This is a genomic window from Acetobacter sp. AC2005 (assembly GCF_037901235.1).
Lineage (GTDB): Bacteria > Pseudomonadota > Alphaproteobacteria > Acetobacterales > Acetobacteraceae > Acetobacter > Acetobacter oryzoeni.
Window position 1 is genome coordinate 2622672 of record NZ_CP149625.1, and the last position, 104896, is coordinate 2727567.

Below are 104896 nucleotides of genomic sequence, written 5' to 3' on the forward strand. Positions count from 1 at the left end.
CAAGCGCGCGGGCGCAATGCTCAAAAAGTGTTGCGCTTTCGGCCGAGTGTGCTGGAACCATGAAGTTGTCATGCTCGGTTATGGGTAGCGGAGGGGCTTCCAGAAAACCGATATTTTCATCCAGAACAGCCAGATCACCTGTTGTGGTTACGTAATGCGCAACCGTGTAACCAAGCCATGTGCAATCATCCGAAATATGGGTGCGCACGCCTGCTCCAGTTTGCGGCAGCCACCAATGCTGCACATCGCCTTCCACAAACTGGCGGGAGGCTGCGCGAACAAGATGCTCCCGCACCAAAGCGGGGCAGGAGGCCGCAAGGGCCATGCCATCCTGCAACTGATCTCTGAACCCATAAGCCCCACTGGCCTGATAAAAACCTGCGCGGGCACGCACGCGGCTGGAAAGTGTTTGATACAACAGCCAGCCATTGAGCATGATATCCATGCTGCGATCAGGCGTTTTAACCTGAACAGACCCACAAATACTGTTCCACTGCTGTTTGACCTCATCCAGAACGGTGTCCAGATCAACCGTCCGGTAATGGGCAATTATTCGTCTGGCTTCACCCTCGTTTTCTGCTTCTCCTAGCAGGAAAACAATTTCCACCCGTCCATCTGCTGGCAAAGTAACTATGGTTTGCAAAACACCGCACGGATCAAGCCCAGCACCGGTGCTTCCCTGCACGGTATCTGCCAGTGTTAGGGCATAAGGGCTATTCAGTGTACCATTTCTACCTACAAAGGAGGTTCGGTCTCCTGAACTGGCAGTGACGTAACCGCCAATATCGGCAAAGGCTACGCGGCCACCATAAACCGCACTCCATTGGTTGCGTGCAAACAGCGCCCCTGTGGCTTCATCTATTTGCGTTGTAATGAACGGCGCTGTTTTGGAGCGCGCCGTACCAAGCACCCATTCAACATATCCGGTCAGAGAAAGCGTGCGGGCATGGCCTGAAAGGTTATGCAACTGAAGGCGCGAAATCTTTATAGGGTCTTTTACTGGCGCATATTGCAACAGCGTGCTGCCTATGCCGTGCGCGATACGATCATACCGCGTATAGCCTCGCCCATGCCGGCAAACATAGGTTGCTTCTATATCGCGGCGAATAGTGGCTGTGGGGCTCCATAATACCTTTGTATCTTCATCCCGCAGGTAAAAAATCTCGCCCGGTTGGTTGCTGACAGGGTCATTGGACCACGGGGTTATCTGGTGTTCACGGCTGTTCAGCGCCCATGTATAACCGCTTCCTTCGGCAGATGCCTGAAAACCCGCAGTATCATTGGCAATCACGTTAATCCATGGGGCAGGCGTTGTACGGCCAGATGCCAATACCACCACATATTCCTGGCCATTCTTAGCAAACCCACCATGGCCATTAAAAAATTCAAGTTCGGGAATATCTGGCACTTTGAAAGCACTGGGCGCGAATACATGCGGTGTTTGAAACAAAACAGATTTTGGAGCCACGGCCACATCCGCCTGATCAAGCTGTTCTGCCAAACCCTTATCTGCTGAAAGAACAACCCGGGCTGCCGCCAGCAAAAGGTTCTTAACTGGAGTGGATATCAGATCAGCCCGTAAAATGCTGATAGAGCCAGCCACGGTTGCCGTTTTGGGCATGGAGCGAACAAGGTTTTCAAGAGTGTTCTGTAAATCCTGCAGGTAAGAAGATGGGTGTTCATTCATCAGCACCAGATCGACAGCAACCTGCTTAAGCCGCAAGTATTCATGGGCCAGCAGAACCTGCCGGATAATATCCGTATCTGGCGTATCCTTTACGCGCAAAACCACCAGAGGCAGATCACCAGAAATACCTTGTTCCCACAGTATTGGCTGGGCGGCCATACCCTGCATGATAACTGCGGATGGTGCCCGTAAGGCGGCATTTGCAAACAGAATGTGGCCTGCCAAACGCTGGAACAGATCTGCTTCTGCTGGTGTAATATCAAAATGCCGAAACTGGATTTGCGCCTGTGTCCAGGCCAGTGTGCGCGCACGGTCCAGCGCTGTATCATCCTGATGCACCTCAATCAGGCGTTCGAGTTCCTGACGGGATGAAGCCACCATTGTCCAGAACGTTATCCGCGCTGTAGCACCAGGTTTAATGCTGACACGGCTGCGCATTGCAAAGCAGGGGTCCAGCACTGTTCCTGTTTGGCCAGATAATTCTGTTTCTCCCGCCAATGCCGCAGGGGATTGTAGTGTGCGGCCACGGCCAACAAACTGTGCGCGGTTTGTTTCTACCGTTATGGATGTGGCGCACACAGCCACATGCGCAGCCCAGATTTCCGGTTCATCAGGCGTGCGGCGCCTCCGGGTTGCCATAAGGGCTTTGGCTTCTGGTAGATAATCTGTTTCTACAAACAGTTTTGTAAACGCCGGATGCGCAAGATCAGCATCTGGCGCAAGCAAAGCGAGTTCTGCATAAGATGTAATGTCTATTTCAACATTCTCATAGCCACCATTAAAAACGGTCAGGTAGCGCACATCAGCATCATCTTCCGCAGAAACCATAACCTCAACCGTTGTGGTGAGGGCACCATCACGCCGGGTGAATTCTGCACGATCTTCATGAAAAACACTTACGTAATCATCTGGCTCCTCCCCACAGGGCTGAATGCCAGCAGACCAGACTTTCCCGGTTTTTACGTTTTTGAGGTAGAGATATGACCCAAAATTATCCAGCGTTGGGTCTTCCCGCCACCGCGTAACAGCCAAGCCTTGCCACATGGTGTAGCCAGATCCCGCAGCCGTGAGCATAACTGTATAACGGCCATTGGAAAGAAGATGCGTAAAAGGTACTGGCGTATAATCCGTACCGTAATAGCGGCCAGATGTAGCTTGCGGCAATTCCGAACGGGGAAGCGGGTATTCTTCTATTGGCAGAGGGTGAGCCACCGCACCGGTGCGTGGGGCGCGTTCCTGCAACAGCAATTCGGCCGAGGCTATCACCGGGTCATCATGAAAGCGTTTTCTCATGATGCCGTCCAGCACTGCATCTGCAACGGAAAGAATGGACATGCCCTGGTGATGCGCCATGTAAGCCTGCACAATGGCCATTTTCTGCCCATCCGGCACGCGTTCTGGAGTGTAATCCAGGGCTTCGTAAAAACCGTATCGACCGTGCGCGCCTGTTTTTTCCAGAACAGAGAGATTGGCCACAGCTTTTTGCGGATCAACCATAGAGGCCAGCAGGGTGGCATAGGGCGCCACAACTCTATCCTGCCCAAGGCCACGTTTTAACCCCAGTCCCGGAATGCCAAAGTTTGAATATTGATACGTATAATCGACATCCCGCACATTATAGGCTGATTCCGAAATACCCCATGGAATGTTGTGCGATTGCCCATAAGCAATCTGGCGCTGCACAATAAGCGCATTGGTTTGCTGGAGCAGGCTGCCTATAGGCGCGCGCATAACCAGAGAAGGCATAAGATATTCAAACATTGAGCCAGACCACGATACCAGTGCGGCTCCACTGCCTGCCGAGGTAAGGGCCCGCCCCAGACGGAACCAGTCTCGCGCGGGAATGTCTCCTTTTGCGATAGCAAAAAAGACCGCCAACCGAGATTCAGAAGCCAGCAGATCATAGCAGTTACTATCGGGGGTATCTTCGGTTACCACAAACCCGATAGATAGAAGCTTGCGTGCAGGATCACGCAAAAAGGCAAAATCCATACCATATGCAAGCATGGTTGCTTTGGTTTGCAGCTCTTTCAGTCGGGCTTCAAATGTTGTGCCTTGCGCGTGGTCCAAATCACGCAAATGGCTTTCAATCGCCTTTAATGGCGCCAAGCACCAAAACAGTGGGTCTGCGGCAGTTTGTTCTTCTGCTGCAGTGGGTTCGGCATACAGGTGGGATGCGTGTTCTGCTATGGTTTGCGCCTGCTTCAGCAATGAAAGCAAACTGGCCTCGGTTTTTATTTCAGAGGCGCTCAGAACAGATGTTTTTAACCGTGCAAGTGACCGAACAAGAACTTTTTGCTGCTTTGTATTCTGCAACCGTTCACCATTACGGAAAGTAAGGTCTGTAATGGCTAAAGTAATGGCATCTGCTATTCCCTCACGCCACATGGACGGTTGGGCTGAATTGAGAGTCCATTCTCGGCAAACACGGGCCAAAGCAACAAGATGGCCAGCAAAATTACCGCTATCTACGGTAGAAACATATAAAGGCGCCAGAGGCTCCAAATCAGCCGTGCTGTACCAGTTATACAAATGCCCTTTATGTTTTTCTAATGCATCTAGTGTTTTAAATGTATTTTCAAGACGTTCTATTGTATCCGCCAAGCCATTCCAGCCAAAATCATAGGCGCTGACAGTGCATAAAAGATAAAGCCCTATATTGGTGGGAGATGTGCGCCTGGCTACAACGGGAGAGGGGACTTCCTGAAAATTGTCTGGCGGAAGCATGTGATCATCCGCTGTGACAAACTCCTCAAAAAAGCGCCATGTATTGCGGGCTGTCAGTCGCAAAGTGCGAATATCAGTGCGAGATGGGCGGGATTGAGCCGTTAAAACAGCTACCCGGCTTGTCCATAACCCAATAGCGGGAGAAAACGCCCACAGAACAGTCAGTGGGCCAATAAAAATCAGGTTTTCCACATCCTGCATGGTTACTTGTATGACAAGAATAACCGCAATAAGTGGGGCAGAAAGCATCTTCAGGTAATATTGAAGCAGCCCGGATTGCAAAAGATCTGCCGTTTGCGCTGCAGGCACCCATTGCAACAAATATCGCCGTGTTACAAAAACGCGCCCAAGGGTGCGTATAATTGCATCACCTAACAAACAGGCCTGATGCACCAGAAACGTGATGTTCAGTGCCGTCATCACAACGGCATTGGAAATGGATGCTCCCAACACATTAAAATAGCTGCGAAAACTGATCCATTCTCGGCGTGGGGCAATATCGGGAATAACTGGCAGAAAAGCAGGCACAGCCATAATCAGAAGGATAAACAACGTCCAGATACCGGCGTTTTCTGGCAACAAAATCCAACTGATAATCAGAGCCAACAGAGTAAAGGGCGCGCATAAGGTGCGGCGCAAATTATCCACCATTTTCCAGCGCGCAATTCCAGATAAACTGTCGCGCGGGGAAGGAGTGCGAAATATGCCTGAAACAATCCAGGGAAGCAGTTGCCAGTCTCCCCGCGTCCAACGATGGAGCCTTTGCGCCGCAACCAAGTAATCTGTCGGAAACTCCTCTATCACCTCAATATCAGACGCCAACCCGGCACGCGCAAAAATACCCTCAAACAGATCATGGCTTAAAAGGGTTGCTTCTGGCACACGCCCGGCCAAGGCTGCTTCAAACGCATCAATTTCGTAAATGCCTTTGCCCGCGTAAGATCCCTCTCCAAACATATCCTGATAAAGATCTGATATGGCAGATGAATAGGCATCTATTCCGCTAGATGCAGAAAAAATGCGTTGAAACAAAGTGCTCTGATGCCCAATGGGCAAAGAGGGGGTAACGCGCGGTTGTAGAACGGCATAACCCTGCTGCACACGCCCGGTTGTGGCATTGAACTGTGGCGCATTAAGGGGGTGCGCCAGTTTACCCACCAGTTTTTTAACTGTTTCAAGGGGCAGGCGTGTATCTGCATCCAGCGTGACGATATATTTTACAGCTTGAGGAATATTCTGGCAGCATTCTGCCAAAAAAGTGGTATCCGTTGCACCACGCAACAGTCGATTCAGTTCATGCAACTTGCCCCGCTTGCGTTCCCACCCCATCCATACGCCTTCACTCTCGCTCCAAACCCTGTGGCGATGAAGAAGGAGAAACCTGTTACCATCCGGGACAGATCCGTATTTTTGGTTAAGATGATGAATACCGGCAGCAGCGGACTGAAAAAGTGCCGCATCCTCTGGGGCAGAAGCCTCTGAATGATCAGACCAGTCTGTTAAAAGCGCAAAGTACACACCGCTATCATGTGTGGCCAGGTAGTGGACTTCCAACCGGGATAAAAGCTCCTCCACCGTTTTTACGTTGGTAAGCAGGGCAGGAATAACCACCATTGTGCGCAATTTTACCGGAATGCCGCCTAAAAGCTCCAATCCCGGTAATGCCGTTACCTTGGTAAGGCGCAAAGCCATCCAGTTAATGCACGCAACTGCTGCTTCCAATGCGGGGGCAAATGCCAGAACCGCCACCAAGAGTACCCACGGGAACCATGCTCTTTCCTGAAAGGAAAGCCATACAGGACCAACCAGGAAGATGAGCGCCAGCATAAAAACAATTACAGCGTAACCTGTAATGCCGCTTTGGCAGAATGTTTGTGCCAGTTTTCTGGTAAGGCTTGGGCGAAAACCGATGGAGGCCTCCAGAATGGAGCGCCCCTCCATTACCAGATAATAACCGGGGTCATTCTTGCGTTGGTCAAACGTATTGGAAGAAGCAGCTTCCTGCGCTAAGGAAACCGCCTTTTTGGCAATATCAATTTCATCAACAGTGCTGCCATAGGCCAAATCTTCAATGGCTTTGCGGTAAAGGTCTCGGCTGGCAAAATCAGCGCATGTAAAACTTGCGTATTCTGCAAATACCGTATCTACCAAACACACTTGTTCAAATGTTTCTGTCCAGTCGGATTCTGCAATATGCCGCAAACTGGTAATAATATTTCTAATGGTGGCGTTAAAGGCGCCCTGTGTTTGTAAATATTCCTGAATACCTTGCTCGATATTTGTTTTTTTGTCTGCCAGACGCTGCTCCAGCCATATAAGCACAGGATCTTTTTCTGGATCTATGCCTCTTGAGCGATGAGCAAGCTGCGCCGTAAATGCAGGCGTAATAATGCGTGGATCTATTTGAGATAATATGGCGGACAATGCGGGCGCATCGCTCTTTCGGGCAGATGCAAGCTGATCAGCCAAAATATCCGCTGCTTGTTGGCTGGCATGGCTATCTATAATGGCGCTTACAATCCGGCGCAGATTTTCTATTAAAACAATGCGCAAGGTAATGGGAACAGCCCAAAGCTCACCTATCGTAAGTGGTGTAACCGTTTGGTAGGCAAGCAGAAACCGGCGCAGAAAATCGGGCTGAAGATAGCTGTCTGTATGGGCCACAAAAGCCCATGTAATGCCAAACACGCGCGGCAAACCTATAAAAGGGCCATTCGCAAGCTTGGGCAGGCGCGTATAGTAACCACTCGGCAAATCCAGACTGGTTTCTCTAATTTGCATATCAATAAGGGCATAGTTATCTGCCAACCATTGGGCGGCTGGTGGCAGCAGTCGCCCTCTTTGGCTAGCCTTGGTTACTGTTTCATTCGCCGCAGCCAGCAGGGCCGCATTTTCTGCCAATCTGCGCTTAAGAGGCTGCCCGCGCCGATTATGCTTGGCGGGCACAACAGCCTGTGCAACTGCCAAGCTTTTGGCGTGCGCTTCCAAACGTTCAATGCCAAAAATTTCGCTTTTTATCGGGAAAAGGTCATCCTGTATGTTGATGTGAATATGCCCCCCGAACAAACGGCGTAAAAACGAACGGCTGGCACTTTTGGGGCCGGTATCAGATAGTTGTTCTGTATGCATGTACCAACTCCCTTATAAGGGCCGTACTCACGTTAAACGCGGCCTTTATGTGCTATTTCCGAAACAGGCTTTTTCTTGTTTTTGAGGTAGAAGACGGTGCTTTTTCTTTTAAAAGAGTCTGCTTTTTCACCGCTTCATTTTGCGCTTTGTTGTTTTCTGGAGCCGGCTTTTTACCGCCTGCTTTGGCATCAGCCGTCTTCTGCTCCACCTTTTTCTGTGTTTTGGAGGAACTGGAAGGGGCCTGAGTATTGACAAAAGGAGTGCGCATATTCGTTCTCCATCCAAGAGAAGCAGTCGCAGGTGTTTCGCGTGTACTTTGGGTAGATTGCAAAAAAGAAAATGAAGTTACCCGGCAGATAAAATATTATTCTAACCGCCAAGTATTCAGCCGTTATTCAACGCTGGAATGCATTAAACGTTCCAGAACGGGATGTATCTTAAAAAGTAGAAGCAGAAATAATTTTTAACGGAAAATAGCCGCTCATGCAGCTTGGGCTTATTGGGCGGTATCAATCATCAAACCGCACTGTTCGCCCTTGTTTAATACGTGCGCGATGAGCCTTTCCTTGTAGGCGCCGCTGCCGTGCTGCACGGCTAGGGCGGGTGGCAACACGAAAAGCCGGGCGGTGCGCAGCCTCACGTATCAGAGCCGCCAGACGTTCTATTGCATCCTCCCGATTGCGTTGCTGCGTGCGAAAGCGCCGTGCCGTAATAACAATAACGCCATCACGCGTGGCTCGACTGCCCGCCAATTCCAGCAAACGCGCCCGCACCCGATCTGGCAAGGATGCAGAATGCGCTGCATCGAACCGTAACTGAGCAGCCGTGGCAACCTTGTTGACATTCTGCCCACCCGGACCAGACGCCAAGATATAAGTGACCTCCAATTCGGAATCGGCCAGAGAAATATTGGGAAGGATAGAAATTGCCATAAACCCAACATAACACGTTTTGTGCTGTTGTGCTTGCGTGCTGGCATCCACCACAGGAACTATTCTGCCCCCCATACGTAAGACTTAAAATACGGGGAGCGACGAAACCTTAAAGGCGTACGATTTTAAGACATGTAAAGGGACGACGCTCCCGCCAAAACAACGGCGAGGAGAAGATCATGGCTGTCAAAAAAAATACGTCAGGCAAGGCTGCTAAAACCAAATTTGAACCGAGTTATACAGAACAGCAGGGAAATGGAGGAGAAACACACCAACAAGCTGGGGGGGATGTTGCAACGCTTACCTCTGCTCAGGGTATTCCCGTAGCGGATGATCAGAACACGTTGCGTTACGGTGCCCGCGGCCCGGCATTGATGGAGGATTTCCATTTTCGGGAAAAGATTTTCCACTTTGACCACGAACGTATTCCCGAACGCGTTGTGCATGCCCGTGGCTATGGTGCCCACGGTTATTTTGAGCTGACAGATAGCCTTGCAGACGTTACTCGCGCAGCTATTTTCCAGAATGTGGGGGAACGCACACCTGCTTTTGTGCGGTTTTCCACGGTTGCAGGCTCCAAAGGCTCGTTTGATGTTGCACGAGATGTGCGCGGGTTTGCCGTTAAACTCTACACCAAGGAAGGCAACTGGGATCTGGTTGGCAACAATATCCCGGTATTCTTCATTCAGGATGCCATCAAGTTTCCCGATATGGTGCACTCCGTAAAACCTGCGCCAGACCGTGATTTTCCGCAGGCTCAATCGGCCCATGACAACTTCTGGGATTTCATTTCGCTTACCCCAGAAAGCTTCCATATGATCATGTGGGTTATGTCAGACCGGGGTATCCCGCGATCCTTTCGTTTTATGGAAGGATTTGGCGTGCATACATTCCGTTTTCTGGACAGCAATGACCATTCAACCTTTGTGAAGTTTCATTGGAAGCCAAAGCAGGGCTTACAGTCTGTTGTCTGGAACGAAGCGGTCAAGATCAATGGGGCGGACCCTGATTTCCATCGGCGAGATCTTTGGAACGCAATTTCCAGCGGAGACTTTCCCGAATGGGAACTTGGCGTGCAGCTTTTTGATGAAGAATTTGCTGAAAAATTCGATTTCGATGTGCTGGACCCCACCAAACTCATTCCCGAAGAATTAGTGCCTGTAAGAACGGTAGGCCGCCTGGTGCTGGACCGCGTAGTTGATAACTTTTTTGCCGAAACAGAGCAGGTTGCGTTTTGCACCCAGAATGTGCCGCCTGGGATTGATTTCTCGAACGACCCATTGCTTCAGGGCCGCAATTTCTCATATCTGGATACGCAGGTAAAACGGCTTGGCAGCCCCAATTTTACGCATATTCCCATTAACGCCCCCAAATGCCCCATGGCGCATTTTCAGCAGGATGGGCATATGGCCATGCGCAACCCCGTGGGCCGTGCCAATTACGAGCCAAATAGTTGGGGCGCAGCAGGTGGCCCGCGTGAAAATCCTCAACAGGGCTTCCGCAGTTTTGCAAGTGAGGAAACCGGCCCCAAACGGCGGTTGCGGCCCGAAAGTTTTTCAGACCACTACAGTCAGGCCCGGCAGTTTTACATCAGCCAGACGCCTATTGAACAGAAACATATTGCAGATGGCATTACGTTTGAACTGAGCAAGGTGGAGCGGCCTGATATCCGTTCGCGCGTTGTCTCTCATCTCCTGCATATTGATGAGGAGCTGGCAACAACGGTGGCCGATAATCTGGGCTTACCTGTAGTGCCCGAACCCGCTGAGGCAACGCAACCTACACGCACTGATCTTCCCCCATCTGATGCCCTCAGTATCGTTAAAAATGGGCCAAAAGCGTTTGCTGGCCGTAAAATGGGTATTCTGGCGACAGATGGCGTAGATGCAGACCTTTTTGCTGCGCTCATTGCCGCTCTTCAGGCAGAAAAAGCCAATTACGAAATCATTGCCCCCAAAATTGGCGGCATTACACTTTCAGATGGTACCAAGGTAGCTGCGCAGCAGCAAATAGATGGCGGGCCATCGGTATTATACGATGCTGTAGCCATTCTGGCTTCCAAGGAAGGCACAAAAGTGCTGGCCAGCACTCCTGCTGCCAAAGACTTCCTGACGGACGCTTTCACACACTGCAAATATATTGGGTATTCTTCAGAAGCCTGCACATTATTCAAAAAGGCAGGTTTGGCAGATGATGTTGATAAAGGCTGCATTAAACTGGGCAGTCAAAACGATGCCAACACATTTGTAAAAACCTGCGGCAATCTCCGCTTCTGGCAGCGTGAAAAACTGGATTGAAGTAAAGAAACTCCCCCTCATGTGCGTTTATGAACGTGGGTGAGGGGGCTTTTACCCGCCACTTGATTCTTTTTTCTGCCTCACGCTGTGGGCATATTTATCACCCCATTCCTTTAATGCATGGATGACCGGCTTGAGTGTTTTACCCAAGTCGGTCAGTTCATATTCCACGCGTGGTGGCACTTCTGGAAAAACCGTGCGGGAAATCAGGCCATCGGCTTCCAGTTCTCGCAACTGGTTTGTCAGCATACGCTGCGTTACGTTTGGCATACGCCTACGGAATTCGCTAAAGCGCAGCACGCCATCTTCAAACAGATGATACAGAATAAGCGCCTTCCATTTGCCCCCAAACAACTCCAGCGTGGCTTCTACGGTGCAGCCGGGGCTGCATGTTAGCGTGGTGTGGCGAATACGAGGCATGGTATCATTCCTGACACTATAGGCGGTTTATGTGCGTTCTTGCGCCTTAAACCTAATAGGCCAATGTTTACGAACAGACCAGAGACTATTTCTGCTTCTGAACAAGGCTGATCATGACTTCAATTTCTCTTTTTGATCCCATAATACTGGGTGATCTGCCCCTGAAAAACCGGATCTTTCTGCCGCCTCTCACGCGCTGCCGCAGCACCCAACCGGGCGATATCCCCAATGCGCTTATGGCCGAATACTATGCCCAGCGCACACAGGCAGGTTTTCTGATTACCGAGGGCACGCAAATTGAACCGCGTGGGCAGGGCTATGCCTGGACACCCGGCATTTACTCTCCTGAACAGATTGCAGGCTGGAAACTGGTAACAGATGCAGTGCATGCCAAAAAGCGCCCCATTTTTGCACAGCTTTGGCATGTAGGCCGTGTTTCTCATCATCTTTTGCAGCCCAATCACCAACCGCCTATTGCACCATCTGCTGTGGCTGCAACGGGTGTGAATGTTTTTATCCCAACCGGCCCAGGCACCGGAAAATTGGTGCCGCCCGATACTCCGCGCGCTTTAACCATTCCCGAAATTCATGAACTGGTAGAACTTTATGCGCAGGCCGCCAGAAACGCACTGCAAGCCGGATTTGATGGCGTGGAAATTCACGCTGCCAATGGGTATCTCATCAACCAGTTTATTTCTGAACGCGCCAATTTTCGCACAGATGCCTATGGTGGTTCACTCTCCAACCGTCTGAGGTTTCTGCGTGAAGTGGTTGAGGCCGTTTCTGCCGTGGTTTCCCCCGAAAGGCTAGGCGTCAGGTTTTCTCCACTGTTCAGCACAACCGCGGAGGAACGCGTTTATCTTGGCTTGTTGGAAAGTAATCCGGCAGAAACCTATACCCAAGCGGTACGTGTTTTGGCGGATGCAGGCATTGCGTATCTCTCTCTGGCAGAAGCAGACTGGGATAACGCGCCAGATATGCCGGATTCATTCCGTGCGACCGTAAGAGATATCTTTCCGGGCCGTATTTTGTGCGCAGGCCGTTACGATAAAGCCAAAGCAGACCACGTTTTGCAAAACGGCTGGGCAGACATGATCGGGTTTGGCCGCAAATTCATCGCCAACCCGGATTTGCCTGCGCGTTTGCAGCACGGATGGCCCCTTAACGCCATAGACCCCACAACCATGTATGGCGGCGGCGCACACGGATACACCGATTACCCTTTCTATAATCAGGATGCCAAAAAATGATTACATATCAGACAATTAACCCCACAACTGAAGCTGTTGAACGCACGTTTGAGCTGCATACCCCAGAACAGATGCGCCAGATTATAGACAAGGCAGACCATATCTGGCGCACAGATTGGAAAAAGCGCAGCATTGTCGAGCGTAAAGTCATCATGTCAAAGGCGGCTGATCTGCTGCGTAAGGATCGGCAGGCCCATGCGCGCCTGATTGCCACGGAAATGGGCAAAGCGCTGCCAGATGCGTTGGAAGAAATTGATATCACGGCAGATATTCTTTCCTTCTACGCCAATGGGGCAGAGGAGTTTCTGGCTCCCACACCGCTTAAGGTGAAAGATGGCAGCGCAAAAATAATCAATCAGCCCCTCGGTGTTATTTATTGCATCGAGCCTTGGAACTTTCCCTATTACCAACTGGCACGGGTAGCCGGCCCCAACCTGATGGCGGGCAATGTGGTAATAGCCAAGCATGCCCCTAACGTGCCGCAATGTGCCTTGGCGTTTGAAAAACTGTTTCATGATGCCGGAGCGCCAGCAGGCGTTTATACCAATATTTTCCTAAGCAATGATCAATCTGCCGAGTTGATCAAGGATGTGCGTATTCGTGGTGTGGCACTTACTGGTAGTGAGCGGGCAGGGCAGACCGTAGCGGCAGAAGCAGGTGCAGCACTCAAGAAGGACACAATGGAACTGGGTGGCAGTGATGCCTTTATTGTGCTGGATGATGCCGATCTGGAACTTGCCGTCAAATGGGCTACATGGGGCCGCTTTGCCAATAATGGGCAAGTATGCACCGCTGCCAAACGCATGATTGTGCATGAAAAAATTTATGATGCGTTTTTGGATGGGCTGAAAAAGGCCATCACCCAATTCCATATTGGGGACCCACTGGCAGAAGGCACAACACATGGCCCCATGAGCAGCCAACGCGCTTTGGATCTGGTGCTGGAACAGATTGATGAAGCCGTAAAAGCCGGCGCAACATTGGTTGCTGGGGGCAAGCGGATAAACCGTAAAGGGTTTTTTATGGAACCCACAATTCTGACCAATGTGAAAAAAGATAACCCTGTTTTTTATCAGGAAATCTTTGGCCCGGTTGCGGTTGTTCATAAGGTGGCATCTGAGCAGGAAGCCGTTGATCTGGCGAATGACTCACCCTACGGCCTTGGTGGTTCCGTATTTTCACGCGATATCGGACGGGCAGAAAAGGTGGCCGAGCAGGTTGAAACCGGCATGATGTTTATTAACACAGCCACTGCTGCCGCACCCGAACTACCATTTGGTGGCATTAAAAATTCTGGCTTTGGGCGGGAGCTTTCTTTCCTCGGGATTGAGGAATTCATTAACCGCAAGCTTATTCGTATAGGTTAAAAAACGTATCGTTCTGCTTTGTGTCTGCCCTTAACAAACGCGGCAGACACAAAGCAAACGAACATGCCAAGCTATTTGCCACTTACAGCCGCAAGGTTTGCAGAATGCTGGCTTGGTTGTTTAACGGGCAAACAGCGCAGCCAACTCCAGCCAGCCAATGCTGCAATAACAGATCCTGCAAATATCCCCAGTTTTGCTGATACGATTGTATCTGCATCCTTAAAGGCCAAACCAGCAATAAACAGACTGATGGTAAAGCCAATGCCGCACAGCAAGGAAAGCCCGAAAAGCATTTTTATGGATGTTGCAGCTGGGGCAGGCGCTATGCGCAGTTGGAGTGACAATATGGTTGCGCCAAACACACCCACGGGCTTTCCTATAATCAGCCCCAGCATAATACCCAAGGGAACAGGAGCAAGAAGTGCCTCCATATGCACACCAGCAAGAGAAACCCCAACATTCATAAAGCCAAACAGGGGCAGCACCAGCCATGTCACGAATGGTGTTAATGCAGATGATACTTTTTCAAGCGGTGTAATCTGTTCTGCATCTGTTGTACGCGGTTGAGCCGGCAGACAAAGGCCAGTAATCACCCCGGCAAGTGTTGGATGCAGGCCAGAAGATAAAAGCATACCCCACAGCAGCACACATCCGGCAGAATACACCCACAAAGATCTGCATCCCAACCGGTTTGCAGCAATCATGGCTACGGTTACACACAGCACACCAGCCAGTGCAGGCCAGTAAAGTGCAGAACCGTAAAACAGGGCAATAACAACAATACCCAACACATCATCAAAAATGGCAAGCGCCATAAGCCATGCCCGCGCCCCGGCAGAAACACGCGCACCCAGCGCCATAATAACAGGCAGTGTAAATGCCGCATCGGTAGCCACAGGAATGGCCCACCCATGAACTGCATCTGCATGCTTGTACGTTACCAAAAGATAGGTAAGCGCGGGCACAGCCATACCGCCCAATGCGCCAATCAACGGCAAGGCAATCTGACGCATGGATGAAAGATGGCCAGAAACCATCTCTTTCTTGATTTCCAGAATAATCAGCAGGAAAAAAAGCGTCATCAACCCATCAGATACCCATGCCTCAAGCGTATCTGGCGTGTGCGGTCCTAAAATAGAAAGCCGCATGGGTGTTGTAATCAGGGCTTCGTAACCACCACACCAAGCCGAGTTTTCCAGCACAAACCCCGTGAGCGAGGCCAGAAGCAGGGCAGTTGCTCCTCCTGCCGGAGACTGCAAAAAATGATGGATGCGATGAACGTACGCAGCAGGGGTGTCTGTCATGCGTGAATATTGAAGGCGTTATATGCCCCGCACAAGGGAGGAAAAACGTAAAGTCGCCGCTTTCCCTCCCGCAATCAAACCTAAATATGTGTAGGTGATTTTATTCTGGCATGGGGGTGCACTGAGGCGTAACAGCTTGCCCGTTCATGACAGCCTGCGTGAAAGAAGCTGAATCTGGTAATGAGGCATTTACCGTCTGATCATGGTTCAGGCCTTTATAAACATGCGCCTGCACAACTGTGCCAGCAGCGCAGGCTGCCTTTACCAATCCGTACTGAAGCGGCGGAGGCACATCCTTATCAAGCTCTCCGGTGCCAATAAACAGGGGTTGAGCCAGATGCATGGTGGGGTATTGCATTGCCTGTAAAGCCGGAGCCAGATTTTTTGCAAAATCGGGCTTAAGGGAGTTGCTGAAATTCAGGCCATCTTCCTTCACCTTATCTGTCAGCTCATACACACACAAATTAGCTGCAGCACGGTAGGCTGGCATGGCTTTGGCCGTAAAAACGCTTTCCGGCTTAAAGCCTGTATCATAGCCAGAAAGGCCCTGTGCCAGATAAAGCGCATAAACAATAACGGGGTTATATGGCGCATTGTCCGGCGCTGTTGCCATCTGCTTGAGCAGTTCTGGTGTAATATAAGGCGCCCCCGTGGCCACCGTGCCCCGAATATTCAGTTCTGGCGCATAGGTTGGAGCAAAAGCAGCCGAAGCAAAAGCGGCCCCACCACCTTGAGACTGCCCGACAATCATGATCTTGTTCTGCAAATCCGGCACCGAGGCCAAAGCTGCCTTCACGCCGTCCAGCAGGCTATAGGCTTCCACACGCGTATTTAGGTATGGGTGCGTGCCGGGAGTGGCTAAGCCCTGATAGTCCGTGCCCACTACGGCAAAGCCACGCTTCATCCATTCAGAAAGATAACGCTTGTTACGTGCGCTCCACGGGTTGTTAGAAGGCGCGCAACGGTCTGCAACGCCTACCGTGCCATGTGCCCAGGCAACAATGGGCCACCCACCAGCAGGTGGCTTACCTGCGGGCAAAATCACCTCTGCCGTAACCGGCACAAGCCCTTTGCCTGTAATGCCATTGGTGGAAAGGTACGTAATGCGCAGGGAACGCCCAGCATCTGGCAGCGTAAAAGCCTCTGGTAAAGATTGCGTCGATGTAAGCGTACCAGCCGTGCCAGAAGGGGATACTGTTGCTGCAATGGCGCCAGAACTCACCCCCATAAGGCAAAGACCAGCAACCAGACGAGAAACATGATAAACAGAGGGGAGAAAACGCAAGAGGGATCCTTCCTCAGGCTATTGGTCTTGTGTTTGACCGCCCGACAAGTTGAAACTTAACAATGTTAAGAATGGAACATGGGGATAGAATGTCAAGTGTTCTGATGGTCATCGTGAATATTCTGGAAAATATGTAATGGGCCAGCCTGTTCAGCCTAAAAAAGCCTATCATCATGGAGACTTGCGTGCCGCTCTGTTGCGTTCCGCGCGCACTATTCTGGAGGAGCAGGGCATTGCTGCGCTGGGGTTGCGGGCCATTACGCGCCATACGGGTGTTTCACAAACCGCAGCAATTCCGCACTTTGGAAACTTAACAGGTCTGCTCAGCGCACTGGCAACCATAGGGTATGAGGAACTGGCCGCAACGCTTACGCCGCTGCTTGATAAAGGGCCATATGCTGTGGGTGTAGCCTATGTGCAATTTGCCATGCAGCACCCCGGCCTGTTTACACTTATGTTCCGCAGCGATGTAATTGATAGGAAAAACCCGCATCTGGATGCCGCTGCAGCCAAAACATCTGCCATGCTCACACAATTGGTGGGAGAACTGAAAGGTCAGCATTCTGCCCATACGCGTGCTGGTGCGCGCGCAGCCTTGTGGGCCAAAGTGCATGGCTTGGCTGTATTGGCCATAGACGGGCTTCTGGAAGCCTTGCTGATGCGAGAAGGTGAGAAGATGACACTCAATGCCCTTATTGAAGATGCACTAAGGTCGTAAAAATCGGAATTTATTTTTTATTATTATGGGCTTATGGGTATTTTCTTACTTGTGTCGGGCTGCTTTCTGCCATTCTAAAAATGCATCCGTGTATTCCAATAATATGGTTGCACAATCATCGCTCTCATTTTAATTCCATCCGGACGGATTGAAATAATAGAGGACGGTGCATGGGCCGCCGCAGAACCATTGATCGGGAGAGCGTTCTGGACAGCGCGGAACTGCTTGTTCAGAAAGGCGGCGCCACCGCTTTAACGCTTGATGCCGTAGCCAAAGCCGCAGGAATTACCAAAGGTGGCCTGCAATATTGCTTTGGCAACAAGGATGACCTGATTACCGCCATGATTGATCGCTGGATAGCGGCTTTTGATCTGGAAATAGAAAAACATGCGGGGCCCAAGGCATCTTTGGCAGAGCGGGCGCGTGCCTATGTTCTGGCATGCCGCCAGATAGATGCCGCCACACAAGCCAGAATGGTGGGTATGCTGATTACCCTGCTGCAATCCCCCAAATACCTTAACCGGATACGGGAATGGTACGCCGGATGGTTTGGGGATTGTAACGTCACCGCAGAAGATGCGCGGCAGGCACGTACGGCAATTTTTGCAGCCGAAGGGGCTTTCCTTCTCAGAAGCTTCGGCTTTATCGCTATGGATCAGTCTGGATGGGATTCAGTGTTTACAGATTGCCTGCGGCTTATTACGCCCCAAGCAGAAACACCGTGATCTTTAAAACAGGAACCAATGAGTCTTTCATGATATTTCGCGCAGGTATGACACAATGAATATGGCAAGCCGTTTTTCATTAAAGAAGATTTTGCGTTCCGGTTCAGACACACAGGGAACAAACGTTAACACCCTTATTCAGTCTGGAACCTCGGATATTGTGCGTCAAAAACCTGCTCCACAGGTTCCGGCAGATCTGTCAGCCCTGAAAGCAATGGGGAACAGCCTGACACACACGCTGTCTTCCGCCTGTGAATGGTTGATGAAGCAGCAAAAGCCCGATGGCCATTGGGTGGGTTCTGTTGGGTCCAATGCCTCCATGGAAGCTGAATGGTGCTTGGCCTTGTGGTTTCTGGGGCTGGAAGATCACCCTCTGCGCCCACGTCTGGGCAAGGCTTTGCTTGAAATGCAGCGGCCCGATGGCTCTTGGGGCACATATTATGGTGCTGGCTGTGGTGATATCAACGCGACTGTGGAATCTTATGCAGCTCTCAGATCTTTGGGTTATGCAGAAGATGACCCGGCCGTTAGCAAAGCTGCTGCATGGATTATCAGCAAAGGTGGCCTGAAGAATGTGCGTGTTTTCACCCGCTACTGGTTGGCCCTGATTGGGGAATGGCCGTGGGAGAAAACACCGAACCTTCCGCCAGAAATTATCTGGTTCCCCGATAATTTTGTTTTTTCCATTTACAACTTTGCGCAGTGGGCCCGCGCCACCATGATGCCGCTGGCAATTTTGTCTGCGCGTCGTCCATCACGCCCGCTGCGCCCGCAAGATCGGCTGGATGCTCTTTTCCCTGAAGGGCGGGCAAATTTTGATTACGAACTGCCCACCAAAGAGGGCAGGGATGTTATTGCGGACTTCTTCCGTCTGGCAGATAAAGGCCTGCATTGGCTGCAGTCTTCTTTTCTTAAACGCGCTCCTTCGCGGGAAGCGGCCATTAAATACGTGCTGGAATGGATTATCTGGCATCAGGACGCAGATGGTGGCTGGGGTGGTATTCAGCCGCCATGGGTGTACGGGCTGATGGCCCTGCATGGTGAGGGCTATCAATTCCACCATCCCGTTATGGCAAAGGCGCTGGATGCACTGAATGATCCGGGTTGGCGGCATGATAAAGGGGATGCCAGCTGGATTCAGGCCACAAACAGCCCGGTATGGGATACCATGCTGTCTCTCATGGCGCTGCATGATGCCAATGCCGAAGAACGCTTTACACCAGAAATGGATAAGGCTCTGGATTGGCTGCTTTCTCGCCAAGTGCGTGTGAAGGGGGATTGGTCTGTTAAACTCCCCAATACAGAACCCGGTGGCTGGGCGTTTGAATACGCCAATGACAGATACCCCGATACAGATGATACCGCCGTTGCGCTGATTGCTCTGGCATCCTGCCGCAACCGGCCTGAATGGCAAGCCAAAGGCGTAGAAGAAGCCATTGGCCGTGGCGTGCGGTGGCTGGTTGCCATGCAAAGTTCCTGCGGTGGCTGGGGCGCTTTTGATAAGGACAACAACAAGAGCATTCTTGCCAAAATCCCGTTCTGCGATTTTGGGGAAGCGCTGGATCCGCCATCGGTAGACGTTACGGCGCACGTTCTGGAAGCTTTTGGCCTGTTGGGCTTGCCGCGTGATCTGCCCTGTATCCAGCGTGGGCTGGCTTACATTCGTAAGGAGCAAGACCCAACAGGGCCCTGGTTTGGCCGCTGGGGTGTAAATTACCTGTATGGCACCGGGGCTGTTCTGCCTGCTCTGGCGGCATTGGGTGAGGATATGACACAGCCTTACATTTCCAAGGCGTGTGATTGGCTCATTAACTGTCAGCAGGAAAATGGCGGTTGGGGTGAAAGCTGTGCATCCTATATGGAGGTATCTTCCATCGGCCACGGCACCACCACGCCATCCCAAACGGCTTGGGCTCTTATGGGGCTGATAGCAGCCAACCGTCCGCAGGATTATAAGGCCATAGCCAAAGGCTGCCGCTACCTGATTAATTTGCAGGAAGAAGACGGAAGCTGGAATGAAGAGGAGTTTACCGGTACGGGCTTCCCCGGTTACGGTGTAGGCCAGACCATCAAGCTGGATGACCCTGCCATTTCAAAGCGTCTGATGCAGGGGGCCGAGCTCTCACGCGCCTTTATGCTGCGTTATGATCTTTACCGCCAACTCTTCCCGATTATCGCACTCAGCCGTGCGTCCCGTTTAATCAAAATCGGAAACTAACTTACAACAAGGATGCAGAGGGAAACTTCTGCATCCTTTATAATTTAGACATTACGTCATCCGGCTTGGCAGTATTTAATGCCCCGAAGGGGTGATTGAGTCCTGATTATCTGCGGTGTGGCTGCCGGTTATGGCCATATCGCCACCGCCCTGCATACCGCCACCATTACCACCCCCGCCGCCACCGGCTTTTTCTGCTCCACCATCTTTCCCTTTGCCGCCAGAAGCCTGCACGCGGGTTGGGCCTTGTGTGGGAATACTCAGATCAGATGGAATAGGGGCAAGATCCAGCGCCTGCCTTACAAAATTACGCAAGGATACAACCAGATCATGCGTATGCACCCGCTGGCCTGCTACCAGTTCACGCGCAGCATGTTCTGCTAAACGCACATGCTCTTCCGTACCCAGAAGAATGATGTCGGATAAAGCTGCCTCTACAGCATCACGAATACGCCGTGCCCGGTCTGATGCATTGGCATCTTCCAATATGGAAGTGGTTGTTGTGGCATCCGTGTCCGCCATAACACGGAAATCTCGCTTATGCCGCGGGTCTACCGCCAGATCTCCGGTAAAAGAGCCACCCAATGTGCGGTAGGCTGCAATCAATGTGCGCAAACGTTCATTGATCTGGCGGTTCATACGCTCTCGCCGCTGCTGGATGAGCACCATCATCAACAGTCTGATGCCCACACCAATCAAGGTAATGAGCGAGAGCCCAATCATGGTGAACAGGAAGCTGTGCCATGAACTGAAGTCTAGATTATGCAATATGGGCTCCCGATGCTGATGGCTGTTCTAGAACATGACTTTAAGCAGTAACATACTGGCACAAATCAGCCCGAGTAGAGAAAACCCTTCCGTCAGAAGCAGTGGACGGCCCGCCCGAAAAACCGAACGTATGTCTATGCACAAGCCCAACGCAGCCATGGCCAGAATGGTTAAAAAATTGGCTGTAAAGCTTAACGACGCAATGAGTTCATGCGGAATAACGTTCACGGAACGCACAATCATCATGACAATAAAGCCAACAATGTACCACGGCACCATCTGCGGAGCACGATGCGTATGCTGCACTTTTCCACGGTTGAAACGTGCATGAAGTATGGAAAGGACAATACACACTGGCCCCAACATCAACACACGCATCAGCTTCACCAGCATACCAATATGGCCTGCATTACCGCCAAAAGCCGAGGCCGCAGCTGCAACCTGGGGCACGGCATAAACCGTTAGCCCGGCAAGGGCGCCACCGGTGCGGCTATCTAGGGGCAGAAAGGGCGCTACAAGTGGCAACCCCACAACCAGTATGAGGCCACCTGCTGCCGTAAAGGCAATAGTTGCGCCAATATCTTCATCTTTGGCATGAATGGTGGGGGCTGCCGCCATAATGGCCGAATTGCCGCAGATGGAGTTTCCGCAAGCTACCAGTAGAGTTTGGGGTAAAGGTAACCCCACCAGGCGGCCAATGCAGCTGGTAAATATCAGGCTAAATGCCACCAGCCCCATAACGCCAACCAAAAGCCATGGCCCGGCAGCAAATGCGGCATCAATACTAAAAGAAGCCCCAAGCAGCACAATCCCGATGTTCAAAAGCGTTTTGGAGCATGTTCTGATACCCGGCTGCCACAGATGATCTGGCTTATGCATAGCCCGCACCACAACGCCGGCAATAAGCGCCAGATTGAGCATTTCCAGCCAGATTTTCCCAAATAAAAATCCTTCAACCTGCTGGCAAAGGTAAGCAATGCCCGTAATACCCAAACACAATAAAACACCAGGGAGATTATGGCTGATAACGTCCAATATACGCTGTTTGAATAATGGCTGCGCCTGAGATGTGGTGAACATGGCAATTTCCCTTTCTGCGCAAAAAATAAGGGAAAGCCATTTCATCACTCCAACTCATTATTCTATTCATTCCAATCGAAAATTGTGATTGATTGAAGTATGAAATCAGGCATGACACTAGAACAGCTTCGCTTTTTTATTGCGGTTGCAGAGCGCGAGCACGTTACTGCGGCCAGCAAGGCCCTGCATGTTACGCAATCCGCCGTATCTGCCGCCATTGCCACGCTGGAAGAACAGCATGGGGTCAAGCTGTTTCACCGTGTTGGGCGTGGTATTTGCCTCACAGAAGCAGGCCGTCTGTTTTTACCAGAAGCACGTGCAGTTCTGGCGCAGGCAGAAACGGCCGAAAATATGCTGGAAGCTTTTAGCGGGCTAAAGCAAGGCACATTACGCGTTGTTGCCAGCCAGACTATAGCTGCCTATTGGCTGCCAGCGCTTTTGGTAAAATTCCACCGGCAATATCCGCAAATTGTTATGGATATTGCCATCAGCAACACAGAAGCAACACAGAAGAAGCAGCACATCGTGTTAAAAACGGTGAAGTTGATTTGGGTATTGTGGAAGGGCTGGTGGGTGATCCCGCCTTGGCGCAATGGCCCGTTGCAACAGATAGCCTGAGCATTGTGCAAGTCGATGCGCATGTGCCTGACACTATAGATGCCACGTGGCTTCGATCTGCCAAATGGGTCATGCGTGAACCGGGTTCTGGCACCCGCACCACACTGGAATACGCTTTGCGCCAACACGGCATAGACCCGGCAGAACTGGATGTAACGCTTGTGTTGCCTTCTAACGAGAGTGTGCGCACTGCCATTGAGGCAGGGGCTGGTATTGGTGCTCTTTCTGCGCTCGTCATTGCACCCGCCGTACAGGCGGGCACGTTGCATGCCGTGCCCCAAGCGTTGGGCACACGCTTCTTTTATGGCTTGCGGCATAAGGAGCGTTATCGCAGCCCTGCAGCAGAAGCTCTGTTGGATTTAATTGCCCAATCCAGCAAAGTTCAGACCTAAAAGCACAGCAAGAGGCACTAGACTTTTTACCGCTTGGTTGTTTGCGTATCCCAGCCACCGCCCAAAGCCCGCGCAAGGCGCACTGTCGCCAAAGCCTGCCGGGTTTGGGCACTTGCCAGTTCATCCTGTGCGGAAATCTTTTTTATCCGGGTAGTCAGAATATCCTGCATGGTAAACTGCCCGCCCTCGTAAAGGCCCTGCGCCTGAGTTGTGGCGAGAGAGAGGGATGAAACTTCTCCACTCAGGCTGGCAATGTTCTGGTCTGCGCTGGAACGGCTTTCATAGGCGTCTTCCACTTCTGCCAAAGCTGTCAGAACCGTTTGATCATACGATGCCACAGCCTGCTTTAGCTGAGAGTCCGCCGCGCGTATCTTGGCCTGTATGCGCCCAGCCGTAAAAATAGGCAGATAGGCGTTAACAGCCATAAGCCCGCCAGAGCCGGATACACCCGGAATACCATCAAACCGCAAGCGCCCATCACCACCAAAAAACTCTAACCCAAACCGTGGCAGCAAATCTGTTTTTGTGCTGATCAACCGCTCCAGATTGGCTTGCACAATATTCTTTTGCAACAACACATCTGGCCTGCGGTCCAGCACTGTAGAAGGCAATTCGGTAGCCGGTGGCGCTGGCACTCGGTATTGCGCCGGTGCTGACAGATCAGGCGCCTGTTCGGGCGGGAGGCCGGATAGAATAGCCAGCCGATGCCGGCATACATCAAACGCCGCAACCAGTAATGGCCGTTGTGCTTGTACCTGATTGATCTGGGCCGTTATGGTTTCCAGATCAGCCCGTGTTGTCTGGCCGGCATCAAATCGGGCTGTAGCATAATGCAAAAGCTCCTGCAGCGTGCGGGCTGATTGATCCAGCAACGCAATACGCTGTTGCAGCCCGCGCGCTGTAAGGTAATTGGCGGCCACATCTGCCGCAATGGCCATGTGTGTGCCATGCAGCACATCTGCCGCAGCCAAGGCCATATGTTGCGCGGCCCGTTTACGGGCGCGGTTGCGGCCCCAGATATCTGGCTCCCACGCCATGGTTATGCCGGCCAGATGCCCATCCGTTGCCGGGTCCTGAATGTCTGGGTCTGCCATTTTCATAAGCGGTGGCACCGGGTGCCGCCAATCCACACCACCACCCATCATGCCGCCTGTTGCGCCAATAGTCGGATACAGGGCGGACTTGGCCATTTGGGTATAGGCGCGAGATTCCTGCACGCGCTCTTGCGCCATGCGTATTTCCGGGTTGGCGGCTAACGCATTTTGCACAAGCTGATCAAGCAACGGATCCTGCCATGCTGTCCACCAGTTTGTCAGGTCCGTAGGTTGTGCATCCTGCGGTGTAGCACTGAACTGCGCCGGAACCACCACGTGGGAAGGCGGTAGTTTGGTATGGAAAGGAGAGCACGCCACCAAGCCAGTGCAAAGAAGAGTGCTGAACAATAAGCGCGTAGAAGAGGAAGAAAGGGACATCAGCATTCAATCCTGGCGGGCAAGCATGGAACGGAAGCGAAGCAGCGCCATGGCAAGAAAGAGAGTAGAAGAGAACACAATAGCCAGCAGCGAAGGCCAGATGCTTTCCAGCCCCGCACCGCGATACAGAATGGATTGTGAAATTTTGACAAATTGCGTGGTAGGGAAAAACCGCACCAAGGATTGCACAGCCTCTGGCATACTTTCTACTGGTGTTGCCGCGCCAGAAAGCAGGTAGGCCACGGCATAAACCGGCACGACCAAAAGCCCGAACTGCGGCATGGTGGGCGCAATGGTTGCCAGCATCATCCCCAGAGATGTTACCGAAAACAGATATAAAACAAGGCAGGCGGCAAACAGTAAAGGCGAGCCAGAAATAGGCACAGCCAGCCCGATATGCACAATAACCCAAAGGGAAAGCATGCTGGCTACAAAGATAACAGCACCATTTGCCAGAATTTTCCCAATAGCAATCTGGCTGGCGGAAACGGGCAGAACAAGCAGGTGCTCAATGGTGCCGTGCTCACGCTCACGAATAACCGCAGCCCCAACCAGCACGATGGAAAGAATTGTTGCGTTGGTGACAACCTGCATCACAGACGTAAACCATGCAGATTCACTATTCGGGTTAAAACGGATGCGGCTTTCAGGATGAAACGGCATCAGCTTGTTGATATCGGGGGAATGGAGCTGCGCCTCTACTTCACCCAGAAAAATCTGTTGCAGATAAACACTGCCAAGCCCGGCCTGCGTCATAGCCGTGGCGTCAATTAGTTCCTGTATCTGTGGCGTGCGGCCTGCCAGCACATCGGCTTCAAAACGCGGTGGAATATCAATAACGAAATTGTAGGTTCCGTTATCCATGCCTGTTTTACCGTCAATACGGTTGGTTAGGGTAGGGGGCTTGAAGTAAGGCGGCAGCACAACAGAACGTAACTGGCGCGAAAGGGCTGAGTGATCTTCATCAATAAACGCAACTGTTGCGTTTGCAACATCCACACGCACCCCATGCGCCACCAGAACAATGGCCGCAGAAAATGCAAAAACAATCAGGCCCATCAGCACAAAATCACGCATCAGGCTGTGGAATTCCTTGCGGCACAGCAGGCCGACATTTATGAGCCAGCGCAGCATCAAGTATCCTGCTTTTTCAAGAAAAGGCGTGCCCCCACCATGTAAAGCGCGGCAAAACCACCCAGTGCCAGATACATGGAAAGAAAGGATTTAATACCCAACCCCTTGGTAAAACTGCCAAGGCTAATAAGCTGAAACCACGAAGCCGGGAAAGATTTGCCCAGATAATAGGTAAACCCGGTAAGTGTTGAAACCGGATACAGCAAGCCCGAAAAATTGGCAGACATAATCAGGCAGATAATGGCCGTACCAAAAATAGCCGCCACCTGAGAACTGACAAAAGTTGAAATCAGCAGCCCCAGCCCGGTGCTTGCCAGAATATACAGCGTGGCCCCAATGCTCAGCCCTACAAAAGAGCCTTTAAGCGGCACCCCCAGAACGGTAACAGAAAGCGCCACCAGCACCAGATAAGCCATGACAGCCAGTGCCACGTAAGGCAGTTGCTTGCCCACCAGATACTGCCCGGAACTGGCGGGGGAGGCATATAGGTTCATAATGGAACCAATTTCCTTTTCCCGCACAACACCAAGAGCTGTCAGCATGGTGGGAACAAGAATAAGCGCCAGCATGATGGTGCCGGGGGTCATGGCAAAAATGCTGCGGAATTCCTGATTGTACACAAAGCGCGGCACTATGCTTACGGGTATCAGACTGGATGTTACGGATGCCGGCAGCGTTTTTTGCATATTCGCCATATAGGTTAACAGCACGGCATCTGTGTAAGAACGCACATTGGCGCTTAAAAAGGGCATGGAGCCATCAATAACCACACCAATGGCCGGGTTACGCCCTGCGGCAACATCTCGGCCAAAACCGGGCGGGATATCCAGCCCCATTGCAACCTGCCCATGGCGTATGCGTGTTTCCAGCGTTTCGCGATCTGGTGAAAACGCGGTTTCCTGAAAATAACGAGAGCCCCGAAACTGCTCCACCAGTTCACGGCTGGCATGGGTATGATCGTAATCTACCACAGTGTAGCGAATGGTGTTGATATCGAACGAGATACTATAAGCTGAAATCAGCAGCAGAATGGTCGGGCCAAGAATGGCGAACATCAACCGCAGGCGGTCACGCATCAGTTCCACAGCCTCACGCCGCGCAAAAGCCCAACAGCGCGAAAACCAGCGTATGTAAGGCGGTATTGTGCGCATTGCACCCGTTGCTGCTGCGGCAGCCTGCTGGGGCTTGGCAACAGCTATGGAATTACCTGCTTTTTCCAGGCACGAAATAAACGCATCTTCCAGAGTGGAGGCACCTTCCTCCTTCGTAATCTCGGCAGGGGTGCCCATAGCCAGCACCTTGCCCTTATCCATAAGGGAAATGCGGTCACACCGGGCAGCTTCGTTCATGAAGTGTGTGGAAACAAAAATGGTCACATGTTTCTGGCGTGAAAGTGCTACAAGGTGCTTCCAGAACATATCCCGCGCAGCCGGGTCCACGCCAGAAGTTGGTTCATCCAGAATAAGAATATCCGGGTTGTTAATGCAGGCGGCGGCAAGTTGCAGCCGTTGCCTAAACCCCAAGGGCAGGCCCGTTGGGCGGCTATCGGCCTCATCGGCCAACTGAAAGCTTTGCAGCATGTTTTCAACACGCTGTTTGGCCTCGGTTGAGGAAAGCTGAAAAAGCTCTGCCTGCAACATCAGGTTCTGGCGTACCGTCAGTTCTTCATACAAAGAAAAACCCTGAGACATATAGCCAATACGCATACGCGTTTTCATGTCTCCCGGTGTTATCGGGCGGCCAAACAGGGTTGCAGTGCCGCTGGTAATATCCAACAGCCCTGTCAGCATTTTCATGGTGGTGGATTTACCGCAGCCGTTAGAGCCCAGAAACCCGAAAATCTCACCCCGACGGATACGGAAACTCACATGGTCAACCGCCGTGAAAGACCCAAATTTACGTGTCAGGTTTTCAGCATCAATAACCGGGGGGCTGCCATCATCCTGATAAGGCGGAATTGCAAAATCAGAAATCTCCTTCTGATCCGCCGCAGGCAAAAGTGAGATATAAGCCGCTTCCACCGTTGTGGTGTGGGTCTGTTTCTTCACCTCATCTGTGGGGCCAGAGGCCAGAATACGCCCGTCATTCATGGCCACCAGCCAAGAAAACCGCTCGGCTTCATCCATATAAGCGGTAGAAACAATAACGGTCATGGAGGGGCGCTCAGCCCGCATTTGCTCCACCAACGCCCAAAACTGACGCCGGGAAAGTGGATCCACCCCCGTTGTGGGTTCATCCAGAATAAGCAAGTCTGGCTCATGCACCAAGGAGCAGCAAAGGCTGACCTTTTGCTTCATACCGCCAGAAAGGTGGCCTGCGGGTCTGTCTGGAAAAGGCGCAAGACCGGTAGCATCCAGCAGATGCGTAATACGGTTGGCGCGGGTTGTGGCATCCAACGCAAACAGCCGGCCAAAAAAGTCGATATTCTCACGCACAGAAAGGGTAGGGTAGAGGTTTTTGCCCAACCCTTGCGGCATAAAAGCCAGGCGAGAAAGAAAAGCCTCTCGCCCGGCTCTGTTGCTGATATCCACACCAAGTGTGTGAATGGCCCCACGCTGAAGATGCCGAACCCCCGCAATCAGCCCCAGAAGTGTTGATTTACCAACACCATCCGGCCCAATAAACGCAATGGTTTGCCCTGCGGGAAGGGTAAGGGAAATATCGTGCAGAACATCGCGCCCACCATAAGCATGGCTTACACCTTCAACACGAATTTCAGAAGCAGATGCCCCCATTATCTGGCATCGCCAGACAGTGCTGCTTTAGGCCAGGCGGCATCTGGCCGTTGCTTGATATAGCCTTCACCCGTCATTCCGGCTTTTAACAATGTGCCAAGTTTCTTCTGCTCATCTGCGGTTACGCGCAGTTTTACGCGGTATACAAGCTGTTCACGCTCGGTGGCTGTTTCCACATATTTGGGGGTGAACTGGGCCTGACTATCAATAAAGGAAACAGTGGCTGCAACAGGCGTATCCATTCCATCAAACCGGATGCGCGCTTCATCACCTATTTTCAGATTGCTAATAGATGCGGTGGAGAAAAACAGCGTCATGTAAGGATCCACCGGATCCAGCATGGAGTACACACGCCCACCCGGTGGCAGAACACTTCCCGTTTCAATAACACGGTATTCAATCCGGCCAGAAACAGGGGCGCGAATAGTCATATCATCCAGAACGGTCTGAACCTGATTAACCTGCGCTGCGGCACCCTCTTTGGCATGCACGGCTTCCTGCACGGCCTGAGAGGCCGCATTTACCGCAGCCTGTGCAGTTTCAACCTGCGTGCGCCGTTGCGTAACTTCCATATCGGAAACAAGGTTTTGCTGCCGCATTTTCTGGGCATGCCGCAATTCATCACGTGCAAGTTGCAAGGCTGCCTGACGCGCCACAAGCTCAGCCGAGGCTCGGCCTGCCGCACTTGCTGCGCGATTTTGCTGTGCACTTACCTGATCGTATTGCGCCTGAATGGTTGCCTTATCTTCCTGCGCAAGAATCTGACCGGAGGTTACGGTGTCCCCTTCCTGCGCCAATAATTGCGTAATGCGCCCCGGATATTTCACGGCCACATCCACACGGGTAAATTCCAACCGCCCGTTTCCGTAAATAATGCCATCTGGCACACTTTGAGCGACTTGATGTTCATGCCATGCGAAGGCCCCGCCCGCGACTGCAAAGAGAGAAACAGCGATGATTGCAATTTTGGCAGGAGTTTTCACAATAAACCTTGCTGGAAAAAAGCTGATAACAATATGTTCAAAGCGCAGAATGCAGACGGGGCATATGATTAAATTATGACACAATGGTCAAGTTATTATTTTATATACCAACACATTGCTCTACACAGGCTGCATAACCTACAATTTTCTGAGTTTTGCAGATTAAAAGAACAACACAAACCCCTCAATGATCTTGATCAAAAAAGCTGCATAAACACCTTACAATTGCACCAAAACAAATTGACATTTTGTTCATGTTTGAAGTGTATCATAATGAAGTTGTTACATATCTAAAGCATCTATATCGCTTTAAAAACAGACGTTAGCATAGCAACCTTACCCATTGCCCATTCGTCTTTGACATTAGAGATTCAAACCGGAAAACACACTTATGCCTTTGCCCCGCGTTTCCATTTACTATTGCACACAATGCAACTGGCTTTTGCGCGCTGCATGGATGGCGCAAGAACTCCTTTCCACTTTTGGAAATCAATTGGGCGAGGTTGCACTTTGCCCTGATACAGGGGGAAAATTTGAAATCCGTTTAGATGATAAAGTAATATGGGAACGCAAGCGGGACGGGGGCTTTCCCAACCCCAAAGAACTCAAGCAAAGGGTAAGAAACATTATTGCTCCCGAAAAAGATCTGGGACACATAGATCGATAAAAAAAGCATATACAAAACTTAAAATAATTACTTTTACCTTTATTTCTACATTTTATTACTCATAAAATATTCATTTACGAGCATTCGTATATAACAAATACATAATTTACAAAAATATATTTAATATTCGCGCACCCATTTGTATTCCTGAACATTTTATTTTGCAGCATTGTCTCACGCATCACGCTTTTTAAGATAGGGCAGAGCTTCAATTTTAAATCACGATTAAAGTTTTGCTTTTTATAATTGACTCAATTTTTTGTGTGTAATTTAATAATATAACTTTTAACTTCGTTGTTTTGCGTGAGGAACTGATATGCGCTGCCATGATTCTGACGGACATTTCCCACCCGATCACTATTTGGCAACGAGGAAGTGCATTTTTTGTTTTTGGTAAGAAACGAAAATTTATCTTAACTTTTAAAAGTAACTATTTATCAGGAATAATATTTTTCTAGAGTTGCTTTTCCAGAGGTTTTTCAAGAAAGCAACGGAGGGAAACTGGCGCAATGCAGGATAACTCTCAACGAACAGAGGGGAAGGAGCGTTATGTTCTTCGCGCGGGTGGTGCGGTTGGGGCTGGTGCGCTTATAGCGGTTCTTCTTTTGCATGGAGCTGGTGTGTGGGGGCTGATGTATGGGATGGGTACGAAGGCGAGCGTGCCCGTTGAACACCCGCCCATCCAGACGGAAGTGCTGCCACCACCTCAGCCGCCACCGCCGCCACCTCCACCGCCGCCGCCACCGCCGGTGATGGCAGAGCCGCCGCCGCCGTTCATTCCACCGCCCAAGATCAAGGTGCCGCCGCCGCCCAAGCCGCCTATCAAGCATGTGGCCAAGGCGCCACCCAAACATCCGGCACCCCCACAGACCAAAACGGCCAAGGCACCACCTGCCGCTACCGAACCCGCAGCCAGCGCACCGTCATCCGATGCGCCAGACACCACGGCCGGAACGGCACCGCTTAACCATGTGCAGCCGGTCTATCCCCCAGAAATGGAGGAAGACAACATTGAAGGCCGCGTGACGGTCGCATGTGATGTGGAACCCACGGGCATGACCAGCAACTGCCAGGTGCAGTCGGTCTCTGGTGGTCAGGCCTTTGCCCAGGCGGCGTTGGATTACGTGCACAAGGCCCGTTATCGCCCAGCCATGCGCAATGGTGTGCCGGTGAAGGAACTGCACAAGGTCTATGTCATCCACTTCAAGCTGGATGACTGAGATCAGCTTACGAACACAATAACGGATTGCCCGGCCCATAATGGCCATACCCTGCCGGATCGGGCCCTGATGATGAGGATTATGAGGAAGATGACCAGACTGCCCCGTTCTTTTGTGTCAGGTCTTGCGGCTCCGGCTCTGGCGCTGCTGATGAGCACTGCAACCCCAGTTGCGGCTTTTGCGCAGGATGCAGCACCCGCAGCCACGGCCCCGGCTCCTGATGCGGCGCCATCTTCCGCACCGGCACCTGCCGCCACACCAGATGCAGCCCCAGCCCCTGCGGCACCAGAAGCGCCTGCACCTGCTGCCAGCGCCCCGGCTGAACAGGCTCCACCTGCAGCAGACACCAAGGAAGAAGCCAACCCCTACGGTCTGGGTGCTCTGTGGTCCAACGGCGATATCATTGCCCGCGGCGTGCTGCTGATCATGCTCACCATGTCCCTGGGCACTTGGTATATCATGATCACCAAGTTCATCGAGCAGGCCCGCCTGTTCGCCGCCGCCAAGGAAGCCACCAAAAGCTTCTGGACCAAGCACAGCATCCAAGAAGGTGCTTCCGCACTCACTTCCACATCCCCGTTTCGCTACATCGCCGATACCGGTATTGTGGCTGCCGAACACCATGAAGGCACGATGCAGGAAAGCATTGACCTGCATAGCTGGACGGGCATGTCCATCCAGCGCGCGGTCAACAACATCCAGAACAGCCTGCAAAAGGGTCTGGCCTTTCTGGGCACCGTGGGCTCCACCTCTCCGTTCATCGGTCTGTTCGGCACGGTGTGGGGGATCTACCACGCGCTGACAGCCATCGGCATTGCCGGTCAGGCTTCCATCGACAAGGTGGCAGGGCCCGTGGGTGAATCCCTGATCATGACGGCCATTGGCCTGGCCACCGCTGTGCCGGCCGTTCTGGGCTACAACCTGCTGGTGCGCCGTAACAAGACGGCCATGGACTTGGTGCGTGACTTTGCCGCTGACCTGCAGTCCATCCTTATCGGTGGCGTGCGTCATGGGGCTGCGGTGGATCAGATTGTGGTGCGCCCGGATAACTCCCCCACCACGGCCACGGTTTCCAACCGCGTCGGCTAATCAACGGGTCAGGTCAAGGCAAGGAGAACGCTTATGGGCATGCAGGTTGGCGATAGCGGCGGGGAAGACGACGTCGTCTCCGCCATCAACACCACACCGCTTGTGGATGTGATGCTGGTGCTGCTGATCATCTTTCTGATCACCATTCCGGTGGCGACACATACCGTGAAGGTGCAGCTGCCCAAGGACATGAACCAGCCAACCCAGACCAAGCTGAGCAATGTGGTTTTGGCAGTCACGGCGGATGGTCAGACCTTCTGGGATGAAACGCCGATCAGGGACCGGGCCGATCTTCTGGCCCGGCTGGAGAAGGCGGCGGTGCAAAAGCCCCAGCCGCAGATCCAGATCCGCGGAGATGTGACCACACGCTATGAGAGTGTGGGCCGTCTGGTGGCGACGTGTCAGGAAGCGGGCATCAGCCATATCGATTTCATTACGGAAAAGCCGAAATAGGCAGGGGCGGGTGGCGCAGCACGCCACCCCATCCTGTGGGGGAGAGCACAGGCCATGGGCATGAATGTTGGCTCTGAGAGCACAACGGAAGATGAAGGCATTGTTGATATCAACACCACGCCGCTGATTGACGTGATGCTGGTGTTGCTGATCATGCTGATCATCACCATCCCGTTGCAGACGCAGGCGGTCTCGATTGATCTGCCGCAGGGCAACCCGCCGCCCAGCACGGAAGAAACACCTGTGGTGACACTGGTTGTGGACTTTGACAACTCGCTGACCTGGAATGGCCAGCCCATCAATGGCGAGGCCGATCTGCAGGCGCATCTGCGTGAGATCGCCAGCGGGCCAGAGGCTTCCCGCCCGGAGTTCCGCCTCCAGCCCAACCGTCTGGCTGACTACAAGACCGTCATCCACGTCATGGCCGACGCACAGCGTCTCGGCGTCACAAAACTCGGAATCGTCGGGCAGGAACAGTTCGCTGACGGTAAGTAATAGGGAGGGGTTTGACCTGCTGGCGTGGTCAAGTATCTGATACGTCGTATTATCTTATTCCCATTTATGAAAAGCGGTTGATTGTCATGCAACATACATTCCAGTCGGGACGCGGGATGGTGACATCACCGCATCATCTGGCCAGCCAGAGCGGCCTTTCCATACTAAAACAGGGCGGCACAGCCCTGGAGGCCGTTGTAGCAATGGCCTCTACCTTATGTGCCGTTTACCCACATATGACCGGCATTGGGGGCGATGCCTTCTGGCTGGTTTCTTACCCAGATGGCCGGGTAGAAGTTATAGAAGCCTGTGGTGCCGGAGCTTTGCAGGGTTCAATAGACGCATATCGTAACGCGGGCCATACAACTGTGCCATGGCGTGGGGGCTGGGCGGCCAATACAATGGCAGGCACTGTTTCTGGCTGGCAGCTTGCCTTGCAACAGAGTGCATCTATCAAAAATCCCCTTCCAATAAACGCACTTTTGGAAGATGCCATTTGGTATGCAGAAAATGGCTATGTTGTTTCAGAAAGTGAAGCAGAACTTCTGGCCTCCAAGCAAAATGAGCTTTTGCAAAATGAGGATTTTGCGCAGTCCTATGCGCCGGATGGCAAATTGTTTCAGCATGGCATGGTGCGCAAGAACCCAGCATTAGGGCATACGCTACGTCAACTCGCTCAAGATGGGCTACAAAGTTTCTATGCTGGAACGACCGCACAAAACCTTTTGCAGGATCTACAACGAATAAGCAGCCCCTTAAGCTCTGAAGATTTTTCATCACATGAGGCCGTCTTCAGGAAACCGCTTGCCGCAAAGCTGAAACATGCCCAGCTTTACAATGCGCCACCTCCAACGCAGGGTGTAGCATCTTTGGCTATTCTACGGCTATTTGAAAAACTGGGTGTACAGGAAGGCGTGGGATTTGCCCATATACATGGGTTGGTAGAAGCAACAAAACAGGCTTTTCTGTTCCGCAATGCCCATGTGGGTGATCCACGATGGATGACAGAAGACGCTCAGGCTTTTCTGGACAATGAAGAGCTTTGCACTGAACTGGCGCATAAAATTGACATGCAGCGTGCTTCCCCGTGGCCTCAGCCTTCACAGGCTGGAGATACGACATGGATGGGTGCCATTGATTCCTCTGGCGTTGCCGTAAGCATGATACAAAGCCTGTATTTTGAGTTTGGATCTGGCGTTTTTCTGCCGCAAACGGGTGTTCTCTGGCAAAATCGCGGAGCCTCCTTCCAACTGGAGGAAGGCGCATGGAATGCCTTTGTGCCGGGGCGCAAGCCTTTCCATACTCTCAACCCGGCACTCGCACATTTTGATGATGGCCGCGTGATGGTTTACGGCACAATGGGGGGCGAGGGCCAACCTCAAACACAGGCCGCGGTTTTTACCAGATATGCACACTTTGGCATGCCTTTGCAGCAGGCTGTTACGGCGCCTCGGTGGTTGTTGGGCCGCACATGGGGCAGTGAAAGCCAATCCCTGAAAGTGGAAAGCAACATGGATGCGGGCGTTGTGGCCAAGCTGGAAAAAGCAGGCCACCCCGTAGAGCGTGTTGCACCTTTTTCTAATATGATGGGGCATGCCGGCGCTATTGTAAGGCATGCCGATGGTATGCTGGAAGGTGCAGCTGACCCGCGTAGCGATGGATGTGTGGCGGCTTTTTAAGGCCGCTCATACACAGCTTTCCCATTCACCCATGTTGCTTTTACGCTGCGGTCATCCCCCAAGATCATCAACGGGAAAAGCATATCCTGCACCGCCTGGCAGTGGGCGGTTCTTTGCGCAAGCATGGGTGTAGCGGCTGGATCCAATATACAAAGGTCAGCCTCCATTCCGGGTGCAATACGGCCGATTTTTGTATCCAGTTTAAGTGCTTCTGCGGCTCCAGCCGTTGCAAGCCAAAAAGCCTGAATGGCTTGCAACCGTTCTCCGCCAGCCATGAGTGAAACTTTATAGGCTTCGCCCATTGTGCCGAGCATGGATAACGTTGTGCCTGCACCAACATCTGTGCCCAGCCCAACATGAACGAGTCGGTCTGACCTAATGGCGTCAAACAGCTTGAATAAGCCACTCCCTAAAAACAGATTGGAGGTTGGACAATGTGCAAGTGTACACTTGGCATGATGGCAGTGCTGAAAATCTGTTTCCTGCAAATAAATACCATGCCCAAAAATAGAACGTGCTCCAACCAAACCTGCTTGCGCATAAACATCCAGATATGAAGCGGATTCTGGAAACAAGCTGGAAACAGCTTTAATTTCATCCATATTTTCCGCCAGATGTGTTTGCATAAAGACATCAGAATGGCGCGTGAGCAGATCTCCAGCCATTTCGAGTTGTTCTGGCGTGCTGGTAATGGCAAAGCGAGGTGTTACGGCATAAAGCTGGCGGCCTTTATTGTGCCAACGTTGGATTAAAGCGGTTGAATCATCATATCCACTTTTGGCGGTATCACGCAGGTTGTCTGGAGCATTGCGGTCCATCAGCACCTTGCCCGCAATCATGCGGGTTCCACGTTTTTCTGATTGTCTGAAAAACGCATCCACCGATTGCGCATGCACAGTGCAATATACAGCCGCCGTGGTTGTGCCATTCCGCAAAAGCTCGTCCAGAAATGCACTGGCAACTGCTTCTGCGTAAGTGGAATCATCAAACCTGGCTTCAGTTGGAAAAATATATTGTTCCAACCACGGCAAAAGCTGCTGCCCCCACGAGGCAATAGCGGGCATTTGTGGATAATGGACGTGCGTATCAATAAACCCGGCAGAAATAATGCTATCCGGATAATGCGTAATCGGAACTGCCTTATCCAGCTTGGGTGCAAGGGCCGCATAAGGCCCGCAGTCCGTTATGCGGCCAGCTTCCATTACAATCAGGCCGTCTTCTTCAACGCTCAAACTTTCTTCCGGGGGCACCATAAAAGGATTGCCCTTGAAAGTGATGTAGCAACCCCGAATAGCCGTTTTTGCAGAAGAGACTGACATGATTTTATAGCTGTTCCAGAAAGAAATTTTCAATTTCACTAATAATAAACCGCGCTGCCGTAGAAAGCTGGCGAGAACGATCTACACACAAAGCCAAGGGAAGTGGCGTAAGTTTTTTATGCACGATAGGGGTGAAAGCCAGCTGATTTTTTTGCACCTCATCATAGGCATCCAGATAACTTAATATCCCAATTCCCGTGCCTTCCAGCACCAGAGATTTGATCATCTGAATATTATCTGCGCGTGCAACAGCGGCTATTTCTATCCCTGTTTCCGCTTCCAAAAGTCCAATGGGCCGCCAAAGCGCAAGAGGAGGAGAGGGCACAATAACAGGATATTCCGCCGCCACACTAAAGCGTGCCTCACTCAACGCTGCAACGGGGTGAGACGGCAGAGAAATAAACCCTAGCGGGATTTCCTTATGTGCCCGCACGGTCAATTCCCGCATGTGGCTTGGGTTGAACATCAGGGCAAAATCTGCGTGTCCCTTTACCAAAAGCTCTCCCATATTCTGGCTTTTGCGCACATGCACACTTACCAGAATACCTGGGTGACTTTCACGCAACCTCCCCAGAAGAACCGGCAGAAAACCTTTGGTGAGCGCATCCGGGATAAGAATATCCGCCGTGCCCTGCCGCAGGCCTTTAAGGTTATCTAGCTGGATTTTAAGCGTATTTAAGTCTCGCGACCAATGGCGGCAGGATGTTAAGAGTAACTCTCCGGCGGTTGTCAGGCGCAGGCCCGTTGGCAGGCGCTCAAACAACAGCGTGCCCAGCAATTTTTCACCCTGAAGAATCTGCCTATCAATAGCGGAAGCGGCAATATGCAGTTCGTCCGAAGCCTTACGGATTGAGCCATGCTGAGCAACAGCCATGAAGTAACGAAGAAAACGGGAAAAAACTGGCATTTGCTTTTGCTCTCATTTTGCGAACGCACCATGCTGAATTATGTCATATACAAGAACGATGCGGATGTGAAACATTATGCTTGATTTTATCGTCGTTGTCAGGGGCATGAATCAGATTGTTTTCGGGCAACGCATATTTCGGACTGATATGCAGGCATGGAACAGCTTAATAAACGTGTGCGTGATGATCTCGCAAAAATTCAGTATGCAACAGGCAATTGGTGCATTCCCCACAAGCATGATGGCGAAGATGTTCTGGATGTTGCTATTATTGGCGGCGGGCAGGGTGGTCTGGCCACCTGCTTTGGGCTGAAGCGGCGCGGCATTACAAACACCTGTATTTTTGATACCGCCCCTAAAGGGGGAGAAGGCCCGTGGATTACGTTTGCACGTATGCTAACACTGCGTACGCCCAAATATGTTACTGGCCCGGACCTCGGTATCCCCAGCCTGACACCTCAATCCTGGTATGAAGCCCGCTACGGTGCTGCCGCATGGCATACGCTGGATAAAATCTCCCGTCAGGATTGGCAGGCTTATCTGGATTGGGTGCGTGATGTTCTGGAACTGCCCGTAAAAAATGAGCACGAACTGGTAGATATTGAGTGGCAGGACAACCTGCTGAAACTGACATTTTCATGCGCTGGCGGTGTGCAAAAACAGGTTTGGGCACGTAAAATTGTGCTGGCAACTGGTATTGAAGGCGGTGGCGCATGGCATGTGCCAGACTTCATTACCAAATCACTGCCCAAAACACGTTATGCCCATACGCATGAACAGATTGATTTTGAAAAACTGCGCGGCAAACGCATTGGCGTTCTTGGGGCTGGGGCCTCGGCTTTTGATAACGCTGCAACAGCTTTGGAACATGGCGCCAAGCAGGTTGATCTGTGCCTGCGCCGCAAAAAAATTCCATCTGTAAATCCCTATCGCTGGATGGAAAATGCCGGGTTCCTCAGCTATTTTTCAGAACTGGATGATCTGGTGCGCTGGCGCTTCATGCGGCGGATTTATGATCTCAACCAGCCGCCCCCGCAGGATACGTTCTGGCGCTGCCGGAGCCATAAAAACTTTGCCTTTCACACGGGCACTCCATGGCTTTCCGTAAAGGAGGAAGGCAAGGAAGTGGTTGTGACCACACCACATGGTGAAATGCGATTTGACTTCCTGATTATTGGCACCGGTTTTGTAATTGATCTGGCCCAGCGGCCGGAACTGGCCAAACTGGCACCACATATTGCCCTCTGGCGGGATTGTTTTGCCCCACCGGAAGACGAACAGAGCACACTTTTGGGCAGTCACCCCTATCTGGGCGAACGCTTCCAGTTTCTGCCGCGCAATGCGTCTGATCCGCTGGCTCCCATGCTTGCGGCTATCCATAACTTTACATTTTCTGCCACACCCAGCATGGGGCTTTCTGGTTCCTCCATCAGTGCCATGCGCTTTGGGGTGGAAAAACTAACCTTTGGCATCGGACGTGATCTGTTTGTGCAGGACGGTGAAAAACACCTGCAAAGCTTGCTGGATTACAACGTAGATGAATTGGTTAGTCTGGAACCTCCTCAGTGTGTTTGATGATGTGTTCTGGAAGGTAGGGAAATAATGCAGAATTACCCGCGCGATATGGTTGGATACGGCGCTTGCCCGCCGGATCCTCACTGGCCGAATGCGGCCCGCATAGCCGTACAGTTTGTGGTGAATTACGAAGAAGGTGCCGAAAACTCTGTTCTTCACGGAGATAAAGGGTCCGAGGCCTTTCTTTCGGAAATGATCGGCACAACATCTATCATAGGCGAACGCTGCATGCAGATGGAAAGTCTGTATGAATATGGCAGCCGCGCGGGGTTCTGGCGCTTACACCGGTTGTTTGAAAAGGCAGGCATAAAGCCCACCGTATTTGGTGTGGCAACAGCCATGGCGCGTAACCCCGCAGCCGTTGCCGCCATGCAGAAAAGCGGGTGGGAAATTGCCTCCCACGGCTTGCGCTGGATTGATTATCAGCATGTGCCCGAAGATGTTGAGCGCGAGCATATTCGGCAAGCCATAGCGCTCCATACGCAGGTTACGGGGCAGCGCCCACTAGGCTGGTATCAGGGGCGCACAAGCCCCAACACAGCACGCCTTGTGGCTGAAGAAGGCGGCTTTGTTTACGATGCAGATTCCTACGCAGATGACCTTCCGTATTATGATAGAACACACGGCAAGCCACAGCTGATTGTACCTTACACACTGGACGTAAACGATATGAAGTTTGCGGCCCTGAACGGCTTTACGGAAGGTGAACAGTTTTTCCGTTACCTGCGAGACTGTTTTGACATGCTGTATCAGGAAGGCGGGCGCATGATGTCCGTTGGCCTGCATTGCCGTCTGGCAGGCAAACCCGCGCGGGCATTGGCTGTCGCCAAGTTCATACAGCATATCCAGCAATATGAAGATGTGTGGACACCAACCCGCTTGGAAATTGCCCGGCATTGGCAAAAGGTGCACCCGGCATGATACGCCTGCAGGATGTCAACACGCTCTCTCCTCAACAGTTTGTTGAAGCATTTGGCGGCATTTACGAGCATTCTCCGTGGGTGGCCAAAGCAGCTGCAAAGCAGCGCCCCTTTGCCTCCATGCAGCAGATGAAGCACGCTTTTTCTCAAGCCGTGCAACAGGCTCCAGAAAGCCAGAAGCTGGCTTTGGTACGTGCTCACCCTGAACTCGGCCACCGTATGGGCATAGACCCGGACCTAAGCGCTGAATCAACGCAGGAGCAGGGGAGTGCCGGGTTAGATAAGCTCTCTCCCGCAGAATACAGGCAACTGCGTGATCTGAATGATGCGTACCAGAAAAAGTTTGGCATGCCGTTTGTTATTTGTGTTCGACAAGCCACCAAAGCCGTTATTCTGGAAGCCATGGAACAACGTCTGACAAGTTCTTTTACGGAAGAGCTTGCAGAGGCGCTAAAGCAGATTGATGCAATAGCAGCCCTGAGATTGCAGGATAAGGTGCAGGCATGAGCTCTCTTTCCACACATGTGCTCAACACAGTTTCTGGCCGTCCGGCCAGTGCTGTGCAGATCCGCCTTTTTGCGGGCGATACCCTTGTGTTTACGGGGCTAACAAATGCCGATGGCCGGTGTGCGGAGCTCAGAAGTCTTGAGCTCAAATCCGGCACGTATCGGCTGGAATTTGAAATAGGTGCCTATTTCCAGCAACAGGGCATGAACCTGCCGGAACCTCTTTTTCTGGATGTCGTGCCAATTGTTTTTGGGTTGGGTGAGGCCATGCACGCCCATGTGCCGCTACTTGCTGCGCCTTATGGTTATTCCACTTACAGGGGAAGCTGAAAGATGAAAGCTGCCAGAAACGTTCCGCAAGCGGTTCATCCTGTAGATGAATTCCTGCCTTTCTGGCAGTTGGGTGTTTATGGGTTGCAGCATGTGCTCACATTCTATGCTGCATCCGTTATTGTGCCCATTCTGCTTGCCAGTGCTCTTGGGCTTTCGCACGATGCCTTGGAACACCTTATTGAAGCCGATCTATTTACCTGCGGCATTGCCTCTCTCATTCAGGCTGTAGGTATTGGCCCGCTTGGGGTAAAATTGCCGCTTTTGCAAGGGGTCACCTTTGTTTCCGTCACTCCCATGATCGCCATTGGCACGGCTGCCGGGGGCGGGATTGAAGGGCTGCATCAGATTTTTGGCGCAGTTATTGTTGCAGGCATTTTTTCCTACTTTGTGGCGCCATTTTTCTCACGCCTGATCCGTTTTTTCCCGCCTGTTGTCACCGGGTCTGTCATTCTGGTTATCGGGCTGGCTCTGCTGCCGGTGGCTGCCAATGATATTGTGAATGGCCAAGGCACAGGCACCATGCAAAACCCTGTCAGCCTGCGTAATGTTGCGTATGGCTTGGGCACGCTGCTGTGCATTCTGGCTGTTCAGCGTTTCTTCAAAGGTTTTATTGGCACCATTGCTGTGCTGGTCGGGCTGATTATGGGCACGCTGGTGGCATGGGTTTTAGGAGACGCGCATTTTGGAGATGTGTCTTCCGCTCCATTACTAACCATTGTGCGCCCGCTGTATTTTGGCATGCCCAGCTTTCATATCGTGCCCATTCTCTCACTGATTATCGTGATGATGATTTCCATGCTGGAAACAACGGGCGATGTGTTTGCCACCGGCGCGATTGTGGACAAAAAGATCACTCCGCGTGATATCACCCGCGCTATTCGGGCAGATGGGGCAGCCACAATGCTGGGGGGTATTTTTAACTCCTTCCCCTATACCTGCTTTGCTGAAAACGTCGGCCTTGTGCGGCTTACGGGCGTAAAAAGCCGGTGGGTTGTAGCTGCTGCAGCTCTTATCATGATGGTTATGGGCTGCCTGCCCAAACTGGCTGTGCTGATGGCCTGCGTGCCTCTGCCTGTGCTGGGCGGCGCTGCCTTGGCCATGTTTGCTGCTGTGGCTGTTGTGGGCATTCAAACCTTGGCGCAGGTCGATTTTGATAACCAGAATAACGGCATTATTGTTGGCACCAGTGTTGGCTTGGGCATGCTTGCTACGGCACAGCCCCACATTGCAGACCACTTTCCGGCATGGGCTCAGATCATCTTTGGCAGCGGCATCACACTAGGGGCCATGTCTGCCATTATCCTGCACCTCATCTTCAATCACGGCACGCATGATGCTGTTGAGGAGGACGTAGAGGCCGCCCCGCAACCAGCTACCACTCACCCGGAAATGTGGAAGAATGTTGTTGTGATCTCGGAAGATAAACTGGGCTCTCGGCCTCCCAAATCCTGCTCCAGATAAATCCTGACCCTATACTTCTTCTACAGAGACCAAAAAATGCGACACCATATAAGGTTTTATCTGGGTCAGACTTTGCACGAAGTGTCTGATCTTTCTCCCACTCACACAGTATTGGACTGGCTACGTGACCAAAAAGGGCTAACCGGCACCAAGGAAGGCTGTAATGAAGGAGACTGCGGTGCCTGCACAGTTATGGTTGTACGCCTTGAAAATGGCCAACTGACATGGCGCAGCGTAAACGCCTGTATCCAGTTTTTATGGATGCTGGACGGTGCGCAGCTTTTTACAGTTGAGCATTTGCAAAACCCGGATGGCTCACTGCATCCAGTGCAGCAGGCTATGGTCGATCTGCACGGGTCTCAATGCGGGTTTTGTACGCCGGGCTTTGTAATGTCCATGGTAGCTTATGTACAAAACGGCGGGGGAGATGACCCTAAAGCCATAAATACAGCGCTTGCTGGCAATTTGTGCCGCTGTACAGGGTATGCCCCCATTATCCGCGCCATGCAGCAGGCGCGCCGTATTATGGTGCAGCAGGGCAACCGTTTTGATGTGGAGAAACAGGACATAATCCTGCGCCTTTCTGCCTTACAGGATGGCAGCAGTGTAGATATTCAAAACACCCATGGCCGCATCACTTTACCTGCCAATTCCGATGTGCTTGCTGCCGTTTATCAGGAAAGCCCCAAGGCCACTCTTGTTGCTGGCGCTACAGATGTTGGCTTGTGGGTTACCAAGCACTTGCGCGATCTGCCGCATGTTGTTTCTGTAAGATCCGCCAAGGATCTGCTCAAACTCGAACAGCGTGATGGCGGTTTGTGGATAGGCGCAGCCGTAACATACACGCAGGCTCTTCCTGCCTTGGCAACGCACCTGCCAGATGCGTTGGAAACCGTAAAACGCATTGGCTCTACGCAGGTCAGAAATGCCGCTACTGTTTGCGGCAATATAGGCAATGCCTCACCCATTGGGGACGGGCCACCCTTGTTTATAGCCGCCGATGCTGTGCTGCATTTACGGCAAGGCGATACACGGCGGCAGCTTCCGTTGGAAAACTACTTTGTAGAATACGGAAAGCAGGACCGGCAGCCCGCTGAATTTATTGAAGGTATTTTCATACCGGATCAATCTGCCCAAACAATTATGCGTGCCTACAAGGTTTCCAAACGGTTTGATCAGGATATTTCTGCCATTATGGCTGCCTTTGCGGTTTCCATAAATGCAGAAGGCAAGATAACAGAAGCGCGTCTGGTTTTTGGCGGAATGGCGGGCATTCCCTGCCGCGCCAAAATGGCGGAAAAAGCTTTGGTTGGCCAAAAGTGGGATACAGAGACGTTAGAAGCCGCACGCACAGCCATACAGGATGACTTTACGCCCTTAACAGATATGCGGGGCAGTGCGTGGTATCGCTCCACTGTATCCGCCAACCTGTTAACGCGCTTTTTTGAAGAAACAGCCCATCAAGGCAGCGCTCAACCTATCTGCCTGGAAGGTTGGAGGGAGATTTCCCATGCTTAAAAAGCATATAAACGAGCCTCAAACTGTTCCCGGTGGCGCAACACAAAGCCTGAAGCATGAAAGTGGGCGCCTGCACGTTTCCGGCAAGGCAACGTATATTGATGATATTCCCACCCCCGCAAATGTTGTGCATGTGGTGCCCGGGTTAAGCACCAAGGCCCATGCTCGCATTGTTTCCATGGACCTGGAGCCCGTTAAGAATTTTCCCGGCGTTTTGTGCGTGCTTACTGCCCAAGATGTGCTGGGGGAAAACCAGGTTAGCCCCGTAGGCGCGGGGGATGAACCTCTTTTGGCCACTGATGAGGTTTTTTATTACGGCCAGCCCATTTTTGCCGTTGTGGCCGAAACACGTCTGGCAGCCCGCAAAGCCGCGCGCAAAGCCAAGATTGTGTATGAAGACCTGCCTGCAGTTCTTTCCGTTGAAGAAGCCCGCCAAAAAGGCGGAGGCATGGTGTGCCGTCCGCTTGAAATGGTGCGTGGCAATGCTGAAAGTGCTCTAGAAAATGCTCCCCAACGGCTTTCCGGGCGCATTACAGTTGGGGGGCAGGAACAGTTTTATCTGGAAGGGCAAGCTGCACTCGCTACGCCGGGCGAAGAAGGGGAGATGCGCATATGCTCCTCCACACAGCATCCCACAGAAACCCAGCACATGGTGGCGCATATTCTTAACCGCCCCAGCAATTTGGTAACTGTAGAGGTGCGCCGTATGGGCGGCGGCTTTGGTGGTAAGGAAACACAGGCCAATGCTCCGGCCTGTCTGGCTGCCTTGGCTGCAGAAATAACCCAACGCCCCGCAAAATGCCGCCTTGATCGTGATGATGATATGATCATGACAGGCAAGCGGCATGACTTTGTGATTGATTATGATGTTGGCTTTGATGCGCAAGGGCATATTCAGGGTGTAGATATGCTGCTGGCCGCACGGTGCGGATGGTCTGCTGATTTATCTGGCCCGGTAACGGATAGAGCGCTGTTTCATGCAGATAACGCCTATTACTACCCGGATGTGCGGCTGCGCTCAGAACCCTTTCGCACCAACACGCAGTCCAACACAGCATTCCGGGGCTTTGGTGGCCCCCAAGGCATTGCTGCCGCCGAACGGGTTGTAGAAGAAATTGCCTTTGCCACGGGGCTGGACCCGCTGGATGTGCGTTTGCGCAACACTTACGGCACGCAAGACAAAAACATCACGCCGTATTTCATGACCGTGGAAGATTCCATTTCCCGGGAAATCATGGAACAGCTTGCTGAAGAATGTGATTACCGTAAACGCCGTGAGAAACTCCGTGCCTTTAACCGCACCAGTCAATACATTCGCCGCGGCATAGCCCTTACGCCCGTTAAATTTGGCATTTCCTTTACCGCCACGCATTTCAATCAGGCTGGCGCTCTGGTGCATGTCTATACGGATGGTTCCGTGCAGGTAAATCACGGCGGCACAGAAATGGGGCAGGGGCTGCATACCAAAATGGTGCAAATTGCCATGCGGGAATTTGGCCTGCCCGAAAACCGCGTGCGCATTACGGCCACAACCACAGGCAAGGTGCCCAACACATCAGCCACAGCAGCATCCAGCGGGGCAGACCTAAACGGCATGGCCGTGCTAGATGCCATCAGCAAAATTAAGGAACGGCTTATCAGCTTTGCCGCCACGCATTGGCAGGTGCCAGAAAGCGCCGTGCATTTTGGAGCCAATGGCGTGCAGGTGGGAGAAAACTGTATTCCGTTTGTGGATGTGGTGAAGGCCGCCTATATGGCCCGTGTTTCGCTCTCTTCATCCGGTTTTTACAAAACACCCAAAATTTCGTGGGACCCGAAAACCGGCCGCGGCCGCCCATTTTACTATTTTGCCTACGGAGCCGCCTGCGCAGAAGTTGCGGTTGACCTGCTAACCGGTGAAAACCGCATGGAGCGCGTGGATATCCTGCATGATGCCGGGCAATCCCTAAACCCAATTTTGGATATTGGCCAAATTGAAGGGGGCTTCATACAAGGGGCAGGGTGGCTGACAATGGAAGAGCTGGTGTGGGATCAAACAGGCCGGCTGCGTACACATGCCCCCAGCACCTATAAGATTCCGGCCTGCTCAGACAGACCGCCGATTTTTAATGTGAAGCTGCTTGAGAACTCCCCCAACCGGGAAGAAACCATCTTCCGTTCCAAAGCTGTGGGGGAACCACCTTTTGTGCATGGGCTGGCAGTATTGCATGCCATCTCGGACGCCATAGCAAGCATTGCGGACTATCGCATCTGTCCGCAACTGGATGCACCCGCCACACCAGAGCAGATTTTACGCACAGTGGAGCGGCTTAAAAAACAAAAGGACATGCCTCACTAATACGGAGCTGATCATGCGAGAGGTTGCAAGGGTTCTTCAACACTGGCACCGCCATCCAGAACAGCTCATTCTTGTGCGTGTTACGGAAGCCAAAGGCTCCACCCCGCGTGAAACAGGTGCCTTCATGCTGGTGGGCACCTCTTTTCTAGCCGGAACTGTGGGTGGTGGCGCATTGGAGCATGAATGCGTTGCACAGGCACGCCAGATGCTGTGCCAGCACGAAAAGCTGCGTGAACATGAATTTATTCTGGGTGGGCAAAATACCAACCAGTGCTGCGGAGGCTGGGCACGCGTGCGGCTGGAGCGTGTAACACCAGATATTGTGAACGAACTGGAAAACAATATTCGGCAAGAACTTGAAGCGCGCCCGGTGCTGCTGATGTTTGGCGCTGGCCATGTTGGGCGTGCCTTGGCCTATAGCTTGGCACCGCTACCCCTGAGATTGATTTGGATAGACCCCAGAGAACACGAATTCGGCCCTGTGCCCGCAGGCGTAGAAACACGCATAACAGACCAATGGGAACCAATATTGCACACTGCACCTGCCAAAGCAGGCGTGCTGGTACTTACACCCAGCCACACCTTGGATGCGTTAATTATAGAATCTGCTCTTTTGCGGGATGATCTCTCTTACGTGGGGCTTATTGGCTCTGCCACCAAACGCAGGCGGTTTGAACACAGCTTCCGCCAGCTTGGCATGGAAGAAGAGCGCTTACAGTCCCTCATTTGCCCCATAGGAGAGCGCGGGATCCGGGATAAACGGCCAGAAGTTATTGCCGCCCTTGTTGCGGCGGAAGTGGTGGAGCATGTGCTCCACCCATCCCCATAACTGTTTAGGCCATTTCTTTTTCTGGCAGGGGCACGCACCCTGCCAAACCGCTTTTCTTCAGCGCCCGCGCAACACTGAACAGCGCGGCTTCCTGCCCCGGAGCAGCAACAAGCTGCAAGCCAAGCGGCAAAGAGCCTGTATTTTTCAAGGGCAAGCACAATACAGGCAAGCCTGGCAGGCTAAGCGGTTGCGTAAACAGGCCCAGATTAGCCCTGGCAGATACAGGTTTACCGTCCACCATAACAGTGGGTTGGTCTAGCAAAGGCGCTTCCCCCATAACAGCAGGTGCTATGAGAACATCTGTTTTCTGAAAGAGTTCGTGGATTTTTGCACGAAACCAGTTTCTAAAACGCTGAGCCTGCAGATAGGTGGATGATGGCAATAAAGCTCCGGCAATCAGGCGGTCTCGCGTGGCAGGATCATATTCTTCTGCCTGTTTGCGCAGGCGCGGCAGGTGCAGGTTTCCGCCTTCTGCCGCAGTTATCAGAAAAGATGCCGCACGTGCGCTTGCCACTTCTGGCAATTCAACCGTGCTGGTGGTTTGCAAGCTGGCGCAAACACGGTCCAGTGCTGCCACAAGGGCAGGCGCCAGATTGGATGCAAACCATCCCCCCAATCTGGAAATCCGCAGCGTATCGGCTGCTGGTTCTGGCGCTTGTGTGCTGCCATCCATCACGTAAAACGTTGTAATCAGATCATCCAGAGAGGATGCAAAACTGCCCACTACATCCAAACTGGCAGAAAACGGATAGGCACCAGCGCGGGGCAGGCGGCCAAAAGTAGGTTTTATCCCCCACACACCGCACAATGATGCCGGAATACGAATAGATCCGTTGGTATCAGACCCAAGGGTAAATGGTAGAAAACCCGCAGCAACAGCCGCAGCAGACCCACCGGAGGACCCCCCTGCCATACGGGCCAGATCATGCGGATTATGGGTTGTGCCGTAATGAGCATTTACGGTTGCAAAACCGTAAGCAAACTCATCCATGTTCAATGTTGCAACGGGAATGGCCCCAGCAGCTTTAAGCCGCTGCACAATGGCAGCATCTTTTTGTGCAGGTGGCGTATTGCGCAGCACAACAGAGCCTGCCGTGGTTACGTGGCCTGCAATATCAAACAGGTCCTTCACACCAAATGGCACACCTGCCAATGGGGGCAAAGTTTGGCCCGCCTGCCGCATGGCATCTATTTTCTGGGCCTGTAGCAAGGCCTCATCTGCAAAAAGATGCGTGACACTCTGGATACCATGATCCTGTGTACGCAACGTATTTAATGTTTCCTGAATGATGGAAACTGCACTTTTTTTACCAGAGCGAATAGCCTCCGCAATGGCATGCGCGCTGGAAAAACGGGTCATGGAATGTACTCGTATGCTGGTTCACACGTATCGGGCAGGGTATGCTGTTCAACCAGTTTGGCATAGTGCGCCAAAAGGGCGGAATTGCTGATAACCCCCGGCAGGCATGTGGGAGAAAGATCTAGCCCTATGGCTGTTGCGCGTGCGTGCACAAGATTTTCCTGATCAGAGGAAGGGGCGGTCATGGGCCTATTTCCTTATAAAGCAGGTCTTTCGGTTTCTGGCCGCGCCGCCATGAGTGACACATGGGCTGCCAGAATTTTCCATCCATTGTCAGCCCGTATCCATGTCTGCATCTGACGGCCGATACGATCCGACCCTTCACGCTGGAATTCCAGACTGACAACGGCACTTTCAGTGCCAATGGCGGTAATAGTGCGCCGCAAGTTACGGCGTGGCGGGCTTCCTCCTTTTCTGGAGCGGCGAAACGCTGCTATTTCTTCCGCTCCATACAGGTTCTCACCCACGCCGTAGCGCACCACTTCCGGGCCATTCCAGAACAGATCATCCAGAACTTGCACATCATTTTCGGCCAGAGCGCGTTCATAAAGGTCTGAACAGGCTTCAACCTGCCGGAGTGTTTCTGGATTATTCAGTTCCATTGCACTTTACTCCGTTAGTTTACGGCCAAGCTGCCATGGCAGCATCCACCGCAGCGCCGCGCGGGGGCTTAAACCCTTCAGCAGCCAAAGCCGCTTCCAATGCACCCAATGTCAGCAACACTTTGTGTTTAACGGCATTGTAACCCATGGTGCCAATCCGCCAGATTTTGCCAGTAAGCGGGCCAAAAGCCGTGCCGATTTCAATGCCAAAATCGTCCCGCATACGCATGCGAACTTTGTCTCCATCCACACTGGCTGGAATCCACACGCCTGTAACGTTAGCCATACGGTGTGCATCATCACCAAAAATGGTCAGCCCCATTGCGCGCAGGCCCGCAATAAGCGCCGTACTGGCCATTTTGTGGCGGGCAAAGCGGTTTTCCAGCCCTTCTTCCAGCACAATACAGGCAGCCTCTCTGGCGCCGTACAACATGGTGGTTGCTTCGGTATGATGGTTCAGCCGCTTTTCAGACCAGTAATCCATCACCATGGCCAGATCGAAATAGTTGGATGGAATACGCGGGCGCAGCCCATCCGTAAGGTTTGCACTGCGAATACCGGCCTCTACATGGCGGCGGGCCATAATGTGCTCGGCAGCCCGGTCCGAAATGGTAATGGGGGCAGAACCCGGGGGGCCGCCCATGCATTTCTGCAAACCGCCGGAGATCACATCAATCCCCCACTGATCGGTACAAACCGGCACACCACCCAGTGTGGCCGTAACATCTGCATAGGAAAGGACATTGTATTTTTTACACAATGCGCCAACGCCATCCAAAGGCTGCGCCATTGTGGTGGAGGTATCACCGTGAATACAGGCCAGAACCTGCGGCTTATGTTCCTGCAATGCCGCTTCTATCTGCTCTAGCGAGGCCACTTCACCCCACGGCAGATCCAGCGTGCAGATTTCTGCCCCTATGCGTTCTGCAATTTCTGAAAGCAGCAAACCAAAGCGACCAGCCCGCACAATAAGAATTTTCGCGCCCGGCTCCACCAGAGAAACAAGAGCCGCTTCAATACCGGCACGGGCCGTGCCATCTACCAGAAATGTCCATTTGTTCTGTGTCATGAATACCTGACGATACAGCGCCATGGTTTCATTCATGTATTCCGTCATTTCCGGGTCAAACTGCCCCAGCATATCGGCAGACATGGCACGCAAAACACGCGGGTGGGCATTAATGGGGCCGGGGCCCATCAAAAACCGTTGGGGCGGATCAATCTGTTTGAACATTGGTGAAATCATACGGGTTTGCTCCATGATTAAGCGGCTTTTTCTGATGGAATATTCTGGATGAAATCGCACATGACACGTAAAGCCGTTTCTACATCTTCATCCTGCACAGCTTCGGCAGGGTTGTGGCTTATGCCTTTTTCACAGCGGATAAACAGCATGCATACAGGGGTAAGGGCAGCCATGATCATGGCATCATGCCCGGCACCACTTACCAGCGCATAAGCCGGTTGCCCCGTGACTGTTTGAATGGATGATGCCAGAATATTGCTAAGTTGCGGGTTACACGGTGTGGCGGAAAGATCATGCTGAAGTGCAAGTTCCATTTCCACGCCGCGTTTTTGGCTGATCTCGTGCAGGGCTTGGGTTAGTGTTTCTGCGGCTTTGTTGCGCACATTTTCGGTGCCAGCACGCACATCAATACTAAACTCCACCCAGCCCGGCACAATATTGGGCGCACCGGGCTTTACACTCATTTGCCCAACGGTTGCCACCAGATCATCAGGCCCTGATTGCGCAATTTTTTCTATGCAGGAAATGGCTTCAGCAGCAGCAGCCAAGGCATCCTGGCGCAAATGCATGGGCAATGTGCCCGCATGCCCGGCCATGCCTTTCATTGTCACCTTAAACCGGTATTGCGCGGCAATAGATGTCACCAGCCCAACGGCATGGTGCGTGCTTTCCAGAACAGGCCCCTGTTCTATATGCGCTTCAAAATACGCCAGAACCTGAGAGGGCTTATAGCTGGCCTCCAGATATTGCGCGGGGTCTAGCCCACTTTCCTGAAGTGCTTGCTGGATGCTGGTGCCTTGAGCATCCTGTACATCTGGCAACGCGTCCAAGGAACCTGCTACAGCGCGGGATGTTAGCATGGAAACAGGAAAGCGCGATCCTTCTTCATCCCCAAAACCGATCACCTCTATGGCGAAGGGGAAACGCTTTTGCTGTGCACGAAAGCTGGCAACGGCCTCTATGCCCAGAATAACGCCTAATGTGCCATCATACTTGCCTGCGTTTTTCACACTATCAAGATGAGAACCAATCAACAGAGCAGGGGCGTTGGGCGTAAGACCTTCATAACGGCCAATCAGATTACCTGCAGCATCTATCCGGCAATGCATGCCGGCATCTTCCATCCATTCACGCACCTGCTTCACTGTCGCCGTATAGGCGGGGGATAGATAGGAGCGGAACAGGCCATCCGGTATATCTGAAAAAGGAGGATGCACTAAAAAGTCACACCGTTGCACTGCCCTTTTCCCGGACGCATCTGCAACACGTAAAACATTGGGCAGGATTTGCATACGGGCCTCTGGGGTTAGGAGGTCAATCAAAAGCGTTCGTTCTTGCGCCATATCAAGGGCGAAACAAACTATACGCAGGTTTTTTCCGTTCTCTCAAAAGCAAAAAAAGCAATGTTGCATTGCCAAATTCAGATCAGGCGGCGCTCTTAAAACAGCAACAAGAAAGTGCCTTTTTTATTTTTGTGCGTTCGCTTATAAGCCTATATATATCGATATCGTATCGTTTTATAGCCCGCTGCCCGGAGCCTTAATCTCATGTCGGAAGCTTACTCAAAGATCTCTGCTGATTTTCAAATTGCGGCTCTTGCACAGGCCAATTTGAAAAAAAAGGCCTTGTGTTCCTGCATCGTTGTTAAGCTTCCCTGCTGAGGAATTTTCTCATGTCCTTTCGGATTATTGCGCCAGCCCGCCCAGTTCTGTCCCGACTGACATATCGCCAACATCTGGCAACGTTGTCCTGCCTTGTCAGTGCTGTTGGGTTTTGTGCCAGTCTTTCTACGGCGCAAGCACAAACGGCCACGGCAGCCAAAAAATCATCCCAGCTCACACGGGCATCTGCAACATCTTCCGCTGCACATGTGCGCACGCGCTCCACAAAAGCGATTGAGGCACACGGAACGGAAGAAGTTTCGGTGGGGTCCACACGCCGCAAGCGCAATGGCGGCGGCGGCATGATGCGGCTTGAAACAGCTCCCCATGCCGTGCAGACGGTCACCAAAGAATATATTGATATGCGCAGCCCCGTTTCCACATCTCTGGATCTGGTTAAAAACCTGCCGAGTGTGAACGTGACCACCCCGGATACATCGGGCATGCAGGGCGGGCAGGTGCAGACACGCGGCCTGACAGACCGTGACATGGCCATTATGGTGGATGGCATTTCTGCCGGGCAGGCAAAATATCTGGCAGAAATTATTGATTCAGAAAACGTGGATGAAGTGAGCATCACACCCGGCAGTGCGGCGCGTGATCTGCCCGTTATGTCTGCTGCCGGTGGGGTAATGAACTCCAAATCCCATATCTCCTCCCACAAATTTGGCGGTATGACGGATTTTTCCTACGGCACCAACAACCTCTCGCGTGAGTTCATCCGCCTTGATTCCGGTGATATCGGCAACAGCGGTATCCGGGGCTACTTCTCCTTTTCCAACACGCATGCACGCAGCTGGATGGGCTCTGGCATTAACGAGCGTAAGCATATTGATTTTGGCGCCCGCAAGGATTGGGAAAACGGGTCCAACGCCAACCTGTTTATCTCATGGAACTCTGCTGACTGGACAATTGATAACTACCCCACAGAAGACCAGTTCATGCGGTACAAGCACACGGGGCAGGGTTGGGATCGCTCATCCCATCCGGGTAACGCGAACTACTGGAAGAACAACGCTGACCACTGGAACCAGATCTTCCTGAGTGCGCCTATCCACACCGTTATTACAGACAAGCTGTCCTTCGATCTGCACCCATACCTTACCTATGGGCAGGGCTGGAGCGCCAAACCCAATGGCGCGGAAGCCAACTCTGCGGGTGATATGCAGAACACGATTGGCTACTTTCAGGAACATGGTGACCGCGTAGTGGGTGCCACGGCATCACTCGGCTACGATATTGACAAGCACAACCACCTGACCTTCGGTTACTGGTATAACAACAGCCAATCAGACCGCAGCTACCCCACCAGCTTTGCCATGCCCGCAGGGGGCGCACCCAGCCCGAACTGGTCTCAGTATCGCATTGATAAAGGTGATCGGCAGGTTGCGGGATATGAAATCCACTCGCTGTTCATTCAGGATACAGCCAAGTATCTGCATGATAAACTTCTGATTAACGGCGGCTTCAAGTTTGTGATGTCCAACGCGTGGAACAAGGATTACTACGGCAGACAGGGGCGTAACAGCACGGCACCATTGCCGCAGCTTTCCATCAGCTACAACATCAATGATCAGAACCAGATTTATGTGAATGCGGAAGGGGATTACCGTCAGCCAACAGAAAACGATATGGGCTGGCTGTACACGGATGTGCCGATCCTGAAAAACCAGTACTCCATCAAGGAAGAACTGGGTTACCGCTACCACAACCGCTACATGATGATGGATCTGTCATTCTTCAACTACAACGTGACCAACCGTGTGGTTGACCAGTATATGGGCATGAACAACTACCGCCCGTTCTCCATCGGCAGCCAGACCATGCGCGGGCTGGACTTCATGATCGCCGGGCGTGAGATCCATGGCTTCAGCCCTTATGCCTCTGTGGAGTATCTGCACGCCACGCAGGACAGCAACGTGTTCGATCCGTACCAGAACGTCATGCTGCATTCCAAGGGCACGCAGGCCATTATGGCGCCACGGGTTATGGCCAACTTTGGTTTGACGTATAAGTATAAAGGCTTCTTTGCCAACGGTTCCGTCCATTACACCGGCCCGCAGTCCGTCAGCGTTGCCGGAGACCAGAGAATACCGGGTTACGTGACCAACAGCCTGACAGTTGGGTATCACTTCAAGCCATTTGGCTTTGTGAAGTCCCCCACTTTCCGGTTGAACTTCACCAACCTTACCGGTTCCATTGTGCGTACGGGTGCCATGGGCGCTGTTTACAGCAAGCATGATGCCGGCACGGTTTATAGCGGTAGTTCCGCAGCTTACACAGGTTACGGCAATACCTTTATGGTGGAACCACGCTTCTCCATGACAGGCACGATCTCTACCTCTTTCTAATACCGTCCTGAACCAACTTAACGCCCCTCTCTTTGCAACAAAGGGAGGGGCTAGGTGTTTTTATGATGTCACGTAGATACTTGCTGAAAAACGCCCTGTGCCTCGTCACGATGGATGATGCCCGGCAGGAGCTGAAAAACGGGTGGATCGTGACAGAGGGGCGGCAGATTGTCGCCCTTGGTGGTATGGAAGACCCGCATCCTCCCGCGGATGACGTGCTGGATATGTCTGGCCATGTGGTTATGCCCGGCATGGTGAATACGCACCACCACATGTACCAATCCTTAACACGGGTTATTCCGCAGGCTCAGGACGCATCTCTGTTCCAATGGCTGCAAACGCTTTACCCCATCTGGGCACGCCTTACGCCAGACATGGTAAAAGCCTCCACGCGCACGGCCATGGCAGAACTGCTGATGTCTGGTTGCACCACAACCAGTGATCATCTTTACCTTTTCCCCAACGGATGCCGCCTTGATGATGAAATTGAGGCTGGGCTTGAAATGGGTATGCGCTTTCATGCCTGCCGCGGCAGCATGAGTGTTGGAGAAAGTGCAGGGGGACTGCCGCCGGATAGTCTGGTGGAAAAAGAAGCCGACATTCTGCGTGATACGCTACGCGTGATTGAAACGTACCATGACCCGGAACCACTGGCGATGCTGACCGTAGGCGGCGCGCCGTGTTCTCCTTTTTCTGTTAGCCGGGAACTCATGCGTGACATGGCAGAGCTAGCCCGCACCACAGGCACCCGGCTACACACACATCTGGCCGAAAACCAGCACGATGTGGCTTACAGCAAGGAACGCTTTGGCCAGACACCTGCAGAATATGCAGAAGATGTTGGCTGGGTTGGTGCCGATGTATGGCATGCCCATTGCGTTAAACTAGATGCCGCAGGGATGGCCCGCTTTGGCCAGACAGGTACGGGAATAGCGCATTGCCCATGTTCCAACATGCGCTTGGCATCTGGCATTGCCCCTATTTGGTCTATGCAGAAGCAGGGTGTTCCTGTCGGGTTGGGGGTTGATGGGTCTGCGTCTAATGATGGCGCGAGCATTCTGGCAGAAGCACGGCAAGCCATGCTGGTTTCCCGTCTATTATCTGCTCAGGATGAACAGGCCATGATGCTCAAAGCGCGTGATGTGTTGACTTTAGCCACACGCGGAGGGGCCAGAGTTCTGGGCCGCACTGATATTGGCCAGTTAACGGTAGGAAAAGCGGCCGACATTATTGCGTTTGATATGCGCAAGCTGGAATACACCGGCGCATTAAGTGACCCGGTAGCAGCCTTGGTGTTCTGCACCCCATCTTCCGTTGCCTTTAGTATGGTTAACGGCAAAGTACTGATACAGGATGGCCATTTTACAAAGCTGGATGTGAATATGGTTATAGAACAGCATAACCATCTGGCACAAAAACTGTATGAGGGAAGTTAACATTCCCCCATACGCACCCATTACTTGTGCTTTTGCACAAAGTTGGCATGTAGGCGCTGGTAGATGTAGTCTTCCGCTGTAATTGGCGGGTATTTACCTTCTGGCCCTTCAATAACAGCCTCCCGGTTTGCCTGACAGAAAAAGGGAACAGACAAACGTGGGCCAAGGTATTCGCCTGGTTGCGGCATACGCACGCGGTGGAGGGTGGACTTTAGTTTATCATCGCTCCAACGCATAAGCATGTCACCAATATTGCAGGTGACAGCACCTGCCACGGGTGTCACTTCTGTCCAGGCATTGGATGAAATTTCATTGCCTGGGCAAAGCTGCAAGCCGCCTTCACCTTCACGCAGGTGCAGGAGTGTCAGGCAATCAAAGTCTGAATGCGCACCTGCACGCCATTGCTTGAAATCTTCCGGTTTGGCGTTTTCCATGCTCATGTAGTGGATAAGGCGTAAGGTGCACTGATACCCCGGAGAAGATCTTTTACAGCACTCTGCAAAGAAATCTTTTTCAAACCCAAGTTTTTCTGCAAAGCAGGACAGTATTTTCATGGCAAGCTGCCAGTTATCTTCCTCAAATTGCAGGAGTTTTGCCTGAAATCCGGGAAGAACCTGCTCATCCGGCCACAGATTATCCATTTCCGGCAAAGTAATCTGGTAAGATTCCTTGTTATCTGGCGTGCCGGTGGAAGGCCGTACCTGAGAGCAATATTCCCAGCCCGCATTTACGGTGGGCTTCTTTTTGAAAACTTCCTTTTCAGACATAGGAAGAGCAAAAAACCTTTTTGCCTCCGCAAAAGCGTTATCAATGTCTTCTAACGAAATTCCGTGATTGATAACCTGAAAAAAACCATCCTGAGTTGCGGCATTCCACAGATCATCCGCAATCTGGGCGCGTCTATTCTCGTAGTCTGAAAAATCTATAACAGGGATGGAGCGGACGGAGGTTGTGCCCATGCTGCCTATAGTGGCCTCACGCTTAAGCTCTTCCATAGGGTAATCAGGGGTGGTTTTGGTATTCAGGGTCATGGCGTTTCTCACACAAATTGCAAACTGGCCCATAGGGCTTAGCAGTTGGTACAAACCAGCATGTGGGAAAGCGTGTTTTCTAGCGGCCAAAGCTTCCCCCATGCTGAATAAGACCAACATGGTGGAGCAATGCCCAGAATATTTCTATTCCGACCGCTTCTACTCACTTGTTGTAGTATAGATCTTGATGTTTCGATAAGTCAACAAAATGATATTGGTAAACACTCTATTTCTAGTGCTGAACACGGTTATGCAAGACAAGCTTTCTGATACTGCTTGTGGCCATATAAAGGGCAAGGCCGGTAAGGGTAATCATGAACAGCGCAGCAAACATGCGCGGAATATCCATCTGGAACCCAGCCTGCAAAATCTCGTAAGCCAAACCGGCACTGTTGCCACCCGTGCCAGCCACAAACTCGGCCACCACAGCGCCAACAAGAGCCAAGCCGCTGGAAATTTGCAAGCCCGCCATAAACATGGGCAGAGCACTGGGTATTTGCAGGCGCAAAAGCGTTTTCAGGCGTGAGGCCTTGTGCATACGGAAAAACGCTTCCAGCCCCGGATCAACACTTTTAAGACCTTGCAACGTATTGGAAATAATAGGGAAAATAGCAATCAGCGTGGCGCAGATAACAAGTGCCAACAGTGTTGTTTTTACTAAAATGATAATCAATGGGGCAAGAGCCACCACAGGTGTAACCTGCATGAGCACCACATAAGGCATCAGGCTGCGTTCAATAAGCGGATGCTGCACCAGCACAAAAGCAACCAGAACCCCCAGAACGACAGAAACACAGAGTGCTGCCAATGTAACGGTAAGCGTACTGTAAAGCGCGTGGCAGAGCGTATCAATATTGCTGAACAAAGAACGTGCAATATCAGATGGTGCCGGCATAAGATAAGGCGGGATATGCCAGAAATAACAAACACCTTGCCACAACAGCAAAAACAGAATGCCTACAGCAAGGGGGGCAAAAATGGATATCAGGCGGGCAGGCATAAGTTAAGCCACCTCTGCAAGAAGGGAAGAGTGAGATGCCTCAATAAGCAGTTTGCTCAGGTCCTGGCATATCGTGGCAAATGTATCGCTGAGGCGAAATTCCTCATTTCTGGGAATGCTTGGGTCAATTTCATATTCGGCAAATATCCGGCCCGGATGCGCCGCCATAACCATCACGCGGGTGGAAAGAAAAGCGGCCTCATACAAAGAATGCGTTACAAACAACAGGGTAAGGTCATCCTTGGCGCATAGCGTGGCCATGTCCTCATCCAGCCGGTTGCGCGTTAATTCATCCAAAGCGCCAAAGGGTTCATCCATTAAAAGCAGGTTAGGGCGCGTGACCAATGCCCGCGCAATGGAAACACGCATCTTCATCCCGCCTGAAAGCTGGGCGGGAAAGCGCTCTGCCGCATGGGCCAAGCCTACAATTTCCAGCGCATGCTGCACGCGTGGCGCTGATACATCCGGAGAAATCCCTTCCAGATCTAACGGCAAACGTACGTTTTTGCGCACCGTGCTCCACGGCATAAGCGTAGGTTCCTGAAACACAAAGGACAGGCGGCGATTTTCCTTGCCGACTTCTGCAAACCCTTTGTTCCACCACGTCAAATGCCCAGAAGATGGTTGGTGTAAGTTGGCAATCAGCTTCAGCAATGTGCTTTTGCCGCAACCAGAAGGGCCAATTAGGCCAATACGTTCCTTGGGATGAATATCCAAGGTAATAGGTGCCAACCCCCGAACACCGTTTGGAAAGGTTTTTTCAGCAGATTGAATGCTGATAACGGTTTCTTGCATGATCTATCCAAACTTTGCAGAAGAATAAGGCGGTAGGTTATTCGGGCTGCTGCACGTAAATGCACACAGCCAGCATGGTTATAAAAAAGCGGAATGCAGGTTGCTGGCCGTTCCATGTCTGTGATTGCCACATAAGAAACCACTCGGCCCCTACAACAGAAAAACCAAAAAACCAGATCAGAAACCCCAAAGCCGTGGCTGCTGGCACAAACTTTTTTGCGGTTTTAAAGGCATCTTCCGGGGCCCCAAGGCGCGCACTCATCTGATAAGCTGCAATGGCAAAAAGCAGACCGGTTACGGCTTCCCCCAAAATAATCAGGCCGTAAAATAGGTGCCACAGAACAGGTTGGGATATGGCGCGCCACATCAGGCTGTTGCCGCGGAATGTTGTATCCATGCTAAGAACATGGCTTACAAACTGAAAGTTCGAGTTGTAATCAGTAACGTTATTTAGCGCGACAATCAGGCCAAACGCACCCAATGCTCCTACCATAACGATTTTAGCCAGCCGAGAAATAGCAACTGGGGAAGAAAAAGCAGAGAGACGCGGCATATAACATTCCTGCATAGAAATGATTTATGCAGTTTAGGCCATTCAATCCTGCGAAGATCAAGGGGTAAATCGTTACAAAAAAAGCAATGAAGCGTGCTCTATTTTACAGCTTCCCAAACGCGCACGTTCTGTATGAACATACCGAATACGAAATAAACAGATCATGCCAGTGCAGGAATTCGGGATGTCTCTTACACGTCGAACATTGCTTTCAGCTGCTGCGGCATCGTCTGTTGCGGCATTTACGTCGTTTAAACGTGCACAGGCCGCAACGCCGGTCAGGCTGCTGCTATCATGGTTTGCGCAGGCAGAAGTAGGCGGGTTTTATCAGGCTCTGGCTAAAGGATTTTACGCGCAGGAAGGGCTGGATGTACACATAGATATGGGCGGCCCGCAGGTAAACACCATGCAGATACTGGCGGCTGGCCGCGCAGATTTTGTAACGGGTTATGATTTTCAAACCCTGCGCGGCATACAGGGCGGCATGCCGTTACTTACTGTCATGTCCTCTTTCCAGCATGATCTGCAAGGGTTGATGACGCACGATAACATTACAGATCTGGCCCAGTTACGTAATCATCCCATTCTTATTTCCAGCCCGGCCCACGCATCCTATTGGGGGGTGGTTGTGCAAGAAGTTTGGTTATAGCCCAGCGCAGGCAAAACCCTATACCTTTAACCTGCAACCATTTTTTCTAGACCCGGAAATGGCGGTGCAAGCCTATGCCTCCTCGGAACCCTACGAGGCCCAGCAGCGCAATGTGCCTGTAAAGTTTTTTCCATTTGCAGATCTAGGCTATCCACCATACGGCACACCAGTGCTGACCACCCATGAATTTGCAGACAAAAATGATGCCACCACGCAAGCCTTCGTGCATGCATCTCTATTAGGGTGGCAGGATTACATGCGTGATCCAGAGCCCGGCAATGCCCTGATACGCAAAGCCAACCCACGCATGACAGAAGGCCAGATTATGTTTGGCCATAGTGCCATGGCCAAAGCCAACGTGGTGGAAGGCGGAGATACAAAAACATTAGGCCTAGGCTGCATGACAGAAGCCCGCTGGCAGGCAACGTATCAATTCATGGTGGATAATGATCTGCTGGATAAAACCGTAAACTGGCAATCCGCCTTTACAACCAAATTTACAGACCGTGCCAAGGTGATGCCCGCATGAATGATCTGGTTATTCGCAATGCATCCGGCATTCTTACTGGCCTGAAAGGTCCGCAGGAACGGCGCACGGGAGATATCCGCATACGGGCAGGGCGTATTGTCAGCATTGGGCATGTTCCCGAGCAAGCGGGCGATACCGTACTGGATGCAAAAGGTGGCGTGATTACGCCCGGCTTGGTTTCTACCCACCACCATCTTTTTCAGAGCATGTTGAAGGGTATTCCTACCGCCATTAACGCGCCGCTTGAAAAATGGCTGCGTTTGGTGCCCAACACATATTGGCGCTATTTGGATGAAGACACACTGCAAACGGCCGCCCAGGTTGGTATGGTGGAGCTTCTTCTCTCCGGCTGCACAACGGTAGTGGATCATCACTATCTATTCGCCCGCAGCTATCAGTATGATCCTGCCGCTGTGCTGTTTGAAACAGCAGAAAAGCTGGGCATGCGGCTGGTTCTAGCCCGCGGCGGTACCACACGAACCCGTAAGTTTGATACGGATGAAATTGTTCCAGCCCCCACAGAAACGCTGGATGAAATGCTCAAGCGGGTGAGTGATCTGGTCAGCCGGTACCATGATCCGGCGCCAGATAGTAGCAGACGCATTGCCATAGCACCCAACACCCCCACATGGGGCGTAACGCCGGATGAACTGCGCGCCCTTGCTGAAGGCACACGTAGCATGGGCATTGGCCTGCACACGCATCTTTCAGAAACAGAAAATTACGTAAAATACTGCAATGAGGTGTACGGCATGCGCCCCGTTCAGTTTGTAGGCGAGCATGGCTGGCTGGGGCCCGATGTCTGGTTTGCCCATTTGGTGCACCTTGATGCCAGTGAAATAGCACTTCTGGCCCAAACCCAAACAGGCATGGCCCATTGCCCGCAAAGCAACGGGCGGCTGGGTTCTGGCATTGCACCAGCACCGGCGTTGGAACAGGCAGGTGGGCGTGTTTCTCTGGCAGTTGATGGTGCGGCCTCAAACGAGGCCTGCGATATGGGCGCAGAAATGCACACTGCATGGCTTTTGCACTGCTTTGTGCATGGCGCGGGTGCTATTCGTTGTGAAGATGTTGTGCGTTGGAGTTCGCACGAAGGCGCGCGTATTCTGGGGCTACCAGATATAGGAACCGTAGCGGAAGGTATGGTGGCGGATCTGGTTGTGCATGATATCAACCATCCACGTCACGCTGGGTTGGCAGATCCGCTGATTGCTCCTGTAGCCTCTGGTGCTGCCTGCGTTCGCCACGTGCTCAAAGCGGGTAAGCCTGTTGTGTATGATGGCGTGGTAAAAGGTGTTGATATGCCAGAACTCATGCAGCATTCGCGCCAGGTTGTAAAACGTCTGGCGCAAGCTGTATCTGCGTAAAATAAGGAAAGCGTTTTAAAAACTGCGATTGTTAGGTTTTTAAAACGCCATCCACTGCCGTTACACATTGGCCGCCAATGGTTATTTGCCCATCATCTGCGTGAATATGCACTGCAATGCGACCAGACCGCCCAAGGCAATGCCCTTGTGTTGCCGTATAATCGCTACGCCCTTTGGGAAGAAGGCCAAGTGTCTGGCGGAATACGGCTACACTGGCATTTCCGCTGCCACAAACAGGATCTTCCTGCACGCCTTGGGAGCAGGCAAAAGAGCGCACTTCTATTTGTGCATTATCTGTTGCATGTGGCCCAAAAACTGTAATGCCGGTGGCACCAAGGCTGTGCTCAAACGCCGCAGAGCGCCCGAAATCCGGGCGCAGAGCCAGCACTTTAGATGCGCTGGAAAGCTGCGCAACAATCCACACAACCCCCATATCCACAATCATGGGGGTAATTTTACGCTCAACTGTTGCGCCCAGAATGCCCTCTAGCCGTTCAATCTGGGCAGAGTTTAATGGGGTAAGCTTTGCTGGCGGCACGGAAAAAGAGAGCGTTCTGTTTGCGCCATCTCCCTCCACAGCCAGTTCTACAAGCCCAACGCCACATTCCTGCACCAGCACACCATTGCGAGGCACAGCGCGCCCAGCTTCCAGTGCGGCATGCGCGCTGCCAAGGGTGGGGTGCCCGGCAAATGGGAGTTCATGCTTGGGGGTAAAGATGCGCAACCGATAATCGGCTTGCGGGTTTGTAGGAGGCAGCAGAAATGTAGTTTCAGACAGATTTGTCCAACTTGCAATAGCCTGCATGGTTTTGGTATCCAGCCCATCCGCATCCAGCACAACAGCTACCGGGTTACCCAGCAAAGGTGTTTTTGTAAAAACATCTACAACTTTGTACGCACGTTTCATGATGCTGTTATGCCTTTCAGGAATCTGCGGGGTGGATAGAAGATAACAGAGATAAAATCAGATGGTTCAGTGGAACATCAATTCCATGTTTTTCTGCCGCTTTTACAATGTAACCGGTTAAAGCTTTATATTCCAACTCTCGTCCGGCCAGCCGATCCTGCAACATGGATGTGATACTCTCTGCCGGTATGGTTTGCAGCCATAACAGAATATCCTCTACATGCTGTGCAGTCAGTTTTGCACCTTCGGCTTGCCCAACCTTTACGGCTTCGGCCATAATCTGCCGGGCTGTCGCCTGAATGGCAGGATCTCGCATGACCCCTGTGCGGCGGCCAGTCAGCGTGGTTATAGGATTGGCTGTAATATTTGCCAGCAATTTCAACCACAACGCAGTCGTGATATCTGCTGTTATCCGAACCCGCATATTTCCTGTTTGCAGAACGTCCGCAAAATATTGTGCAGCCGCACCTTCTGGCACACATAAATCCTGCGTTCCAATGCGCTTTAACGTGATCTTGCCAGGGGCTGAACGTTGCGCGTTAAAGTAAACAATAGCCGGCAGAATGTGGGCCTGTGGCGCATAGTCTGCCACGCGCTCTTTCTGCCCAAGCCCGTTTTGTGCAACCAGAATAGTAGCGCTGGCCCGATTAAATGCGCGCAACCAAGCGGATACATCTTGGGTTTGATGAGACTTCACTGCCAGAATAGCGGCATCGCAAAGGCCAATATCTGCCGGTGTGACTGCATGTCGGATAGGGTATGTATGCGTGTTTGCCCCTTCGGTTTCTTCAATTTGAGAAAACCGCACCCGCGCTCCACACACCACAACCTGCCATCCGGCCCGAACAAAAGCGGCCGCCAGGCAAAGCCCAACGGCTCCAGCCCCAATAAGGGCAATAGTCTTGGGGGGTGAAACAGGCTGTGTGTGCATTTTTATCAAAACAATACAATCAGAGGTGAGAAGGCAAAAACGCCCCATACCATACCTCATACCCAAACGAAGCGTATCTGCCACAAACCGCTTTAACTTGGGATACATTTAACTATTTTTATTCGTTAAATTATCGGATCACATCATTTTTGTTGTTTTATGAGTTCTCTCAATCTACTCGTTCTATAAATGAGATCACCTAGATGACGGAAACCTTTATGCAGCCTCCAGATACGCGCGCATCAAACGCCGGAGCCGATGCGCTTTCCCCACAGCAATGGAAAGAAGCTACACGGTTTGATGGCACTGATATCGGCTGGATTGTCATGAGCATTGGCATGGCCATTGGTGCGGGCATTGTGTTTTTGCCCGTGCAGGTGGGGCTGATGGGCGTGTGGGTTTTTCTGCTATCAGCCGTGGTTGGATACCCAGGCATGTATCTGTTTCAGCGGCTGTTTATCAACACCTTGGCTTCTGCGCGCGTAAGCCAGACCTACCCGGATATGATCTCCAGCTATCTGGGGCGGGGTTGGGGCACTTTGCTGGGTGCGCTATATTTTGTCATGCTGGTTATATGGATGTTTGTATATGCCACCGCCATTACGCGCGATAGCGCATCTTACCTGCACAGCTTTGGCATAACACAGCATCTACTTTCCAATTATGCGTGGTACCCGCTGATTCTACTCACCGTTCTGGTAGCTTTGGCATCTCGCGGGGAAAAGCTGCTGTTCCGCATGTCTTCCTTTATGGTCATCACCAAACTGCTGATTGTGGCGGCCATGGGTGTTTTCATGATCCCGCGCTGGAACACCGCTAATCTTGGTGCATTACCGCCTGTGGGCACGTTGATAACAAAAGCGGTTATCACGCTGCCTTTTACACTTACGTCCATTCTGTTTATTCAAACCCTCAGCCCTATGGTTATTTCTTACCGGGCGCGGGAAAAATCTCCAGAAGTGGCGCGTTACAAGGCCTTGCGGGCCATGAATATTGCTTTTGCAATCCTGTTTGTAACGGTCTTTTTCTACGCAATTTCCTTTACTCTGGCCATGAAGCCGAGTGATGCCATTGCTGCCTACCAGCAAAATATCTCTGCCTTGGCCATTATCGCACAGGTGTTTCCGGCAAGTTCCATTAGCCTGATTGGCGTTATCCTAAATCTTTTTGCCGTTATGACAGCATTTTTTGGGGTGTACCTTGGCTTTAGGGAAGCCAGTGTAGGTATTTTCAGTTCCATGCTTGGGCATTGGGTTAAACCCGGACATCTGCACCGCAACTGGGTTCAATACGGCGTTATGGGGTTTGCCATTCTGCTCTCATGGGGGGCTGTGGTTGCCAATTTGCCGGTATTGTCTTTTACAACCTTCAGCAGCCCGATTTTTGGTATTATTGGCTGCCTGCTACCCGTTTGGCTGGTAATAAAAACACCTGATCTAAGCAAATATCGTAAACCCAGCCTGATATTTATTACCCTGATAGGCATTCTGCTGTGCATTTCACCCTTTTTGGCGTGGATGTAAAAAACACAGCCTAACAAACCAGAGGGCACATGTTTGAAAATGCGCCCTCTGTGTAAATAATCAGGATTTTTTCACAAATTCTGATTTCAGGTTCATCGCGCCAAAGCCAGCAATTTTACAGGCAATGTTGTGGCCATCGCTCGCATCCACCAGCCGAATGTTCTTTACCTTGGTGCCGCCTTTAACAGCCTGAGAAGACCCTTTGATTTTCAGGTCTTTCAAAACCGTTACCGTATCACCATCAGCAAGCTGGTTTCCGTTGGCATCCAGCACAACAGATGAATCTTCCGCTCCGGCAGTATCCGCTTGGGTTTCTTCATTCCATTCATGGGCACATTCCGGGCAAACCCACAAATTTCCATCATGATAGGGATACTCGGAACCACAAGAAGGGCACTTCATTTTTTCATCCTTTAATTTCTCCGTCTGAAATCCTGATCCTGAAGGGCAGGGCAGAAGGTGTTTTTGATAAATACCATTTATGATGGAGAACGCGAAATACCACGATGTTTATGTTTGAGGGAAATTGTGATGCCTTAAGCCCGAACTCTCAATATCAACAGGCAAGAGGATATGGCAGATTACTGCCAGCCTTGAGGAACAGGAGAAGGTTTTCATGAAATCACGCGCCGCAGTTGCATTCAAACCGGGCCAGCCTCTGGAAATTGTTGAAATTGACGTAGCCCCCCCACAGGCGGGGGAAGTTCTGGTTAAAATCCTGAACACTGGCGTTTGCCATACAGATGCCTTCACTCTTTCTGGCCAAGATCCGGAAGGGCTTTTTCCCGTTGTGCTGGGGCATGAAGGCGCAGGCATTGTAATGGAAGTGGGCGAAGGCGTTACCAGCGTAAAGCCGGGAGACCACGTTATTCCGCTATACACAGCAGAATGCGGTAAGTGTGAGTTCTGCACCTCTGGCAAAACCAACCTGTGCATTGCTGTACGCGCCACACAGGGCAAGGGCGTAATGCCCGATGGCACCAGCCGTTTTTCCTACAAAGGCCAGCCGCTTTACCACTACATGGGGTGTTCCACCTTTAGTGAATACACAGTGGTTGCTGAGGTTTCCTTGGCCAAGATCAACCCCAAATCCAACCCCGAACATGTTTGCCTGCTGGGCTGTGGGGTCACCACTGGCATTGGGGCCGTACACAACACGGCCAAGGTGCAGGAAGGAGATTCCGTAGCTGTTTTTGGCTTGGGCGGTATCGGTCTGGCCGTTATTCAGGGCGCCCGCCAAGCCAAGGCCGGGCGCATTTTTGCCATTGATACCAACCCGGACAAGTTTGAGCTGGCCAAGGCTTTTGGGGCCACAGATTTTATCAACCCGAAGGATTACGAAGCCCCCATTCAGCAGGTCATTATTGAAATGACAGGTTGGGGCGTGGACCACAGCTTTGAATGTATCGGCAATGTGGAAGTTATGCGCGCGGCTTTGGAATGCGCACACCGTGGCTGGGGCCAATCTGTTGTTATTGGCGTGGCTGGCGCGGGGCAGGAAATCTCCACTCGTCCGTTCCAGTTGGTAACGGGGCGCACATGGAAAGGCACTGCGTTTGGTGGCGTTAAGGGCCGCACTCAGCTGCCCGGCATGGTGGAAGATGCCATGGTAGGCAAAATTGAGCTGGCCCCATTTGTAACCCACACCATGCCACTGGAAGATATCAACACAGCATTTGATTTGATGCACGAAGGCAAATCTATTCGGAGTGTTATCCACTACACTCCGTAACACATTGGCCTGTGCTTACTGATTGTCTGATTTTTCTGGCTGATCAGTATGCTGGGCCGGCTTATCTGATGATGGCGCACTGTGCGGGGCTTCCTGCGCAGGCGCATCGTCATCATCACCATCATCATCCTTGTTGAATTGCTCCATATTGAGGGATGATAACGGCACACCGCGCAAAGGAGAGCGCTCTTCCACCGGAATTTCCGGGCCTTTGGCATCCCACGCATCAATCGGGGGTAGGGGCTGCTGAGAAGGCTGATCCGCCAGCGGGTTGTTATCCAACACCTGCCGCGTATTTTGCGGGTAGCGGTTCATAAAGCCCACCAAGGTGCCGTTCGTCCAACCAAAGCCAATCTGCATGGGGTATTCCCCACCACCTTTACCGCCTGTTGGGCTGATTTCGGTGGCAGAAACATCGTATTTTTCCAGCAACACACCGCTGCGTTCAAAGGTGCCAATCACGCGGGCCATCCAGCGGCGTGCAATATCAGCCGCAAATTCATGATGCCCGTATTGTTCCAACCCTTTAACGGCCATCCATTCCAACGGCGCCCAGCCATTGGGGGCATCCCACTGTTGGCCTGTTGGGTGCTCGGTTGCTGTTAGGCCGCCCACATGCAGCAAGCGCGTTTTAAGCGTTTCGGCCACCGCATCAGCCTGGTTTACACTGGCCTGATGCAGGAACAGTGGCATGGACGTAGCAATGGAAAGAATGTCCGTCTGCCGCCCGGTGCGCCAGTTATAATCAAAATAGGCACCCTGTTTTTCGTTCCATAAAAACCGGTTGATGCCAGAGCGCAAAATTTCTGCCTGCTGCGCGTAGTAGGCCGCCTTATCTTCCTGACCATTCAGCGCGTAAGCATGAGAGAGTGTCTGATCCAGATGTACCATCAGACAGTTCAGCTCAATGGTCAGCAACGATGTGGTCTGGATTGTTGTGAGCGTTTTGCCATCAGCCAGCCAACGGGATGAAAAATCCCACCCGCTTTCTGCCGCAGCACGCAAATCACGCCAGACTTCGCCTGACGGGCGGCTTGTTTCCTGCGCTGTGGCCATATCCTGCGGCCAGCTTTCATCACGTGGGGCACTGCGAGTATCCCAATGGCGGAACATCAGGGTGCCATCTGGCAGGCGCACCACATGGTGGCGTGCCATACCCGGCGGCAGATTGGCGGCACCTAATGTCCAGTAATCATATTCCTTCTGCAATTCTGGCAGGAAGGAGGTATAGGCAATTTGCCCATCGTGGCTGGCTAGCAAATCCAGCATGAGGGAAAAGAATGGTAGGCCAGAACGGCTGAGGTAATAGGTGCGGTTGCCGTTGGGCATATGCCCATACGTATTGATAAGCGATGCAATATCGCGCACCATATCACGCATGAGGTTCACATGATCATCCTCATACAGGCCGATCATGGTGAAGTAGCTGTCCCAGTAATAAATTTCAGCAAACCGTCCGCCCGGAACAATATATTTATAGGGCAGAGGCAGCAGGGTAGACCATGACATGGCCACGTCCGGGTCCCGCGTAAGCACATCCCACATGCCAGAAATATAATCACGCACGCTTTCATCGGGCTTGCGCGTATAGGCGGCAGAGCGCAGGGCAGGGATGGTAAAATGGTCTGTTACAAAGTCTTTGAGGTTAAAGCCCGGCTTGTCTTTTTCCTGCTTCCAGAGTGCCACCAGATCTGTAGGTGAGCGATCGGGCACAATGTCTGAAACCACTTTGGGGTCTGTAAACATGCGTGTTTGATGGATGGCCGCAAAAAGCCCATCAAACGCAATGGATGGCGGGCGGATATCCTGTTCCACCATTGCTGGCGCTTCAGTCTTGCTTTTGGCCATAACTTCTGGCGCTTTCGGCCCCTCCGGCTTTGGGGCTTCTGGCTGCACGCTCCCCGGCGGTAAAGGCGCCAGACTGAGCAATGGTTGCGCGCCTTCAGCATCTGCAGCGGCAGGCGTATCCTGCGCATACGCCATTGGCGCTGCGGTTAGGAGGGCAAGAAGCGCCACACTGCATACAGGAAGAGTGCGCTTATAAAGAGAACCAGTAAAACAGGGCATACCAAAACATAGGCACTGCCGCTGCCTGCCTGCAAGTCGAAGATGGTTGAAAAATGCGCCAGCCCTTAGTCTGCCTGCAGGGCCTCGCGCTTCATTTCCAGTTCCAGCCAGCGTTCTTCAGATTCAGCCAGCTTGGCTTCCACCTTTTGCAAATCGGCCGAAATCTTTTCAAACTGCGCCGGATTTTTTCCATACAGGTCTGGGTCAGCCAGTTTTTTACGCAGGGTTGTGGCCTGCGCTTCCAGCTTTTCCATTTCCTTGGGCAGATTATCCAGCGCGAACTGGTCCTTATAACTCAGCTTTTTGGCTGGGCCGCGTGCTGGTGCGGCCTCTTTGCTGGGTTTGGCAGGTTCATTTTCCACCACGGCGGCAGTTGTAAGAGGCTTCTGGTGCCGTTGGGCCAGCATATCACTGTAACCACCGGCATATTCTATCCAGTTGCCATCTCCCTCCGTTGCCAGAACAGATGTGGCAACCCGGTCCAGAAAATCACGATCATGGCTTACAAGCAGCACTGTGCCTTCATAACTGGCTAACATATCCTGCAAGATATCCAGTGTTTCCAGGTCCAGATCGTTCGTCGGTTCGTCCAGCACCAGTAGGTTGGAGGGTTTGGCCAAGGCACAGGCCAGCATCAAACGCCCGCGCTCCCCGCCAGAAAGAGCGCTTACCGGGGTACGCGCCTGTTCGGGCCGAAAGAGAAAGTCTTTCATATACCCAATAACATGGCGCTTTTCCGTGCCAACCTGCACCATATCACCGCCACCTTCGGTAAGGGTATCAGCCAAGGTGCGTTCTGGGTTCAGGCTCCGGCGCTGCTGGTCCAGCGTAACCATGTTGAGGGAAGGGCCAAGAGAGATGGTGCCACTATCGGGTTGGTCCAGCCCTGTGAGCATACGCAGCAATGTGGTTTTGCCTGCACCGTTGGCACCAACAATACCCAGCCTGTCTCCACGCAAGATGCGCAAGTCCAGATGGCGGACCACCTGTTTTTCACCCCACGCCTTGCTGATATCTTCGGCCACAGCCACCAGCTTGCTGGATGTTGCGGCAGCCTGCGTGTTCAGGGTGAGGGTGCCAGGTGCCCGAATGGCCTCCTTACGGGCTGTACGCAAATCTGCCAGTTCCCGCACGCGGCGGACATTGCGTTTACGGCGTGCCGTAACACCATAACGCATCCAGTCTTCTTCGCGCGCAATCTGCCGGTCCAGCTTGTGCGCATCGCGCTCTTCCTGTTCCAGAACCTCCTCACGCCAGGCTTCAAACCGTCCAAAACCTTCATCAAGCCTGCGGGTGATGCCCCGATCCAGCCACACAACAGACCGTGAAAGAGTGGAAAGCAGGCGTCTATCATGGCTGATAATAACCATGGCGCAGCCAAGGCTCAGCAGTTCGCGCTCCAGCCATTCAATGGTCGGCATGTCCAGATGGTTGGTGGGTTCATCCAGCAGCAGCACATCAGGGGCGGCCGCCAGCACCCCGGCAATGGCGCAGCGCCGGCCTTCACCACCAGAAAGGTTTTGCGTGTTTTCCTTGCCTGTCAGCCCTAGCGCATCCAGCAATGGCGCGGCGCGCCATGCCATGTCCGGGTCTGCAATCTGATCCACCACGTAATCTGCCGTTGTGGCATAGGCGGTTAAATCCGGCTCCTGCGGCAGATAGCGCAGAGAGGCTCCGGGCTGCACAAAAACAGAACCTGAATCTGGCTGAATAACGCCAGCCGCAATTTTAAGGAGAGTGGACTTACCCGAACCGTTTCTGCCTACAAGGCACAAGCGCTCACCCCGCCCAACGGCAAAGCCCGCGCCATCCAGAAGTGGGTTCCCCCCCAGTGTAAGAGTGATGTCCTGAAGGTGGAGTAAAGGAGGATGCGCCATGCTTAGAAAAGATAATCCGAGTTATGAAAGAGCAATGAAGGCCCGTTAGTTACACGGCCTGTGTGCGTGCGCTGCTAACGGCCTGATAGGTGGCTACGGCAAGGGTGAGAGGGTCAAACGGCTTGGTAATTACAAAACTGGGCTCCATGGTTTCCCCAGTCAGCAAACGTTCAGGATACGCGGTTACATAAATAACCGGCACATTGAAGGAGGAGGTAATTTCTGCCACCGCCTGTATGCCATCTCCGCCCGGCCCAAGGTTAATATCTGCCAGAATAAGCCCCGGCTTGGTTTCCTTGGCCAGTTTTACCGCATCGGCCTGTGTATGGGCTATGCCTGCAACCTGATGCCCACATTGCAGCACAAGCTGTTCGATATCCATGGCGATAATGGGTTCATCCTCAATAATCAGCACGGATGTCTGCACATTCTTGTGTAAGCGGCCCTGTGCGTCTTCTAGTTCCTGCTCCGCCTGCTTGGTGGATACGCCTGTAATCCGCGCGGCCATTTCAACCGGCACTTCTTCCAGCGTGATCAGCAGCAAAAGCTGGCGCTGTGTTACAGAAAGCCCTGCAACATCATATTCCGCAGCAAACCCTTTACGAGAAAATAGCCCTGAAATTGCCTCATAGAGCTGATAGAGGGATGTAAAGCCTTCCTTCAGCCGTTGCGCAGAAAGGCCGCGCAGGCTTTCGGCCACCAGCAGATCACCTTCTGGTTGGCTGCCTGTCAGCGCGCGCGCATAACGTCTGCCATAAGGGAGGGCCCGGATCAGGCCGTCACGCAGCGACTCTGACATGGCAAGTCTCCTTCATAATGGGTCATGACAAAAACATGCGAGAACGCGATGATGCACGCGCACCGGCTTTCCGGAAAGGGGATTTATCCTGACTCGCACTCCACATTCCACCCATGTTGCCACGCGGCGCACGTTTCGCACAGAACTTCTTGCAATTATCCCTGCATTACGTGGGTTTGCACGCTTTCTGGCGCGTGATTCCGCCATTGCCGATGATCTGGTGCAAGATACAATTGTGCGTGCTCTGGACAAGGCAGATGGCTTTACACCCGGCACAAACCTGCGGGCATGGTGCTTTGCCATTTTGCGCAATCTTTTTTTAGAGCAGCACCGCCGCGGGCGCAGGGAGCGCATTGCGCTGGAAGATTACGGCCACCAGCCTGCATCCACCTCCGAATCGTCTCCGCATACGCAAACCGAAATGCAGGAGCTTGAAAGCCTGTTGTGGCAGATATCTCCGCTCTTGCGTGAGGCTCTGGTGCTTGTTGGCGCGCAGGAGCTGACATACGCAGAAGCCGCAGAAATATGCGAGGTGGAAGTGGGCACCATGAAGGCGCGCGTTTCACGCGCACGCGCCGCGCTCAAGAAGGTCATGGCCACACAGGATAAACAAAACGACCCGGAAGGCTCGTAAATCTGGCGCTCTCGTTTTCGTGAACACTCGCTTGTTTTTGAATGTAACCTTTTCACTCCGCCGAACATTGAAGGGGTAAGAGATCCACAAGGCGGAGAACACAAAAATGACAGCCTCTTTCCATGATCAGGTTATCGCTATCCTCCCCAAACTGCGTGTGCAGGCATTGGCGCTCACCCGCAATCGTTCTGTAGCCGAAGATCTTGTGCAGGATACTGTGTGCAATGCTCTGGCAGCGCAGGAAAGCTTTGTTATGGGCACCAATTTTGCTGCATGGATGCACCGTATTCTGCGTAACCGTTTTATCTCTGATCTTCGCAAAAAGCGTGAGGTCGGGAACATTGATGATACCCCTCAGTCCCTGCTGTCTGTAAGCGGACGGCATGAAGACAGATTGGCCCTGAAAGAACTGGATGCAGCACTTGCACGGCTGCCAGACGACCAGCGGGAAGCTTTGGTCTTGGGAGTTCTGGAAGGGATGAGCTATCAGGAACTGGCAGACATTGCCGGATGCGCTGTGGGTACAGCAAAAAGCCGGGTTTTTCGGGCACGTCGGCAGCTGGAAGTCTGGCTGATGGGAGAAGAGGACATTGGTGTTTCTGACAAAACAGGTTCAGAATCCACCACCAGAACATCTTCTACGCGACGGAAAACCCGCACGGCCCGCAACACAACGCGTAACGCACAGCAGACGGCATAAATGCAATGGCGTACGATACTGATGTCAGGGATCCAAAGCCCGCAGAGTCGTGCAAACACAGCACCCAACAGGTCATGCCCGAATGGATGGTATGGCAGAAACCGGAGTTCAGGATGGGAAAAAGGAAAGACGATACCCAATCCCGAAAGCCGAAAAAAAAGCGGGATAAAGCTTTTGACCTCTGGCTGAAGCGTGGCCTGCACCAGATGTTTGATAACGTTGTGAATGAACCCGTGCCTGAAGAATTGCTTAAGCTGATTCAGGAAGATCGAGAAAAACAGGATTAAGCACTTTGCATATCAGTGGGCGAGGGGAAGGCCCTGCAAGCCGGGTAGCGGCCTCCCTTCTGTCTGGTTTAGGGCGTATTTTCAGCACCACAAGCGCACGGATGCGGCTGCTGATCTGCCTTTCAGCCGTTCCTGTTATTGCCATTGGCGCTGTGCTGGCTCTGCATAATTATCGCGAAGTTACTCTGGGCAGCGCGCAACGTGCTGGCAACGCCATTATGCGGCTGGACCTGCAATTCCGCCACGATACAGACAGATTACGTAGCGCCCTTGAAACCATAGGCCATATGGATCTGACACCGGATCAGATTGTACATGCCCTCCGGCTTATGGAAACCATTAGTGGGCAGCGTTACTGCTTTCTTTCCGTGCTGGATGATGAAGGAAAACCCATTCAATCCGTTTCCCCCCAAGGGCGGGGATGTGCGGAGGTAGGGGCTCTTTCCATGCCAACAGATGTACATTCCACATTGCTTGAGGCCGTGCAGACCAGTGGCGGACCGGGGGAAGGTGGCGCTTTTTTGCGCATTACCGTGCCAGCAGGTTTTTTAGCCCTCCCTGAAGCACATGGCTATCTGATGGGCATTCTCCAGATATCCCGGCAAAGGGCGTATCTGGGCAGCGCCTCCGGTTGGCAGGTTTTTGCAGAAGATGACAACCCCATACAGGCGCGGCTGCTCATGCATAATGGGCAGTTGTTGCCTGTATGTTCGGATTGCGGGTGGCAATCTCCACCACCTTCCATCGTGCATGAACTCAAGAATGCGCTGGAAAACAGTGAGCGCAGTATTATCACGCTCCCCACCGGGTTGGGGGGCTATGCTCTCGGGGCTATTGCTGGTGGAGCAGATATTCTGGTTTCCACCCAGCGCACATCCATGGAATCTGATGCCCTGCATACCATGATCCTGCAAATTGTAGGGCTGGTGCTGCTACTGGTCATCGGCCTGGTTGCCGTTACGTTAGCGGCCAATATTGTGTTGATAGGCCCTTTGCGTCGCCTCACATATTCCGTGCAGAAATGGCAAATGGAAGGGATTTTTGATGCACGCATCACCCGCTCCATGCCACTTGAACTCCAGCGCCTTGGGCAGGCTTTTACCCGTGCCACACGCCGCCTTTCTCGCCATGAAGCACGGCTTAAAAAGGCAATGGCGCATCAGCAACTGCTGATGAAGGAAGTGCACCACCGCGTTAAGAACAATCTCCAGATTGTGGCCTCCTTGCTCAACCTGCAGGCCAACCAGATTGAACACCCGGAGGTGCGGGCAGAATTTGCCCTCGCGCGTGATAGAATTCGTGCACTGGCAACACTGCATCGGACACTCTACGCAGAAGATGCCCTGAACAGCCTGAACATGTCTGTTTTTCTCAAAGAGCTTTGTGAGCAGACACTCCACATTGCCGGAGAATCAGAATCTGGGCGCATGACGCTGGATGTGGTTTCAGACAGTTTCTGGATGGACCCGGATCAGGCTGTGCCTCTCGCCCTGATTGTTACGGAGATTATCACCAACTCCATTAAATATGCTTTCCCCGATGGGCAGAAAGGCACGATTTTTGTGCGTCTGCACCGCAGCCATGGCCAACTTACCATGCAGGTTGGAGATAACGGCGTAGGGTGCGTATGGGAAGAACCGCCAATACATCAAGGTATTGGCCTTAAACTCATTCACGCATTTGCGCGCCAGCTTAAGGCAACACTTACGTATAAGGGGGAAGGCGGCGTGCAATATACGTTGGTCATGCGCCTGCCAGAAAACCCACCAGAGACCAAAAAATAAGGCAAAAAATACACGCTATGCCCAGATTGCAGCAGGGGTGGGCTTTCTAAACTGTTTGCGTCTTGCGCCTGTCGGTATAAACGCCTTGTGTTATGAGCAACGAGAAAGCAGCAATCCGCAACTGGACACGGACACAATCGCGTCTGGGGCGTCAGGCAGCGCGATCAGTGGTTGGAGCCGGGCTGCTCTCCAGTCTTGTCGGTATAGGGCAAGTCTGGTGTGTGGCCGTTGTGCTGGGGCATGCCCTGGTAAACTGGAAAATGGCAGAAGCCGCAGGCCCCATGCCTGTATGGCCTTTTCTGGCCTTTCCTGTTCTGGCCATTCTACGCGCTTTGGTTATGGTTCAGGCCGATACAGGTGCCGCACGTGCAGGCATTGCCGCGCGCCGCCGGTTACGTGGTGAGGTTTTGGCCTCTGTTCTTACTGGTGGGCCTGCGCTATTGCGCCGCGTGCATAGCGGTGTACTGGCTTCCACCATTGTAGACCGTGTGGAAGCGCTAGACGGCTTTTTTGGCCGCTGGATTCCTGCTTCTATTCTGTGGATTGCAGCACCTGTTGCCATTCTTATCCCCATAGCCTTTGTGCAGCCTCATGCAGCTCTGGTTCTAGGTCTGTGCGGTATCGCCGTACCTTTTGGGCAGGCACTGTTCGGTATTGGGGCGGCTGTGGCTTCCCGCAATCAGTTTCTGGCCATGACACGCCTGCAGGCGCGTTTTCTGGACCGGGTTAAAGGCATTGCCACCATTGTGCTGGCAGGCCGGGCAGAAGATGAAACCCGCAAGCTGGGCGATGCCGCAGAAGAACTGCGCCAGCGCACCATGAAAGTGCTGCGGGTTGCGTTTCTGTCTTCCGCCTCTATCGACTGCGCCATGGTTGTTGCTTTGATTGCCATTGCCATTATGGATGGCAGGCAGGCTCTGGCCTTACAGGCGGAGGGGAGTGCTCCGGCATTGGTGCATGCCGTTACAGCGGGGCTGTTTGTTCTGCTGGCTGTGCCCGAGTTTTTTGCGCCTCTGCGTGGTTTGGCTCTTGCTTATCAAGACAGGGCACACGCCCAAGGGGCCGCAACGGCTGTTCTGGAACTGCCTGAAGCTCAGGATCGCCCTGCGCCGGAGGGTGCACGCACCGTCAACGCCAATGGCGTGATGGTTTCCTTTGATGACGTCAGCTTTTCGTGGGACCCGGCACGTGGTCTGGCGCTAGACCATGTCAGCTTTACCGTGCCTGCAGGTGAAACCCTGATACTGGCAGGGGCTTCAGGCTCCGGCAAATCCACTATCATGGAATTGCTGCTGGGCTTTATTCAGCCCGATACAGGGCGCGTTCTGTTTAACGGTGCACCACTGGATAGCATTGTGCCAGACGCACTGGCACGCATGGTTTCTTGGATTGGGCAAAAGCCCGTTCTGTTTGCCGGCACCCTGCGCGAGAACATTCTGTTTGCAAAACCTGATGCCAGCGATGCCGAACTTCAGGCCGCACTAAAATCTGCTGCGGTTGACCAGTTTTTGCCCAGCCTGCCCGAAGGGCTGGAAACCCGGATTGGGGAAGGTGGGTTTGGTCTTTCCGGCGGGCAGGCCCAGCGTATTGCCATTGCCCGCGCTTACCTGAAAAATGCCCCGGTGGTGCTGCTGGATGAACCCACAGCGCATCTGGACCCGGCAACAGAAAAAAGCGTGTTTGAAAGCCTGCAACGCTTGGCCGTAGGCCGCACCGTTATTCTGGCCACCCATTCTGCCGCCGTGCACATGTTTAAAGGCCGCCGCATAGATCTGGCCGGTGGCCGCGTTATCAGCCGACAGGGAGCAGCCTGAGCATGACCTCTCTCCCTAACCCACGCCCCACAGGGGAACTGACAGACTGGCAAGCCATCCGCACCGTTTTTGCGCTTTGGCGCAAACAGGGCGTGCGCCTTGCGGGTGGTATTGTTCTGGCTCTGCTGGCCTTGGCTTTTGGGCTGGCCCTGATGCAAACTTCCGGTCTGCGTTTGGCCGGTTGCGTTATGGGCGAAATTGTTATTGCCACAGCCGCCTTGCGCTGGATTGGTGCAGGCCGCGTGATCCTGCGTTATGCAGAACGCCTGTTCGCGCATGATGCCATGTTCCGCGCGCTGGCTGATTTGCGCGTATGGTTTTTCCGCTCCCTCGCACAGGGTGCTGCTGCCGGGCTGGGCTTCCGCCGGGCGGGGGATATGCTTTCCCGCCTTGTTTCAGACATTGGCACGCTAGATGGGCTGTACCTGCGCATTGTCATGCCGCTTATCTGCGCCTGTGTAACATTTCCCGCTTTGGTCATTATTGCGGGCCATGCCAGTGTGCTGCTGGGCTTTATGGTGGGGCTGCTGTTTGCCTGCTCTGCTTTTGTAGTGCCGTGGATGATTGCACGTTCCAGCCGCGCATCTGCCAGCCAGATTGTGCATCATCTGGCCCATTTGCGCATTACGGTTCTGGATCTGGTAGGGGGCCTGCGTGAAATACGCGCCTTTGGTGCAGAAGGCCGTATGCTGGCGCGTGTGCAGGCGGCAGATGCCGCACTTCTGCAAGATCAGCTGCGTCTGGCACGGCGGGCTGCCCTTGCCAATGCCATGGCTTTTCTGGCCGGGCAGATTGCCGTGTTTGCTGTGCTGCTGAGCATTGGCGGCCTATTTGCAGAACACATCCCCGCGCTTGAAGGTGTGGGCATTCTGTTCCTGACCGTTGCTGCTTTTGAAAGTGCCGCAGCACTCACCCGCGCCGGGTTACAGGCTGGCGCAATGGGGTCCGCAGCACGTCGCGTGGTAGAAGTGGCTGAACAGCCATCTGCCATCAGCATTCCGGCATCTGAGCAAACAGATGCACCGCTAGACACACATATTCATGTAGAAGGCGTAAAATTCCGCTGGGCTGCAAATCGCCCATGGGTGTTTGATGGCCTTACGCTGGATATTCCCGCAGGTACGCGCGTGGCTATTTTGGGGCCATCTGGCGTGGGTAAATCCAGCCTGGCGGCTCTACTCCTCAAAGCGGCTACGCCAGAAGCAGGCACCATTACGCTGGGCGGGGAAGATATTTCGCGCATTAAGGCAGACTCTCTGCGCCAGCGTATCGCATGGCTTTCTCAGGCCACCCATCTGTTTGATGATACCATCCGCGCCAACCTGCTATTGGGCCGCCCGGACGCCACGGAAGAAGACCTGTGGCGGGCGTTGGAAGAAGCCGCCATTGCAGATGTTGTTCGCAACCTGCCAGAAGGGCTGGACACATGGCTGGGTGAAGGTGGGGTACGGCTATCTGGCGGGCAGGGGCGGCGTATTGCGCTGGCCCGTACATTGCTTACACAAGCACCCATCATGATTCTGGATGAACCGGCAACCGGGTTGGATGCCCAGACCGAGCAAGACTTCCTGCGCACACTCAACACCGTTACAGAAGGGCGCACAGTTATCCTTATTGCCCACCGCCTGACTGGTGTGGAAAAGCTGGACCGTATCTGGCGGCTTTCTGCCGGAATTGCCAAAGCTGCCGTTGCGTAAGCAAATCTATGTTGACGTAATGGCCCCGGCAGGGCACCAGTTAGGAAATAATTACATATCTTGATTAGGACATTTTATATGCGCCGCTTGCTTCCTGTTGCTGGTCTCTGCCTTTTGGCTGCCTGTGCTGGCAATGCACCACGCAAATACGTGGTTTTCTTTTCCGCTCGGTCAACAGAGCTGGATGACAATGCTCGCAATGTCCTGTTGCAGGTGGCGGACGAATCCAGAAAGCATCCTTCCCGCATTGTAAAAGTGGAAGGTTATGCACACGCAGGACATGATCTTTCCGCCGATGCTCTTCTGGCCATTCAGCGCGCCAAGGCTGTTGCCCAGCAGCTGAGCGAAGATGGCGTGGCGGGTGATCATATCGTCCAGACCCCACGCGCACCTTCCAGCAGCGAAGGCATGCAGGTTGGCTCCCGCCGCGTGGAGATTGAACTGGCCAACCCCTGATAGAATGACAGAAACCGGCTCCATATCCACGCCCTCTCAGTTTTCACATAGCAGGCTGGAACGGGACCGGTTTGCTGGCAAACCGCCGCAGGAAGTCCTGCAGGCGGTTTTTGGCTTTCCGGGTTTTCGCAGCCTTCAGGCGCAAGCCGTTGAATGCGTTATGGAAGGCAGAGATACACTGGTGCTTATGCCAACCGGCGGCGGCAAAAGTGTCTGTTACCAAATACCCGCCCTGTGCCGGGAAGGCATGGGGCTGGTTATTTCCCCCCTTATTGCTTTGATGGATGATCAGGTTGCGGGCCTGCGCCAGCTTGGCATTAACGCGGCGGCTCTCCACTCTGAACTGGAAGGGGATGAAGCCGCCAAAATCCGTTCAGATCTGGCAAACGGGCGGATAGACCTACTGTATATTTCCCCAGAGCGGCTGCTTTCATCCGGCACGCTGGACCGGCTGGTGCGCATGCCGCTTTCGGTTATTGCTATTGATGAAGCCCATTGTATTTCGGCTTGGGGGCATGAGTTCCGGCCAGAATACCGCGCGCTTACAGCATTGCCGCGGCATTTTCCGCATGTACCGCGTATTGCCCTTACTGCCACAGCAGATGAACGTACGCGCGAAGATATTCTGGCGGCGCTGGATATGCCGCATGCCGAAGTGCTGGTTTCCAGCTTTCATCGGCCTAATCTCAACATTTCCGTCCAGCCCAAAGCATCTGAAACGCGCCAGCTTATTACAGCGCTGGAGCGGCATAAAGATGCTGCCAGTATTGTGTATTGCGGCAGCCGTGCGCGTACGGAGCGCATGGCTGCTTCTCTGCGTGAACGTGGATGGCCAGCGCTGGCGTATCATGCCGGGCTTTCCCCTATAGAAAAACGCGCCGCATTGCTGCGTTTTCGTTCTGGTGAACCCCTTGTTATTGTGGCCACCGTTGCCTTTGGCATGGGCATAGACAGGCCCGACGTACGTGCCGTTGTGCATCTGGATATGCCAGCCTCGCCCGAAGCCTATTACCAGCAAATTGGCCGAGCAGGGCGTGATGGCCTGCCATCAGACACACTCCTGCTTTACGGCGGGGAGGACATGGCCCGTGCCCGTTACTGGCTGGATCAATCTGCCGCACCAGAGAGCGAAAAGCGGATTATGCGCAGCCGGTTGGAAGCCATGATTGCGCTGACTGAAACCACAGGCTGCCGCACCCGCGCCTTACTGCACTGTTTTGGTGAAGAGCTGGCCGAACCCTGTGGCCATTGTGATAACTGCCTGCACCCGGTGCTGACATTTGATGGCACCGAAGCCGCACGCAAGCTGCTTTCTGCCGTGTATCGCACAGGGCAATGCTTTGGCGCGCTACATGTTATCGGTGTATTGCGTGGCAAAACCACAGAAGCCATTACGCGGAATGGGCATGACAAGCTGACCGTATGGGGCATTGGCAAGGATAAAAGCGAGCAATTCTGGCGCGGCGTGGTGCGCCAGCTTATAGCCCGTGGCGCCTTGCGCACAGAAGGCCAGTACGGCGGCCTGATTTTAAACCAGAATGTAGCCCGGCCCATTTTGCGCGGAGAAGAAGAAGTTCACTTACGGGCAGACCCTGTTGTGGAAACAACCAGCCGGTTATCAGACCGTGGCAGCCAAAGCACAGGCATAGCCCTTACAGAAGATAGCAAAGCGCTGTTTGATGCCTTGCGCCAATGGCGCCGGGAAGAAGCGCAGGAGCAGGAGATTCCGCCTTACGTTATCTTCCATGATTCCGTGCTACGCGATATCGCCATGGAAAAACCTTCAGATCTGGATGAACTGGGCGATATCAAAGGGGTAGGGCGCTCCAAGCTGGAACGGTACGGAGAAGCCGTGCTGGAGGTTCTTGAAACAGCGCAGGCATGACACAGGCAGTGCAACAACGTCGGTTTCGTATTCTCAAGCTGGTGCAGCAACATGGCTACGCAACCAGTGAAGATCTGGCGCGTGAGCTCAATGTTACGGTGCAAACCGTGCGGCGAGACGTCAATACCATGGCGGCGCAAGGGCTTTTAGCGCGGCATCATGGCGGGGCCAGTTCCCTTTCACCTTCAGAAAACATTTCCTATTCCGATCGGCAAATCCTGAACCTGCGCGAAAAGGAAGCTATTGGGCGCAATGCCGCACAGGCTATTCCTAATGGGGCTTCGCTTTTCATCAACATCGGCACCACCACAGAAGCCTTTGCCCAGTCTCTCCGCACCCATAAGGCGCTGCGGGTTATTACCAACAATATTCATGTTGCTACACTTCTGGCCCCAGCCCCTGAATGTAGCCTGATTATTACGGGTGGCCATGTGCGCCTGCGTGATGGTGGCATAGTTGGCCCCACAGCCGCCGCCATGATTGAGCAATACCGAGCAGATTTTGGTGTGATCGGCATTAGCGGCATAGATGAAGACGGCACATTGCTGGATTTTGATGCCGATGAAATTAACGCCGCGCAGGCAATCCTACGCAATGCGCGCACTGTTTTTTTATTGGCAGATCATACCAAATTCCGCCGCAGACCCATGGCACGGGTTGGGCATATTACACAGGTTAACGCGTTTTATACCGATCAACCGCCACCTGCGGGCATTCGCGCTCTGCTAAAAGAGCACGATGTAAAGCTGCATATTGCCCAGCCGTGATCGTTCTTTTTCGTAAAGGAAAGCGGAGAAGGCTGTTAAAAACCGCCATCTGGCCATATTGACGCCATTCTTCTTGCGTTTTCTTTTCGAATACGAATAAAAGACAGAAGTTTGCGTTCTGACCGAAACCGGAAGAAACCATGACCACACCTACTGCATCTCCCGCCCGCATTTATGATCTGCTCATTGTTGGAGGAGGGGTAAACGGCGCAGGCATCGCACGAGATGCTGTTGGCCGTGGCGCCTCTGTTCTGCTGGTAGAGCAGGATGACCTTGCCAGCTATACATCATCTTCCAGCACAAAGCTGATCCACGGCGGGCTGCGTTACCTGGAATATTACGAATTCCGCTTGGTGCGCGAAGCGCTGATGGAACGCGAACGCCTGCTGAAAATGGCACCGCATATCATGTGGCCGCTTCGGTTCGTGTTGCCACATTCCAAGCTGGTTCGTCCGGCATGGATGCTCAAGGCTGGCCTGTTCCTTTACGATCACCTTGCGTCCAACATGACACTGCCGAAGTCTCGCGGCATTGATTTCCGCACGCACTCATCCGGCGCGGCGCTGAAGCCCGAATACACCAAAGGCTTTGTGTATTCCGACGGCTGGGTGCAGGACAGCCGCCTTGTGGTGCTGAACGCCATGGATGCCGCCGAACGTGGTGCAGATGTGCGCACACGCACACGCCTGATTGCCGCCAGCCGCGCCAACGGCGTATGGGAAGCCACGCTGGAAGACCGCGCAACCGGCAAAACCACAACCGTACGCGCCAAGGCGCTGGTTAATGCTGCTGGCCCATGGGTTGCACGCCTGCTGGCCGATACGCTGAAGATCCCGAACTCCAAATCGGTTCGGTTGGTCAAGGGTAGCCACATTATTGTGCCGCGCGTGTATGAAGGCCCGCAGGCTTACATCTTCCAGAACCCGGATAAGCGTATTGTGTTCGCCATTCCGTATGAACAGAAGTTCACGCTGATCGGCACCACCGATATTCCGTGGAAGCAGGAACCGGGCAAAGTGGAAATTGCGCCCGATGAAGTGACCTACCTGTGTGAAAGCGTAAACCGCTATCTAAACGTGCAGGTAAAAGAAAGCGATGTGGTGTGGAGCTACGCTGGCCTGCGTCCGCTGTATGATGATGCCTCTGCCAACGCTTCTGCCGTCACGCGTGATTACGTGCTGGATCTGGATACGCAGGATGGTGCGCCGCTGCTTTCCATCTTTGGTGGCAAGATCACCACTTACCGTAAGCTTGCCGAACACGCGCTGGAAAAACTGGCACCTGTTCTGCCCGCAGTAGGCGGCCAGAGCTGGACTGCACAGGAAGTTCTGCCCGGCGGTGACTTGGGTGACGGTGGGTTTGATCAGGCTCTGGCACGCCTGCGCCGCACAGCACCATGGCTGCCGGAAGGTCTTGCATGGCGCCTGATGCGCAATTATGGCAGCCGGACCTACGAAATTATTGGTGAAGCCAATAGCATGCAGGATATGGGTGAAGTGCTGGGCGGTGACCTGACATCGCGTGAAGTGGATTATCTGATTTCTCGTGAATGGGCACGCACGGCAGAAGATGTTCTGTGGCGCCGCAGCAAGCTGGGCCTGCATCTGAACGATGCAGAAAAAGCCAATGTTGAAGCATATGTCGGGAAGAAACTTGCCTGATATCTGAGAACCATAGATACGTCCTTTCCAACAACAAAAATAATAATGAGGAAGGTCATGGAAAAAACAGGAAAAGCCCTGCTTGGGGAAATGATAGCCGAATGTCTGGCTGTTATGATTATTGTGACTATTGGGGATTCAGTGGCAGCAATGTTCTCGCTGTATGATCCCAGCCCCTACAAGCAGGCTTACTGGGGTGTTGCCATTACATGGGGGCTGGCCGTTACGCTGGCCATCTATGTAACTGGCTCTGTATCTGGCACGCATGCCAACCCGGCCGTTACGCTGGCCTTGGCATGCTACCGTGGATTTTCCTGGAAAAAAGTAGTGCCTTACTGGGTGGCACAAATTGGCGGCGGCTTTTTAGGGGCCTCGCTTGTGTATGCCCTCTATGGCTCTGTCATTCAGCATTACGCGCTCGCCAATCATCTGGACTGGGTGAATGATGGCGCGGCTTCTGGCGTTTTCTTTACCCATCCCGGTGATTTTGTAACCCCACTTCATGCCATGATGAATGAGGTTATCCTAACCGCCATTTTGGTGCTGGGTATTTTTGCCATTACCTGTGAATACAATACCGTGGCCCCGCAAGCCAATTCCGGCGCGCTGATTATTGGCCTGCTGGTAGCCATTCTGGGCGCATCTTCCGGCTTTCTGGAAGGGTGGGCGCTTAACCCTGCGCGTGATCTTGGGCCGCGCATTTTCTGTTTTGTTGCAGGATGGGGACGTGCCGCGTTTCCTTCCCCCGGCAATTATTGGTGGATGCCTATTGCTGGCCCCATGGTGGGCGGTTTAGTGGGTGCCACACTTTACCAGACACTTCTCCGCCCATTTATGCCCGCACGGGCCCGGGTGACCACGACGGCGGCCGACTGACCGCAACACGCAGAAGGATACTCCTTAATGAGCAAGCAAGACTGTGTCCTGGCTATTGATCAGGGAACGACATCAACACGCAGCATTGTCTTTGATCGTGATGCGCAGGAACTGGCCGCCGCCAGAGAGGAGTTTGCACAGCATTACCCCAAGGCTGGTTGGGTGGAGCACTGCCCCGAAGATATCTGGAAAGATGTTGTAAGCACCGCGCGCGCAGCACTGGAAAAATCTGGCGCGGCAGACCGGGTGGCAGGCATTGGCATTACCAACCAGCGCGAAACCATTGTGGTGTGGGAACGCGCTACCGGCAAGCCTATCCATCGCGCTATTGTCTGGCAGGACCGGCGTACGGCCAATGTGTGCCAAAAGCTGCGGGATGAAGGTGCAGAAACACTGGTGCGTGAACGCACCGGCCTTTTGATTGACCCGTATTTTTCTGCCACCAAGTTGGCATGGCTGCTGGATAACGTGCATCAGGCCCGCGAGCGTGCAGAAAAGGGTGAGCTGGCTTTTGGCACCATTGATTCCTTCATTCTGTGGCGTCTGACAGGCGGCAAGGTGCACGCAACGGATGTTACCAACGCATCCCGCACCATGCTGTTTGATATCCACCGCCAACAGTGGGATGATGACCTTCTGCGTCTTTTCCGCGTACCTGCGGCACTTCTGCCAGAAGTGAAGGATAGCAGCTGCATTTATGGTGAAACCGTGCCGGAACTGTTCGGTCGGCCTATTCCTATTGCTGGCATTGCAGGGGATCAGCAGGCCGCTGTGGTGGGACAGGCGTGTTTTACACCCGGCATGGCCAAGGCCACTTACGGCACGGGCTGCTTTTTGCTGCTGAATACGGGGGATAAGCCCGTAACATCACGCAACCGCATGCTCACCACCATTGCCTACCGCATCAATGGCAAAACCACCTATGCGCTGGAAGGCTCTATCTTTGTGGCCGGTGCAGCTATCAAATGGCTGCGTGATGGGCTGCATTTGATCACCCATGCCTCTCAAACCGATGATATGGCCACGCGCGTGCCAGACAGCCACGGTGTTTATATGGTCCCGGGCTTTGTAGGCCTTGGCGCCCCGCATTGGGACCCGGACGCACGCGGGCTTATCTGCGGCCTTACGCTGGATTCAAGTGCCGCGCATATTGCCCGCGCAGCTCTGGAATCCGTGGCGTATCAGACGCTCGATCTGGTAACCGCCATGATGCAGGATGGCGGTGGCACCACAGATAGCATTCGCGTAGATGGCGGCATGTCTGCCAATGACTGGTATTGCCAGTTTCTTGCAGACATGCTGCAGGCCAAGGTGGAACGCCCACGCAATGTGGAAACCACCGCTCTGGGCGCAGGCTTTCTGGCAGGCATTGCAACAGGTGTGTGGGATAGTGAGCAGACCGTGGCATCTGAATGGGCACGGGGCGCTCTGTTTGAACCCAAAATGGAAAATGAACAGCGCCGCACCATGATTGCCGGGTGGCATCAGGCTGTTAAGCGCACCCTCAGCACCTATACGGGTGGCTGAAACCACAATTTCTGGCAGGAAGTTCTTTCCTGCCAGAATGACGTTTTACTGAATTGAACGTGATCAGTCTGGCTTATGGTCACTTTCTGCATCTGTGCCTGCATCCTGCACAGGGATAGAAACAGTTTTTGAAGACCCGCCCATAAATGTGAATGTAAACTGCACGTTCTGATTGGCATGCACGTTATTGGAAAGGCCAAAGCAGAGCAGGTGGTAACCGCCCGGCGGAAACACCAATGTAGAATTGCCGGGTAGGGCAAGGTGGGTAAACAGCACCCGAGTGCCACCTGTGCTTTCCTGATCAGCATGATGCCCGACCAGTTTCTGACAAACGGGAGAGCTTACACCCGTAAGCAGATGTGCTGTTTCACTGGAATTGGACAAAGAGAAATACACCGTTGCCGGCTCTCCTTCCGGTGCCAGATGCAGTGATGTGTTAAATATGCTAATATCTTTTTGCGCATCTGCCTGATCGGGCAAAACGGGCAGGGGAGGCTGATTATCGGCCCAAGCCTGTGGTGCGGCATAGGCTAAACAAGAAAGAGCTGCACAGAATAGAACAGCAAAATGGCTGCGTTTCATAATTTCTCCATCCAGATGGACCGCCACATGGTATGGACGAAACGGCCCAAAAGAAATAAGTGGTGCCTTTACATACGCGCTCTTTTAACAACAGAAAACGCCAGCCAAAAATGCGCCTGAGGGAAGGTTGATACCACCATGCGTTGCCCTTTTTGCGGGAACCCAGATAGTCAGGTCAAGGACAGTCGCCCCAATGAGGAAGGACTGGCCATTCGGCGGCGGCGTGCATGCCTGTCCTGCGGGCAGCGTTTTACCACAGTAGAACGCGTGCAACTGCGCGAACTGGTTGTGGTGAAAAACGATGGCCGGCGCGCCCCCTTTGACCGGGAAAAAATTGCACGCTCCATCCGCATTGCCCTGCGCAAACGCCCTGTTTCGGAAGAACAGATTGAGCAGATTGTAACTGGCATTGTGCGCCAGCTTGAAGGGAATGGGGAAACCGAGGTGACATCCACCCGCATAGGTGAACTGGCAATGGATGCCCTTAAGGAAGTGGATGGCGTTGGATATGTGCGGTTTGCAAGCGTGTACCGCGATTTTACGGAAGCCAAGGATTTTTCGGAAATTCTGAACCTTATGGAAATAGGTGGCGCCCCAGCCCCCGGAAAAGACTAGACCTTAGAACAGAAAAACGCCATGAAACCCGGCTTTGCAACTGACTAGCCGGGCAGGAGGGATGGATGACAGAATTACAGGATGAACCCCGTTTGAAAGGGGCACAACGCCCCCGTACGGCAGCACGCGTTGCCGCTGTGCAGGCCCTGTTCCAGATTGACCAGAATGGAGACCGCCCAGAAAACGTTATTGAGCAGTTTCTGGTCCATCGGTTTGGCACAACGCTGGATGGCGCAAGCTATGAAGATGGCTGCATTCCAGAAGCCGATACGCAGCTTTTCAGCCATATTGTGCGGCTGGTCACCTCCATGCGTACGCAGGTTACGCAGGAAGTTGAAAAAACACTTCCAGAAACATGGCCCATTGCACGGCTAGACCCGGTATTGCGCGCATTGCTTCTGGCTGCTGCTGCAGAAGCCACAGAAGGTGATGCACCTGCTCCTGTGCTGATCAATGAATACATGGACGTAGCCCATGCATTCTTCTCTGGTGACGAACCGCGCCTTGTGAACGGCGTTCTGGATACGCTCTTCAAACGTCTGGCGGCTGAACGGAACCATGATACAGAACAAACCCAGCAGCCAGACTGATCTGCCGCAGGAATTTGCGTTTATCCGGCAGCATTTTTCTGCTCTGGCTGGTGCTGCTGCCCTTGAGTTGAGGGATGATGCCGCTGTTTTCACGCCGCCAGAAGGGCGGGAGTTGGTGATTGCAGCGGATGGCATGGTGGAAAATGTTCATTTTCTGCCAGATGATCCACCAGAAACCATTGGCCGCAAGCTGTTACGCTGCAATCTATCTGATCTGGCAGCCATGGGCAGCCGCCCGGAAGGTTGGCTACTAACGTTTGCACGGCCGCCCCATATTACCGAACAGTGGGTAGCGCAGTTCTGTAAGGGGCTGAAAGCGGATCAGGAGCAATTCGGGCTTCAGTTATTGGGGGGAGATACAACCTCTACCCGTGGCCCGCTGGTGTTATCCCTAACCATTCTTGGCTCTGTGTTGCCGGGGCAGGCTATCCGCCGACAAGGCGCACAGGCTGGCGATGGCTTGTGGGTTACCGGCACCATTGGCGATGGTGCGTTGGGCTTACGCGCCCTTCAAGGTGAAATAGCTGATCCATCCGGGTATCTGGCACAGCGTTACCGCCTGCCGCAGCCCCGTATTGGTTTGCCCTTATACGGCCTTGCCTCTGCTGCCATGGATATTTCAGACGGCCTGCTACAAGATGCAGGGCATTTGGCGCGGGAAAACACGCTGCATGTGACCATCCACGCAGATGCCGTGCCTCTATCAGACGCAGCCCGCCAAACCGGCCCAAAATGGCTGGAAACCTGCCTGACTGGCGGCGATGATTATGAGATCTTATTTGCCGTTCCCGCTCAGCACGAAGCCACGTTGCTAGAAAACGGCACGTTAGATACTGTTTGCGGCCCCGTCCAAGTCACCCGCATAGGGGAATTTACGCAGGGACCTACAGGCGTAACGGTTCTGGATAGCGCAGGTCAAAACTTGCAATTCCGTTCCCACGGGTGGAGCCACCTTTAGGCGTTCCACCCGCCAGAGCGCGGTTTATTCCGTCAAAAGTTTTTCGTACATCCGGTGCCGTTTGTAAGGCGTGGGAGAAATGCGCTCAATCAACTTGCGCAGTCCTTCATGCGTTTCCAGCACCCAACCAAGCTCAATGCTGCGGTAAGGCAGCACATGGCCACGCTTCATCAACTCATCAATAATCAGGGCTGGCAGCATGGCGCGCAGGGCGGTGCCAAGATACTTCTTGCGCACACCAAGCAGCACAACGCGCGCAGACCGGAAATCATGGCTGACCACGCGTGAAGCCAGCTTGAGCCACCCAAGCGGAGAGGGTGCGCCACCCAGATCACCACTGATATCAAACATGTTGGGAATAACCAGCGCAATGGCTGCGGGTTCTCCCGCCACTTCAGCCAGCACATACTGCTCTGGCCGCAAGATGGGCTTAAGCGCCTTGAGCAGGCTTTTCACCTCATCCTGTGTAAGGGGAATGTTCCCCCATGTATCAGACCACGCATCATTATAGATCTCGCGCAGGATTTCGGCGTCTTCATTCACCTTGTCCTTACGCAGGCCGCGCATGGTAATAGCTCCCAGACGCTGCCGGATATTGGCAGGTATCTGGTTTGCACGCTCGGCAGAGGGGCTGGTTTCCATCCGGTAGGACAGCAGATCCACGGCACGCTTAAACCCGGCGGCCTCAACCGCTGGGCCAAGAGTTTTGGGGTGCCACGGTATGCCTATCATGGGGGGCTCATCCTGCCCCTCCACCATAATCCCGGATTCACCATTGCTATTCAGTGTCCACGGGCCACGTATGCGCTCAACTTTGCGCAGCTTCAGCCATTGTGTGGCGGCTTCAAGCAATGGGGCCACACATTCCGGCTCCAGCGTATCCAGCGCACCAAAAAAGCCCGTGCGCGGGCCGGGCTGCTTAAGAGCCAAGGCATCTATCTGGGCAGATATACGCCCAATGGGCTTTCCATTCCGCCACGCCAGAAAATAACAAGCAAAGCCGTGCTCAAAAAATGGTGCATGCGTGGGTGAAAAAATATCCCGCTGCTCCATATCTAAAGGGGGCACATAACTCGGCAAGCCATCGTAAAGAAGGCGTGGAAGTTTTATAAAGAGAGAAAGCTGGCGTGAACCCGAAACAGGTGTAACCGTAATCTGAGTGGGGGAAGACATTGCCACTCCGTTGTGTGAAAGCCAAAAGCCAGTGGGTGATGCCTTATTACGCAGCATTGGGAAAGGGAAAAGTGTGAAAGTTGTTGCGAACGGAAAACACACCGCACGCTCTGTTCTGCTTACTGGGGCCACCGGCGGAATTGGAATGGAACTGGCCAAACGTTATGCGCGGCCAGGCCGAACCCTGATATTATGGGGAAGAAACCCCGAACGCCTGACAGAAATTGCCACAACGTGTTGTGCACGCGGCTCTGCTGTTTTTACCCGCCAGATTGATCTGTGTGATGGTGAGGCCGCTCTGGCGGCGTTTGAGGCCGATTATGCTGACCACAAGCCAGATCTGGTTATTCTGGGGGCTGGGCTATCTGACATACAGCCGTTGGGCAGCATGACAGAAGACCCGCAAAAGGTATTAAAGCTTGCGCAGGTGAATTATGCCACGCCCGTAGCCTTGGCCACAGCCGCTGCCCAGAATATGATCCCCAATGGGGGCGGGTATATTGCCCTTATCGGCTCCGTTGCTGGATTTTACGAGCTTCCATGCTCTCCTGCCTATAGCAGTTCCAAATGTGGGTTGGATTTCTTTGCACGTGCGGCAGGTCTGGCGTGGGAAGATAAAGGGGTGGGCCTAACGCTGATTGTGCCAGGCTTTATAGACACCCCCATGAGCCGCAGACTGGAAGGGCCGCGCCCATTTCTGGTTTCGGCCAAAAGTGCTGCGCGCCGCATTATCCGGGCCATTACCAAACAAAAGAAAGTTTATATCTTTCCGTGGCCGTTTAGGGTGCTGCGGGTTCTTGAGCGGCTGCTGCCGCAATGCCTGCGTGAGCGTATCTTGCGCAGCCTGATTGTCGACCAGAAAGAGCGATAATAAGTTTTTGCCTGAGAGCTTGTGCTGCTTAAAAAAAAGTAAAGCACAAGCTTGATGGAGGCAAAAAAAACCTTAGCTATCACCACCCGGTAATCTGCCTTTTCCAACCCATAGAATGAGAGGAGGCAGAAAAAAATAAAATGCCATGATGAAAATAAGATCTCGCACCAGATAAGCCAGATCAATATGCAGGCCGAAATGGCAGATCAGGTTGGCCAAACCCAGCATAAAACAGACACATAAAAACGCACCTGCGCTGGCATAAATTGATCGCCCAGCGTTTACCTGTTCTACTTTTTCCAGAAAAACATCGGCAAATTTTTTCTGCACAAGCCAAGCCCTTTCTTGCGAAATGTTTATACCCGGCACGGCAAACCGGAGCCCAAGATATGTGGGCAGCAGCACCTTTTACAGATTCGCTGCCCGCAGTATCTTTTATTCCGCAAAATTTGGAAGCGTGATGTTCTGATCTTTTGCCACCTTCTGAATGGCAACCTTGGTCAGGCCCAGCAGGTTGGCGGTATCAACAAACGCAGCATCAGCACTTGCGCCCGGCGTTGGGGGCAGGGTGACCGTTACAGAAAATTCAATATTCTGATCCTGCTTTGTAAAGCACAGCTTTGCCTTGGTGCTTCCGTCCTTCTGCACCTTAACGGAACGCAGAACGCCATTCTGTGCTGTTGTGTCATTACTCACGAGAGTATTCCTTTGCAAAATTATGACAGCGGGAATGTGAACGCAGCAGCCACAAGAGGCAACGCTTCTACCTGCACCCCAGACCACCCAAAATATGCAGACTACCCAAGGGGTTCTGAACGTACATTGCGCCCAATGTGCCCGCAACAGGACAGCTTTTGTGAACTCTGCAAGTATTTATGGTGGGTGCGACAGAGGTTGAACCTGTGCCCTCCGCCGTATGAAGGCGATAGAGTTGCCGAATAAAAACTGCTTTTTACGCGCCTGTACAACACTTCAAGCATCATAACCGATTTCTGTTCGGATTCACACGCAGATGAGACGTTCCGAATCGGTCAGTTTTTCAGGCTTATTCTTGGGGCTTTAGCATACGAACAAGAGCTGACAACCGCAGTTTTCTGCGGAAAATGTCAAGCATTGTCTTTTAGATTCGTAGGGAGATGGAGGTCTGGGCGGGAATCGAACCCACATTCGCGGATTTGCAGTCCGCTGCATCACCATTCTGCCACCAGACCATCGGGTGATGGGGTGCCTTATCTCCTGTTCTGGCGGATTGGTCAAGCCGTTGTGTTGTGCGAATTTTAAATCAGTGTGTCACAAAATGTTTTGCCCTTGATCTGGCAGGAACCGCAAAGGGTATAAACCTTAACCGCAAGGGATGGGAAAACGTGACATTTCAAGCCGCAATACAGCAGAATTCCTACCCAATGCCGTATCCAAAAGATAAAGATATGGAAACCGCACGCAACCTTATGGTGGACGATCAGCTTCGTCCCTCAGAAATTACAAACCTCTCATTATTATCGGCCATGCGGGAATTGCCGCGTGAATGTTGCGTTATGCCCGATCAGCAACCTGTAGCTTATGCAGATATCACACTCCCACTGGGCCAAGGGCGCGTACTGCCTCAGCCGCTGCTTACAGCACGCCTCATTCAGGCCGTTCTACCGGTAGAAAAGGCGCGGGTTCTTGTTGTGGGGGCAGCCACCGGCTACACGGCAGCTCTTTTTGCTGCGCTTGGCGCTCATGTTACAGCCCTTGAATCCAACATACATCTTGCCGAACAAGGGCAACATTTTTGCCAACAAGAAGCTTTAAATGTTTCATGGGTTATTGCCCCCCTCAGCGAAGGCGCGGCAGGCAATGCACCTTATGATGTCATTTATTTTGATGGCGCCATTCTGCATTTTCCCGCTTTTTGCGCCGCGCAACTTGCTGCATCCGGCATCATGGCTGGCGTAATGGCCTCTTCCAACAAATTGGCAAAAGCCTTTGTTGCCATGAGAGAGCCAGAAAGTGCATCCAGTTTTATTGTCACTAACCTTTTTGAAACACAGCTTCCCTTACTGCCAGATCTTGCCGCGCCCATTACTTTTGAATTCTAGAAATAAACTTTTAGAAAGATATTCTGCCGCAGCTGATTACAAATTTGTAGAAATAGGTTCAGTATCGTGGCATGAGCAGTGCCTTAAGCGGCAATACGGTAACTGAATCAGGAGTATCAGATGCGGCGTATTTGCGGAGCAGGGGTAGGTATGGCTGTTTTGCTATGCAGTTCCACTGCATGGGGACAGAAATACGATGGCAGTGGTTCGCCAACCTTTGTGCCACACACGCTGCAGGAAGCGCTTGCCGCGGCCTATCTGACAAACCCGACCCTTCAGGAAGCCCGCGCAACCTTACGTGCGACAGATGAGCAGGTGCCAACCGCTTTGGCTGGCTGGCGCCCTACCGTAACAGGCAACGTGGGCCTGACATACTATAACGGCGTAAACGATTATCAGGGGGAAGCTGATCAACCAGCTTCTGGCTATATTCGTAAGTATAACACCCCAGGCTACACAGCAGGGGTAACTGTCAACCAGCCCTTGTATACAGGTGGCAAAACCACCTCCTCGACACATCAAGCCGTCAACAAGGTTATGGCGGCCCGTGCGCACCTGATTTCCACTGAACAGCAAGTGTTCAAACAGGTTGTTAATGCATATGTGTCGGTTATTGAAGATGAGCAGCTTTTACAGTTGAACATCAACAACGAACGCGTGCTTCAGCAACAGCTTCGTGCAACGAATGAACGCTTCCGGGTGGGGGAAATTACGCGTACAGACGTTGCACAGGCTGAATCTGCTTATGCAACAGCCAAGGCCACCCGCCAGCAGTCTGAAGGCACACTCCAGACTGCGCAGGCCACATATATGCAAATTGTGGGCATGGCACCGCCGCCTAATCTGATGCCGCCGCAACCTCTGGTATTGCCAGTTAAAAATGAACAGATGGCTGCCGCCATGGCGGTTAAAAACAATCCTGATGTTATCAATGCACTGTTTACCGAATCTTCGCAAAAAGATGCCGTAGCTGTGGCAATGTCAGCCATTATGCCAAAAGTTTCCGCCACCTTGGCCTACCAGCGCTCTGTTAACCAAAGCCTGAACAACCAGATTGACGAAAACAAATACGCTATGATCAGCTTCAATGTCCCAGTTTATCAGGGCGGCTCGGAATACGCGGCCGTACGGCAGGCTAAGCAACAAGCGCAGGCCGCTCACCGCGAAGTTGATGTTCAGCGTAGAACTGCTGCCCAGGATGCTGTTTCAAACTGGCAGAAGCTCGTTGCTTACCAAGCTGCCATCAACAGTAACCGCGCAGCCATTCAAGCAGGCACCGTGGCCCTTGATGGGGTGGAACGGCAGGCTATTGTAGGCACCAGCACAACGCTGGAAGTGTTGCAGCAACAGCAAACTCTGTTGCAGGCGCAGGTAGCCCTTGTACAAAGCCTGAGCAATATGGTGCTGACTTCATACAACGTTGCCGCCGCCATTGGCCGCCTGACAGCAGCCGATCTCAAGCTGAATGTTCCTCTTTATGATGACAAGGCTTACTATAACGCTGTAAAAGACCGTCTATGGGGGCTGAACGATTATGCGGTCAGCCAACCAGGGCGCTAAAAGCTGAACAGCAAGGGTAAGGGCAGGGGTTATTGTATGGCATCGTCACAGGATCCATCTGAAGATACAGGTAAATCAGTAGCAGATGTGCTGTCTTCTATCCGGCAGACCCTGCATGATGAACATCTGGCAGCCATGGCTCCCCCTTCTTCGGACACAGACTCCGCTGAGGGTGATGAAGACGACGATATGCTGGTTCTTTCACCTTCCATGATGGAAGGGCTTGTGCAGGAATCAGAGCCGGATCATCACTCCAGCCAGCCCGACAATTCGGCTCATCATCCAGTCAATATGGGAGAAGACGCGGCTCTTGTGCAGTCATCACCTATCGCTCATGATGACGGTATTCTATCCGTAACTGATCTGAGACAGATCCCGCTAACTGAAAAGGCAGAACACGATATGTCTGGTCCTCTCCCTATCCCCCTGAATGACGAAACCATGTCAGATACATCAAATTCATTCGCTGTTCTGCAGAAAACCCTGCAGGATAAGTATCTAAGAGAGCATGAGGAGAGAAAAGTGGCTATTTCACATGAAGGGTCTCTGACTGTTGAAGATATCGTGCGCCAGGAAGTGCGCGTATTCCTTAAAAAGTGGCTGGATGCACATCTTGCAGGCATCGTGCAGGCTGCTGTCCGTAAGGAAGTGGAACGTCTGACGCAGCGCGGTCTGTAATACCGGAAATCAGACACACCGTTACTGGGTAAATGCACACATTTCAGTAACGGGTGCGCTGCATAAAACCGGATGATTGCTCTGCAAAGGCGGAGGCAGTACATGCCTGCCGCCTTTTTTACGTTGTGTGGTGGAATACATATGCTGAACAAGTCTTTTGAGCCGGCCCAAATAGAAACACGCCTGTACGAATTATGGGAAAGCAGAAAGGCATTTTCTGCACAGCCCAACAGCGGCAAAAAGCCGTTCACCATTATGATTCCACCGCCGAATGTTACCGGCACCCTGCACATGGGCCATGCCCTGACCATGACATTGCAGGACACACTTATCCGCTGGAAGCGCATGCAGGGGTTTGACACCTTGTGGCAGCCCGGCACAGACCACGCAGGCATTGCCACCCAGATGGTGGTGGAACGCACCTTGGCCACCGAAGGCAAAACCCGCCAGGAAATGGGCCGCGATGCGTTTATTGAACGCGTGTGGGAATGGAAAGAGCAATCCGGCGGCGGCATTACAAAGCAGTTGCGCCGCCTTGGGGCATCGCTCGATTGGCCGCGTGAACGTTTTACGATGGATGAAGGCCTTTCCCGCGCAGTGCGGGAAGTGTTTGTAACCCTTTACAACGAAGGGCTGATTTATCGTGACCGCCGGTTGGTGAACTGGGACCCGGTTTTCCGCTCCGCCATTTCCGATCTGGAAGTGGAAAGCAAGGATGTTGCCGGTAACCTGTGGTATATTCGCTACCCGGTTGAAGGCGCAGGGGATGCAACAATTACCGTTGCCACCACGCGGCCAGAAACCATGCTGGGCGATACTGCGGTAGCTGTTCATCCAGAAGATGAACGCTATAAAAATCTGATTGGCAAATCCGTTCGCCTGCCGCTTACTGGCCGTCTGATCCCGATTGTGGCGGATGAACATTCGGACCCGGAAAAAGGCACGGGTGCGGTTAAAATTACCCCCGCGCACGATTTTAATGACTTCGAAGTCGGCCGTCGCCACAACCTGCCCATGATCTCTGTTCTGGATGATCAGGCTCGTGTTGTGCTGGACGAAATTGAGCAGGACCTGAGCGCGGTTGAAGGCCTGGCTGACCCGGCTTTTGTGCGCAGCCTGTCTGGCCTTTCCCGCGAGGAAGCACGCAAAACCATTGTCGCCCGTCTGGAAGAAGGTGGCTGGCTGGAAAAAATCGAACCCCATCGCCATCAGGTGCCACATGCTGAACGTGGGGGCGCTGTTATTGAGCCACGCCTGACCACACAGTGGTACTGTGATGCCGGAAAGCTGTCTGGTCCAGCGGTAGAAGCCATTACATCTGGCCGTGCCAGCTTTATTCCCAAACAGTGGGAAAACACCTTCTTTGCATGGATGCGTGATATCCAGCCGTGGTGCATTTCGCGCCAGCTTTGGTGGGGCCACCGTATTCCTGCATGGTACGGGCCAGATGAGCACGTGTTTGTGGCGCATGATGATGCCGATGCACAGGCGCAGGCCAATGCCCATTACGGCAAGGCAGTAGAACTGCGGCGTGATGAAGACGTACTGGATACGTGGTTTTCTTCCGCCCTGTGGCCATTCTCCACACTTGGCTGGCCAGATAAAACACCAGAACTTGCCCGCTATTACCCCACTGATGTGCTGGTAACAGGCTTTGACATTATCTTCTTCTGGGTTGCCCGGATGATGATGATGGGCCAGCACTTCATGCACGATGTGCCGTTCCGCAACATCTTCATTCATGGCCTTGTGCGCGATGAGCACGGGCAGAAGATGTCCAAGAGCAAAGGCAACGGCATTGATCCGCTGGAACTGATTGATCAGTACGGCGCAGATGCCATGCGCTTTACCATTTGCGCGCTTACCGGCATTGGCCGAGATGTTAAGCTGGGCCGCAAGCGGGTAGAAGACTACCGCGCATTTATCACCAAGCTCTGGAATGCCGCACGCTTCTGCGAAATGAACGGCGTTAAACCTGTAGAAGGGTTTGATCCGGCAACCGTGAAATCTCCGCTGGGTCGCTGGATTATTGCGGAGGCTGCTGCTGCCATTACGGAAGCAACGCGGGCGCTGGATTCCTACCGTTTTGATGAATATGCGCTCAGCTGCTACCGCTTTGTCTGGAACCGCTTCTGTGACTGGTTCCTAGAGTTTGCAAAGCCCGTCTTCAACTCCACGGATGAAGCCGAAGCAGCCGAAATTCGCGCTGTAGCGGCTTATGTTCTGGGCGTTATCCTGCGTCTGTTACAGCCCGTTATTCCGTTTGTAACGGATACGCTGTGGCATTCCTTTGGGTATGGGGAAGAAGGTAGCCTCATTTCTGCTAGCTGGCCGGAACCTGTCGTGCCCGCCGGTGCAGAAGCCGCTCAGGCAGAATGCGATCAGATTATCCGTCTGATTACGGAAATCCGCACGGTGCGCGCAGAAATGAACGTGCCGCCAGCACAGAAAGCCCCGGTCTTTTTGAAAGACGCCTTGCCGCAAACCTTGGAACACGCACAGCGTTGGCAGGAAGCCATTGGCCGTATGGCTCGTGTTTCGGAAATTGCACCATTGCAGGGTGATATTCCGCATGGTTCCGCACAGGCTGTGGTGGATGAGGCAACCCTTATTATCCCGCTGGCCGGGCTGATTGATCTGGATGCCGAACGTGCTCGCCTGAAAAAGGAACTGGGCAAGGCGGAAGATGAAGTCGCCAAAACCGAAAAGAAACTTGGCAATGAAAACTTTGTCACCCGCGCCAAACCAGAAGTGGTGCAGGAAATGCGGGACCGCCTGGAAGCACAGCAAGGCGAATGTGTGCGCCTGAAGGCCGCTCTATCTCGCATCGGGTAACAACCGCGCGAGCCAATATAGCCTGCTAGCTTAATTGCTGGCAGGTTATTGCCCACACAAGATAAGGGGAGAACGGAAGCATGGAAACAGCAATATTAGGCGGTGGATGCTTCTGGTGCCTAGAAGCCGTTTACCGCGGCATGAAGGGCATTCTCTCCATTGCGCCGGGTTATGCTGGCGGCACTGTGCAACATCCTACATACCAGCAGGTGTGCACTGGGCAGACTGGCCATGCCGAGGTTATTCGGCTGGAGTTTGACCCGAGCATTATCAGTTACGCTGAAATTCTGCGCATCTTCTTTATTATGCACGACCCCACAACCCTGAACCGGCAGGGGAATGACAAGGGCACGCAGTATCGCTCCGTTATTTTCTATGAAAATGACCAGCAAAAGCAGATTGCAGAACGTACGAAGCAAGACATCGCGCAGGAAAAAATCTGGGGTAACCAGCCTGTGGTGACGGAAATTCAACCTCTCACCACTTTCTGGCCTGCGGAAGAAGCACATTTTGATTATTACGCCCGCAACCCTATGGCGGGGTACTGTCAGGTGATTATCAGCCCCAAAGTGGCGAAAGCCCGCAAGGAATTTGCGCGTTACTTTAGCCCCGCATAAAGAGCGGACTGCTTATTCGGAAGTTGCATCTTCCAGAAAGAAGCGGTCTCCTTCTTCATCATAGTCAAACAGTTCCGCAAACCGGCCCCAGCCAATAATGGTCTGGAGTGTCTGGCGTGCGTAATCGGCAGACATGCTGTCTTCCAGCTCACTACGGAAGCGCTCTGCCTTAATGCTGTGCGTAGGGCGTTCATCCAATAGGGTGCAGATCATCCGCACCAATGGCACGTTATGCAGCAGCGCATGGCCCATAATGGCTTTGCGCTCATCCAGATCACTCAGAACAAAATGTACGCCCTCATTGGTGAGCAGGATATCACCATCTTCCAGCTCTGCCAGACGCAAGAGTTCCAGAGATTCACCTAATGGGAACAGATCATCCAGCTCAAGCTGAAGTTTTTCTGCCAATACCGGCAAATCAGCTCGCCCATTTAGAGGAGGTGCGGCCAAGGCCTCCATCATCCCAATCATCATAGTGATGGAAACAGGCACCAAAGCCCTGAAAGAGCGGGTGAGGGCAGCCCCCTGCGGCGCGCCGCGACGTGCCAGATCCGCTTCGGAAACAATGGGGGCACGTTGCGTCATCAACGCGTAAATGTGGTCCACCAATTGGCGGAACTCTGCATCTTCGCGGTTACGTGGGTGTGCAAACGGCACGTGCAACACATGTGCAATGCGTCCAGGGTTGGAAGACGCAATCACGATGCGATCACACATCAGCACGGCTTCTTCAATATTATGCGTCACAATCAGCATGGATTGAACCGGCAGCTTTTCTTCCGACCAAAGCTCAATCAGGTCTGTCCGCAGGTTTTCCGCTGTCAGCACATCCAAGGCAGAAAAAGGTTCATCCATCAGCAGCAGATCAGGATGCACCACCAAGGCGCGTGCCAGCCCCACGCGCTGCTGCATGCCGCCAGAAAGCTCCTTGGGCCACGCGTTTTCATAACCGCCAAGCCCAATCAGATCTATGGCATCATCAACCAGCTTGTCACGTTCTGCCGCAGGCACGCCGCGCGCATCCAAACCCAGTGCTACGTTTTCCTCCACCGTCATCCACGGGAACAAGGCGAAGGACTGAAAGACCACAGCAATTTCCTGTGTGGGTTTGCGTAGCGGCTGCCCTTTCCACAACACCTCACCAGATGAGGGCGGCAACAAACCTGCCAGAATACGCAGCAGGGTGGATTTGCCAGAACCAGACCGTCCAAGCAAGCCCACTATTTCTCCGGCATGCAGGGTCAGGCTGATATTATCCAGCACCTGCACATCGGCGGCGCTGTCCTTATGGTAAAAACGGCTGACATTGCGTGCTTCTGCCAAAACAGAGCCGGATGGAAATGTTTTTTTCTCTGGGCCAGATGCCATTGCTATCTATCCGGTTCAGTTCAGTTTCAGGCGGCGTGCCACAAAGTCAGACAAGGGCCGCCATACCAAAGCGTTGGTGAACATGACAAATACACACATCACCACCGTACCCAACCCAACATTGCTAATGTTTCCAAGCTGAGTGCTTTGCGCAACATAGGCGCCCAAGCCATGGGCCGTTAAGGTTGTTTCTCCCCACTGCGCCACTTCAGATGCAATGGCTGCGTTCCATGCGCCACCTGCGGCCGCCATAACGCCTACAAGGTAATAAGGGGCAATACCCGGCAGAATGATGCGCCGCCACCAGAACCAGCCTCTCACTTCCAGATTACGGCCAACTTCCAACAGATTGGATGGGAAGGAGGACGCCCCGGCAATAACGTTGAAAAGGATGTACCACTGCGCACCCAAAATCATCAGAGGGGTGAGCCAGATATCCGGGGTTAAGTGGAAATGCACAATCACCACCACAAACACCGGAAAGAACAGGTTTGCAGGAAAAGCTGCCCCATACTGCGCCAGTATCTGTGCCCGCCGGGCGCGCGTTGGGTCCAGACCGCACCAGATACCTACAGGCACCCAGATTAACGAAGCCAGCACCAGCATGCTGACCACACGCACCAATGTTATACCGCCCAACCCAAACACATAGGCAATCTGGCCAAGTGTATAATGTGTATGGGCGTAGTCCCACACTTGCCATGAAGCCCCAAGGCAGACGAGCAGAAGAAAGCCCCACCACAGCCAGTCTGCGCCTCCATTATTCTCCTCGGCATTCACCAGCACAGAGTTAGGACGAGACCCCAGAGGCAAGTAGCTAATACGCCGCCCAACAGAAAGCAGGGCATTCCCGCACATCCGCAGCAAACGCGTGCGGCGCACCAGCCGCAAAAACCATGGCTCCACAACCTGGGTTGCGTTCACACTTTCCAGCCTGAAACGTGTGGCCCATGCTGCCAAAGGCCGGAACAGCACCTGATCGTACACCAGAATAACACCCATCATGGCCACAATGGCTGCAGCTACGGCGCCAATATTCTGGTGATCTATGGCCATACCCACATAGGAACCTATGCCTGGCAGAGTGATATCCGTGCTGCCAACGGTAATGCTTTCAGAATACACCACCATGAACCAGCCACCGGCCATGGACATCATGGCGTTCCACACCAGAGACGGAATGGTGCAAGGCACTTCCAGCCGCCAGAACTTCTGCCAGCTTGTCAGGCCAAAGCAGCGGGCGGTTTCTTCCAGTTCAGGCGGCACAGACCGCAGGCCCTGATACATGCCCAACGCCATGTTCCATGCCTGACTGGTAAAAATAGTGAAAATGGCGGCACATTCTGCGCCCAGTATGCGCCCCGGAAATAACCCCAGAAAAAACGTAATGGTGAAAGACAGAAACCCAAGGATGGGAACAGATTGCAGCACATCCAGCAGCGGCACCAAAATCTGTCCTGCACGCCTGCTTTTTGCCGCCAGCGTTGCATACACAAACGTAAACACAAGTGAGCACGCCAAAGCCGCAAACATGCGTATGGTGGTGCGCAGCGCGTAACCGGGCAGGTGCCACATATCCAGATGTATGGGCATGCTGGCTGGGGCCACCAATGGGCCCAGCATGTGCCTTACCGCGGCCCCAAGCGCTATTGCCGCAGCGGCCAGACACAAAAGCAGCAGGGCATCTGCGCTGTTCAGATAACGTAAAGGCAGAGAAGACGAACCTTGTGGCCTAGGTACAAGGTTCATCCAGCTTCTGTTCATGGCACTCCGGTTCCCGTACTGCCAAACCCACCTACGCCGCGCTGTGTTTCATCCAGTTCATCACATTCGGCCCACACCACGCGTGTCACGGGTGCCACAACAGCCTGAGCAATGCGCATGCCGCGCTCAATGGTAAACGGAGCCTGCCCGGCATTCAGCACAATAACGCCCAGTTCTCCGCGATAATCTTCATCCACTGTTCCGGGAGAGTTAGGGAGAATGATGCCGTGCTTAAGGGCCAGACCAGAACGTGGACGTACCTGAAGTTCATACCCACGGGGCAGAGCAATACGCAGCCCGGTTGGCACCAGCACCCGTGCGCCAGGCAGCAATACTACGGGTTCTACTACCGCAGCCAACAGGTCCATCCCCGCAGCGCCTGCAGTGGCATAGGAAGGTAAGGGCAAATCTTGCGCATGAGGGAGGCGTTGCACCTGCACACTAAGATCAGCCGAAGGAGAAATGGGTGCAGACATCAACAAGCCTCTATAAAAATTTCAAAAACACTCTATCAGGATTCTGTAAACCAATCTGCCATGCGGGAAGCAAGCCTTTGTGCAACTTCTTCCTTGGGCATGTGTGGCCAGCGTTCGCTCCCTTGGGCGGTTATCAGAACAACCTGATTACTATCACCCCCCATAATGCCTGTGCCAGCACTTACATCGTTTGCAACAATCCAGTCACATCCCTTGCGCTGGCGCTTGGCGGTTGCGTGTTCTTCAACCTTTTCGGTTTCAGCAGCAAACCCCACAACAAGCGCTGGCCGCTGTGGGCTGGGGGCTGAAATTTCGGCCAGAATATCCGGGTTAGGCACCAGCCGAATAGGGGCGGGCACATCATCCCGGCTGGTTTTTTTAATTTTTTGCCCAGCCTGCACATCAGGCCGCCAATCTGCTACCGCTGCGGTGCAAACTGCTGCATCAAACGGAGCGGCGGCCTTCACACATTCCAGCATCTGGCAGGCCGTTTCGCACGGAACAAACGTCACACCGGCAGGAGCGCGTAGCGTAGTTGGACCACTTACCAGCGTAACTGTTGCCCCAAGGTCTGCCAACGCTGCCGCAATGGCATAACCCTGCTTACCGGATGACCTGTTGGCTAGATACCGCACAGGATCCAGCGGTTCATGCGTGGGGCCTGCCGTTACCAGAACAGATTTACCCGCCAAAGGGCCATCCTGCTGTTGCTGATGGCGAAAAAAGACCAACACGGCATCCAATATATCGGCAGGTTCGGGCATACGGCCTGCACCAAACTCACCGCAAGCCATGGGGCCAATAGCTGGTGGCACAATATGCACGCCGCGCTGCTGCAACGTGGCCACGTTATCCTGCGTGGCAGCGTGTTCCCACATTCTTACATTCATGGCGGGAACAGCCATGACAGGCGCATCTGTGGCCAATAAAAGCGTGCTGGCCAGATCATCCGCCAGACCTGCTGCCATGCGTGCCAACAAATTGGCAGACGCAGGACAAACAAGAACCAGATCTGCCCAGCGGGAAAGCGCGATATGCCCCATTTCCTGCTCAGCTGTTAACGAAAACAGGTCTGTATAAACCGGCTCCTCAGTTAACGCTTGCAGGGTAAGTGGAGTTACAAACTGGCCTCCTCCTTCCGTTAGCACGCAGCGCACCTGCATGCCCGCACCTTTAAGCAGGCGTACCAACTCCGGCGCCTTGAAGGCAGCAATACTGCCGCCCACAATGAGCAGAATGGAACGGGAAGGCAAAGCCACATCCATACCTTTTGGCCTTACACGCGCCAGCCGGAATGAATGGCTGCAATACCGCCGGAAAGGGACTGATACCGCACGTGAGAGAACCCGGCCTCACGGAACATATCCGCCAGTGTTTCCTGATCTGGGAAGGTACGGATACTTTCTGCCAGATACTGGTAGCTATCACGGTCCTTGGCAATCAGGTTGCCCATGGCAGGCAATACCTTGAAAGACCACGCATCATAAATAGGGGCCAGAGCAGCTACCTGAACACGAGAGAATTCGAGGCACAGAAAACGCCCACCGGGCTTGAGCACACGCCGGGCTTCACGCAGCACGGCCATTTTATCTGTGCAGTTGCGCAGGCCAAAAGCGATGGAAACCCGATCTACTGACATATCACGTAGTGGAATGGCTTCTGCATCCACAACGCAAAAGGACAGGTCAGACACAAAACCACGATCAATGGCCCGGTCCCGCCCAACAGACAGCATGCTGCTGTTGATGTCGGTCATGATAGCGGAACCACCGCCACCCTTCAGCCAGCCAAAGGTGATATCACCCGTGCCACCGGCCAGATCCAACAAAGACATGCCGGGCTGCGGGCCAAGCTCTGTTACAAAAATACGCTTCCATACCCGATGGATGCCAAGGGACATGATGTCATTCATCACGTCATACTTGCCGGCGACGCTATCGAACACGTCACGAACAAGGTTTTTCTTTTCTTCCTTCCTTACGGAACGGAAGCCGAAATCCGTTTCTTCCACTGTTGCGTCAGAAGAAGCGGGGGAGGGCGTAAAGCTGTTGTCGGTCATGGGGTTCCCCTATACCCTGCTTTTTAGCCATGCCGGAACTCCCTGAAGTAGAAACCGTAATGCGCGGGATGCAGATTGCCCTGCAAAACGGTACCATCAAAGAAGCAATTGTGCGCCGTCACGACCTGAGATGGCGGATTCCTGCCGATTTCTCACAAACAATCAAAGGCCGCCGGATAGAAGGCTTTCGTCGCCGGGGCAAATATATTCTTATGCGCCTGTCTGGTGGAATGTCCATAATCTGGCATTTGGGCATGTCTGGGCGCGTGCTTCTCGATTCTCCAACCGAGCTGTTACGGCATGAGCACGTCGTGCTGATTCTGCAGGACGGAAAGCGCTGCGGGTATATAGATCCGCGCCGGTTTGGGATGCTGGATCTGGTGCCCACCGATCAGGAAGAGACCTACCCATTGCTGGCAGGTATGGGGCCTGAGCCACTTGAGCCTGATTTTACCCCCCAAACTTTATTGGCTGCCAGCAAGAACAGGCGGATGCCTATCAAACCTTTTCTGCTTGATCAGAAGGTTGTGGCGGGGTTGGGCAATATTTATGTGTGCGAGGCCCTGTTTCGGGCTGGCATTGCTCCAACCATGCCAGCTTGCAATCTTACCGCCTCCAAAGCCCGCAAATTGGCGCAGGCCATACGGGATGTGCTGGAAGAGGCCATAGAAGCGGGAGGTTCCAGCCTGAAGGATTATGTGCGCCCAGAAGGTGGGCTCGGATACTTTCAGCACGCATGGCGGGTATATGGGCAAACGGGCAAACCATGCCCCAATTGCCCCGGCGCGCCCGCATGCTCTGGCGTGCAGCAGATAACACAGGCCGGACGATCCACATTTTTTTGTCCCCAAAGGCAGAAAAACGGGTAAAATCCTAGTGGTCGGCACGGAAGAAGCTTGACGGAAGGCGCTTAGGTGCATTACAGCACCGCTTACTCTTTTGGGTAGCGCGTTCCGGCGTGTCTGCCCTTTTAATCTTTCTTAAGTGCTGGACAGAATAGAAACTCATGGCGAATATCGCTTCGGCGCGTAAGCGCATCCGGCAGACCGCGAAGCGGACTGCTCGTAACACCGCCCGCAAATCCCGCATGCGTACTTTCATCAAGAAAGTAGAAACCGCAGTTGAAGCTGGTGATCATGGCGCTGCGCGCGAAGCACTGCGCCTTGCTCAGCCAGAAATCCAGCGTGCGGCCACCAAGGGCGTTATCCACCACAACACTGTGGCCCGCAAGATTTCCCGCCTGTCTGCCCGTGTGAAAGCACTGGCTCCGGCCTGAGGAAAGTGCGGGGCCACCTAATGGTGGCCATCTGACGCTTTGAGATAAAGCCGAATCATCACCCAGATGGTTCGGCTTTGTTTTTATCACCACCTTGGCTGGATAAAGTGCAAGCAGGGCTGGCAGCATGAAATATTGATTGCTCCATTTGCTCTCACTGCTTTACCTTGCTGGATGGCTTGGCGCTGTTCGGGCTATCTTTTTGCAAGATAAAAGCAAGCCTGCACCATAGGCTGCCAAGGCCGTTACAGATGTTGCACAGCACCGGCAGCACACTTGCCGCCAGTTTTGTGAATTGCGTGAACCCATTCGCGCCTTAATGACCGCTCGGGAGCAAAA

Annotated in this window: 86 protein-coding genes, 1 tRNA gene and 2 pseudogenes (1 of these 89 running past the window's edge); 50 read left to right on the plus strand and 39 right to left on the minus strand. The window is 53.0% G+C overall.

The window, feature by feature from the left end; genetic code table 11:
• The 3 genes from QQM41_RS12530 to arfB form a co-directional block, all read right to left on the minus strand.
• Positions 1-7543: the 5' portion of a GH36-type glycosyl hydrolase domain-containing protein gene (locus tag QQM41_RS12530; RefSeq protein WP_339077332.1), read on the minus strand. 1016 nt of this gene lie to the left of the window's left edge; the window shows 7543 of its 8559 coding nt (coding positions 1-7543); the start codon lies at positions 7541-7543; the stop codon falls past the left edge of the window.
• A gap of 52 nt (positions 7544-7595) precedes the next feature.
• Positions 7596-7811, minus strand: coding sequence for a hypothetical protein (locus QQM41_RS12535; RefSeq protein ID WP_339077333.1), 216 nt, complete (start codon positions 7809-7811; stop codon positions 7596-7598).
• A gap of 241 nt (positions 7812-8052) precedes the next feature.
• On the minus strand, positions 8053-8475 hold the full coding sequence (gene arfB, locus QQM41_RS12540; protein ID WP_050820408.1) for an alternative ribosome rescue aminoacyl-tRNA hydrolase ArfB: 423 nt from the start codon (positions 8473-8475) through the stop codon (positions 8053-8055).
• A gap of 179 nt (positions 8476-8654) precedes the next feature.
• Here arfB and QQM41_RS12545 point away from each other — a divergent pair, with 179 nt between their 5' ends.
• Positions 8655-10772, plus strand: a complete 2118-nt coding sequence (locus QQM41_RS12545) for a catalase (protein ID WP_339077334.1) — start codon at positions 8655-8657, stop codon at positions 10770-10772.
• A 51-nt stretch (positions 10773-10823) separates the two neighbouring features.
• Here the strand turns inward: QQM41_RS12545 and QQM41_RS12550 are convergent, their stop codons facing one another.
• Positions 10824-11192 (minus strand): helix-turn-helix domain-containing protein, encoded by a 369-nt coding sequence (locus tag QQM41_RS12550; protein ID WP_050819823.1) that lies wholly within the window; start codon positions 11190-11192, stop codon positions 10824-10826.
• 113 nt (positions 11193-11305) lie between these two features.
• On the opposite strand from QQM41_RS12550, the gene QQM41_RS12555 reads away from it, so the two are divergent.
• Both QQM41_RS12555 and QQM41_RS12560 read left to right on the plus strand, forming a co-directional pair.
• On the plus strand, positions 11306-12442 hold the full coding sequence (locus tag QQM41_RS12555) for an alkene reductase (RefSeq protein WP_339077335.1): 1137 nt from the start codon (positions 11306-11308) through the stop codon (positions 12440-12442).
• Complete coding sequence (locus QQM41_RS12560) at positions 12439-13809, plus strand: NAD-dependent succinate-semialdehyde dehydrogenase (RefSeq protein WP_339077336.1); 1371 nt, start codon at positions 12439-12441, stop codon at positions 13807-13809. The genes QQM41_RS12555 and QQM41_RS12560 overlap by 4 nt, the downstream gene beginning before the upstream one ends.
• 71 nt (positions 13810-13880) lie before the next feature.
• Here the strand turns inward: QQM41_RS12560 and nhaA are convergent, their stop codons facing one another.
• Together nhaA and QQM41_RS12570 are read right to left on the minus strand one after the other, a co-directional pair.
• On the minus strand, positions 13881-15113 hold the full coding sequence (nhaA, locus tag QQM41_RS12565; RefSeq protein WP_339077337.1) for a Na+/H+ antiporter NhaA: 1233 nt from the start codon (positions 15111-15113) through the stop codon (positions 13881-13883).
• A 100-nt stretch (positions 15114-15213) separates the two neighbouring features.
• Complete coding sequence (locus QQM41_RS12570) at positions 15214-16398, minus strand: lipase family protein (RefSeq protein ID WP_339077338.1); 1185 nt, start codon at positions 16396-16398, stop codon at positions 15214-15216.
• Between the two features lie 136 nt (positions 16399-16534).
• Between QQM41_RS12570 and QQM41_RS12575 the strand changes: the two genes are divergently transcribed.
• From QQM41_RS12575 to shc, 3 genes are all read left to right on the plus strand, one after another.
• Entirely contained in the window at positions 16535-17116 is a 582-nt protein-coding gene (locus tag QQM41_RS12575; protein ID WP_050819818.1) for a TetR/AcrR family transcriptional regulator, read from the plus strand.
• A 170-nt stretch (positions 17117-17286) separates the two neighbouring features.
• Positions 17287-17841: a TetR/AcrR family transcriptional regulator gene (locus QQM41_RS12580; protein WP_003624473.1), complete on the plus strand. Its 555-nt coding sequence runs from the start codon at positions 17287-17289 to the stop codon at positions 17839-17841.
• Between the two features lie 55 nt (positions 17842-17896).
• Positions 17897-20059, plus strand: coding sequence for a squalene--hopene cyclase (gene shc, locus QQM41_RS12585; RefSeq protein WP_339077339.1), 2163 nt, complete (start codon positions 17897-17899; stop codon positions 20057-20059).
• A gap of 75 nt (positions 20060-20134) precedes the next feature.
• Here the strand turns inward: shc and QQM41_RS12590 are convergent, their stop codons facing one another.
• Entirely contained in the window at positions 20135-20827 is a 693-nt protein-coding gene (locus QQM41_RS12590; protein WP_339077340.1) for a hypothetical protein, read from the minus strand.
• Positions 20828-20854: 27 nt separating this feature from the next.
• The gene (locus QQM41_RS12595) at positions 20855-21952 is read right to left on the minus strand and encodes a putative sulfate exporter family transporter (protein ID WP_339077341.1); all 1098 of its coding nucleotides are present in this window, start codon (positions 21950-21952) and stop codon (positions 20855-20857) included.
• A gap of 54 nt (positions 21953-22006) precedes the next feature.
• Between QQM41_RS12595 and QQM41_RS12600 the strand changes: the two are divergent.
• A pseudogene (locus tag QQM41_RS12600) lies at positions 22007-22917 on the plus strand (LysR substrate-binding domain-containing protein).
• Between the two features lie 26 nt (positions 22918-22943).
• Here QQM41_RS12600 and QQM41_RS12605 read toward each other — a convergent pair.
• Genes QQM41_RS12605 through QQM41_RS12620 form a run of 4 tightly spaced genes read right to left on the minus strand, consistent with a single transcriptional unit; the run spans position 22944 to position 29241 of the window.
• A complete protein-coding gene (locus QQM41_RS12605; RefSeq protein WP_339077342.1) occupies positions 22944-24395 on the minus strand; it encodes a TolC family protein in 1452 nt (483 codons plus the stop codon).
• Positions 24396-25523 (minus strand): ABC transporter permease, encoded by a 1128-nt coding sequence (locus QQM41_RS12610; protein WP_339077343.1) that lies wholly within the window; start codon positions 25521-25523, stop codon positions 24396-24398. It abuts the gene before it with no gap.
• The gene (rbbA, locus tag QQM41_RS12615) at positions 25523-28258 is read right to left on the minus strand and encodes a ribosome-associated ATPase/putative transporter RbbA (RefSeq protein WP_339077344.1); all 2736 of its coding nucleotides are present in this window, start codon (positions 28256-28258) and stop codon (positions 25523-25525) included. Before rbbA ends, QQM41_RS12610 begins: the two co-directional genes overlap by 1 nt.
• The gene (locus tag QQM41_RS12620; RefSeq protein ID WP_339077345.1) at positions 28258-29241 is read right to left on the minus strand and encodes an HlyD family efflux transporter periplasmic adaptor subunit; all 984 of its coding nucleotides are present in this window, start codon (positions 29239-29241) and stop codon (positions 28258-28260) included. Before QQM41_RS12620 ends, rbbA begins: the two co-directional genes overlap by 1 nt.
• Positions 29242-29632: 391 nt before the next feature.
• Here QQM41_RS12620 and QQM41_RS12625 point away from each other — a divergent pair, with 391 nt between their 5' ends.
• The 6 genes from QQM41_RS12625 to QQM41_RS12650 all read left to right on the plus strand — a co-directional run bounded on the left by QQM41_RS12625 (position 29633) and on the right by QQM41_RS12650 (position 34844).
• On the plus strand, positions 29633-29908 hold the full coding sequence (locus tag QQM41_RS12625) for a SelT/SelW/SelH family protein (RefSeq protein ID WP_050819809.1): 276 nt from the start codon (positions 29633-29635) through the stop codon (positions 29906-29908).
• A 509-nt stretch (positions 29909-30417) separates the two neighbouring features.
• Positions 30418-31128, plus strand: coding sequence for an energy transducer TonB (locus QQM41_RS12630; protein ID WP_087652088.1), 711 nt, complete (start codon positions 30418-30420; stop codon positions 31126-31128).
• Between the two features lie 90 nt (positions 31129-31218).
• Positions 31219-32217, plus strand: coding sequence for a MotA/TolQ/ExbB proton channel family protein (locus tag QQM41_RS12635; protein ID WP_339077346.1), 999 nt, complete (start codon positions 31219-31221; stop codon positions 32215-32217).
• A gap of 33 nt (positions 32218-32250) precedes the next feature.
• Positions 32251-32670: a biopolymer transporter ExbD gene (locus tag QQM41_RS12640; RefSeq protein WP_128104741.1), complete on the plus strand. Its 420-nt coding sequence runs from the start codon at positions 32251-32253 to the stop codon at positions 32668-32670.
• Positions 32671-32724: 54 nt separating this feature from the next.
• The gene (locus tag QQM41_RS12645) at positions 32725-33165 is read left to right on the plus strand and encodes a biopolymer transporter ExbD (RefSeq protein ID WP_339077347.1); all 441 of its coding nucleotides are present in this window, start codon (positions 32725-32727) and stop codon (positions 33163-33165) included.
• 86 nt (positions 33166-33251) lie between these two features.
• Positions 33252-34844, plus strand: coding sequence for a gamma-glutamyltransferase family protein (locus tag QQM41_RS12650; protein ID WP_339077348.1), 1593 nt, complete (start codon positions 33252-33254; stop codon positions 34842-34844).
• On the opposite strand, the gene guaD is transcribed toward QQM41_RS12650, so the two are convergent.
• Positions 34841-36163 carry a guanine deaminase gene (guaD, locus tag QQM41_RS12655; protein ID WP_339077349.1) on the minus strand — a complete coding sequence of 441 codons (1323 nt, stop codon included), beginning with the start codon at positions 36161-36163 and terminating at the stop codon, positions 34841-34843. The genes QQM41_RS12650 and guaD overlap by 4 nt on opposite strands.
• Before the next feature lie 4 nt (positions 36164-36167).
• Entirely contained in the window at positions 36168-37070 is a 903-nt protein-coding gene (locus QQM41_RS12660; protein ID WP_339077350.1) for a LysR family transcriptional regulator, read from the minus strand.
• 156 nt (positions 37071-37226) lie between these two features.
• Between QQM41_RS12660 and QQM41_RS12665 the strand changes: the two genes are divergently transcribed.
• The 8 genes from QQM41_RS12665 to xdhC are packed head-to-tail and all read left to right on the plus strand — an operon-like array spanning position 37227 to position 46550.
• On the plus strand, positions 37227-38645 hold the full coding sequence (locus QQM41_RS12665; protein ID WP_050819808.1) for an NAD(P)-binding domain-containing protein: 1419 nt from the start codon (positions 37227-37229) through the stop codon (positions 38643-38645).
• A gap of 27 nt (positions 38646-38672) precedes the next feature.
• Positions 38673-39566, plus strand: coding sequence for an allantoinase PuuE (gene puuE, locus QQM41_RS12670; RefSeq protein WP_339077351.1), 894 nt, complete (start codon positions 38673-38675; stop codon positions 39564-39566).
• On the plus strand, positions 39563-40072 hold the full coding sequence (gene uraD / locus QQM41_RS12675) for a 2-oxo-4-hydroxy-4-carboxy-5-ureidoimidazoline decarboxylase (RefSeq protein WP_339077352.1): 510 nt from the start codon (positions 39563-39565) through the stop codon (positions 40070-40072). The genes puuE and uraD overlap by 4 nt, the downstream gene beginning before the upstream one ends.
• On the plus strand, positions 40069-40401 hold the full coding sequence (gene uraH, locus QQM41_RS12680) for a hydroxyisourate hydrolase (protein WP_050819805.1): 333 nt from the start codon (positions 40069-40071) through the stop codon (positions 40399-40401). Before uraD ends, uraH begins: the two co-directional genes overlap by 4 nt.
• Positions 40402-40404: 3 nt before the next feature.
• Positions 40405-41865 (plus strand): nucleobase:cation symporter-2 family protein, encoded by a 1461-nt coding sequence (locus QQM41_RS12685; RefSeq protein ID WP_339077353.1) that lies wholly within the window; start codon positions 40405-40407, stop codon positions 41863-41865.
• Positions 41866-41901: 36 nt separating this feature from the next.
• Positions 41902-43383 carry a xanthine dehydrogenase small subunit gene (gene xdhA / locus QQM41_RS12690; protein ID WP_339077354.1) on the plus strand — a complete coding sequence of 494 codons (1482 nt, stop codon included), beginning with the start codon at positions 41902-41904 and terminating at the stop codon, positions 43381-43383.
• On the plus strand, positions 43376-45721 hold the full coding sequence (gene xdhB, locus QQM41_RS12695) for a xanthine dehydrogenase molybdopterin binding subunit (RefSeq protein ID WP_339077355.1): 2346 nt from the start codon (positions 43376-43378) through the stop codon (positions 45719-45721). Before xdhA ends, xdhB begins: the two co-directional genes overlap by 8 nt.
• 13 nt (positions 45722-45734) lie before the next feature.
• Entirely contained in the window at positions 45735-46550 is an 816-nt protein-coding gene (gene xdhC, locus QQM41_RS12700) for a xanthine dehydrogenase accessory protein XdhC (RefSeq protein WP_339077356.1), read from the plus strand.
• A 4-nt stretch (positions 46551-46554) separates the two neighbouring features.
• Here xdhC and QQM41_RS12705 read toward each other — a convergent pair whose 3' ends face one another.
• The 5 genes from QQM41_RS12705 to QQM41_RS12725 are packed head-to-tail and all read right to left on the minus strand — an operon-like array spanning position 46555 to position 51101.
• A complete protein-coding gene (locus tag QQM41_RS12705) occupies positions 46555-47910 on the minus strand; it encodes an AtzE family amidohydrolase (protein WP_339077357.1) in 1356 nt (451 codons plus the stop codon).
• Positions 47907-48095, minus strand: a complete 189-nt coding sequence (locus QQM41_RS12710) for a DUF4089 domain-containing protein (RefSeq protein WP_050819799.1) — start codon at positions 48093-48095, stop codon at positions 47907-47909. The genes QQM41_RS12705 and QQM41_RS12710 overlap by 4 nt, the downstream gene beginning before the upstream one ends.
• A gap of 12 nt (positions 48096-48107) precedes the next feature.
• Positions 48108-48512 (minus strand): oxalurate catabolism protein HpxZ, encoded by a 405-nt coding sequence (gene hpxZ, locus QQM41_RS12715; RefSeq protein WP_339077358.1) that lies wholly within the window; start codon positions 48510-48512, stop codon positions 48108-48110.
• A gap of 19 nt (positions 48513-48531) precedes the next feature.
• Positions 48532-49773, minus strand: coding sequence for an alanine--glyoxylate aminotransferase family protein (locus QQM41_RS12720; protein ID WP_339077359.1), 1242 nt, complete (start codon positions 49771-49773; stop codon positions 48532-48534).
• A 2-nt stretch (positions 49774-49775) separates the two neighbouring features.
• Positions 49776-51101: an allantoate amidohydrolase gene (locus tag QQM41_RS12725; protein WP_339077360.1), complete on the minus strand. Its 1326-nt coding sequence runs from the start codon at positions 51099-51101 to the stop codon at positions 49776-49778.
• Between the two features lie 329 nt (positions 51102-51430).
• Here QQM41_RS12725 and QQM41_RS12730 point away from each other — a divergent pair, with 329 nt between their 5' ends.
• Together QQM41_RS12730 and QQM41_RS12735 are read left to right on the plus strand one after the other, a co-directional pair.
• Entirely contained in the window at positions 51431-53770 is a 2340-nt protein-coding gene (locus QQM41_RS12730) for a TonB-dependent receptor plug domain-containing protein (protein ID WP_339077361.1), read from the plus strand.
• A gap of 62 nt (positions 53771-53832) precedes the next feature.
• Positions 53833-55206 (plus strand): 8-oxoguanine deaminase, encoded by a 1374-nt coding sequence (locus QQM41_RS12735; protein WP_339077362.1) that lies wholly within the window; start codon positions 53833-53835, stop codon positions 55204-55206.
• Between the two features lie 20 nt (positions 55207-55226).
• Here QQM41_RS12735 and QQM41_RS12740 read toward each other — a convergent pair whose 3' ends face one another.
• The 4 genes from QQM41_RS12740 to QQM41_RS12755 all read right to left on the minus strand — a co-directional run bounded on the left by QQM41_RS12740 (position 55227) and on the right by QQM41_RS12755 (position 58600).
• Positions 55227-56357 (minus strand): 2-oxoglutarate and iron-dependent oxygenase domain-containing protein, encoded by a 1131-nt coding sequence (locus tag QQM41_RS12740; protein ID WP_339077363.1) that lies wholly within the window; start codon positions 56355-56357, stop codon positions 55227-55229.
• 112 nt (positions 56358-56469) lie between these two features.
• On the minus strand, positions 56470-57237 hold the full coding sequence (locus QQM41_RS12745; protein ID WP_087652095.1) for an ABC transporter permease: 768 nt from the start codon (positions 57235-57237) through the stop codon (positions 56470-56472).
• 3 nt (positions 57238-57240) lie between these two features.
• The gene (locus QQM41_RS12750; RefSeq protein ID WP_339077364.1) at positions 57241-58032 is read right to left on the minus strand and encodes an ABC transporter ATP-binding protein; all 792 of its coding nucleotides are present in this window, start codon (positions 58030-58032) and stop codon (positions 57241-57243) included.
• A 37-nt stretch (positions 58033-58069) separates the two neighbouring features.
• Positions 58070-58600: a DUF2165 domain-containing protein gene (locus QQM41_RS12755; protein WP_339077365.1), complete on the minus strand. Its 531-nt coding sequence runs from the start codon at positions 58598-58600 to the stop codon at positions 58070-58072.
• Positions 58601-58748: 148 nt separating this feature from the next.
• Here QQM41_RS12755 and QQM41_RS15740 point away from each other — a divergent pair.
• Together QQM41_RS15740 and QQM41_RS12770 are read left to right on the plus strand one after the other, a co-directional pair.
• Positions 58749-59763: pseudogene (locus QQM41_RS15740) on the plus strand (ABC transporter substrate-binding protein).
• Positions 59760-61130 (plus strand): amidohydrolase family protein, encoded by a 1371-nt coding sequence (locus QQM41_RS12770; protein WP_339077368.1) that lies wholly within the window; start codon positions 59760-59762, stop codon positions 61128-61130. The pseudogene QQM41_RS15740 and the gene QQM41_RS12770 overlap by 4 nt, the downstream one beginning before the upstream one ends.
• 31 nt (positions 61131-61161) lie before the next feature.
• Here QQM41_RS12770 and QQM41_RS12775 read toward each other — a convergent pair whose 3' ends face one another.
• Complete coding sequence (locus QQM41_RS12775; RefSeq protein WP_339077369.1) at positions 61162-62037, minus strand: PhzF family phenazine biosynthesis protein; 876 nt, start codon at positions 62035-62037, stop codon at positions 61162-61164.
• Between the two features lie 16 nt (positions 62038-62053).
• Positions 62054-62968 carry a 2-dehydropantoate 2-reductase gene (locus QQM41_RS12780; RefSeq protein ID WP_339077370.1) on the minus strand — a complete coding sequence of 305 codons (915 nt, stop codon included), beginning with the start codon at positions 62966-62968 and terminating at the stop codon, positions 62054-62056.
• 218 nt (positions 62969-63186) lie between these two features.
• Here QQM41_RS12780 and QQM41_RS12785 point away from each other — a divergent pair, with 218 nt between their 5' ends.
• Positions 63187-64491, plus strand: a complete 1305-nt coding sequence (locus QQM41_RS12785; RefSeq protein ID WP_339078126.1) for an aromatic amino acid transport family protein — start codon at positions 63187-63189, stop codon at positions 64489-64491.
• 60 nt (positions 64492-64551) lie between these two features.
• Here the strand turns inward: QQM41_RS12785 and QQM41_RS12790 are convergent, their stop codons facing one another.
• Positions 64552-64893, minus strand: coding sequence for a zinc ribbon domain-containing protein YjdM (locus QQM41_RS12790; RefSeq protein WP_050819785.1), 342 nt, complete (start codon positions 64891-64893; stop codon positions 64552-64554).
• Between the two features lie 214 nt (positions 64894-65107).
• On the opposite strand from QQM41_RS12790, the gene QQM41_RS12795 reads away from it, so the two are divergent.
• Positions 65108-66223, plus strand: coding sequence for an S-(hydroxymethyl)glutathione dehydrogenase/class III alcohol dehydrogenase (locus QQM41_RS12795; RefSeq protein WP_339077371.1), 1116 nt, complete (start codon positions 65108-65110; stop codon positions 66221-66223).
• Positions 66224-66238: 15 nt separating this feature from the next.
• Here QQM41_RS12795 and treF read toward each other — a convergent pair whose 3' ends face one another.
• The 3 genes from treF to QQM41_RS12810 form a co-directional block, all read right to left on the minus strand.
• Entirely contained in the window at positions 66239-68290 is a 2052-nt protein-coding gene (treF, locus tag QQM41_RS12800) for an alpha,alpha-trehalase TreF (RefSeq protein ID WP_339077372.1), read from the minus strand.
• 65 nt (positions 68291-68355) lie between these two features.
• Positions 68356-70167, minus strand: coding sequence for an ATP-binding cassette domain-containing protein (locus QQM41_RS12805; RefSeq protein ID WP_339077373.1), 1812 nt, complete (start codon positions 70165-70167; stop codon positions 68356-68358).
• 49 nt (positions 70168-70216) lie between these two features.
• Positions 70217-70966 carry a response regulator gene (locus tag QQM41_RS12810; protein WP_339077374.1) on the minus strand — a complete coding sequence of 250 codons (750 nt, stop codon included), beginning with the start codon at positions 70964-70966 and terminating at the stop codon, positions 70217-70219.
• 187 nt (positions 70967-71153) lie between these two features.
• On the opposite strand from QQM41_RS12810, the gene QQM41_RS12815 reads away from it, so the two are divergent.
• The 12 genes from QQM41_RS12815 (at position 71154) to glpK (ending at position 85054) form a co-directional block, all read left to right on the plus strand.
• Positions 71154-71600 carry a sigma-70 family RNA polymerase sigma factor gene (locus tag QQM41_RS12815; RefSeq protein WP_230844649.1) on the plus strand — a complete coding sequence of 149 codons (447 nt, stop codon included), beginning with the start codon at positions 71154-71156 and terminating at the stop codon, positions 71598-71600.
• Positions 71601-71706: 106 nt separating this feature from the next.
• The gene (locus QQM41_RS12820) at positions 71707-72300 is read left to right on the plus strand and encodes a sigma-70 family RNA polymerase sigma factor (RefSeq protein WP_339077375.1); all 594 of its coding nucleotides are present in this window, start codon (positions 71707-71709) and stop codon (positions 72298-72300) included.
• 74 nt (positions 72301-72374) lie between these two features.
• Positions 72375-72587 carry a NepR family anti-sigma factor gene (locus tag QQM41_RS12825; protein WP_050820404.1) on the plus strand — a complete coding sequence of 71 codons (213 nt, stop codon included), beginning with the start codon at positions 72375-72377 and terminating at the stop codon, positions 72585-72587.
• A 101-nt stretch (positions 72588-72688) separates the two neighbouring features.
• Entirely contained in the window at positions 72689-74371 is a 1683-nt protein-coding gene (locus tag QQM41_RS12830) for a sensor histidine kinase (RefSeq protein ID WP_339078127.1), read from the plus strand.
• A 92-nt stretch (positions 74372-74463) separates the two neighbouring features.
• The gene (cydD, locus tag QQM41_RS12835) at positions 74464-76185 is read left to right on the plus strand and encodes a thiol reductant ABC exporter subunit CydD (RefSeq protein ID WP_339077376.1); all 1722 of its coding nucleotides are present in this window, start codon (positions 74464-74466) and stop codon (positions 76183-76185) included.
• Between the two features lie 2 nt (positions 76186-76187).
• The gene (cydC, locus tag QQM41_RS12840; protein ID WP_339077377.1) at positions 76188-77882 is read left to right on the plus strand and encodes a thiol reductant ABC exporter subunit CydC; all 1695 of its coding nucleotides are present in this window, start codon (positions 76188-76190) and stop codon (positions 77880-77882) included.
• A 78-nt stretch (positions 77883-77960) separates the two neighbouring features.
• Entirely contained in the window at positions 77961-78338 is a 378-nt protein-coding gene (locus tag QQM41_RS12845) for an OmpA family protein (RefSeq protein ID WP_050819776.1), read from the plus strand.
• 4 nt (positions 78339-78342) lie between these two features.
• The gene (gene recQ, locus QQM41_RS12850) at positions 78343-80223 is read left to right on the plus strand and encodes a DNA helicase RecQ (RefSeq protein ID WP_339077378.1); all 1881 of its coding nucleotides are present in this window, start codon (positions 78343-78345) and stop codon (positions 80221-80223) included.
• Positions 80220-80990: a DeoR/GlpR family DNA-binding transcription regulator gene (locus QQM41_RS12855; RefSeq protein ID WP_050819774.1), complete on the plus strand. Its 771-nt coding sequence runs from the start codon at positions 80220-80222 to the stop codon at positions 80988-80990. Before recQ ends, QQM41_RS12855 begins: the two co-directional genes overlap by 4 nt.
• Positions 80991-81130: 140 nt before the next feature.
• On the plus strand, positions 81131-82651 hold the full coding sequence (gene glpD, locus QQM41_RS12860; RefSeq protein ID WP_128105302.1) for a glycerol-3-phosphate dehydrogenase: 1521 nt from the start codon (positions 81131-81133) through the stop codon (positions 82649-82651).
• 45 nt (positions 82652-82696) lie between these two features.
• Entirely contained in the window at positions 82697-83527 is an 831-nt protein-coding gene (locus QQM41_RS12865; protein ID WP_012812917.1) for an MIP/aquaporin family protein, read from the plus strand.
• Between the two features lie 27 nt (positions 83528-83554).
• Positions 83555-85054, plus strand: coding sequence for a glycerol kinase GlpK (gene glpK, locus QQM41_RS12870; protein ID WP_339077379.1), 1500 nt, complete (start codon positions 83555-83557; stop codon positions 85052-85054).
• Positions 85055-85117: 63 nt separating this feature from the next.
• Here glpK and QQM41_RS12875 read toward each other — a convergent pair whose 3' ends face one another.
• Positions 85118-85636 carry a copper chaperone PCu(A)C gene (locus tag QQM41_RS12875; RefSeq protein WP_087652104.1) on the minus strand — a complete coding sequence of 173 codons (519 nt, stop codon included), beginning with the start codon at positions 85634-85636 and terminating at the stop codon, positions 85118-85120.
• A 138-nt stretch (positions 85637-85774) separates the two neighbouring features.
• Between QQM41_RS12875 and nrdR the strand changes: the two genes are divergently transcribed.
• From nrdR to thiL, 3 genes are all read left to right on the plus strand, one after another.
• Positions 85775-86251, plus strand: a complete 477-nt coding sequence (nrdR, locus tag QQM41_RS12880) for a transcriptional regulator NrdR (protein ID WP_050819770.1) — start codon at positions 85775-85777, stop codon at positions 86249-86251.
• Positions 86252-86316: 65 nt separating this feature from the next.
• Positions 86317-86841, plus strand: coding sequence for a transcription antitermination factor NusB (nusB, locus tag QQM41_RS12885; RefSeq protein ID WP_003624286.1), 525 nt, complete (start codon positions 86317-86319; stop codon positions 86839-86841).
• The gene (gene thiL, locus QQM41_RS12890; protein WP_339077380.1) at positions 86810-87799 is read left to right on the plus strand and encodes a thiamine-phosphate kinase; all 990 of its coding nucleotides are present in this window, start codon (positions 86810-86812) and stop codon (positions 87797-87799) included. Before nusB ends, thiL begins: the two co-directional genes overlap by 32 nt.
• A 24-nt stretch (positions 87800-87823) precedes the next feature.
• On the opposite strand, the gene QQM41_RS12895 is transcribed toward thiL, so the two are convergent.
• The gene (locus QQM41_RS12895; protein ID WP_087652106.1) at positions 87824-88972 is read right to left on the minus strand and encodes a hypothetical protein; all 1149 of its coding nucleotides are present in this window, start codon (positions 88970-88972) and stop codon (positions 87824-87826) included.
• Positions 88973-89003: 31 nt separating this feature from the next.
• On the opposite strand from QQM41_RS12895, the gene QQM41_RS12900 reads away from it, so the two are divergent.
• Complete coding sequence (locus QQM41_RS12900) at positions 89004-89843, plus strand: SDR family NAD(P)-dependent oxidoreductase (protein WP_339077381.1); 840 nt, start codon at positions 89004-89006, stop codon at positions 89841-89843.
• 72 nt (positions 89844-89915) lie between these two features.
• Here the strand turns inward: QQM41_RS12900 and QQM41_RS12905 are convergent, their stop codons facing one another.
• The 3 genes from QQM41_RS12905 to QQM41_RS12915 form a co-directional block, all read right to left on the minus strand.
• Positions 89916-90173 (minus strand): hypothetical protein, encoded by a 258-nt coding sequence (locus tag QQM41_RS12905; protein ID WP_244297012.1) that lies wholly within the window; start codon positions 90171-90173, stop codon positions 89916-89918.
• A 105-nt stretch (positions 90174-90278) separates the two neighbouring features.
• Complete coding sequence (locus QQM41_RS12910; RefSeq protein WP_003624276.1) at positions 90279-90539, minus strand: hypothetical protein; 261 nt, start codon at positions 90537-90539, stop codon at positions 90279-90281.
• Between the two features lie 441 nt (positions 90540-90980).
• Positions 90981-91054, minus strand: a tRNA-Cys gene (locus QQM41_RS12915).
• Between the two features lie 192 nt (positions 91055-91246).
• Between QQM41_RS12915 and QQM41_RS12920 the strand changes: the two genes are divergently transcribed.
• The 5 genes from QQM41_RS12920 (at position 91247) to msrA (ending at position 97614) form a co-directional block, all read left to right on the plus strand.
• On the plus strand, positions 91247-91924 hold the full coding sequence (locus QQM41_RS12920) for a protein-L-isoaspartate O-methyltransferase (RefSeq protein WP_339078128.1): 678 nt from the start codon (positions 91247-91249) through the stop codon (positions 91922-91924).
• Between the two features lie 120 nt (positions 91925-92044).
• A complete protein-coding gene (locus QQM41_RS12925; protein ID WP_339077382.1) occupies positions 92045-93484 on the plus strand; it encodes a TolC family outer membrane protein in 1440 nt (479 codons plus the stop codon).
• Between the two features lie 36 nt (positions 93485-93520).
• On the plus strand, positions 93521-94162 hold the full coding sequence (locus QQM41_RS12930; protein WP_339077383.1) for a DUF2497 domain-containing protein: 642 nt from the start codon (positions 93521-93523) through the stop codon (positions 94160-94162).
• 141 nt (positions 94163-94303) lie between these two features.
• Entirely contained in the window at positions 94304-96997 is a 2694-nt protein-coding gene (locus QQM41_RS12935) for a valine--tRNA ligase (protein WP_339077384.1), read from the plus strand.
• 80 nt (positions 96998-97077) lie between these two features.
• The gene (gene msrA, locus QQM41_RS12940) at positions 97078-97614 is read left to right on the plus strand and encodes a peptide-methionine (S)-S-oxide reductase MsrA (protein WP_339077385.1); all 537 of its coding nucleotides are present in this window, start codon (positions 97078-97080) and stop codon (positions 97612-97614) included.
• A gap of 12 nt (positions 97615-97626) precedes the next feature.
• Here msrA and QQM41_RS12945 read toward each other — a convergent pair whose 3' ends face one another.
• Genes QQM41_RS12945 through QQM41_RS12965 form a run of 5 tightly spaced genes read right to left on the minus strand, consistent with a single transcriptional unit; the run spans position 97627 to position 103281 of the window.
• Positions 97627-98982, minus strand: a complete 1356-nt coding sequence (locus QQM41_RS12945; protein WP_339077386.1) for a nitrate/sulfonate/bicarbonate ABC transporter ATP-binding protein — start codon at positions 98980-98982, stop codon at positions 97627-97629.
• Between the two features lie 15 nt (positions 98983-98997).
• Positions 98998-100746, minus strand: coding sequence for an ABC transporter permease subunit (locus tag QQM41_RS12950; protein WP_128105293.1), 1749 nt, complete (start codon positions 100744-100746; stop codon positions 98998-99000).
• Positions 100743-101222 (minus strand): dUTP diphosphatase, encoded by a 480-nt coding sequence (gene dut, locus QQM41_RS12955; RefSeq protein WP_339077387.1) that lies wholly within the window; start codon positions 101220-101222, stop codon positions 100743-100745. The genes QQM41_RS12950 and dut overlap by 4 nt, the downstream gene beginning before the upstream one ends.
• Positions 101223-101257: 35 nt before the next feature.
• Complete coding sequence (coaBC, locus tag QQM41_RS12960) at positions 101258-102487, minus strand: bifunctional phosphopantothenoylcysteine decarboxylase/phosphopantothenate--cysteine ligase CoaBC (RefSeq protein WP_339077388.1); 1230 nt, start codon at positions 102485-102487, stop codon at positions 101258-101260.
• Between the two features lie 11 nt (positions 102488-102498).
• Positions 102499-103281: a class I SAM-dependent methyltransferase gene (locus QQM41_RS12965; RefSeq protein WP_042787282.1), complete on the minus strand. Its 783-nt coding sequence runs from the start codon at positions 103279-103281 to the stop codon at positions 102499-102501.
• A gap of 29 nt (positions 103282-103310) precedes the next feature.
• Between QQM41_RS12965 and mutM the strand changes: the two genes are divergently transcribed.
• Positions 103311-104150 (plus strand): bifunctional DNA-formamidopyrimidine glycosylase/DNA-(apurinic or apyrimidinic site) lyase, encoded by an 840-nt coding sequence (gene mutM / locus QQM41_RS12970; RefSeq protein ID WP_339077389.1) that lies wholly within the window; start codon positions 103311-103313, stop codon positions 104148-104150.
• Between the two features lie 137 nt (positions 104151-104287).
• The gene (rpsT, locus tag QQM41_RS12975) at positions 104288-104557 is read left to right on the plus strand and encodes a 30S ribosomal protein S20 (RefSeq protein WP_012812907.1); all 270 of its coding nucleotides are present in this window, start codon (positions 104288-104290) and stop codon (positions 104555-104557) included.
• The last annotated feature ends 339 nt before the right edge of the window (positions 104558-104896 follow it).

Coding starts and splice junctions, on each gene's coding strand:
- QQM41_RS12770 (WP_339077368.1), top strand. CDS start 59,760: ATGAATGATCTGGTTATTCGCAATGCATCCGGCATTCTTACTGGCCTG.
- cydD (WP_339077376.1), top strand. CDS start 74,464: ATGAGCAACGAGAAAGCAGCAATCCGCAACTGGACACGGACACAATCG.
- uraH (WP_050819805.1), top strand. CDS start 40,069: ATGAGCTCTCTTTCCACACATGTGCTCAACACAGTTTCTGGCCGTCCG.
- QQM41_RS12735 (WP_339077362.1), top strand. CDS start 53,833: ATGATGTCACGTAGATACTTGCTGAAAAACGCCCTGTGCCTCGTCACG.
- nhaA (WP_339077337.1), bottom strand. CDS start 15,113: ATGACAGACACCCCTGCTGCGTACGTTCATCGCATCCATCATTTTTTG.
- hpxZ (WP_339077358.1), bottom strand. CDS start 48,512: ATGGAACTGAATAATCCAGAAACACTCCGGCAGGTTGAAGCCTGTTCA.
- dut (WP_339077387.1), bottom strand. CDS start 101,222: ATGTCTGCACCCATTTCTCCTTCGGCTGATCTTAGTGTGCAGGTGCAA.
- QQM41_RS12645 (WP_339077347.1), top strand. CDS start 32,725: ATGGGCATGAATGTTGGCTCTGAGAGCACAACGGAAGATGAAGGCATT.
- QQM41_RS12805 (WP_339077373.1), bottom strand. CDS start 70,167: ATGGCGCATCCTCCTTTACTCCACCTTCAGGACATCACTCTTACACTG.
- QQM41_RS12755 (WP_339077365.1), bottom strand. CDS start 58,600: ATGCAGGAATGTTATATGCCGCGTCTCTCTGCTTTTTCTTCCCCAGTT.
- puuE (WP_339077351.1), top strand. CDS start 38,673: ATGCAGAATTACCCGCGCGATATGGTTGGATACGGCGCTTGCCCGCCG.
- arfB (WP_050820408.1), bottom strand. CDS start 8,475: ATGGCAATTTCTATCCTTCCCAATATTTCTCTGGCCGATTCCGAATTG.
- QQM41_RS12685 (WP_339077353.1), top strand. CDS start 40,405: ATGAAAGCTGCCAGAAACGTTCCGCAAGCGGTTCATCCTGTAGATGAA.
- QQM41_RS12630 (WP_087652088.1), top strand. CDS start 30,418: ATGCAGGATAACTCTCAACGAACAGAGGGGAAGGAGCGTTATGTTCTT.
- rbbA (WP_339077344.1), bottom strand. CDS start 28,258: ATGGGGGCATCTGCTTCTGAAATTCGTGTTGAAGGTGTAAGCCATGCT.
- QQM41_RS12845 (WP_050819776.1), top strand. CDS start 77,961: ATGCGCCGCTTGCTTCCTGTTGCTGGTCTCTGCCTTTTGGCTGCCTGT.
- QQM41_RS12895 (WP_087652106.1), bottom strand. CDS start 88,972: ATGTCTTCCCCCACTCAGATTACGGTTACACCTGTTTCGGGTTCACGC.
- QQM41_RS12935 (WP_339077384.1), top strand. CDS start 94,304: ATGCTGAACAAGTCTTTTGAGCCGGCCCAAATAGAAACACGCCTGTAC.
- QQM41_RS12575 (WP_050819818.1), top strand. CDS start 16,535: ATGGGCCAGCCTGTTCAGCCTAAAAAAGCCTATCATCATGGAGACTTG.
- cydC (WP_339077377.1), top strand. CDS start 76,188: ATGACCTCTCTCCCTAACCCACGCCCCACAGGGGAACTGACAGACTGG.
- QQM41_RS12625 (WP_050819809.1), top strand. CDS start 29,633: ATGCCTTTGCCCCGCGTTTCCATTTACTATTGCACACAATGCAACTGG.
- QQM41_RS12795 (WP_339077371.1), top strand. CDS start 65,108: ATGAAATCACGCGCCGCAGTTGCATTCAAACCGGGCCAGCCTCTGGAA.
- QQM41_RS12930 (WP_339077383.1), top strand. CDS start 93,521: ATGGCATCGTCACAGGATCCATCTGAAGATACAGGTAAATCAGTAGCA.
- glpK (WP_339077379.1), top strand. CDS start 83,555: ATGAGCAAGCAAGACTGTGTCCTGGCTATTGATCAGGGAACGACATCA.
- QQM41_RS12705 (WP_339077357.1), bottom strand. CDS start 47,910: ATGACCCGTTTTTCCAGCGCGCATGCCATTGCGGAGGCTATTCGCTCT.
- uraD (WP_339077352.1), top strand. CDS start 39,563: ATGATACGCCTGCAGGATGTCAACACGCTCTCTCCTCAACAGTTTGTT.
- QQM41_RS12610 (WP_339077343.1), bottom strand. CDS start 25,523: ATGCTGCGCTGGCTCATAAATGTCGGCCTGCTGTGCCGCAAGGAATTC.
- QQM41_RS12965 (WP_042787282.1), bottom strand. CDS start 103,281: ATGACCGACAACAGCTTTACGCCCTCCCCCGCTTCTTCTGACGCAACA.
- thiL (WP_339077380.1), top strand. CDS start 86,810: ATGATACAGAACAAACCCAGCAGCCAGACTGATCTGCCGCAGGAATTT.
- QQM41_RS12945 (WP_339077386.1), bottom strand. CDS start 98,982: ATGGCATCTGGCCCAGAGAAAAAAACATTTCCATCCGGCTCTGTTTTG.
- QQM41_RS12925 (WP_339077382.1), top strand. CDS start 92,045: ATGCGGCGTATTTGCGGAGCAGGGGTAGGTATGGCTGTTTTGCTATGC.
- coaBC (WP_339077388.1), bottom strand. CDS start 102,487: ATGGATGTGGCTTTGCCTTCCCGTTCCATTCTGCTCATTGTGGGCGGC.
- nusB (WP_003624286.1), top strand. CDS start 86,317: ATGACAGAATTACAGGATGAACCCCGTTTGAAAGGGGCACAACGCCCC.
- QQM41_RS12535 (WP_339077333.1), bottom strand. CDS start 7,811: ATGCGCACTCCTTTTGTCAATACTCAGGCCCCTTCCAGTTCCTCCAAA.
- xdhC (WP_339077356.1), top strand. CDS start 45,735: ATGCGAGAGGTTGCAAGGGTTCTTCAACACTGGCACCGCCATCCAGAA.
- QQM41_RS12745 (WP_087652095.1), bottom strand. CDS start 57,237: ATGCCTGCCCGCCTGATATCCATTTTTGCCCCCCTTGCTGTAGGCATT.
- QQM41_RS12595 (WP_339077341.1), bottom strand. CDS start 21,952: ATGAAATGGCTTTCCCTTATTTTTTGCGCAGAAAGGGAAATTGCCATG.
- QQM41_RS12825 (WP_050820404.1), top strand. CDS start 72,375: ATGCCCGAATGGATGGTATGGCAGAAACCGGAGTTCAGGATGGGAAAA.
- QQM41_RS12750 (WP_339077364.1), bottom strand. CDS start 58,032: ATGCAAGAAACCGTTATCAGCATTCAATCTGCTGAAAAAACCTTTCCA.
- QQM41_RS12790 (WP_050819785.1), bottom strand. CDS start 64,893: ATGAAGTGCCCTTCTTGTGGTTCCGAGTATCCCTATCATGATGGAAAT.
- QQM41_RS12720 (WP_339077359.1), bottom strand. CDS start 49,773: ATGGAGCAAACCCGTATGATTTCACCAATGTTCAAACAGATTGATCCG.
- QQM41_RS12725 (WP_339077360.1), bottom strand. CDS start 51,101: ATGGCGCAAGAACGAACGCTTTTGATTGACCTCCTAACCCCAGAGGCC.
- recQ (WP_339077378.1), top strand. CDS start 78,343: ATGACAGAAACCGGCTCCATATCCACGCCCTCTCAGTTTTCACATAGC.
- guaD (WP_339077349.1), bottom strand. CDS start 36,163: ATGTCAGTCTCTTCTGCAAAAACGGCTATTCGGGGTTGCTACATCACT.
- QQM41_RS12650 (WP_339077348.1), top strand. CDS start 33,252: ATGCAACATACATTCCAGTCGGGACGCGGGATGGTGACATCACCGCAT.
- QQM41_RS12740 (WP_339077363.1), bottom strand. CDS start 56,357: ATGTTGGTCTTATTCAGCATGGGGGAAGCTTTGGCCGCTAGAAAACAC.
- rpsT (WP_012812907.1), top strand. CDS start 104,288: ATGGCGAATATCGCTTCGGCGCGTAAGCGCATCCGGCAGACCGCGAAG.
- QQM41_RS12550 (WP_050819823.1), bottom strand. CDS start 11,192: ATGCCTCGTATTCGCCACACCACGCTAACATGCAGCCCCGGCTGCACC.
- nrdR (WP_050819770.1), top strand. CDS start 85,775: ATGCGTTGCCCTTTTTGCGGGAACCCAGATAGTCAGGTCAAGGACAGT.
- QQM41_RS12820 (WP_339077375.1), top strand. CDS start 71,707: ATGACAGCCTCTTTCCATGATCAGGTTATCGCTATCCTCCCCAAACTG.
- QQM41_RS12545 (WP_339077334.1), top strand. CDS start 8,655: ATGGCTGTCAAAAAAAATACGTCAGGCAAGGCTGCTAAAACCAAATTT.
- QQM41_RS12730 (WP_339077361.1), top strand. CDS start 51,431: ATGTCCTTTCGGATTATTGCGCCAGCCCGCCCAGTTCTGTCCCGACTG.
- mutM (WP_339077389.1), top strand. CDS start 103,311: ATGCCGGAACTCCCTGAAGTAGAAACCGTAATGCGCGGGATGCAGATT.
- QQM41_RS12920 (WP_339078128.1), top strand. CDS start 91,247: ATGCCGTATCCAAAAGATAAAGATATGGAAACCGCACGCAACCTTATG.
- treF (WP_339077372.1), bottom strand. CDS start 68,290: ATGCCCTGTTTTACTGGTTCTCTTTATAAGCGCACTCTTCCTGTATGC.
- QQM41_RS12660 (WP_339077350.1), bottom strand. CDS start 37,070: ATGCCAGTTTTTTCCCGTTTTCTTCGTTACTTCATGGCTGTTGCTCAG.
- QQM41_RS12830 (WP_339078127.1), top strand. CDS start 72,689: ATGCGGCTGCTGATCTGCCTTTCAGCCGTTCCTGTTATTGCCATTGGC.
- QQM41_RS12710 (WP_050819799.1), bottom strand. CDS start 48,095: ATGACCGCCCCTTCCTCTGATCAGGAAAATCTTGTGCACGCACGCGCA.
- msrA (WP_339077385.1), top strand. CDS start 97,078: ATGGAAACAGCAATATTAGGCGGTGGATGCTTCTGGTGCCTAGAAGCC.
- QQM41_RS12665 (WP_050819808.1), top strand. CDS start 37,227: ATGGAACAGCTTAATAAACGTGTGCGTGATGATCTCGCAAAAATTCAG.
- QQM41_RS12775 (WP_339077369.1), bottom strand. CDS start 62,037: ATGAAACGTGCGTACAAAGTTGTAGATGTTTTTACAAAAACACCTTTG.
- QQM41_RS12865 (WP_012812917.1), top strand. CDS start 82,697: ATGAGGAAGGTCATGGAAAAAACAGGAAAAGCCCTGCTTGGGGAAATG.
- QQM41_RS12580 (WP_003624473.1), top strand. CDS start 17,287: ATGGGCCGCCGCAGAACCATTGATCGGGAGAGCGTTCTGGACAGCGCG.
- QQM41_RS12605 (WP_339077342.1), bottom strand. CDS start 24,395: ATGCTGATGTCCCTTTCTTCCTCTTCTACGCGCTTATTGTTCAGCACT.
- shc (WP_339077339.1), top strand. CDS start 17,897: ATGAATATGGCAAGCCGTTTTTCATTAAAGAAGATTTTGCGTTCCGGT.
- QQM41_RS12640 (WP_128104741.1), top strand. CDS start 32,251: ATGGGCATGCAGGTTGGCGATAGCGGCGGGGAAGACGACGTCGTCTCC.
- xdhA (WP_339077354.1), top strand. CDS start 41,902: ATGCGACACCATATAAGGTTTTATCTGGGTCAGACTTTGCACGAAGTG.
- QQM41_RS12555 (WP_339077335.1), top strand. CDS start 11,306: ATGACTTCAATTTCTCTTTTTGATCCCATAATACTGGGTGATCTGCCC.
- QQM41_RS12855 (WP_050819774.1), top strand. CDS start 80,220: ATGACACAGGCAGTGCAACAACGTCGGTTTCGTATTCTCAAGCTGGTG.
- QQM41_RS12780 (WP_339077370.1), bottom strand. CDS start 62,968: ATGCACACACAGCCTGTTTCACCCCCCAAGACTATTGCCCTTATTGGG.
- QQM41_RS12810 (WP_339077374.1), bottom strand. CDS start 70,966: ATGTCAGAGTCGCTGCGTGACGGCCTGATCCGGGCCCTCCCTTATGGC.
- QQM41_RS12875 (WP_087652104.1), bottom strand. CDS start 85,636: ATGAAACGCAGCCATTTTGCTGTTCTATTCTGTGCAGCTCTTTCTTGT.
- QQM41_RS12785 (WP_339078126.1), top strand. CDS start 63,187: ATGCAGCCTCCAGATACGCGCGCATCAAACGCCGGAGCCGATGCGCTT.
- xdhB (WP_339077355.1), top strand. CDS start 43,376: ATGCTTAAAAAGCATATAAACGAGCCTCAAACTGTTCCCGGTGGCGCA.
- QQM41_RS12950 (WP_128105293.1), bottom strand. CDS start 100,746: ATGAACAGAAGCTGGATGAACCTTGTACCTAGGCCACAAGGTTCGTCT.
- QQM41_RS12635 (WP_339077346.1), top strand. CDS start 31,219: ATGACCAGACTGCCCCGTTCTTTTGTGTCAGGTCTTGCGGCTCCGGCT.
- QQM41_RS12560 (WP_339077336.1), top strand. CDS start 12,439: ATGATTACATATCAGACAATTAACCCCACAACTGAAGCTGTTGAACGC.
- glpD (WP_128105302.1), top strand. CDS start 81,131: ATGACCACACCTACTGCATCTCCCGCCCGCATTTATGATCTGCTCATT.